Below are 109833 nucleotides of genomic sequence, written 5' to 3' on the forward strand. Positions count from 1 at the left end.
AGGTCCCGGGTCACATCACCCAGCAACTCACCCAGCGAAGCGTTATCAGCCTTCTGATGCGCCTCACTGGGCGGCATCTCAGGAATCTGGCTACTCATCACGGCCTGCCAGACTGACCGTCCGCGTTGCGGTCCCGGGTGAGGGGATCCCCGGCCATCGGATCGTCGGCCAGGTCGCGGTCGCGGAGGGGATCGTCAGCAATCTGGTTTCCCGACCATGGTTCTTCCACCAGCTGCGGACTGTCCAGGGCACTGGCAGGACGCACTGGCTCGGCGTAGCCGCTGCCGGGAGCGCCGCCGTCGTACCCTGCCGTGGTGGTGGCCGGGCCGGGAAGCTGGACCGGAGGCGGCGGCACTGTCCCGCCGGCGGGCCGGTACGATTCGCTGTACTGGTCGCCGTACCCAGTACCGGAGTATTCCCCGGCAATGCCGGCGGTGCGGCCAGTTGCTGATGGGGTCTCCGGAGCGCCTGCCGTGAGGCCGCGGGTGAGGCGGCCGGCCAGGACACCGGCACCAGCGGCCAGCAGCAGGAAGGTTCCCGGACGGTTCCGGGCGAACCGCTGGACCTCGCCGAGCAGGTCACCGGGCTCCTTGTTCTCAAGCCAGGTAGCCATGGACGACGTGCGCTCTGCGGCCTGGCGGATCAGGTCGCTGGCAACGCCCTGCTGGTCCGGGGCGTCCGCCATGCTCTGCAACTGGCTGGAAATGGTCCGGATGCCCTCGGCCGCCTTCTGCTGCTGCGTGCCGGCCTGGCTGCTCAGGCCCGACTTCGCCTGGCCGAGCAAATCCTTGGCACTGGACTTCGCCTCGGCCGCTACGTGTGCCGCCTCACTCTTGGCCGTCTGGGCGACGCCCTGGGCGGAGTCCTTTGCTGTGCGGGCTACGTCCGCCGCTTCTTCTTTTGCCGCGTCCTTCCGGGACCCTCCTGAGGTGTCACTGGTGTCCGTAAACCCGGCCTGCGGAGTGGCGGCGGCTGGAAAGGTGGTGGCGGTCCGCTCGCCCGGACTTCCCGTAGTGGCCGGGGGAGCCGTGTAAGCGGGGTCCTCGGGCCATTGGTTCTCTGTCATCTTCGCTCTCTCTTTCCAAGAAGGCCGGTTGTTGATCAAGAACCAGCAATACTGGCCGTAAAATAATAAGCATGATTACTAATAAAAGGTAAGTACCCTTGCTAAGCGAGTTTTAACGGTTCCAGGAAACGTCAGCCGGTATGGCACAGGCCAGGCCGGGCACTCGAAATGGAAAGTGGTGGGTAGTTTGGAAATAGCTCCATGGGTTTGGGTGGTAGTCGCCATCGTTGTGCTGGTACTGATTGCGTTGCTGCTGGTAAGCGGCAGGCGCCGGAAGGCAATCCAGCAAAAACGCGACGATGCCCATCGGGAAAAAGCAGCAGAAATCCGGCGCGAGGCGGAGAATATGGAACTCGATGCCCGGGAACGCGAGGCCAAAGCGGCGCGAGCCCGCGCCGATGCCGAGCAGGCTCAGGTCAATGCGGCGCGGCTCCGGCAGGAAGCCGATGCAACGGCCCAGGAAGCGCATTCCCTTCGCGCCGACGTCGCCAGCCACAGCCGCAAGGCAGACGACGTTGATCCGGATGTGGGGAGGGATGGCAGCAGGCGGGGCGCCGGTACCCGTGGCGATGGCGCACAGGACGCTGTCCGCAGTGACGCGGTCCGCGACGAGACCATCCGCGACGATGCCCGTGGCGACGAGACCATTAACGACGAGGCCCGCGGCGACGCCGACCGCCGGGACCGTGACAACCCGCGGACCGGTATCTAGTACCTGCACGCCGGTGTCTGGCAGGTCGAGGGCTTGGCAGGCCGAGGCTTGGCGTCAGGGCAAGGCAGTGATGGGGCCGGGGGTTTGGGCTTGCGCTGCCAGGGTTCGCGCTGTCAGTCTTTGCGTGGTTTAAGGACGGGGGAAGGGGGCACTCCCTTCCCCCGTCCCATGCCCTCAAGGACTTCCTTGAAGGCATCCACAGAGGACTTTTTTGCTTCCCATCCCAGGATGCGGCGTGCGCGGCCGGTGTCCATGACCGGCGCCCCTGCTGCCATCTCCACCCAGCCGGAATCGGTTGGCACGAGCCGGAGCCGCCAGGCCAGGCCCACGGCTTTGTGGAGCAGCGCCATGGGGATGGGGAGGATCCTTCGGGCGCCCAGGATGCGGGCGATTTCCCGGGGTGTGAGCACGGGTTCAGCGGCGATGTTGAAGGCGCCGCTGGCCCGCTGGTCGATGGCCCGCCAGTAGGCCTCGGCAACGTCGTCCGCGTGGACGGCCTGGAAAATGAGGTTGTCCGGTGCGGGCAGGAGCGGAATCCGGAGCCGGGCCGGCAGGAGCCGCGGGTACACCGGCCCCAGGAAGTACCTGCCGATCTCGCTGCCGGCGTCCCGCTGGAAGATCAGGCCGGGCCGGAGCCTGGCCACCGCTATTCCCGGGTTGGCTTCCATGAAACTATCCAGCAGCTTCTCTTGTTCCGCCTTATGCCTGCTGTAGTGCGAGCCCGCCATGCCCTCCGCCGGCCATGATTCGTCCGTGCGCCGGTCCTTCGGGGCTTTGCTGTAGGCGCCAACGGACGACGCGCAGACTATCTGCTTAACACCGGCGGCCCTGGCTGCCTCCAGGACATTCCTGGTGCCCCCCACGTTGGTGCGGTAGAGCTGCTCGAGGTCCCGGTTGGGCTGAATTTGCCACGCCAGGTGCACCACGGCGTCCACGCCGGTCAGCGCGGCCTCCAGCAGCGGCTTGTCGCGCTCCAGGCCAACGTCCAGCGTGTGCCAGGCCACCCCTGCGTACGGTTCCCGGGAGGTGTCCGGAAGCCGCCGGCTGATGCCGGTCAGTTGAAGGCTTCCGGGTTTCCCGGACAGTTGGCCCTGCAAATTGCGCAGCAGTGCTGTTCCTGCGTTTCCACTGGCTCCGGTGATGGCGATGCGCATGAAGAAGGACTCCTCCGGTGATGGGCTGATCCGCTGACAGCCTGAGCCTATAGCGGGGAGGATTGTTTTATAAGCAACCTTATGATTTCCTTCTTCTAAGTCTTGCCGCAGGCTTTCGGAACCAGACCGAGGGAACCATCGACAATGCCTGAATACTCAGCCGCGCTTGCCGTGGATGCTACGCCGGTCCACCGGCCACAGCCAGACCTGCCGCATCGAAGCCCCTCAACCGCCTCGTCCGGACGCCTGCGCGAAACCTTTGAGAACGACCTCGTCCTCAGCTATTTGGACCTTGCGGAAGCCCTCGCAGGCCGGTTCGAGGCCCGTGGTCGCGAACGTGCAGACCTTAACCAGGTGGCCTATCTTGGCCTGGTCAAGGCAGCCCGCGGGTTTGACCAGGCCAAGGGTGAAAGTTTCCCCGCCTACGCCGCCCCCACCATCACCGGTGAGCTGAAGAGGTACCTGCGCGACCGGACCTGGGTGGTCCGCCCGCCCAGGCACATCCAGGACCTCCGGACCAGGCTGTTCCGTGCCGAGCCGGAGCTGACCCAGACGCTGGGAAGGAATCCCAGTGTGGAGGAGCTTGCCGGAGAGCTCGGTACCGATCCGGCGGAAGTCCAGGAAGCCATCTCGGCGTCCAGCAGCATGCATCCGGACTCCCTCGACGCCGTCAACCCCAACTCGGACGCACCCCCCATCGGGGACATGCTTGCCTGCCCGGAAACGCCGTTGGAGCGCCTGGAGGATTTGGCCTGCCTGCGGGAGGCCATGCAGGACCTGGACGCCGCGGACAGGGAACTCCTCTACCGCCGCTATTTCTGCGAGGAGACCCAGGTGCAGCTGGGGAAGCGGCTTGGCATGTCCCAGATGCAGGTTTCGCGCCGGCTGGCCCGGGTCCTGGTGGAACTTCAGCGCCGGCTTGAGAACAGCTCCCGTCCGGGCGGAACTGCCCGCGACGATGGGACGCATGCACAGCAGGGGACCGGCCAATCGGGCCGGAGCAGCGGAACAGCGGGGTCACTGCGCCCCGGCCCCACCGCCATCGGTTCCGGACTTGCCGGCAACGGTCACGGCCGCCGGATCGGTGCCAAAGCCAGGACCCGATAGCCGCGCGAACGCCCGCGTGCCGCTCGCGGAAACCACGTCCACAGCGGGGCGGAAGGAGTAGCAGTAGCCCCAGAAATCCCTATCTTGCCTGTTCAGCGGCTCGGATCTTTCCGGTCTGAAAGCCGAGAAAAGCCTGCGGCCCTGTTTAGGAGCAGCAGGAGGAGGGAACAGGGTGGATATGGGAAGCTCCGAAACGTCCAAGTTCCGCGCTGTCCTGTTCGACCGGGACGGAACACTGGTGGTCGATGTGCCCTACAACGGGGACCCGGCATTGGTCCGGCCGATGCCGGGCGCCAAGGCAGTGCTGGACAGCCTCCGGGCCGATGGCATGGCCACCGGCGTCATCAGCAACCAGTCGGGCATCGCCCGCGGCCTGATCACCGAGGCCGATGTGGCCAGCGTCAACGCCAGGGTGGAAGAACTGCTGGGACCCTTCGATGTGTGGGAAGTGTGCCCGCATTCGGAAGAAGACGCCTGCGCCTGCCGGAAGCCGCAGCCCGGCATGGTCCACAGCGCCTGCAGGAAGCTGGGCATTCCCGAATCCGAGGCAGCACTCATCGGCGACATCGGGGCGGATGTCCGCGCGGCGGAGGCTGCCGGAGCAACAGGCGTTCTGGTTCCCACCCCGGTGACCCGGGCAGAGGAGGTGGCAGCGGCACGGCTGGTCGCCCCGGACCTCGCGGCCGCCGTCGGCCTGCTGCAGGCGGCGCCCTGATGGGCCGCGTCCTGGTGGCACGCCTGGACAGCATGGGCGATGTCCTTTTGGCCGGGCCGGCGGTCCGGGCCGTGGCCCACGGCCGGACTCCTGACGGCAGCGGGGCGAACCATGTGGTGATGCTGTGCGGCAGGCAGGGGGAGGCCGCGGCCGGCCTGCTGCCCGGCGCGGCGGAGGTCTACAGCTGGGACAGCCCCTGGATCATGAACCCCGCGCCAAAGATGACCGGCCCGCACGCCGACCGTCTCATCGATTTCGTCCGCAACTCCCGCATTACGGAAGCGGTCATCCTCACGTCCTTCCACCAGTCCCCGCTGCCGCTGGCCCTGCTGCTGAGGCTGGCCGGCGTCGAGCGGATCACCGGGGCCTCCACCGATTACGCGGGGTCACTGCTTGATGTCCGGTTGAAGCCGGGGGAAGACTTTCCGGAGGACCAGCCCGAGGCTGAACGTGCGCTCGGGATAGCGGAGGCTGCCGGTTTCCGGCTGCCGGCAGGGGACGATGGCAAGCTCCGCCTGGCGTCCGTCCCCGATGTGCGGGACCTGGTGGGGAACGGGCCCTACGTGGTGGTCCACCCCGGGGCTGCCGTCCCGGCAAGGGCCTGGCCGCCGTTGCACCACGCGGCCGCCGTCGAACTCCTTCAGGGCGCAGGGCACCGGGTGGTGGTCACAGGCGGCCCCAACGAGACATCCCTGACGGCCACCGTTGCAGGTCCCTCGGCACTGGACCTTGGCGGACGTACGGACCTTTCCACTCTGGCAGGCGTCATGGCGGGCGCCGACGCCGTGGTCACAGGGAATACCGGCCCTGCGCACCTGGCAGCCGCCGTCGGCACCCCGGTGGCATGCCTGTTCTCGCCCGTGGTGCCGGCCATCCGGTGGGCACCGTACGGGGTGCCGCTGGAACTCCTCGGCGACCAGAACGCGGCCTGCCGGATGACCCGCGCCCGCGTCTGCCCGGTCCCGGGCCACCCCTGCCTCGACTCGGTATCCCCGGAGGAAGTGGTGGCCGCCGTCGAACGGCTGATCGGCGGAGTGAGCTCCTTCAGCACCCACGTCAGCACCCGTAGAAAGGCCCGCAACAGATGAAAATCCTGCTCTGGCATGTCCACGGTTCCTGGACGGACGCCTTTGTCCGCGGACGTCATGAGTACCTCCTTCCTGTCCTGCCGGGAGGTGGCGCCTGGGGACTTGGCCGTGCCGGCAGGGACTGGCCGTCTTCAGTACGGGAGGTGGACCTGGCGACGCTCGACGCCGACGCCGTTGACGCCGTCGTACTCCAACGCCCCGAAGAAATCGCGGAAGCGGCCCGGCTGCTTGGGCGGACCCCGGGCCTTGACCTGCCGGCGGTGTACGTGGAGCACAACACCCCCAAGGGTGACTTCCCGTTCACCAGCCACCCGCTGGCTGGCCAGGACAGCATTCCCGTGGTCCACGTGACCCACTTCAACAAGCTGGCCTGGGACAACGGATCCGCTCCCGCCACGGTCATTGAGCACGGAATCCCGGACCCCGGGCACCTGTATACGGGCGAGCTGGCCGAGCTGGGAGTGGTGGTCAACGAACCAGTGCGCAGGGGCCGGGTCACGGGCACGGACCTGCTCCCCGCCTTCGCCTCCGTGGCACCGCTGCAGGTCTTCGGCATGAAGACAGACGGGCTGCCAAAAGACACCGGAATAGCGGCGGCACGCCTCACCTCCCGCGGCGACCTGAAAACGCAGGAACTGCACCGGGAACTGGCCCGCTGCCGCGTCTATGTACACCCGATGCGCTGGACCTCCCTGGGCCTGTCCCTCCTGGAGGCCATGCACCTGGGTATGCCGGTGGTGGCGCTGGCCACCACCGAAGCACCGCGAGCGGTGCCGCCGGAAGCCGGCGCCGTCTCCGCCGATATCGACGAGCTGTTGCGCTGTGCGCAGCGGCTGGTCGCCAATCCGGATGAAGCCCGACGGCGGGGCGTCGCCGCCCGTGAGGCGGCACTGGAACGCTACAACCTGGGCAAGTTCCAGGACCGTTGGGATGAGCTGCTGGCGGACCTGCGCAGCCAGCCCCGGCACTCCGTCAACGGGCACCAGGACGAGCGGATCCTCGTCCCGGCGCCAGGAAGGAAGACCCCATGAAAATCGCCATGATTTCGGAGCACGCCAGTCCGCTGGCGGCACTGGGCGGAGTGGACGCCGGCGGGCAGAACGTGCACGTCGCCGCGCTGTCCGAGGCGCTCGCAAAGCGGGGCCACCACGTGACTGTCTACACCCGCAGGGATGCAACGGAGCTTCCCGCCAGGGTCCGGGTGGGGCGCCGGTTCGAGGTTGTCCATGTTGATGCAGGCCCTGCCCGGCACGTTCCCAAGGATGAGCTGCTGCCCTACATGGGGGAGCTTGCCGACGGGGTGGCCAAAGATTGGGGCCAGCGGCCGCCGGACGTGGTGCACGGGCACTTCTGGATGTCCGGGCTCGCCGCGCTCGACGCGGCCCGGCGTCCCGACGCCGGATACCGCGTCCCCGTCATCCAGACCTTCCACGCCCTGGGCACCGTGAAGCGCCGGCACCAGGGCGCCGAGGACACCAGCCCCACCGAACGCCGCTGGCTGGAACCGGGCGTTGGGCGCTCCGCGGACCGGATCATCGCGACATGCTCGGACGAAGTCTTTGAGCTCAAGGCCATGGGCATCACCACCGGCAAGATATCCATCGCCCCCTGCGGCGTGGACCTGGGCTTCTTCTCCGCAGAAGGACCGGCCGCCGCCCGGACCCGCCGCCACCGGATCCTCTCCGTGGGGCGGCTGGTGCCTCGGAAGGGCGTGGACCTGGTCATCCGCGCCCTGCCGTACCTGCGCCAGGCGGGATTCGACGACGTCGAGCTGCTGATCGTGGGCGGCGGCGGAGACTCGGGTGCGCTGCATGCCGACCCGGAGGTGCAGCGGCTACTGGCCCTCGCGGCCGAGCTGGACGTTTCGAACCAGGTGTCGCTTGAGGGCCAGGTCACCCGCGGCGAGATGCCCGGGATCTTCCGGAGCGCGGATGCGGTGGTGTGCGCGCCCTGGTATGAACCCTTCGGCATCGTCCCGCTCGAGGCGATGGCCTGCGGTGTTCCAGTGGTGGCTGCTGCCGTGGGCGGCCTGCGGGACACGGTGGTGGACCACGCCACCGGCCTGCACGTACCACCGCGCGATCCGGAGGCCATCGCCTCCGCGCTTGCGCTGCTGCTCGGGAATCCGGACCTGCGGGCCGAGCTCGGACAGGCCGGCCAGCGGCGTGCCCAAACCAGATACTCATGGGAGCGGGTGGCCGCGGAAACCGAGAAGGCGTACCAGCTCGCCGTGGCGGAGGCTCCGGCCGGCATCGCCCCGATGGAAGGAGCAGCGCTGTGACTGCTGAATGGTCCCTGAGGGAGTCCGACCTGCGCGCACTGGCCACCGCGCCCGGACTGCCCGCCATGCTGCCGGGAGCCGCTTTCGTGGATCCGGAAAGCGCCGACGCCGTCCGGAGCCACCTGGACAGCGTGGTTCCGGCGCTGGACTCGCTGCGCAGCCAGTCCGGCAGGCTCGCGGCATGGGGTGTCGAGCTCGCGCAGCGCCTGCTGCGCGGCCAGCGGCTACTCGCTGCCGGCAACGGCGGGTCGGCCGCAGAGGCGCAGCACCTCACCGCCGAACTGGTGGGCAGGTTCGACGGCGAACGCGTCCCCTTCTCCGCGATCTCCCTGCATGCCGAGTCCTCCGCGGTCACCGCCATCGCCAATGACTACGGCTACGACGAGGTGTTCGCCCGACAGGTCCGCGCGCACGCCCGTTCCGGCGATGTGCTGATGCTCCTGTCCACCAGCGGCAAGAGCCCGAACCTGCTGCGCGCCGCGGAGGCGGCGTCGCGGCTCAATGTAACCACCTGGGCGCTGACCGGCGTTGGGCCCAACCCACTCGCTGATGCCTGCGACGAAGCCGTCATGATCGACGCCCTCAACGCCAACGCGCAGGAAGGGCACCTGATCGCACTGCACGCTGTGTGCCGGGCCTTCGACCTCGAAGTCGCCCGCCGCAGCCCCACGGTTGGAGGTGGCCGGCCATGAGGATCGTTGTGGTTGGTGACGTCATGCTGGACGTGGACCTCTTGGGCGAGGCCACCCGCCTCAGCCCCGACGCCCCGGTTCCGGTAGTGGATGTCTCGGGCGTCCGCCGCCGGGCCGGGGGTGCCGGGCTGGTGGCCCGGATGCTTGCCGAGGACGGCTGGCCCGTCACCCTGGTGACGGTTCTTGGCGATGACGACGCCGGGCGGCAGCTGAAGGAGCACCTGGCCGGAGTGCGGCTGGTGGCGGGTCCCAGTGGCTACCCCTCGCCAGTGAAAACCCGGGTGCGGGCAGGTTCCCACCCGGTAGTGCGTTTCGACCAGGGCTGCGGTAAGACGCCAGTCCCCGAAGTTAACCCGGCAATGCTCAGCGCCGTGGAACAGGCAGGCGTGATCATCGTCGCCGACTACGGCAGGGGAGTGGCGGCCAATCCCCGGCTCCGCGAGCTCCTGTCCCGGCAGGCCGGGAAGGTGCCCGTCATCTGGGATCCCCATCCTTCCGGCCCGGACCCGGTTCCCGGCGTAGCCGTGGTCACGCCGAACCTGTCCGAAGCCGTCAAGGCCGCCCAGGCCCTGGCGCAAAAGGCTCCGCAGCCCGGGCAGGACCACGCGCCGGTCACACGAATGGATGAGCTGGCGGACCAGGCCGCCGAGGTTGGCCGGATCCTGCTGGACCACTGGCACAGCAAGGCTGTCCTGGTCACGAAGGGCGAGCAGGGCGCCGTGCTGCTGCGCGGCGATGACCCGGCCCCGCACTTCGTCCCCGCTCCCCGGGTGGAAGCCGGTGATCCCTGCGGCGCGGGGGACCGGCTGGCAGCCGGCCTGGCCGTGCACCTTCTCGCCGGACGGACCCTCGAGGAAGCTGCCGGCCTGGCAGTCCATGACGCCGCAGATTTCCTGGCCGCCGGAGGAGTGTCGGCACTGCCGGACCGCACCACCGGCACAGCCGCGCAGGAGCCCGAAGCCTTAGGGCTGTCCTCCGCGCGGGCACGATCCCTACAGCCGGCCCAGTCCTTTGAGCTGGCGCAGTCCTTTGCGCTCGCGCAGCGCCGTCCCACTGAACCGCTGCTGCTGGCCAGGACGGTCCGGCAGAACGGCGGAACCGTGGTTGCCACCGGCGGCTGCTTCGACCTGCTGCACGCGGGCCATGTCCGTTCGCTCACCGCGGCCCGTGACCTGGGGGACTGTCTGATCGTTTGCCTGAACTCGGATGATTCGGTGCGGCGGCTCAAGGGCCCGGAGCGACCCATCATCGGCCAGCACGACAGGGCGGAGCTGCTGCTCGCAATGGAGTGCGTGGACGCGGTGCTGGTCTTCGACGAAGACACACCCGAGGCCGCCCTGGAGCGGCTGCGCCCGGACATCTGGGTCAAAGGCGGCGACTACAAGGGCGCGAAGCTCCCTGAGGCAGACCTGGTGGAAAGCTGGGGCGGCCGCTGCCTCACCGTCCCCTACCACCCGGCCCGTTCCACCACAGGCCTTGCCGATGCGCTAGCGAAGGTGGGCTAACAGGCCCCACCGGACCATCCGATTTTGTATTTCCCATTGAAAGGAACACCATGACCACAGAACCCAATGCACCCGGCCGCGTCCTGATCACGGGAGGGGCCTCCGGACTGGGCGCCGCCGTCGTCGATGCCGTCCTCAAGGCGGGCGGCACCCCGGTGGTGCTGGACCGCGATATCAGCAGCGTATCTGGCGTCAAGGCCTTCGAAGTGGACGTCGCCGACCGCCTGGCCGTGGAAGCTGCCGTACGTGAAGCCGCCGACACCGTGGGAGGCCTGGACGCGGTGGTCACGGCGGCCGGCATCGACCGCTGCGGCAAGCTGGCCGACGTCGAAGCCACGGAGTGGGAGAAAGTCATCGGGGTGAACCTGATGGGCACGGTATCCGTGGTGCGCGCGGCCCTGCCCTACCTCAAGTCCACCCACGGCCGGGTGGTTACCATCGCCTCCACGCTGGGCAAGCGCGCGGTGGCCGACGCAACGGCCTACTGCGCCTCCAAATTCGGCGTGGTGGGCTTCAGCCACGCGCTCGCGGCTGAGACCGGCGGCGAAATCGGCGTCACCACCATGATCCCCGGCGGCATGAAGACCCACTTCTTCGACGACCGCACCGAGCAGTACAAGCCGCAGGATGACTCACGGCTGAACGACCCCGAAAACGTGGCCCAGGCCATCCTGTTCGCGCTGTCCCAGCCGAAGGGCTGTGAAGTCCGCGAAATGCTGATCTGCCACGAGGAAGAGGGCTCCTGGCCCTAAACCTGCAGACCGGCCAAGCACAAACCGACGGGAGGACCCCCATGCCTACAACAGCCACCGAAACCACCACCAGCAGGGACGCCGCCAACGGCTCCGGCATCACCATCCGGGATCCGCGCACGGGTAAGGTCCTGTGGACGGTCGCAGAAGCCGAGCCGGCTGCGGTGGACCATGCCGTGGAGGTGGCGCGCAGCGCCGCCGGCGAGTGGGCAGCCACGGCACCGGCTGAGCGGGGTGCCGCCCTCCGCAGCGCCGCCAGGGCACTGGATGCTGCAGCGCAGGAGCTGGCCGGACTGAACGCCAGCGAAACCGGCCGGCCGGTGGAGGAGGCGCTCGCCGGGATTGCTGCCGGCGTTTCCACCCTGGAACAATACGCCGAACTGGGCCCGGTACACCGCGGCCACAGCCTCCGCGGCAACCGGCTCGCCTCGGACTACACCGTGGCGGAACCGCATGGCATCGCCGTCCTCCTGACGCCCTGGAACGACCCGGTTGCGGTGGCCTGCGGCCTGATCGGCGCGGCGCTGGTCACCGGCAACACCGTCATCCACAAACCCAGCGAGCGGTGCCCGCGCCTGGGCGAGGCGCTGGGCGAGGTCCTGGCGCCTGCCTTCCCGCCCGGCGTGTTCCTCACAGTGTCCGGCGGGGCAGGAGTGGGTGAACTGCTGTCCCAGGCTGACGTGGACGTGCTGGCGCACGTCGGATCCAGTGCCTCCGGAGCCCGGATAGCCAGGGCCGGGGCGCTGACGGGGGCCCACGTCATCAGGGAGAACGGCGGCAACGATCCCCTGCTGGTGGACAGCGACGTGGATCCGGTCTGGGCTGCCAGCCAGGCGGCTATCGGCGCCTTCAGCAACAGCGGGCAGATCTGTACAGCGGTGGAGCGGATCTACGTCCACGAGGCCGTCGCGGAGGAATTCTGCGCCGCCCTGGAAGCCGAAGCAGCGCTGCGCAACAGCAACGGCACCGTGGCGCCGCTGGTGGACCTGCGCATGCGGGACGAGGTTCATGCCCAGGTTGCCGGCGCCCTGAACCAGGGCGCACGGGCGGTTGAGGGCGGCGTGCTTCCGGACGGTCCGGGTTCCTTCTACCCGGCCACGGTGCTGCTCGGCTGCACGGACGGCATGCAGGTGATGACAGAGGAAACCTTCGGCCCGGTCGCGCCAGTGCAGGTGGTGAAGACGTTCGACGACGGCCTCCGCCTGGCATGCAACGGCAGGTACGGCCTCGCCGCCACTGTCCTGAGCGGCAACATCGCCCACATCCAGCAGGCGGTGGCGGCCCTGCCGGTGGGGACAGTCAAGGTCAATGAGGTGTTTGGCGGCGCCCCGGGTGGCGCAGCGCAGCCCCGCGGCGAAAGCGGGCACGGGTTCGGCTACGGCCCGGAACTGCTGGATGAGTTCACCCAGGTGAAGGTGGTGCACATTGCTGCTCCTCCTGCATTTACCCCACGCAAGGACCAGCCATGAGCACGTCTCCCGAAACCGTGGACCTCTCCAGCCAGCGTGCGCTGTCCGAGTGGCTGCCCGGGCGGCTGGCGGCCGAAGAACCACGGATCCTCGTGATCGGCGATCTCATGCTGGACGGCTGGTGGAGCGGCAGCATCGAGCGGCTCTGCCGGGAGGCACCCGCCCCGGTGGTGGACATCCAGGTCCGCGAATCCGTTCCCGGCGGCGCAGCCAACACCGCCATGAACCTGGCTGCCCTGGGGGCCAGGGTTTCCGTGGCGGGGATCATCGGAACCGACGACGCCGGGGTGGACCTGCGCAACCAGCTGGTGGCGGCCGGCATCGATGTCCGCTACCTGCACTCCCACCCGGACATGGTGACCACCACCAAGATTCGGATCAGCAGCGGCGGCCAGGTGATGCTGCGGATGGACGACTCAGCCAAAATTGTACATGCCGAAGCCCTGGACGCGCTGGCCGCCTCGGTGGATGCCGCCGTCGAACGCCAGGCCGCTGTACTCGTCTGTGACTACGGCAACGGAGTCCTGGCCGATCCCGTGCATGCCGGGCTGGTGAAGGCGCTGGCGGTAGGCCCGGAAGGCGGTCCATCCGGGCGGCCGCTGGTGGTTGTCGACTCGCACGACCCCCGCCCCTGGGCTCCGCTGCGGCCGGACCTCGTGACGCCGAACGCGCAGGAAACGGCGCGGCTCCTGGACCTGCGGCTCCCCGAGGGCCAGCAGCGTGTGGAGGCCGTCGGCGGGCACGCTGCAGAGCTGCTGGCTGCCACGGGCGCCCGGGCCGTGGTGGTCACCTTGGACCGGGACGGGACAGCACTGGTGACTTCCGACGGCGTCAGGCACCGTACGTGGGCACGCCCGGCAGCGGAGAAGCAGGCCTCCGGAGCCGGCGACACGTTCGTGGCTGCACTTACCCTTGCACGTTCGGCCGGGCTGCCCCTGACGGCGAGCCTGGATCTGGCACAGTCGGCCGCAGACGTGGTGGTGCACCAGCCGGGAACGTCGGTCTGCAGCACCGAACAGCTGGGCCGGTACCTGCGGGCGTTCGCGGACACCGCGCTCGGCGCTGATGAACTGGAACGGCAGATCGAGGCTCACCGGGCGCAGGGGCAGCGGATCGTGCTGACCAACGGCTGCTTCGATGTGCTGCACAGCGGCCACACCCGCTACCTCAACCAGGCCAAGCAGTTGGGCGACATCCTGGTGGTGGCCCTCAACAGCGATGGCTCCGTCCGCCGGCTCAAGGGTGCCGGGCGGCCCATCAACGCAGTGGGGGACCGGGCAGCCGTGGTGGCGGCCCTGAGCTGCGTGGACTACGTGACCGTCTTCGATACGCCCACCGCCGAGCCGCTCATCAGGCGGCTCCGCCCGGAGGTCTACGCCAAGGGCGGGGACTACACGCCGGAGATGCTGGCCGAGACTCCCGCGGTGGAGGAGTACGGCGGCCGCGTGGCCATCCTGGACTACGTGGCCGAACGTTCCACTACCGCCGTCGTGAACCGGATCCGGGACGGCGAAGGCGCGGCACCGGCCATCTAGCTGCATTTGCTGTGGCCGCGCTCCGGCCGTCCCCGGGGCGGTGGGCGGGCCAGGAATTCAACTAGGGTTGAAGGATGACTGAGGCGCGGCACGGGTAATGGCGAAACGCGGAAAGTCAGGCGGCCGGGCGGGCCGGACGACGGCGGGCGTCGCCGACCAGCCCAAGGGCAGCAAACCGGGCGGTCCGGTGGAGGGCGTCTACTATATCGACACGGGCGACTGCGAGCTTATCGCGGACCAGGACAACTCCACTGGCTGGCTCCTGAAGATCAACGGCGTCATGAGCTCGCACATCGACCTCGCCGACCCGCTGTTCCTGGACTTCGAGTACATGCGCTGGATGGCGGCGCTGATCGAGTCGCGCTGGCCGCCGTCGGGCATTGCTTCCGGAGGATCCGAGGCCGGAACATCCCCGCCACCAAGGCTGCGGGGCCTGCACCTGGGTGGCGGCGCCTGCTCGCTGGCACGCTACTTTGCCGCCGCCTACCCGGATGCGCGGCAGGTGGTGGTGGAACTCGACGGGAAGCTGGCCGAGTACGTGCGCGGCTGGTTCGATCTTCCCAAGGCGCCGCTGCTGCGCCTGCGGGTGGGGGAGGCCCGCCAGGTGACGGAGACCTTGACCGCGGACACCCGGGACTTCATCATCCGGGACGTTTTCGCCGGCGCCCTGACCCCGCGCCCGCTGACCACTGCCGAATTCAACCAGCACGTCCGCCGCGTCCTGGCCCCGGGCGGCATCTACGTGGTGAACTCCGGCGACGGGCCGGACCTGAAGAACGCGCGTGAGGACGCCGGAACCATCGCCGCGGCGTTCGAGCACACCCTGATCATCGCCGACCCCGCCATGCTGAAGGGCCGCCGCTACGGAAACATGGTCATGGCCGGCAGCGACATTCCCTTTGGGGATGATCCGCAGCTCGCCCGCCGCCTCCTGGGCGGCGCGGTCCCGGCGCACCGCTGGAACGACGCCCAGGTGCGGGCCTTCGCTGCCGGCGCCCCCGTCCGGCACGACCTGCCGGGTGAGGCGCGGTAGTCATGCCTGTCGTCCCCGCCCCAGCAGGGCTTCCCGGTGCAGGGCCACCTGGTCCCGCAGTGCCTGCACCACTGCCGCGACGGCGGGCCGTCGCAGCGAATCCGGCCGCAGGACCATCCAGTACGGGAGCAGCTCGGCGATCTGGTCCGGCAGCAGCCGGACCAGGTCATCGTGGAGGTCGCCCATGAAACAGGGCAGGAAGCCGACGCCCGCTCCAGCCCGCGTGGCCTCCACATGGACGAAGACGTTGGTGGAAGTCAGCCCGTCGCGCATGGCCGGGACCAGCCGGCGCGGCGCGTCCAGGTCGTCGACCTGCAGCATCGAGTCCACGAAGTACACCAGCGGATGCCCGTTAAGCTCCGCCACAGTGACGGGCGTTCCGTGTTCGGCAAGGTAGGAGCGTGAGGCATACATCCCCAGCATGTACTCCCCCAGCCGGACGGCTTCGGCGCGGTGCACCTGCGGCTCTCCCACCACCACCTCGATGTCCAGACCGGAACGCTGCTGCAGTGCCCGCCGCGTCATGGTCACCACCTCCACGCTGAGCCCCGGGTGGTCGCGGCGCAGCCGGGCCACGGCCGGTGCCGCAATGTAGGCGCTGAAACCGTCAGTAGCGGTCATCCGTACGACGCCGGTTATCGGGTCGGGTGCCTTCCCCGCAGGTCCAAGCGTGCCAAGGACAGCCTCCACCTGCTCGGCCACGTGCACAGCCTGTTCGCCCAGCTCCGTCAGCTCCCAGCCGCCCGCGGCGCGGGCCAGGACCCGGCCGCCCAGCGACTTCTCCAACGCGGCGATCCGCCGTGACACGGTGGTGTGGTTCAGGCCCAGGGCCTGGGCCGCGGCCGTGAATTTTGCGGAGCGGGACACCGCGAGCAGTACCAGAAGGTCATCCGGATTGGCGTTCATATCTGCAATTCTGCACAGGGCGGGTGCCGCTTTGGTCATTGAGGCCGCATGTTTGTGCAGCAATACTCAGGGTAGTCATCAGTGCTGTAGATCACAGCACGTGTCAGTGTGGACACTAAAGGAGAAACCAGTGAGCGTAGAACAACGCCCGGGCAACAATGCCGCCGGGTCCGCCGCCAAGGGAGCGGGGCTGAAGAAGATTGTGGCCGCGTCCATGGTGGGCACGGTGGTGGAGTGGTATGAGTTCTTCCTGTACGCCACCGCTGCCACCTTGGTGTTCGGCAAATACTTCTTCCCCTCTACGGGCAACGAACTGGACGGCATCATCCAGGCCTTCATCACCTATGCCGTGGGGTTTGTGGCACGTCCGCTGGGCGGCATCGTATTCGGGCAGATCGGTGACAAGCTGGGCCGCAAACCGACGCTGCAGCTGACCATCGTCATTGTGGGCGTGGCAACCTTCCTGATGGGCTGCCTGCCGGGGTTTGCCGAAATCGGCTACCTGGCCCCGACCCTGCTCGTGGCCCTGCGCTTCATCCAGGGCTTCGCGCTGGGCGGTGAATGGGGCGGCGCCGTGCTGCTGGTCGCCGAACACAGCCCCAACAAGTCGCGCGGCTTCTGGTCCAGCTGGCCGCAGGCGGCAGTACCCGTGGGCAACCTGCTGGCCACCCTGGTGCTGTTCATTATGTCCTCGGTCCTGAGCAGTGAGGCATTCCTGGGCTGGGGCTGGCGCGTGGCGTTCTGGCTCTCCGCGGTGATCGTGTTCGTTGGCTACTACATCCGCACCCACGTCACCGAAGCCCCCATCTTCCTCGAGGCCAAAGCCCTGGTGGAGAAAGAGCAGGCCGTCAGCTACGGCGTCTTTGAGGTGGTCCGCAAGTACCCCAAAGGCATCCTGCAGGCCATGGGCCTGCGCTTTGCGGAGAACATCATGTACTACCTGGTGGTGAGCTTCTCCATCGTCTACCTCAAGAGCGTGCACCAGTACGACACCTCCTCCCTCCTGTTGGCACTGCTGATCGCCCACGTCATCCACTTCCTGGTCATCCCGCAGGTGGGGCGCCTGGTGGATTCCCTTGGCCGCAAGCCGGTGTACCTGATTGGTGCTGTCTCCGGAGCGGCCTGGCCGTTCTTCGCCTTCCCGATGTTCGATACCCGCAACCCTGTGATCATCGTCGCTGCCGTGACCATCGGCCTGTGCCTGCACGCCTTCATGTACGCCGGGCAGCCCGCCATCATGGCCGAGCTCTTCCCCACCCGCATGCGGTACTCCGGAGTGTCGCTGGGGTCGCAGGTGACGTCCATCTTCGCCGGTTCGCTCGCCCCGCTGCTGGCAACCCAGTGGCTGAAGGACACAGGGTCCTGGGTGCCTACGGCCATCTATCTGGTGGTCGCCTGCGCCATCACCTCGGTTGCCGTGCTGAGCTTGCGCGAAACCAAGGGCATCGCCCTCGAAGAAGTGGACAAGGCCGACGCCGCCCGGGAAGGCCTGCTTCCGGCCAGCGCACGCTGAGCTGCGCAGGCCGTTGGACCGCTGGTTGACTACGCGCACGATGGGAACAGCAATGGAACATGATTTGAACGGGCGGAAGGCGCTGGTCACCGGGGGCGCCGGCGGAATCGGAGCAGCGTGCGTGCGGTTGCTCGCGGCGCACGGGGCCAAAGTGGTGGTGGCCGACGTCGACTCCGCCGGCGCCGCTGCGCTCGCCGACGAGGTGGGCGGCACCTCATGGGCCGTGGACCTGCTGGACGTGGACTCGCTCGCCACCCTGAGCCTGGACTGCGACATCCTGGTGAACAACGCCGGGATCCAGCGCGTCAGCCCCATCGAGGAGTTCGATCCCGTGCAGTTCCGGCGGATCCTGACCCTGATGCTGGAGGCGCCGTTCCTGCTGGTCCGGGCTGCCCTGCCGCACATGTATGCCAACGGGTTCGGGCGGATCATCAACGTGTCCTCGGTGCACGGCCTCCGGGCCTCGCCGTTCAAGAGCGCGTACGTGTCCGCCAAACACGGCCTTGAGGGGCTGAGCAAGGTGACGGCGCTGGAGGGCGGGGAGCATGGGGTGACGTCCAACTGCATCAACCCCGGCTACGTCCGCACGCCGCTGGTGGAGAAGCAGCTGGCTGACCAGGCCGCAGTGCACGGCATCCCCGAATCCGAAGTCCTGGCCAAGGTGATGCTCACCGAGTCCGCCATAAAGCGCCTGGTGGAGCCGGAGGAGGTGGCGTCCCTGGTCGCATGGCTCGCATCAGACCGTGCGGGCATGGTCACCGGTGCCAGCTACACCATGGACGGCGGCTGGTCCGCGAAGTAGCCGCCCGCAAGGTCCGTTGTCTTTCGTCGGTGTTGGCGCTGGACCAGGGGCAGCCTAATCGTGGGGCTTGAGCATCCGGTGGTCGTAGAAGAACACCCCGTGGGCCGTGTGTACGCCCACAGCCGTTCCCCGGTGCGATATCACCAACCCTTCGCGCCTGCCGTTGAAGGGATCATCGCCCACCACCGCGTCCCCGATGCGGTAGGGGGAACGCGGACGAAGCGTGCTTCGCACCCTGCCCCACGTCCTGCCCGCCGCAGCGGCCAGGCTGATGGGGCTCCCCAAGCCGGACATGTCCTGCGCATAGTCCTTCGCCATGCAAACCAACTCCTCGAGCGGCAGCCTGCCGCTTCCGTCTGGTGCTGGTGGCAGGAACGCTCCCAGCAGAGGATGGTCCTCCAATTCCGGCCGGCACCTTACGCAAAAGCTATGCGCTATTCACACCAGTCACACCAGTAACAGGTACTCGTCTTTGGGGCATGCCACTACCTGCTGGAAAATGTGCTGGTTGTGGTTCCTGGGCGGCAACGGCGACGGTCAGCGCTGGCCGTTAATGATCTCGTCGGCATTGTCGAATGCCCACGCGACCAGCGGGATCAACAGTTCGCTCAGTTCATAGCCCTTTTCGGTGAGGTTGTAATCCACGCGGGGAGGAATGACCGGCTGGGGATGCCTGCTGACCAGCCCGTCGCGTTCCAGGGTCTTGAGGGTCTGGGCCAGCATCTTCTCACTGATGCCTTCAGCCCGCCGCCGCAGTTCGCTCCACCGCTGCGCCCCTTCGGACAGCGACAGCAGGATCAGCACTCCCCATTTGCTTGTGATGTGGTCAAGCAGTGTCCGGCTTGGGCACCCGGCGGGGAAGACGCCGTCGGCAAAGCTTCGGGGCAGGGGGGACGGATGCGTCGTGGCTTCCATGCCACCAGCTTACCTCCGGGTCAGTACCTTACTTCAAAGTGCGTACTCTCTTTCGGGAAGTAACTTCGGAACGGCCTGGTTGTGCCCTTCGACAGGTCATTACCTAACTGAAAGGACCTACTGTGGGCATCGTCGTAACGGGAGCAACCGGACAACTCGGCCGCCACGTCATCGAGGCACTGCTGGAGCGCAACGTTCCGGTGCAGGACATCGTGGCCGCCGGACGGTCCCTCGACAAACTGGCCGGCTTCGCGGAGCAGGGGGTGCGCGTCCGCCCGATGGATTACTCGGACGCGGCGTCCGTGGCCACGGCCCTGAAGGGCGCGCGCCGGGTGCTTCTCATCTCGGGCAGCGAAGTGGGCCAGCGGGTGGAGCAGCACCGGACGGTGATTGAGGCCGCGAAGGCCGAGGGAGTGGAGCTGCTGGCGTACACCAGCATTGCCAACGCCGATACCACCGGAATGAAGCTCGCCGCCGAGCACCAGGTCACGGAAGCCATCCTCCGCGAGTCCGGTGTCCCGTTCGTCCTGCTGCGCAACGGCTGGTACCTGGAGAACTACACCGGGCAGCTTCAGGGAACGCTGGCACAGGGGGCAATCGCCGGCAGCGCCGGTAACGGCAAGGTCAGCGGCGCCTCGCGGCTTGACTACGCCCACGCCGCAGCGGCAGTGCTGGTGGCGGAGGGGCAGGCGGGCAAGGTGTACGAGCTGGGCGGCGATGAACCGTTCAGCATGGCGGACCTCGCTGCCGAAATCAGCGCCGCCACCGGCAAGCACATCACCTATAACGACCTGCCGGCCGGAGACTATGCCGGGCTGCTCACCGGCGCGGGCGTTCCGGAGGCATTCGCGGAGATCCTGGCCGACTCCGATCTCGGCATCGCCCGGGGCGACCTCCTCGTCAGCAGCGGCGACCTGCGCCGGCTGATCGGCCGTACGACGACGTCCCTCGCCGAGGCGGTACGGTCCGCCGCAGCATCGGCTTAGCCGGGCTGCAAACAGGCAGGTGCCCGGCCCTGTGGGACCGGGCACCTGCTTGTTCCGGCTATATCGTGCTGACTCTCAGGACTTGCTGGCTCTCAGGACTTGTTTCCCGTGAGGGCGAGGGTTCCACCCAGCCCGATCATGAGTGTTCCACCCGTGGCTTCCACCGCCGCCACCCGCCGCGGTGAGCGGGCGAACCACTGCCGGGCTGTGCCGGCGGCGATGGCCCAAAGGCTGTCCGAGATCAGGGCGATCAGCAGGAACACCGCGCCGAGCAGGCCCAGCTGCCAGGGAATGGCGCCGGAGGGATAATCCACGAATTGCGGCAGGACGGCGACGAAGAACACCACCGACTTGGGATTGGTGGCCCCCACGATGGCCCCCTGTCCCACCAGCCGCCAGGGCGAGGACGGGACGGTGTGCTGATCGGGTGCGGCCGGCTTCCGGTGGTGGCGGATTGCTTGTATGCCCAGATAGACGAGGTAGGCCGCCCCGGCGAACTTCACGATGCTGAAGAGGATCACCGACTGTGCCACCACAACGCCCACACCAAGGGCCACCGCTGCCACCTGAACCAGTTGCCCGGTTGCGTTTCCCAGGACGGTGAGGACGCCGCCCCTCCAGCCGAGGGCGAGGGAACGGCCGATCACAAAGAGCACGCTTGGCCCCGGCACAGCGATCAGCACCACGGAAGCCAGCGAAAATGCCAGCAGGTTGGAGAGGGGAACCATGCCTGATCTTAACTCCGGGAGGCTGCTGCCGGAACTACCGGCAGGGGCGAGGTTCGTCCTCAAGGTGGGCGCGTCGTCGTCGGTCACCCCCTCGCGGAAGCACCGGCCGCCATCACGCCCCCGCCCAGGGGGGCGGGTTCTCGAAAAAGACTTCTGAATCTTTTTCTGCCTGCCCACTAAGGGGGCCGTTTTGTCAGACCCCCCTTGGGATGCTTGGTTCATGGCAGGCGGCGCAGTGCGGAGCGTGGAGGGCAGGGACACAATTGCCGCTGCCGTTGCCTCGGTGGTCGGGTTCATGGACGAGCTCCCCGCTGGGTAAGTATTCCAGGCGCCCGTTCTGCCCTTCTGATGCTACGTGTGAGCGCAGTGCCGGTGTGCGCCGGGGAACTTCCGAAGCGGGGCAGCCCGACTAATGCCGGGAACACGCATCTTTTAAGACTGCTGGTCGCGCTTAATGACCATGTCTGGGATTTTAGACGGTGGGGGTGTTGAGTAGTAATAAGAAGAGTAACTGAAGGTGCATGGTTAAGTATGGGATCCCGGATAGGCCGGGAGTCCTTGAGGAAGGAGGGTGGATGTTGGCGACGGAAACGAAGCCGCAGGCGGCAGTACGGGGCGCAAAGGTGGCATCAAAGGTTCCTGCAGCCGAGAACACGCTGCGCATCCTCAAACTGCTGGCCTCGCGGCGCGGGCCGATGGCGGCGTCGCAAATTGCCTCCTCCCTGGGGCTGCCACGCTCCAGCGTTTACCACCTGCTGGGCGTCATGGAGTCGAACGGTTTCGTTCTCCACCTCCATGAGGAGCAGCGCTACGGGTTGGGAATCAGCGCATTCGAACTCAGCTCAGCCTATTCGCGACAGGAACCCCTGTCCCGGCTGGGCCGCCCGCTGCTCGCCAGCCTGGTTGACGCACTCGGGGAGAGTGCGCACCTCGCCGTCCTGCATGGCCGGGACGTGCTGTACATCGTGGAGGAGCGGGCTAAGAACCGCCCGTCCCTGGTGACCGACGTCGGCGTCCGGCTTCCCAGCCACCTCACCGCCAGCGGGCGCGCCATCCTCGCGGCGCTGCCCAAGTCCCAGGTCCGGGCACTGTATCCAAATGCGGCTGCGTTCACTGCGCGGCATGAGACAGAGGCGCCCATCATGAAGTACTCGGCGTTGTCCTCGCACCTGGACCAGGTCCGGCAGCGCGGTTACGCCACCGAGCACGGTGAGGTGACGCCCGGATTCGGGTCCATTGCCGCCGCCGTCACCGACCACCTGGGCTGGCCCACCGCAGCCGTTGCGGTCACGTTCCTTGAGGACAAACTGGCCGCCGACGGATGGCCCGTCCTGGCTGCCCGGGTCCAGAAAGCCGCCGACGAACTCTCGGTCCGGATCCACGGACGCCCCGGAAAGTAGCCTCGCATGCCCCGTCACTCTTAGCCTTCCGCCTGCGGAAACATGGACCGGCAGTGACAGGGCAAGCGCGGTCAGGGTTGTCTGAAATACCGGACAGCACCCCATCGAAACCCCTGTGAACCAGCTCCCGAAGGGGCTTTAGTTGATACAGAAGTTCTTCCACGCAGACACACAACGAAAAGGAGCCCTCATGGCACCCGCCGATTTCACCACCGGTGCCCGCCCGGTCAAAGCAGCCCGCGGCACCGAGCTCACCGCCAAGTCCTGGCAGACCGAAGCGCCGCTGCGCATGCTGATGAACAACCTTGACCCCGAGGTTGCCGAACGCCCGGACGACCTCGTGGTCTACGGCGGCACGGGCCGTGCGGTCCGTTCGTGGGCTGCGTTCGATGCCATCACCCGGACCCTGGAAACCATGGAGAAGGACGAGACCCTGCTGGTCCAGTCCGGCAAGCCGGTGGGCGTGTTCCGCACCAACGAGTGGGCCCCGCGGGTGCTGCTGGCCAACTCAAACCTGGTGGGGGACTGGGCCACCTGGCCCGAATTCCGCCGGCTTGAGGCCGAGGGCCTGATGATGTACGGGCAGATGACGGCCGGGTCCTGGATCTACATCGGCACCCAGGGCATCCTGCAGGGCACCTTCGAGACCTTCGCCGCGATCGCCCGCAAGCTCACCGGAGACGAGAACGGCACCCTCGCCGGCACCCTCACCCTGACCGGCGGCTGCGGCGGCATGGGCGGCGCCCAGCCCCTCGCCGTCACCCTGAACGACGGCGCCTGCCTGATTGTCGACGTCGACGAGACCCGCCTGCGCCGCCGTGCCGGCAAGCGCTACCTGGACGAGGTGGAGACCGACCTCGACGCCGCCATCGCCAAGGTGCTCAAGGCCAAGGAAGAGCGCCGCGGCTGGTCCGTGGGCTACGTCGGCAACGCCGCCGAGGTCTTCCCGGAGATCCTCCGCCGCCACAAAGCCGGCGAACTCACCGTGGACATCGTCACCGACCAGACCTCCGCCCACGATCCCCTGTCCTACCTGCCAGAAGGCATCGCGGTGGAGGAATGGCACCGCGAGGCCGAGGCGGATCCGGAAGGGTTCACCAAGAAAGCCCAGGCCTCGATGGCCCGGCACGTCCAGGCGATGGTGGAATTCCAAGACGCCGGGGCCGAGGTCTTCGACTACGGCAACTCCATCCGGGACGAGGCCCGCAAGGGCGGCTACTCCCGCGCCTTCGAGTTCCCCGGCTTCGTCCCGGCGTACATCCGTCCGCTGTTCTGCGAGGGCCTGGGCCCGTTCCGCTGGGTTGCGCTCTCCGGTGACCCTGAAGACATCCGCGTCACAGATGAGGCCATCAAGGAGCTTTTCCCCGAGAACAAGCACCTGCACCGCTGGATCGATGCAGCCCAGGAACGCGTGGAGTTCGAAGGCCTGCCGGCCCGTATCTGCTGGCTCGGCTACGGCGAACGGCACAAGGCCGGGCTGCTGTTCAACCAGCTGGTCAAGGAAGGCAAGGTCAAGGCCCCCATCGTGATCGGCCGCGACCACCTTGACTCCGGCTCCGTCGCCTCCCCGTACCGCGAAACCGAAGCCATGGCCGACGGGTCGGACGCCATCGCCGACTGGCCCATGCTGAACGCCCTGCTGAACACCGCTTCCGGCGCCACCTGGGTCTCGCTGCACCACGGCGGCGGTGTAGGCATCGGCCGGTCGCTCCACGCCGGCCAGGTCTCCGTAGCCGACGGCACCGACCTCGCCGCGGAAAAGCTCGAGCGCCTCCTGACCAATGATCCCGGCATGGGTGTCATCCGCCATGCCGACGCCGGCTATGACCGCGCCCTCGATGTCGCCCAAGAACGCGGCGTCCGCATTCCCATGAAGGAATCGGCAGATTCCGCAGAAACCAAGAAGTAGGAACCACAAGTGACTGTAACCACCCACGAACCGCTGACCGTCACCCTCGGCTCCAGCGGCGTCACGCCCGAGGATGTGCTCGCGGTCGCGCGCCACAACGCGAAGGTGTCCGTTGCACCGGAAGCCCTCCACGCCGTCGCCAAGGTCCGTGCCCACATTGACGGGCTCGCCTCCAGCGACACTCCCGCCTACGGCATCTCCACCGGCTTCGGCGCCCTCGCCAGCCGGCACATTCCCAACGAACTGCGCACCCAGCTGCAGAAGTCGCTGATCCGCAGCCACGCCGCGGGGATGGGCCCGGCAGTGGAGCGCGAGGTGGTGCGGGGCATCATGTTCCTGCGCGCCAAGACCCTGGCGTCGGGCCGCACCGGCGTGCGGCCCGTGGTCCTGCAGACCATGGTGGACGTCCTCAATGCCGGCATCACGCCGGTGGTCCGCGAGTTCGGGTCGCTGGGCTGCTCAGGCGACCTTGCCCCGCTTTCGCACTGCGCCCTGGTGCTGATGGGCGAAGGTGAAGCGGAAGGTCCCGACGGCGTGAGGTACGGCGGGCAGGGAGAACGGCCTGTCGCCGAGCTGCTTGCAGAGCACGGCATCGAGCCCGTCATCCTCGCTGAAAAGGAGGGCCTGGCCCTCGTGAACGGCACCGAGGGCATGCTGGGCATGCTCCTGATGGCCATCGCCGACCTTCGCCAGCTGCTGACGACGGCGGACATCACCGCGGCGCTCAGCGTCGAGGCGCTGCTCGGGACGGACCAGGTGTTCCTCCCGGAGCTTCACGCCGCCCTGCGCCCCCATCCGGGACAGGCAGCGAGCGCGGACAACATGCTGCGAGTGCTCTCCAATTCGCCGATCGTGGCCTCCCACCGGGTGGGTGATTCCCGTGTCCAGGACGCCTACTCGCTCCGCTGCGCCCCGCAGGTTGCCGGCGCCGTGCGCGACACCGTGGACCATGCTGAACTCGTGGCGACCCGCGAGCTGGCAGCCGCCATCGACAACCCTGTGGTGCTGCCCGACGGTCGCGTCAGCTCCAACGGAAACTTCCACGGCGCCCCAGTGGCCTACGTCCTGGACTACCTGGCCATCGCCGTCGCCGATCTGAGCTCCATCGCGGAACGACGGACGGACCGGATGCTCGATCCTGCCCGCTCACACGGACTCCCGGCCTTCCTGGCGGCAGATCCCGGCGTGGACTCCGGCCTGATGATCGCGCAGTACACCCAGGCGGGGCTGGTGTCCGACAACAAACGGCTGGCCGTTCCGGCATCGGTGGACTCCATCCCGAGCTCTGCCATGCAGGAGGACCACGTGTCCATGGGCTGGCACGCGGCACGGAAACTGCGGAAGGCCGTGGAGAACCTGCGCCGCGTCCTGGCTGTCGAGCTGGTCACGTCGGCACGGGCCCTGGACATCAGGACCCAGCTCTCCGGCGGCGTCCTGACGCCCGGCCCCGCAGGTTCCGCCGTCGTCGCTGCCCTGCGCGAGGTGGTGGAGGGGCCCGGAACGGACCGTTTCCTTTCGCCGGAACTGGAAGCGGCTGACCGGCTGCTGGCGTCAGGTGAGGTGCGCAGGGCGGCCGAATCCGCCGTCGGCTCCCTCGCCTGAGAACGAAGGATCTTCAGCTTCTGCCGCCTCTCTGTCCACCTGATGGGATTTTGGCCGACATGGCCGTCGGCGGCCACAGAGTGTAGTAGAACTGAAGGTGTAGTGGAAGTCACATCAACGATGCTGTGGCGCAGAACGTATACAAAGGGGTAGAAGTTCAAATGAAAGCACGTGGGGCAGTCCTGTCCAGGCGCAATGCCCATTCCGCCGTGGTATCCAACTGGAAAAGCCTTCAGGTTGGTGACCGCGTCGAGATCATCAAGCATGCGCATGTGATAGCAGCCGGGGAGGTGGAAGAGGTGTCGCAGAGCGGAAACGTTCTCTGGCTTGTGCCGGCAGGTCCGGCAGAAAAGCAGCTCTTCCTGAAATCCGACGGCGTGCAGGTCCGCCGCGGTTAGCAGCCCCTGGAGAATAGAACAAATCCCCGTACCGCCGAAGGCAGTGCGGGGATTTGTACTTAATTGGTTTCGTGTCCCGAAAGGCGGCAGCCTCAGGCTGCGATGGCCTCGTAGGTTTCGCCGAACGGCACCGCCTCATCCAGGGCGACGGTGTAGCGCCCGGCGTGCAGCCTGGTCACAAGAATTCCGCAGGCGGCGTCCTTGCTTGCCACCTCAATGAGCTCGGCAACTGCCTCTTCGAGCCCGGCGTGGACGTCCAGGGCGCTGGAGAATTCCAGGTCGATGGACCGGAGGGCCGGCTCAGCGGGCTCCACGGTGACCGGTAGGCGTTCCAATGTTGCTGTACTCATCTGCTGAACTTTCTGTTTTCTTGCCGGAGGGCTGGTCCAGTCTACCGGCAGGAAGGTGCGAATGTCAGATGTCTGCTCAATTGCGCCGGGGATGTGGCAGTCACAATCAGGTCGTTTGGCGGCGGCAGCCCGGAATCAGCCACTATGAAAACAGCCTTGAAGTAACCGGGCTAGTGAAAAGGAGACCTTGCATGAAGCTAATGCGCCTGGGCGAGAGCGGGAACGAGCAGCCGGTGGTCCTGGTGGCCGATGCCGGCGGCTCCCCTCAGTACTTCAGCCTGCTTCCGCTGACCCGGGACGTGGACGGCGCCTTCCTGGCATCAGGTGGCCTGGCCAAGGTCCGTGCCGCGTTGGAAGCCGGAATGCTGCCGGCCGTTGCAGATGCGGAAAGCCTTCGCGTGGGAGCTCCGGTGGCCCGGCCGGGAACAGTGGTGGGTATCGGCATGAACTACGCGGCCCACGCGGCGGAGTCGGGCTCGGCCCCGCCGGAAGTTCCGGTCATGTTCCTGAAACCCGGCAACACTGTCACCGGGCCCTTCGACAGGGCAATGGTCCCGCCGCTGTCCAGCAGGTTCGACTGGGAGGTGGAGCTCGGCATCGTCATCGGCAGGGAAGCCAGTTATCTCGCCACCACCGGGGAGGCGGCCGCCTGCATCGCCGGGTACGTCACGGCGAACGATTTCTCCGAGCGGGAGTACCAGCTTCCCGGTGCAGCCGGGCAGTGGACCAAGGGCAAGACGCTGCCGGGATCCACGCCCCTAGGGCCGTGGCTTGTTCCAGCGGCGGAGATCGACGGCGGCAACCTGCCGCTGCGCAGCTGGGTCAACGGCGAACCCCGCCAGGACTCGGACACGTCGCAGCTTATTTTCGACGCACCCACCCTGGTCCACCACTGCAGCCAGTACATGCGCCTGGAGCCCGGTGACGTGATCCTCACCGGGACTCCAGAAGGGGTGGCACTCAGTGGCCGGTTCCCCTACCTCCAGCCGGGTGACGTGGTGGAGGTAGAGGTGGAGGGCCTGGGCCGCCAGCGCCAGGCGCTGGTACGGGCAGGCTAGCTGGTTCAGCCGGCCTTCACGGCCAGGACCGGGCAGTCCGCCTCCAGCAGGATCCGTTGCGACACGCTGCCCATGATCAGCTTGCCCACCGGCGTCCGGCGCCGCAGGCCGATCACAATCAGCTCGGCGTCGTTTTCCTCCGCCGCATCCAGGACCTCCGCTGCGGCATCATGACCACGGACCGGCTGCTTGATCTCGTGGTCGATGCCCTGGGTGGCCAGGCGGTCCTCGATGCTCTGGATGTCCGGCTCCTGGGCATATCGGTTGTCCACCAACGCGTCTCCTTTGGAGGAGTTGATGACCAACAGTCTGGTGTTGCTTTTCCGGGCCTCGGCAATCGCCTGCGTGAGGGCCGCTTCGCCTTCGGGGGTCGGGACGTATCCCACCACGATGGTCATGGTGTCTCCTTTTGGTCTGGGTGGACGGTGCCGTCCTGCGGGCCGGAGCTGGGGGTATGGACCGTGGTGTCGGAGCGGGCTGTGCCGTCCTGTTGGCTGGGCAGCTTTGCGTGTGCGGAACTGCCGGACGGAGCGGCCGGGGCTGCGGCTCCCCCTGGCGTCACGGGGCTTTCCGCCGGCCGGTTGCGGCGGATCAGCTTGAAGATAAACGGCCACATGAGGATGATCGCCAAAATGATATAGATGACGACGGCGATCGGCTCGCTCAAGAGGCCGGCAGGATCACCTGCGCTGAGCTGCAGGCTCTTGCGAAGCTGGGCTTCGATCCGCGGCCCCAGGATTACGCCCAGGATAAGCGGCAGCACAGGGAGTCCGAAGCGCCGCATCATGAACCCCAGCGCGCCGAGCACCAGCAGGAGCAGCAGGTCGAATGCCTGCAGGTTGACTGAATAGGCCCCCAGCGTGGCGAAGAACAGGATGCCTGCATACAGGTACGGCCGGGGGAGTTGCAGGATTTTTGCCCACATCGGTGCCAGGGGCAGGTTGATGAGCAGGAGCAGGAAGTTGCCGATGAAGAGGCTCGCGATCAGGGCCCAAACCAGCGGTCCCTCGTTGGCGAAAAGCAGGGGTCCCGGCTGAATGCCGAACTGGACAAACGCTGCGAGCATCACGGCGGCGGTGGCGTTGGTGGGCAGGCCCAGGGCAAGCAGGGGCGTCATGGTTCCGGCGGCTGCCGCGTTGTTGGCAGCTTCCGGCCCCGCAACACCTTCGATGGCACCCTTGCCGAATTCCTCGGGATGCTTGCTGAGCCGCTTCTCCGTCACGTAGGAGAGGAACGTGGGGATTTCGGCCCCACCGGCCGGAAGTGCACCGAAGGGGAAACCATACGCCGTTCCGCGGAGCCAGGGTTTCCAGGACCGTTTCCAGTCCTGTTTTCCCATCCAGGGACGGCCTACCGGGATGACGTGCAACGGCGTGCGGCGCATATGGGCAGCAACCCAAAGTGCTTCGCCTACCGCGAAGATGGCCACTGCCACTACCACGATGTCCAGGCCATCGGCCAGCAGGGGCTGGCCGAAGGTGAGGCGGCGCTGGCCGGTGACGGAGTCCATGCCCACCAGGCCGATTGCCAGGCCGAGGCCCAGTGAGGCAAAGCCCCGAAGTCGAGATGATCCAAGGACTGCTGTCACTGCCAGGAGTGCAAGCACCATGATGGCAAAGTAGCTCGGCGAGCCCAGGCTGACGGCGAACTCCACCACGATCGGTGCGAAGACTGCCAGCAGGGCGGTTCCGATGGTGCCGGCAACGAACGAGCCGATGGCCGCCGTCGCAAGGGCCTGGGCGGCCCTGCCGGCTTTCGCCATCCTGTTGCCCTCAATGGCGGTGACAACAGAGGACGATTCCCCTGGCGTGTTTAGCAGGATGGAAGTGGTTGAGCCGCCGTACATGCCCCCGTAGTAGATGCCGGCGAACATGATGAAGGCGCTGGTGGGTTCCAGGACGTAGGTGACCGGGAGCAGCAGGGCAATGGTCATGGCCGGGCCGAGGCCCGGGAGCACGCCGACGGCGGAACCCAGGATCACGCCAATGACGGCGTAGAGGAGATTCATGGGCGTCAGGGCGGTGGCAAAGCCGTCCATGAGGGAGGAGAAGACATCCATCAGAGAATCCCTTCCAGGAGGCCGGCGGGGAGCGGGATGCCGAGGCCAAGGTAGAAGCCGTAGAAGGTGAGGACGGAAAGGGCCAGGGAGATCAGGCCGTCACGGACATAGTGCCGGCTGCCCAGGGCCCAGGCGCTGCCCCAGAACAGGATGGTTCCCGAGATCACCCAACCGGCCCAGTCGATCAGTAGGACGTTGGCCACGAAGGCTCCCACCAGCGGCAGGACGGTCTTCCAGTCGGCGGGGTGTGAGAGATCCACGTCCTCGCCGCCTTCGGCTTCGCCCTGTCCGCCGCGCAACACGTTGACCGCCAGCAGGACGGCGCAGACCAGGAGCAGGCCCGCGATGATGTACGGGACCGTCTTGGGTCCCACCGGATCTGACTGGGAGTACGGGGTGACCAGGGCGATGGCGTCCACGAGGACCATGACGCCCACCGCCCCGAGCAGGAGGGCTACCCCCAGCTCGGAGCGGCCTTTGAGCCTGGCGGCCAAAGTTGGTGAAGTGCTCACGCCAGGCCAAGTTTCGTGAGGACGTCCGCCACCCGCTTGTCCTGCTCGGTCAGGAAGCTGGCGAATTCATCGCCGGTGAGGAACGCGTCGGACCAGCTGTTGGCCTTGAGGGCTTCCTTCCAGCCTTCGGTTCCGTGCATCTTCTCAAGGGCGGCGATCAGCTTGGCCTTGTCGTCATCGCTGATGCCCGGAGGGGCGACGATGCCGCGCCAGTTGGTGAACACCAGGTCGATGTTGGATTCCTTCAGCGTCGGTGCGTCCACGCCTTCGAGCCGCTTCTCGCCGCTGGTGGCCAGCACCCGGACCTCGCCGGACTGAATCTGCTGGAGGTACTCGCCGGCCCCGGAGGCTGCGAAGCCCACCTTGTTGCCGAGGATGGCCGGGAGGAGGTCACCGCCGCCGTCGTAGGACACGAAGTTCACCTTGGTGGCATCAATTCCGAGGGCTCCGGCCAGCTGCATGGGGAGGAGGTGGTCGGGGCCTCCTGGGGAGGAACCGCCGCCGACGCTGATGGAGCCGGGGTCTGCCTTCCATGCGGTGACCAGGTCGTCGATGGTCTTGTAGGGCGAATCCTTGTTGACCATGATGGCGCCGGGTTCTTCGATGAGCTTCGCCAGCGGAGTGGTCTCCGTCAGCTTGGACTCTGACTTGTTGGTGTAGCTCGCGCCCACCACGCCCAGGCCCATCAGCATGGTGAGGTCGCCGTTGCCCTTTTCGTTGACGATTCGGGCCAGGCCGACGGTTCCCCCGGCGCCGGCCAGGTTGAAGACCTCGGTGTTGGTGGCGACCTTCTCGTCGTCGAGTACTTTCGCGGCAACGCGGGCGGTGGTGTCGTAGCCGCCGCCCGGAGTGTTGGGGACCATGATCTGGAGCCCGGTCAGCGGGCCGGCAGCGGCGCCGGGGCTGGAGGTGTTGGTGGAGCTGTTGCCGGTGGCACCGCAGCCGGTGGCCATCAGGGCGATGCCGGCGGCGACGGCGGCAATTCGCAAGGCGCGGATCTGGCGCATGGTGTTCCTCTTCTCTGAAAAACGATCAGCAAGACTGACTGGTGATTTGATGCTAGGTTCCGCCGTGATGCCAGTCACTCTTGTGTACGCAGAGAAAGTTAAGTTCATTGCGTTCACGTTTCGGGGAGCCCTTTCCACCTTCGGGCCCCGGCGGGGGAGTGCCGGTGGGATATAGTTCCCGGTAATTGCGGCAGGCACCGCGCCGGCATGGAAACAAAGGGAAGCACCACAGTGACTCGACGAAGAGGGATGTCCCTCGCGGGGCAGTACCTCCTGCTGCAGTTGCTGATTGTCCTGGCCGTCCTGGTGGCTGTGGTGGCCATATCCCTGGCGCAGTCCGCCGCCACGTTCGAACGGGTCGAGGGGCGCCGTGCCCTCTCTGCCGCGGAGGCGCTTGGCAGTAACCCCGCGGTCCGCGAACTGCTGCCCACCGCCGAACCCAGGGCCGGTGCGGCGCTTCCCGCCGTGGCCGAATCCGTCCGCACTGTCTCCGGGTCCTCCCATGTGGCGCTTGCGAAACTGGACCGAACGGTGGTTGCCTCGTCGGATCCCGGTCTGGTGGGCCAGCAACTGGAGCTGGGCGAGAGCCGCGTCATGGAAGGCCGGGCCTGGACCGGCGTAGTGCCCGGCAGCGGCAGCGCGGTCCTGTCCGCCCACGTCCCGGTGCTGGACGATACCGGGAGGATGATCGGCATCGCATCCATCAGCAGGCACTACCCCACTACGCTGGAAAGGCTGGGCGACGCGGTCCCCAACCTCCTCACCTATGTGGGTGTGGCAAGCGTCCTGGGCGTCGCCGGTTCGTTCCTGCTGTCCCGGCGGGTCAAGCGCCAGACCCTTGGCATGGAACCAAGCGAGATCACGGGTCTGGTGGAAAACCGTGAGGCCATGCTGCACGGGCTCAAGGAAGGCGTGGTGGCCCTGGACCCAAACGAGCGCATCACGGTGGCCAATGACAGCGCCCGGGAACTGCTTGGACTCCCGGCGGACTGCGTGGGCAAGCGGGTCGCCTCCCTCCCGGTGGATCCCGCGCTGAAGGTGGTACTCACCCGCGACCAGCCGGATCCGGACCAGCTGGTGCTGGTGGGAGAACGCCTGGTGGTGCTGAACCGGGTGCCCATCCGCTCCCGCGGCCGCGAGATCGGCTCCGTGACAACGCTCCGCGACAGGACCGAGCTGTCCTCGCTGGAGCGGGAGCTCGGCGCCACCCGCACGGCAACTGATACCCTCCGGGCCCAGGCCCACGAGTTCGCCAACCAGCTGCACGTCATTTCCGGGCTGATCCAGATTGGTGACTACGAATCGGTGGTGCAGTTTGTCAACGGAGCCACGGTGGACCGGACGCGGCTCAATGACGAGGTTACCGCCAGGATCCAGGATCCTGCCCTCGCCGCGCTGCTCATCGCAAAGTCCAGCCTTGCCGCGGAACGCAACGTGACGCTCCAGCTGGACCCCGAGTCCGCCCTGCGTCCTGTTAGTGACGATCTTTCCCGCGACCTTGCCACGGTGGCAGGGAACCTGGTGGACAACGCGTTCGACGCCGTCTCCGGGGTTGGGCAGGCAACTGTCCGGGTGCTCGTGGAGGACAGCGATGACCACGTAACCCTCACCGTCCGGGACAACGGGCCCGGCGTGCCGGCCGCTGCCGTGGAGGATATCTTCCGGCAGGGGTTCACCACCAAGGACTCCGCGCGGGAGGGCGGGCGCGGGTTCGGCCTTGCCCTGTCCCGAGTGGTCTGCCGCCGCTCCGGCGGCGAACTGACGGTGGACAATGATAACGGGGCGGTCTTCACCGCCCGCTTCACAAGAGGTGCACATCCATGATCAAGGTCCTGATAGTCGACGACGACTTCATGGTGGCCAAAGTCCACGCCGGGTTCATCCAGCGGACACCCGGCTTCACGGTGGTGGGCGCCGCGCACACGGGCGCCCAGGCCGTCGTCGAGACCGAGCGCCTGCAGCCGGACCTGGTGCTGCTGGACATCCACCTGCCGGACATCAACGGCCTCGACCTCATGCACCGGCTGCGCGAGGTTGCCCCGGAGCTCGATGTGCTGGTGATCAGCGCGGCCCGCGAAGTGGAGACAGTTCGGAAGGCGCTGCGGGGCGGCATTGTGCACTACCTCATCAAGCCCTTTTCGCAGACGGACCTGCAGGAGCGGCTGGAGCATTACCGAAGTGCCTACCAAAGCCTGGATGCCACCAAGGACGTCGCGGAGCAGTCGGACGTCAACCGGGTGTTCGGGCTGGACCGCACTGAGCGGCCGCTGCCCAAGGGCTGCAGCGTGGAAACCCTGAAACGTGTGGAGGCCGCGCTGAAGGAGGCCGACGGCGACCTGTCGGCTGCCGAGGTTGCCGAGGAGTTGGGCACTTCCCGGGTGAGCGCGCGGCGCTACCTTGAGTACCTGCACGACGAAGGGCTGCTCGAGGTGCGGCTCAGGTACGGGGTGGGACGGCCCGAGCGCAGGTACCTGCTGAAGGCCTGACGCCTCCCGGGCCGGCGTCAGCGGAGCAGGGTGTCCAGCAGCCGCGCGGCAACCTTGGCCGTTCGGCCGTCGATATCGAATGCGGGGTTCAGTTCCGCGATGTCCAGATGGACCAGCTTGCCGCTCCATGCCACCTGCCGGCATACCGCGCTTATGACCGGCAGTGGCACGCCGAATGCCGCGGGCGCGCTGACGCCAGGGGCAACCGCGGCCGGAAGCACGTCCAGGTCAATGGTCAGGTAGAGGACGTCGATGTCCGCCAGGAAGGAAGCCACGAAGGCACGCACACGGTCCGCCACGCAGTCCTCGTCCAGCAGGTACTGCACGCCGAGCCGCCGGGCGGTGTCAAAAAGTGCCCGGGTGTTGTTGGCCTCGGAGATTCCGACGACGGCGTAGCGGAAGTCGCGCCCGGCTGCGGCCTCGGCGCGGGCCATCTGGAGGAAGGGAGTCCCGGAGCTGGGAAGGGGCTCGTCCCGCAGGTCAAAGTGGGCGTCCAGGTTCAGCACGCCCAGCCGCCGGCCCTGCTGCACAGCCTGGGATGCGCTCACTCCCAGGTAGCTGGCGTATGCGGTCTCATGCCCGCCGCCAAGCACCGCCGTCAGGTGCCCGGCGTCCAGCAGTGCGGTCACTGCAGTCCCAAGCCGCGCCTGGCCGTCTTCGAGCGCGCCCTCTGACACCACCACGTCACCGGCGTCGGCCACGGCCCGGTCCAGGTGGAAGGCCAAGGGGCCAAGGGCTTGCCGGATGGCGGCGGGGGCCGCGGCGGCGCCGGTCCTGCCCTTGTTCCGGCGCACCCCTTCGTCGCTGGCAAAGCCCAGCAGGGTGGCGGGCTTGAGGGAGTCTCCGGAACCGGCCGGACTGGCGGTTGCGGCCTCACCCGCCCGGGCGGCGCCGGCGGAAGATGCCATCGCCTGCCACCAGCGGCGGTGCTCGGGGGCATCGCCGTCGAACCTGCCCGTCCAGGGCTCGGGCGGGACATCGACGGACGGTTTCACGGAAGCCATGCGTCAAGCTCACCGCATGCCGGCGGGGAAATCCAGCAGCGCCGCCGTCGTGGTGTCTGGAATGCAAGAAACGGCACTTCGGAAGGGCCGGGGGCAAAGTGCAGGGGCTATGGTGGAGCAATCCCTTCCGGGAGTGCATGACGTTGCCGGCGCCGGACCGGCGCAACGAACAGGCCGGAGAACAGCACGTGTTTGAAGCCCCCAACATCCTGTTTGCCGCGGCTGGGGTGGCGGTGTTCATCGCCGCCGTGCTGCCCAAACTGCTGCGCAACATGCCGCTTTCCATGCCGATGGTGTTCCTCGGGGCAGGGATGGCGGCCTTTGCCCTGATTCCCACCCTGCCCGATCCCGACCCTCTGGCGCACGGCGACTTTGTCCTGCACCTTTCGGAAATTTGCGTGATTATCTCCCTGATGGGTGCAGGGCTGGCGCTGGACCGGCCGGTGGGCCGCAGCAGCTGGTCCACCACCTGGCGGCTCCTGGGGATCGCCATGCCCCTGTGCATTGCGGCCCTCACCTTGCTCGGGCTGTGGTTCCTCGGACTTGGCCTGGGGGCCGCCCTGCTCGTGGCGTCGAGCCTTGCCCCTACGGACCCTGTCCTGGCGTCGGAGGTGCAGGTCGGCGAACCTGCGGACAACGACGACGATGCCAACCAGGAGGACGAGGTGCGGTTCGGCCTCACCTCCGAAGCCGGGCTCAACGACGGCCTGGCGTTCCCGTTCGTGTACCTGGCCATCGCCATCAGCATCACCGGGTCAGACCCGGCCGCCTGGTTCCCGCAGTGGTTCGGCCTGGACGTTCTCTGGCGGATGGCCATCGGCCTGCTGCTGGGCTTCCTCACCGGCAAGCTGCTGGCACGGCTCTTCTTCTCGGCCCGGAAGGAAAGCCTGCGGCTCTCCAACCACTCGGAAGGCTTCGTTGCCCTCGCCGCTACCTTCCTGGCCTACGGGCTGGCGGAAATGGTGGAAGGGTACGGGTTCATCGCCGTGTTCGTCTGCGCAGTCACCATCCGGACTGCGGAGCGCAGCCACGGCTACCACCGCGTGTTGCACTCCTATGTGGAGCAGCTGGAACGGCTCCTCACGGTGGTGATCCTGGTCCTGCTCGGCGGCGCGATCGCGCGTGGGCTCCTGGCCGGGATTGGCTGGGCGGAGGTGCTGGTGGCGCTGGCGTTCCTGCTGCTGGTCCGTCCGCTGGCCGGCTGGTTGGGGCTGCTGCGCGGGAAGACCGGGCCGCGGGAACGGATCGCACTGTCCTTCTTCGGCATCCGGGGGATCGGCTCCCTGTACTACCTCTCCTATGCGCTGGGCAAGGGCCAGTTCGCGGACCAGGCGGAATGGCTCTGGGGTTTCGTGGGCCTGGTTGTGGCGATGTCCATCGTCATCCATGGCGCCACCACCTCGCCGCTGATGAACCGGCTGGACCGGCTGCGCGAAAGGAAAGCCCGGGCGGTGTCCGGGGATGAAGGGCTGGCCCCCAACACTCCGGTGTAGGGCGCCTTTGCGCGGGCCAGGCCGGCGGGTCGCCGGGGGACCACGGGCTACATCCCCAGCGCTGCCTCGATGGGACCCACAGCGAAGAACAGCAGGAACGCCCCGGCCACGGCCCACATCAGCGGATGGATGTCCTTGACCCTGCCCTGGAAGGTGCGGATCAGGACGTAGGCGATGAAGCCGGCGCCCAAGCCGTTGGCGATGGAGTAGGTGAACGGCATCAGGGTGAAGGTCAGGAAGGCGGGAATGGCGATACCCCAGTCCTGCCAGTCGATCTTGCCCACCTGGGACACCATCATGAAGCCCACCACCACCAGCGCGGGCGCAACGGCTTCGAACGGGACCAGGTTGATGAGCGGGGTGAAGAACATGGCCACCAGGAACAGCAGGCCGGTGACGATGGAGGCGATGCCGGTCCGGGCGCCCTCTCCAATTCCGGCGCCGGCTTCAACGTAGATCTGGTTGGAGGACACGGACGCGCCGCCGCCCACGATCGCCCCCAGCGCGTCCACCTGGAGGACTCGGTCGACATCGGGAATGTTGCCGTGCTCGTCCACCGTCCCTGCCTCGTTCGCCAGGCCCACCATGGTGCCCATCGCGTCGAAGAAGATGCTGAGCAGGATGACGAAGGCAAGCAGCGTGGCGGCCACGAAGCCCAGGTGCTCGAACGCGCCGAAGGGGTTTGCCTTGCCGATGAGTGAGAGGTCCGGTGCGGCCCATTCCGTGAAGGTGGGCGCCACCAGGGACCAGCCCTGCGGGTTGGAGGTCTGGCCGTCGAAGCTGGGCCCGATGTGCAGGGTCATCTCCAGGATGACGGAGATCACCGTGGAGGTGATGATGCCGATCAGGATGGCGCCCTTGACCTTCCGCACCACCAGGGCGATGGTGAGGACCAGGCCAAAGACGAACACCGCCGTCGGCCAGCCCAGGAGCTTGCCGTCAAAGCCCAGCCCCACCGGCACCGTGGTTCCGGCGACGTCCGGGATGCGCCGGACAAAGCCGGCGTTGACGAGCCCGATCAGCGCGATGAACAGCCCGATCCCCACCACGATGGCGGTTTTGAGCCCGTCCGGCACGGCCTTGAAGACGGCGGTCCGGAAGCCGGTGAGGACCAGGATCAGCATGGTTACGCCGGACAGGACCACCAGGCCCATCATGTCCGGCCAGGTCAGCCCGGGGTTCGTGGCGACCGTGACCGCCACGAAGGCGTTGACGCCCAGTCCCGTGGCAAGCGCAAAGGGATGCTTTGCCCAGGCTCCCATCAGTATGGTCAGGATGCCCGCAATGAACGCCGTCACGGCTGCAACCGCGGGAAACCCGAGCGTGTTGCCGCTGGAGTCCGCACCGGAAAGGATCAGCGGGTTCAGCACCACGATGTAGCTCATGGCGAAGAACGTGGCGAAGCCGCCGCGGATCTCGCGGGAGAAGTTGGAACCGCGCTCCGTGACCTTGAAATACCGGTCCAGGGCAGAGCCTTGCTTGAGCATTAGTCCTCCGGGGGAGTATGTGGGGATATCTGAATCCTATGGCCGCGCCGGCAGCGCGCCCGGCAAATTCCCCTAGTCTGTAAGGAAGCCAACACAAGGAGCAGTCCCGCATGCGTTCCGTCCGCCGCCATCCGCTGAGCCTCCTGCTCGGCTTCCTCGTCTTCGCTGCCGCCGCCCTGGGCCTGGCAGGTCCCGCCGCGGCGCATGACGCCGCCGAATCCAGCAGCCCTGCCCAGGGTGCGTCCTTGCCCGCCCCGCCGGAACAGGTGTCGGTGACGTTCAACAACAACCCGCTGGGCATCGGTGCGTCCTTCTCGGTCAAGGACGCGTCCGGCACCGAATGGGCCGACGGGCCCGTGCAGATCGTTGACAACGTGGCGTCGCAAAAGCTGCGGCCGGGAGGACCTGCAGGGGCGTACACGGTTTCATGGCGGGTGGTCAGTTCGGATTCGCACCCTATCGAGGGCACCTTCGGCTTTTCCGCGGCCGGCGCTGCGGAAGGGGGTGCGCCGGCAGGAAGTCAGACGGCGGCCGCCACAGTTCCGGGAATGGGCACGGCTGAGCCGGGCGCGACAGCGGAACCGCCGGTGCCGGCGAACGCCGAACAGCCGTTCCAGTGGAGCATTGTCATTTTCGCCGCTGTGGCCCTGGGCCTGCTCGTTGCCCTGGCTGTCATCGCAAAGCGCCGGCTGTCCGCCGGCGAAGATCAGGCGGATGCCTCATAGCCGCCGCAAAGATCCGGACGGGGAGCAGCGTCCGGAGGGGCAGCGCGGGCAGCCACGCTACCAGGACAGCATTGCAAGGGTTCCCGTTGCCGGGGACGCCTGGACCTTGGCTGAAATGGCTTGGCCAACCGTCTTGGCCTGGCGCAAAACTTCCTTGGGGGACGGCGTGATCAGCTCGCCGACGCCCACCAGGTAGATGCCGATGGCCCGCATGGCCGCAGCAAGGTTCCGTCCCACGGCGATGCCGAACTCGTTGATCATCCGCCGGAGCTGGCTCTGGGCGCACCGGGTGAGGACAATATGGTCTGCCAGCAGGACGCCGGTGGCAGTGTGGACCTCCCATTGCGGGGCGGCTTCAGCGGGCTTGCCGCCCACCATGGTCAGCTGCACGGCACGGGTGGTGTTCCGCACGTCCACGTGGTGGCTGGCGGCATAGTTGCGGAGGTGCCGCAGGATTTCGTTGCGCTCCCGGAGGGTGGCGGGGTCCGCAGCATCGCAGCGCTGCAGGGACGTTGTGGCAGGCTGGGCCGCGCCCAGGACGTCGAGACCGTCCACCACGATGGAGTCCACCCCGTGCCGGCGCAGTTCGGCGGCCACGGCAAGGCCGGAAAGGCCCGTGCCAATGATCACGGTGGTGGTCTGTTCGGTCCCGGCACTCCCAGGCATGCTTGACACTACAGTTTCCCTCCTTCGAAGTTTCGGCTGGTGCCGGCATCCTCGCCGGCGCGCGTTCCGTGCCCCCAAAGTCCGGCCGCAGCACATGGGCGGGCAGCCCTGGCAGGCATCGCCTGCGGGCTCCCCGCACCAACAATGTCCTGAAGACTACAGAACAATGGCGGCCAGGGATAGCCCAAAACGCAAACATTTTCTGCGGGTGAAGACGCTTTCCCGGAGGGTGTGGAAAAGCTGTGGATAACATGTGGATTTCCGCCCCTGCCAGGCTTGCTAAGGCACAGCGGACGGAGAATAGTGAGAAGCGGGGGCGGGTTGTTCCGCCAGCATATGCGGCCGCCGGCCGGGTGCAGGGGAACGCTCCCGCTTCTGGCAGAATAGCCGCAACATCAGGCGGCAGTAGCGCAAGGAGGCGGCCCCATGGGCGCACAAGAGTTGCATCCGGACCCGGCACAGGACGGTGGTGGCACTTCGGCCGCGCCCGATGGAATCGTGGTGGGCGTGGACGGCTCGGACCATGGCCAGTGCGCCCTGGTGTGGGCGGCCCGTGAAGCCCAGCGGCGCCGTCGTCCTTTGCATATCGTCACCGCCTACTCCGTGCCCATCTTCGCTGCGTCCGGGCTTGATGGGGGTTATGCCACTGTGGATGACTCTGTCATTCGCGAGGGCGCCGAGGCCGTCGTGAAGCAGGCGCTGCAGAAGGTTGCCCCGTACGACATTGACGTGAGCTCCTCTGTTGAGAACGGCGACGCCTCGGGGGTGCTCCTGGAGATGTCCGAAACCGCCGAGCTCCTGGTGTTCGGCACCCGCGGACGCGGCGGTTTTGTGGGCCGGCTCCTGGGCTCGGTGAGCAGCGCCCTGCCTGCACATGCCAAGTGCCCCACGGTGACCGTTCCGCTCATTTGCTCGGACCGGCTGGGGGAGACCACTGAAGACCGGCGCATCAGGGCCGAACAGGCCAAGGCCGGGCACCAGCGCGTGGAGAACGTGGTGGTAGTTGGCGTGGACGGATCGGAACAGGCCCGCGTTGCCGTCCTGGAAGCAGCGGACCAGGCTGAGCGGCTGGGCGCCACATTGCGGGTTGTGTGTGCCGTGCCCCAATACAGCGGTTCGCTGGCCTGGGTACCTGCACCAATGGACCGCAAGGCCCTCTTCGCGGACATCCAGGTGACGCTGGACGCGGGAATGGCGTGGTTGCGGAGCCACTACCCGGCCCTTCCCACGGAATCACAGTTGCGGGACGGCTCGCCCGTGGACGTGCTGGTGGAGGAAAGCCGCCACGTGGAGCTGGTCGTGGTAGGAACCCGCGGCCGCGGCGGCTTCACCGGTATGCTCCTGGGTTCGACGTCCGACGGCGTACTCCACCACGCCAAAGGTCCCGTCATGGTGGTTCCGGACCGTGAAGACCCCCGCCTTGCGGACCGGGCCCGGTTCGGGCCCATCCTGGGCGACGCTGCCTGATCCCCTGGTGACCCGGCCACCAGGGAGGCGTGGACATGCAGCGGCCGGAGGAGCCCGAGGAAAGCCCGGGTGCAGGTTCCGGACTGGTCCGGGACCTGCACTCCGTCAACGCCGGCATGCTGGATCTGGTGGGAGGCAAGGCAGCCAACCTGGGCGAACTTCTGTCCGCAGGCTTTCCGGTGCCGGACGGCTTTTGCCTCACCACGGAAGCGTACCGGCGCATAATCGGGACGCCTTCCGCGTTGCTTCCGGCGCTTGCCGCTGTCCAGGCTGTCCTGGAACCGGCGGCCGGTGCCGGTGCTCCTGAACCGTCGGCGCTGGCCGGCGCGGCAGCGGACGCCCGCGCCGCGATTCTTGCCGCGCCCATCCCTGCGGACATAGCGGCAGCGGTGGAACAGGCCTACCGGGGCCTTGGGCAGGACGTGCCGGTGGCAGTGCGGTCTTCGGCCACTGCGGAGGACCTGCCGTTCGCAAGTTTCGCCGGCCAGCAGGACACCTACCTCAACGTGGTGGGCCTAGACCGCGTCCTGGAAGCGGTCCGGAAATGCTGGGCTTCGTTGTGGACGGACCGGGCCGCCGCCTACCGGGCCAGCCTGGGCATCGACCCGGACAACGTTGCCCTGGCGGTGGTGGTCCAGCGGATGGTGGACGCGGAGACGGCAGGGGTCATGTTCACCGCCAACCCTGTGACAGGGCGCAGGGGCCACGCCGTCATCGACGCCAGCCCCGGCCTGGGTGAGGCAGTGGTTTCAGGGGCGGTTAACCCGGACCACTACGTGGTGGATGCTGCAACCGGCAGGGTCCTGGAGCGGAAGCCGGGCGACAAAAGGGTGGCGGTCCGGGCAGTCCCCGGCGGCGGAACGGAGACCGTGCAGGCGCCGGGCGCGGCAGCATCCGAGTGCCTCACCGACGTCCAGGCGGCCGGGCTGGCAAGCCTGGGACGCCAGGCAGAACAGTTCTTTGGTGCCCCGCAGGACATTGAATGGGCCATCGACGGTGCCGGCACGTTGTGGCTCACCCAGTCCAGGCACATCACCACCCTGTATCCGGTTCCGCAGCGCCAAGGTACGCATGGCAGCGCCGCCGCGCGGGGCGACACCGGAACGGGGGGCGACACCGGAACGCAGGGCACCAGGGCTTACCTCTGCTTCAGCCTTGCCCAGGGCCTGACCCGTCCCATCACACCCATGGGGAGGGCGGCCCTGCGGCTCATCGCCTCTTCAGTCGCAACGGCGGCAGGCTTCAGCGTTCCCGACCCGCGCCGCGGGCCGTCCCCCTACGCCGAAGCCGGGCAGCGGATCTACTTCGATCTCACCACCCCGCTGCGGAGCACGGTGGGCCGCCGGATACTTCCCCGTGTCTTCGACATCATGGAAGCCCGCTCAGCCGTGCTGCTTAGGCAGCTTTTTGACCATCCCGCGTTCGCCGTGACCCGCAGGACCCCGTTGGCGCTGCTGCGCCATATTGTCCCGGCGGCAGCGCGTGCCAAAGCCCCCGAGTCGATCCTTCGGGGCCTGGTCCGGCCCGGCGCGGCGCTCCGCCGCCTCGACCGCTTCACCAGCGACTTTGAGGCAGTACTGCCGGCACCGGCGGGCGCCGGACCCGCCGAACGCCTTGACCACGCCGAAATGCTGCTGCGGACCCGCCTGTTCGCCATCGTTCCCGCCATCCTGCCTCTTCCCGCGCTGGGTTTCGCCATGCTTGCGGTGGCACGGAAAGTGCTCGGCGATGAGCGCTGGGACGAACTGCTGCCGGTCCTTCGCGGCCTGCCCAACAACATCACCACGGAGATGGACCTTGAGCTGTGGCACCTCGCCGTTGCAATCAGTGGCGACGCCCAATCACGCACCGTCCTTTCAACGCAGGACCCGGCCCAGCTGGCCGAGGAGTTCCGGGCCGGACGCGTCCCCGCCCGGCTGGAGGCAGGCCTTACCAGGTTCCTCGACCGGTACGGGCACCGTGCCGTGGCGGAGATCGACGTCGGCATGCCACGCTGGTCCGACGATCCCGCCCATATCATCGGCGTCCTGGCCAACTACCTCCGGCTGGAAGACACCGACCTCGCCCCGGATATGCAGTTCAGCAAGGCAGCGGAGGCCGCGGACGCACAGGTGGAACGGCTCGTCGCCCGCGCCAGGGCCAGCAGCGCTCTGCACGCTTTCGCGGTCCGCGCTGCACTGAGGAGGGCACGGCTGTTTGCCGGGCTGCGGGAACTGCCCAAGTACCAGCTGGTCCTGGGCCTCGCCGAGGTCCGCCGGCAGCTGCTGCACGTGGGAAACGGGCTCGCTGACGCGGGAACCCTTGCCCAGCCCGACGACATCTTCTTCCTCGACTTCGATGAAGCCCATAAAGCGGTTCTTGGGCCTGCAGCCGGCGGGGAAGCCCTGGACGTACGCGGGCTGGTTGCGGAGCGGCGTGCCGCGTACGAGTGGGAACTCGGACGGCGGCGCATCCCGCGGGTGCTGCTCTCGGACGGAACCGAGCCCGAGGCGCTGCAGGCGGCGGCGGCAGCAAAAACGTCCGCAGGCATGCTGACCGGCAGCCCCGCTTCTGCGGGATCCGTGACCGCGCCCGCCCGCGTCATTCTTGATCCCCTAGGCGCCCGCCTCGAGCCCGGCGAAATCCTGGTTGCCCCGTCCACCGACCCTGGCTGGACACCCCTGTTCCTCACGGCAGGCGGCCTGGTCATGGAAATGGGCGGCCCCAACTCCCATGGCGCCGTGGTGGCAAGGGAGTACGGTATTCCCGCCGTGGTGGGCGTGCCGGATGCCACCGGCAGGATCGCCACCGGACAGAAAATAACGGTCGACGGCGGCTCGGGAACCATCATGCCGGTGGAACCTTAAACGCGCGCTGAGGAGGGGGCAGCCGGGCCGTGTCTACCAGCCGCCGCAGGCGTACCCTTGAGCTATGGGCTCAGAAACAGCGGGCTCCGAAACCACCGGCTCGGGCAGCAGGTTCCTGCGCCGGAAAGCATCCGGCACCAGGCGTGCCTGGGTGCGGTGGCTTCCTGCCGTGACGGTTCCGGCTGTGATTGCCGCCGGTGTCCTGGCGGGAACCATACCGGCGCGTGCCGGTGACCCCCTGCCCGGGAAAACCCCCGCAGAGGTCCTTGCCCTGCTGCAGCGGCACGAGGCCCACACATTCTCCGGCACCATCGAGCAGTCCTCGGACCTGGGACTGCCTGAGCTGCCCGCCACAGGGCCCAGCTCGGGGCCGGCCTCGGCCGGCACCGCATCCTCCATCTTCGAGCTGCTCTCGGGCGAGCACACTGCCCGGGTGTACATGGACGGCAAAACCAAGGTCCGCGTGCAGGTAGTTGACCGGCTGGCCGAGCGCGACATCGTCCGCCGGGACAGCGACCTCTGGTTCTACTCCTCCAAGGACAATTCCACCGCGCACCTGATCCTGCCCGCCTTCGCCAGCGACCTGCCATTGTATGTTCCTCCGCCCGCTGGGCCGCCGCAGCCGGACGCACCCACGGCCGATCTGCCTGCGCCTCCCGCTATCCACATGCACACGCCCGAGGACATCGCCGGGCGGCTCCTTGCCAAGGTGGAGCCGACCACGGCCGTCTCGGTGGGGGAGGACGTGGACGTCGCCGGGCGCACCGCCTACAACCTGGTGCTCGAGCCCCGCACGGATGCCACCCTGGTGGGCAAGGTGGCCATCGCCGTGGACGGGGAAACCGGTATGCCGCTGTCCGTCCAGGTGACCGCGCGCGGTGCCGCCTCGCCGTCGTTCCGCGCGGGGTTCAGCAGCCTTTCCTTTGAGACTCCGGACGATTCACTCTTTACATTCGTGCCGCCACCGGGCAGCACCGTGGAGGAACTGCAGTTCCGTGACCCAACCCGGTGGCCGCTCAGCTTCCGGGCCCCGGGCATGATCATCACCCCGGAACACCTGGCCGCCATCCGGCAGCATCCGGTCCGCCCCTCGGTAACGGGACAGGGCTGGGAGACCGTGGTGGGAATCCCTGCCGGGGCAGCGGGCGGAACCCTCGTTGAATCCTTGCTGCGGGATCCGCTGCTGTCCCAGGCCACCGTCGCAGTCCCTGGCGGGCGGCTGCTGTCCACCACGCTGCTGAACGTTTTGATTACCGGCGACGGCCGCATCTTCACGGGCATGGTGCCGCCGGACAGGCTGCAGGCCGCTGCGTCGGCGGCTCCGTGAGCCCGGCGGGCGGCAGCGGCCCCGGAACGCACGGACTTGCCATCGAGACGCATGGGCTCACCAAGCGCTTCGGCCGGCAGGTTGCCGTGGACGCCGTGGACCTCGCGGTGCCGCCCGGATCCGTTTTCGGGTTCCTTGGCCCCAACGGGTCTGGCAAGACCACCACCATCCGCGTGCTGCTGGGCCTGGCCGCCGCGTCCTCAGGAACGGTAAACCTGCTGGGGATCGAGATGCCCGGCAGGTTCCGGGATGTGCTGCCGCGGGTGGGCGCGCTGGTGGAGGGGCCTGCTTTCTACCCTTTTCTGTCCGGCGCGGCCAACCTTTCCCGCCTCGATGCTGCCGGCCCCAATACCGTGCCGGCCACCCGCAAAGCCAGGGTGCACCGCGCCCTTGAACGGGTAGGGCTCTCGCACGCCGCTGGCAAAAAAGTCCACGCCTACTCGCTGGGCATGAAGCAGCGGCTGGGCATCGCCAATGCCCTGCTGACCCGCAGGGACTTGCTGGTCCTGGATGAGCCAACCAACGGCCTCGACCCGCAGGGCACGCGGGAGGTGCGCAACCTGGTCCGGTCGCTGGCCCATGATGGTGCCACTGTTTTCGTCTCCAGCCACCTGCTGGCTGAGGTGGAGCAGATGTGCACGCACGCTGCCGTCATGAGCGCCGGCCGGCTCGTGGCGCAGGGGCCCCTCGCCGAGCTGCGCCGGGCGGGCAGCGCCCGGATCCGGCTGCTGACGCCCGATGCCGGAGCTGCCCGCCCTGTCCTGGCCGGCCTCGGGCTGGCAGCAGAAGCCGGGGGAGCGCAGCCGGACGGTGAGATCCTCCTCGCCGGCCTGGGCGCGGACGGCGGGGCCGATGGCCGTCTCCCTGAGGATGTTGTGGCCCACCTGGTGGCGGCCGGCGTCCGGGTCCGCGGATTCGCCGTCGAACGCGAGAGCCTGGAAGACCGCTTTGTTGCCTTGACCGGGGAGGGGTTCGACGTTGCCCAGTAGCGTGCCGGCCGATGTCCCGGGAACAGCCGCACCATCAGCCCGTGTGGACAGGGAATCCCCGTTCTCCCTGGTGCTCTCGGAACTGAAGGTCCTGTTCGGGCGCCGGCGTACGTGGGCGCTCCTGCTGGCGCTCGCGGCCATTCCGGTGCTGGTCGCCGTCGCGGTCCGCGTATCTTCCGCGGTCCCCCCCGGCCGTGGCCCGGCCTTCCTGGACCGGATCAGCCAGAACGGCCTGTTCGTTGCCTTCACTGCCATGCTGGTTTCCGTGCCGCTGTTCCTGCCTCTCACGGTGGGAGTGGTGGCCGGCGACACCATCGCGGGTGAGGCAAACCTGGGCACCCTCCGGTACCTGCTGGTTGCCCCCGCCGGGCGGATCCGGCTGCTGCTGGTCAAGTATGCGGGGGCGCTTGCGTTCTGCGTGGTTGCACCGCTCACTGTTGGTCTTTCCGGCGCCGCCATCGGCGCCGCCCTGTTTCCGGTGGGCCCCGTGACTCTGCTGTCAGGCGACGTGATCCCGCCGCCGGAAGCCGCGGTCCGCATCCTCCTCATTGCCGCATACCTCGCCGTTTCGCTGGCCGGACTTTCCGCCGTCGGGCTTTTCCTGTCCACCCTCACCGTGGTGCCGGTGGGCGCCATGGCGGCCACGGTGGTGGTGTCGGTGGTGTCCCAGGTCCTGGACCAGCTGCCGCAGCTCGAGTGGCTGCACCCGTGGCTGTTCAGCCACTACTGGTTCGGGTTCGGGGACATGCTCCGCCAGCCGGTGCTCTGGGACTCCTTCACCAGCAACGCTGTGCTGCAGGCCGGGTACATCGCCGTGTTCGGGGCGCTTGCGTACGGCCGGTTCGTGACCAAGGACGTCCTGAGCTGACCGGGTGCCGGGACATGGCCGCCCTATGCGTGCTGGTGCGCCTCGTGCTCGGAATGGCTGGCCGGTTCCAGCTGGAAGGTGCAGTGGTCAGTATCGAAGTGCGAGCCCAGGCAGGTGATGAGCTTGTCCAGCAGTTGGTCGGCGCCGCGCGCGTTGAGCACCCCGTCCTCCACCACCACATGGGCGGAGAAGACGGGCACCCCGGACGTGATGGTCCAAATGTGGATGTCGTGCACGTCCGTGACGCCCGGGACAGACAGGATGTGCTCGCGGATCATCTGCACTTCCACGCCCTTTGGGCTGGCTTCCAGCAGGACATCCACAACGTCGCGCAGCAGGCTCCACGCCCGCGGCAGGATCAGCAGGGCAATCACCACCGAGGCGATGGTGTCCGCGGCATTGAAGCCGGTCAGCATGATCACCACTGCCGCGGCAATAACGGCAAAGGAGCCCAGGAGGTCGCCGAGGACTTCCAGGTAGGCGCCGCGCACGTTGAGGCTTTCCTGGTGAGCGCCGTGCAGGATCAGCAGGGACGCAACGTTGGCCACTGCGCCGAGGATGGCGGCGAAGAGCATGATGTCGGTCTGCACTTCCGGCGCGGAACCGATCCGCCGGACCGCTTCGGTGAAGATCACCACGGAAATGACGATCAGGATCAATGCATTGGCCAGGGCCGCCAGGACTTCCGCCCGCTGGTAGCCGTAGGTCCGCTGGTCGCTCGCCGGTTGGCCCGCAATCCAGGCGGCCAGCAGTGCGATGGTCACACCGGCCGCATCGGAGAGCATGTGCCCCGCGTCGGCCAGCAGGGACAGTGACCCGGACAGGATTGCCCCCGCCACCTGGATCAGGACGACGGCCAGTGTGATCAGCAGCACGGCCACCAGCCGCTTGCGGTGCTGGCCGGTAGCGGTGATGCCGTGCGTGTGGCTGTGGTCGTGTCCCATGCCTACAAGGCTAGCCCCAGCCCAGTTCGTGCAGCCGGTCATCGGAGATGCCGAAGTGGTGCGCCACCTCGTGGACCACGGTTACCGCCACTTCATGGATCACGTCCTCCCGGGACGCACAAATTTCCAGGATGGGTTCGCGGAAAATGGTGATCCTGTCCGGCAGCGAGCCGGCGTCCCACCAGGAGTCACGCTCCGTAAGCGGTACGCCCTCGTAAACTCCCAGCAGGACGGTGTCCGGGTCCTCTCCCGGCCCCGGCACGTAATCGTCCTCGATGAAGACGGCCACGTTGTCCATGGCGCGGGCCAGTTTGTCCGGGATGCTGTCCAGGGCATCGGACACTGCGGCTTCGAACTCGTCGGCGGACATCCGGAAGCCCAACGGTTCATGCGGGCCCTCGGGGATGATGGGAAGGCCGGGCGGAAGGCTGGGAGGCATACCTCGACTCTAGCGCCGGACCCGCTCCTTATGCCCTGTCCGGGAACGCGTCCGGCGGCGGGTCAGTCCCACTCCCAGCAGGCAGATGATGCCGCCCACCAGTCCCCACGCCGTGGGGATTTCACCCAGGAGGAGCCACGAAATCAGCACCGTGGTTCCCGGGACCAGGTACGTGGTAGCCGCCATCTTGCCGGCGTCGACAAGCGAGAGGGCGTAGGCCCAGGTTGTGAAGGCGATGGCGGTGGGGAAAATCCCCAGGTATATCAGCCCCGCCGTTGCCTCCGGCGGCGCAGCCTGCACCTCGGACGCCAGTTGCCCGGCAAAGGGCAGGCAGCACGCGGCGCCCACCAGGATCCCGAACCAGGTGGCCTGGGCCGCGGGAAACTTCCGCAGGACAGGCTTCTGGATGATAACGCTGACCGCGGCGAGCACGGCGGCAAGGAGGCAAAGGGCAACGCCCGCCATGTACGCCGTCGTGGTTTCCCCTGCTCCGGACGCCAGCCCGGGACCGCTGCCGGCAGGCTGGCCGGAACCCAGGGCGATCAGCGCCACCCCCGCGAAGGCCACGGTGCTCCCGATCAGCAGCCACCGCGGAAACCCCTCCTTGAGGAAGACGCCGGCCATGATCGCCACCAGGATGGGGTTGACGTTGATGAGCAGGGCGCTGGTGCCTGCGTCCAGGACGTGTTCGGCGGCGTTCAGGGCCACGTTGTAGCCACCGAACCACATGACGCCGTACGCCAGGATCGGCCACCATTCGCGTCCCCGCGGCAGGTGCCGGCTCCTCAGCAGCTGTGGCAGTACAAGGAAGGACAGTACGACGGCGGCAATCGCCAGCCTGCCGAGTGTCAGGGACCCGGGGGAGAAGTGGGGTCCGATGGCCCGGATTCCCACGAAGGCCGAGGCCCAGAGCACCACGGTGACCACCATCGCCGCCACGCCGAGGGCCTTGACCGGGGAGGCTGCGCGAAGCGGTGCGGAACCAGGTTTGTTCACGGGGGTGGGTGAAGGCATGGAGCCAATGTATCCGGACGGAAGAGCAGGGGGCTGGCGGAAATCGGCCACGTCTAGTCAACTTCCTGCCAAGTTGCGCTGCCCTTGAGCCGCCGCGGCATCCCGCCTCGGCTAGGATGCGGGTTATGGTCTCAAACCCTGCTCCACCCCGTGATACCGCACGCCTCGTCCGGACAATCATCTGGATCCTGCTGGCCGTCATCGTGATAGGCGGGGTGGCGTGGTTCGCCCTCTTTACCGCCGGGAAGCAGCAGCAGACCGCGCCGCCTGCCGCAGGTGCGGAGCAACTGGTCCGCGCGGACAGCCACCGCCTCACTTCGCCGTCGGTGGAGAAGGCCCAGTTGGTGGAGTTCCTCGACTTCGAGTGCCCGTCCTGCGGTTCCATCCACCCCGTGGTTGAAGAGCTCAAGGCGGAGTTCGGGGACAGGATCACATTTGTGCACCGGCATTTCCCGTTGTCGATGCATCCGAACTCCGGCCAGGCGGCCCTGGCCGCCGAGGCGGCCGGGCAGCAGGGCCAGTACCAGCAGATGGCCAACAGGCTCTTCGAGACCCAGGCCCAGTGGGCCGGCAGCCAGCAGTCACAGGCGGCGCTGTTCCGGACGTACGCGGAGGAACTGGGCCTGGACCTTGCCCTGTTCGACGCCGCCGTTGCGGACCCGAAGACTGAGGAACGGATCCTGGCAGACATCGCCGATGGAAAGGCACTGGGAGTCAGCGGAACGCCGACTTTCTTCCTGAACGGCGAAAAGCTGGCCCTGTCCACGAAGGCGGACTTCCGGCAAAAGCTCGCCGACGCTGCCCGTTAGCTGTGCTTTGTGCTTTGCGCCGCTGCAGGTTTGAGGTGGTCAGCGGCTACTTCGCCGCTGCCCACTCCAGGAGCCGCTCCACCGGCCAGGTGGTGATGATGCGGTCTTGCGGGACATCGTTCCGCGCCGCGCGCTCGGCACCGTACTGAAGGAAGTCGAGCTGGCCGGGGGCGTGCGCGTCACTGTCGATCGAAAACAGGCACCCGGCTTCCAGCGCAAGCTGGATCAGCGCGTCGGGCGGATCCTGCCGCTCGGGCCGGGAGTTGATCTCCACTGCCACATCGTTTTCGGCGCAGGCGGCAAACACCTCCTTCGCGTCGAATTCCGACGGCGGTCGTGTGCCGCGCGATCCTTCCACCAGCCGCCCCGTGCAGTGGCCAAGGACATTCGTGTGCCGGGCCTGGATGCCGCCGAGCATCCGCCGGGTCATGGTTTTCCGGTCGGCACGCAGCTTTGAGTGGACGCTGGCCACCACGATGTCCAGGCGGTCCAGCAGCTCGGGTTCCTGGTCCAGCTCGCCGGATTCCAGGATGTCCACTTCAATGCCGGTCAGCAGCCGCACCGCCGGTTTCCCGCTGGCAGCGGATTGGCCGTTGGCGTTGATCGCGGCCACCACGTCCAGCTGCTTTGTAAGCCGTTCCGCTGACAGCCCGTTGGCGATGGTGAGGTTTGGCGAGTGGTCCGTAAGCGCCAGGTATTCCCTCCCCAGCACCCCGGCGGCCGCCGCCATCAGCTCGATGGGGGAGCCGCCGTCGGACCAGTCACTGTGGCTGTGCAGGTCGCCGCGAAGGGCATTGCGAAGGTCGCTGCCGCCGTCGGCCAGCGGCTGGGCACCCTTTTCGCGGAGGTCCGCCAAGTAGTCGGGTACGCCGCCCGCCACCGCCTGCTGGATGACCTGGTAGGTCCGGTCGCCGATTCCCTTCATGGATTTCAGCCGGCCGGTCCTGGTGCGCTCTGCCACTTCGTCGGGCGGCAGCGGGCTGATGGCCGCGGCGGCCTTGCGGAACGCCTGGACCTTGAAGGTGGCGGCGCGTCCGCGCTCCAACCAGAAGGCAATTTCATTGAGCGCTGCGACGGCATCCATCAGTCCATCTTCACCTGTTCCCCCCGTCCAGGCACGGGGTTTTTGGCCGATTTTGGATAATGCGGAACTAGGCCCTATAGTTTTAGAGTCCAGTTCGGAGAAACGCAGAGGACAAAGACGGGAAGCCTCGCTTTACGCCTTTTATTTTGCTCCGAACGGGTTCTGGCCCCCATCGTCTAGCGGCCTAGGACACCGCCCTTTCACGGCGGCGGCACGGGTTCGAATCCCGTTGGGGGTACGCAAGGAACTGGTCAAGCAGGCTAAAAAAGTCTGGTAGGCTGGAAGCCTTGAAAAAAGCGGTAGAGATACTGCAAATGCAAGAAACGCAAGGCCCTGTAGCGCAGTTGGTTAGCGCGCCGCCCTGTCACGGCGGAGGTCGCGGGTTCAAGTCCCGTCAGGGTCGCTCTGATTGCCGGAAGGAATTCCGGCTCTCAAGGTGACTAGTCACCTAGGCTCTGTAGCTCAGTTGGTAGAGCGTTCGACTGAAAATCGAAAGGTCACCGGATCGACGCCGGTCGGAGCCACCACTGGGAAGCATCAGTTCTTCGGAACTGGTGCTTTTCTTCTTTAACCCCACCCCCAATTTTCGTCCGGCCTTCCTCACCAGTCCGCGCAACAGAACCGGGACCGCGCGGATTCGCGACCCGGCTTCTGCCGTCGAGCAGCCCTCGCCGGCGCTCGGGCTCGCAACCCTTTGTCCCCCTCGACGCGGACATTTTCCTACGCGCCGGTACTTTTGGGGTCGCCCAGGAATATCAGTGCCGAGAAGTAGCGTGCGCAACACCCACACCGGCACGGATCCGCCCTGCCGGGTCAAACCGCCAAACCGGGGACCGCATGTGGTGGACGCAACAAACCTCGCTTTGTTAAGGCGGAAATTTGTCTGACATGTGAAACATTTGACCCTAAATAGCGGTTGTGGCACGCGCGCGCGATGGAATGCGTAAGCGCTTGCACGGCTGAGTGGAATTAGGTTTTCCCGGGCACGAAACACGGTTTGAAATGCGGGGAAGCGCCTGCCTAGCGTGGAACCCGGCCCGGATACTCCTGGTATCAGCAAGGGCCACATCGGGACCCCACCCAGGTCCCGGCCCTCGACACAAAGGCGTCCTCGATGACGCCACGAAGTCGTCGGGGCTCGCCGGAGTGCGGGGAACCAGGGCATCCGCCCGTCTTCCACGAACAGTTCCAACTCCGCGAGAAGAGCAAAAATGCACAAGCACCCCCAAACACGCCGGATGCTGCGGTGGCGTCCTGCCGCCGCAGCACTGGCGGCAGCCGTTGCGGCCTCGGCTTTCCTGGCCGTCCCGTCGGCACAGGCCAATGAGCCCGCCGACCCGCCGGCCGCCGGGCAGATGCCGGCGCCCACCCCGGGCTTCCCTCTCCCCACGGAACACACCCAGCAGGCGCACGACCCGGCGTCGGACTTCACCTCCAAGTGGACCCGCGCGGATGCCAAGCAGATTATGGCGCAGAGCGATTCCACCGTGGCTCCCGGGGAGAACTCCATGAGCCCGGATGTCACCATGCCGGAGATCCCCGAGGATTTCCCCACCATGAATGACGACGTCTGGGTCTGGGACACCTGGTCCCTCACAGACGAGCACGCAAACCAGATCAGCTACAAGGGCTACGACGTCATCTTCTCCCTCGTGGCCGACCGCCACGCCGGCTACGGCTTCGACCAGCGCCACTGGAACGCCCGGATCGGCTACTTCTTCCGCAAAACCAACGCCGATCCGGCAAAGGACAAGTGGAACTACGGCGGACACCTCTTCCTGGACAACACCTCGATCGGCAACACCGAGTGGTCCGGCTCCACCCGCCTGATGCAGGGCAACCACGTCAACGTGTTCTACACGGCAACCACGTTCTACGACGTGGCCGAGCGGAACGCCGGTCGCGGCGGAATCGCCCCCGACGCGGCAATCGCCAAGGCACTCGGCAAGATCCACGCAGACGAGAACGGCGTCACTTTCGACGGGTTCCAGCACACCAAGCTGCTTGAACCGGACGGCGAGATGTACCAGACCAAGGAGCAGAACCCCGGCTTCGCCTTCCGTGATCCGTACACATTCGCGGACCCGGCACACCCCGGCAAGACATTCATGGTCTTCGAAGGCAACACCGGCGGCACCCGTGGCGAATACCGCTGCAAGCAGGAAGACCTCGGCTACCAGCCTGGAGACCCCAACGCCGAAAGCCTGAATGAAGTCAACAGCACCGGCGCCTACTACCAGACCGCCAACGTGGGCCTGGCCGTGGCGGACAACAAGGACCTGACCAAGTGGTCCTTCCTCCCGCCAATCCTGTCCGCCAACTGCGTCAACGACCAGACTGAGCGCCCCCAGATCTTCATCCAGAACGAAAACGGCAAGAACAAGTACTACCTGTTCACCATTAGCCACCAGTTCACCTACGCTGCAGGCATGCGCGGCCCCGACGGCGTCTACGGCTTCGTGGGCGACGGTATCCGTTCCGATTACCAGCCCATGAACAACAGCGGCCTGGCCCTGGGCTCACCGACTGACCTGAACCTCCCGTCCGAGTCCCCGGAGGCGCCCACGCCCAACCAGAACGGCCGCCAGTTCCAGGCCTACTCGCATTACGTGCAGCCCGGTGGCCTGGTGCAGTCGTTCATCGACAACGTCAACGGTGTCCGCGGCGGATCCCTGTCGCCGACGGTGAAGATCAACTTCAAGAACGGTATCTCCCAGGTGGACCGCAGCTTCGGCCAGAACGGCCTCGGCCCGTTCGGCTACCTGCCCACCAACGTCAAGGTTGGCGGCGAAGGCCACTACAAATAAACTGCGGCACAAACCGCAAACGCCGCTGGTCAGCGGCACAAGCCAGGCGGGGATGCTCTTGGGGGCATCCCCGCCTGGTCGTTTAACTGCAGTCCCTCAGTTAACAGCACATCACCGCACGCTAGGGATAGTGTGGGAACAACAGAAGGGGGAGTGCCTGATGGAATACCAGAACCCACAACCCGATCAGGGCATCCGCAGTGGCGCCGCGCCGGTTCCTGTCCCGGTGCCCGGCCCGGGCCGTACCGTGATCTCCGAAACCGCCGTTGCCAAGGTGGCGGGGATCGCCGCCCGGGCCGTTCCCGGCGTGTATTCCCTGGGGTCGGGACCGTCCCGCGCATTGGGGGCCATCCGCGACGCCGTGGGCAGCACCGACCATGCGGCCGGAGTCCGTGCCGAGGTAGGCGAAACCCAGGTGGCAGTGGATATCAGCCTGGTGGCGAGCTACGGCACCCCCCTGCATTCCCTTGCCAACCAGGTGCGGGCCGCCGTCTACCGGGCCGTGGAGGAACTGGTGGGGCTCCAGGTTATCGAGGTGAACGTCGAGGTCACCGACGTCTACGTGCCTGCTCCCGTGAAACCGGCAGCCCCGGGAACCGCTGAAAGGGAGGCACTGCTGTGAGCCTGACATTGGCAGGCGCCGCCATGGGCGCCTTTGTCGCCTTCATGTCCCTCCAGTTCGGCCTGTGGGGGTTCCTGATTTCCCTGCTCTTTATGGCCATCGGGGCACTCCTGGGCCGCGCCGCCGAGGGGAAGCTTGACCTTCGCGGCGTCCTGGACGCCATCATCGGCCGGCGCTCATCATCATGAGCACGCCCGCCCCGGTGGTGCGGGGGCAGGCGCTCAGCGGCCACAACCGCATCAGCACGCAGGCACTGACAAGCCTCGCCAAGGCAGCGGCAGCTTCGGCGCTGGGCGTTGACGCGCAGGATGTCCGGGCAGACTGGACGGACGACGACGGCCTGCTGGCTTTGTCCCTTGTCACGCCCATCAGCATCCCGCCGTTGAAGGCGGTGGCCTTGGACCCGGCACGGCTGCAGGGTTTCGGCGGCTCCATCTGGGAACGGACAGTCCAGGCGAAGGCCCGCATCCTGGAGACGGTCACCGAGCTCAGCGGCGCGCGCCTGAGCCGGGTGGATATTCGTATCAGCGGCGCCACTATCAGTGAAGGAGGCCGCGTCCGGTGAGCAGCAGGGTGGACGCCGGGGCCAGGAAGTCCCGGGGTACGGAGGACCGCCGCGCCAACGGCCAGGGTCCGGACATGCGCCGCGTGGTCTACCGCGAGACGCATTCCACACGAGCCGCGGTGGCCATAACTGCCGCCGTTGTGGTCATCGTGCTGGTAGCGTACGGCCTTTTGGAGGCAGCGGTGCACGCCATCGGCCAGCCGGCGTGGCTTATCGAGCCGCAGGTGGCGGCCCAGCGGATCGTCGCGCTGCCCGCCGGAATATCGCCGCTGCTGCTGGGGGCGCTCGGTGCCGTCCTTGCCATGATCGGCCTCGTCTTCCTGCTTAACGGAATACTTCCGGGACGGCGTGCCCGCCACCTCCTCTCCGTGGCCGCGGCGCCTGGAGAACCCCCCGTCGTGGTCGACGACGAAGTCATCGCCTCGTCCCTGGCCCGCCGGGCCCGACTGGCGGCAAACGTCACGCCCGAGCAGGTCATGGTGGTGGTCTCGCAGCGGCAGGTCCTGGTCAATGTCAGGCCCACGTCGGGAGTGCCGGTGGACGACGCGACTGTCCTCGCCGCCGTCCAGGACGAGCTGGACCAGATGGGACTGGAGCCGTCACCCGATGTCCGCGTCAGCGTAACGCCGTCAGGAGTGATCGGCGCATGAACAGCACGCCCACCCTCCTCAACCGGGTCCTCCTCACGGTCCTGGGACTGAACCTGCTCGCCGCCGGCATGTTGCTGGTGCTGCTGGCAACTGTCCCGTCAGCCGCGTCGTGGTGGCAGTCCTGGTCCCCGGGAGCATGGAACGGGATCAACCAGGCGTTCAACGCCACCAGGTTCCCGGGACGCGCCGAAAGCTGGTTATGGATTGTGGTGGCCCTGGTGCTACTGCTGCTGATCGGGCTCATGGTGGCGTGGATCGCCCAGCAGGGTAAGGGCCGGTCCAACCTGCTGGCTGCCGAGTATGACCCCGGAGAAGTCCCCGGTGACGTGCGCATTGGTGGGGGAGTGGCGGAGCAGGCCATCAAGCATGCACTGGCGGGGCGGCCGGACCTGGCCGGTGCCACAGTGGCCACCTATGACGTGAAGGGGGCCCCGGCGTTGAAGGTCAGGCTGCTTCCGCGCCAGGGCGTTGCACCGCACTTGCTGGCCGCCGAGGTCACCGAACTGCTGGCGGCGCTCGAAACGGTGGTGGGCAAGGAAATCCCGGTTCTCATCCATATCGGGGCGGGCGCGCGGACGCGCTTCGGCCGTGCGGAGCGCGTCCGCTGACGCCTTACTCCCGCTCCAGGTATACGGCGCAGTCAACGGGAACTTCCTGCACCGCGGCCAACTCGTTGGCCGGAACAGGGCCGCTGGCCAGTGCCACCCTGTATCCCTCCGGAACGGGTGCCGAAGAGAATCCCATGTTGGCGAGGACCAGGACATCCCCGTTGTGGAATGCCAACAGGCCGCCCTCCGGTGCATGGATGTCCGCCCATTCCAGCGTGCCGAGGCCCAGCCGCCGCCCGGCGCGGAACGCGAGGGCAGCCCGGTACAGCTCAAGGGTGGAGCCCTCCACCCCGTCCTGCTGGTCTGCCGCGAGGGCGCCGAAACTTTCCGGCTGCGGAAGCCAGGGCTGTGCGTGGCTGCTACCGGACGCAAAGCCGTAACCGGGCAACCCGGCGGCCCAGGGCAGCGGCACCCGGCAGCCGTCACGCCCGATTTCGGCACCCTTAGTCCGGAAGAATGTGGGATCCTGCCGCGCAGCGGCAGGCAGCGTGGTGTGTTCCGGCAGGCCCAGTTCCTCGCCCTGGAACAGGTAAGCGGAACCCGGCAGCGCCAGGGAAACCAGCGTGGCGGCCCGGGCCCGGGCCAGTCCCAAGGCGGCGTCCGGCTGCTCATCGTCCGCGGCCAGGCCCTTGGGGAAGGTGGTGGGGTCGGAAAGCCCGAACCGGGTTGGATGCCGAACGGTGTCATGGTTGCTCAGCACCCATGTGCATGGCGCTCCTACGGATGCTGCCGCCGCCAGGGAGGCGTCGATGGCGGCGGCCATCCGTTCGGCATCCCAGCCTGCCAGCAGGAAGTCGAAGTTGAAGGCCTGCTGCATTTCGTCCGGCCGGACGTAGCGGGCCAGCCGTTCCGCCGGTTCCACCCATGCTTCTGCAACCATCATCCTGTCACGGCCGTACTCCGCCAGCACCCTGTTCCAGTCGCGGTAAATTTCGTGCACGCCCTCCTGGTCAAAAAAGGGCGACGGCGGATAGACCGGAGAGACAGCGCGGTGCGGCTCCTGGGCGTCGGTGTGCGCACCCGGCGCATCACCCGGCGGCAGCGTCAGGCTGTGCGTGCCCTCAACCATTGCCGCCGCCCCGTCCCAGTCGGGCAGGCCCTCCTCCTTGACCATGCCGTGCGCCACGTCCACGCGGAAACCGTCCACGCCACGGTCCAGCCAGAACCGGAGGACTGACCGCATCTCCTCGTGGACCTCGGGGTTCTCCCAATTCAGGTCGGGCTGCTTGGTGTCGAACAGGTGGAGATACCACTCGCCCGGCGAACCGTCGGCCTCGGTCACCCGGCTCCACGCCGGCCCCCCGAAAATCGACATCCAGTTGTTCGGCGGCCGGTTGCCGTCCCCGGTTCCCGGCACCTCGTCCTTGCCGCGGCGGAAGATGTAGCGGTCCCGTTCCCGCGATCCGGGGGCCGCCGCCAGCGCCTCCCGGAACCACGTGTGCTCGTCCGAGGTGTGGTTGGGAACGAGGTCCACGATGACTTTCAGGCCCCTGCGGTGAGCATCCTGCAACATCGCATCAAAGTCCTCGAGGGATCCGAACAACGGGTCCACCTGGCGGTAGTCGGCCACGTCGTACCCGCCGTCGGCCTGCGGGGACTTGTAGAACGGTGACAGCCAGACGGCGTCCACGCCCAAGGACTCCAGATAGGGCAGGTGTTCCATCACGCCGCGGAGATCACCCATCCCGTCACCGTTTCCGTCCGCGAAGGAGCGCGGGTAGATCTGGTAGACAACGGCGTCGGACCACCATTCATGCCGGAGTCGGCCGGAGGCAGGAACGCTCGACTTGGACATTTGGTTCCCCTCAGATAACTTTTTGATGTAAACGCTTGCATTCAACACGGCAACCTTACTAGTGTGACAGTCACCACATCAACCTCACCTAGCAAGCGCACTGTCGACTTACTTGTCACTCAGCGAGGAGCTTCAAGCTAATGAAAACCCCTAGATTCCTACTTCCGGTCGCCACTGCCGGCGTCCTGGCCCTGTCCCTGTCCGCATGCGCGGGCGGCGGCGGCGGCGGGACCACGGGCGGCGGCAGCGACGCCGAAGCAAACCTTGACAGCCGGGGTCCCATTACCTACGTGCAGGGCAAGGACAACAGCAACGTGGTCCGTCCGCTGATTGAGAAGTGGAACGCAGCGCACCCGGACGAAAAGGTCACCTTCAAGGAACAGACCGACCAGGCTGACCAGCAGCACGACGACCTCGTGCAGAACTTCCAGGCCAAGAATGCGGACTACGACGTTGCTAGCGTGGACGTCGTCTGGACCGCAGAGTTTGCGGCCAAGGGCTGGCTGCAGCCGCTCAAGGACAAGATGGCCGTCGAAACCACGGGCATGCTTGAACCGACGGTCGAGGCCGGCTCCTACAAGGGAACCCTGTACGCGGCTCCGGTTTCCTCCGACGGCGGCATCCTTTACTACCGGAAGGACCTGGTTCCCGAGCCTCCCAAGACCTGGGACGAAATGATGGAGATGTGCTCCATCGCCAAGGCCAACAACATCGGGTGCTACTCAGGCCAGTTCAAGCAGTATGAAGGCCTGACGGTGAACGCCTCTGAAGCGATCAACTCGGCCGGCGGTTCCGTCCTTAACGACGAAGGCAAGCCGAACCTGAACACCCCCGAGGCTGCGGAAGGCCTGAACAACCTGGTGGAGGCATTCGCGAACGGAAACATCCCCGCTGAGGCCATCACCTACCAGGAAGAAGAAAGCCGCCGCGCCTTCCAGGAAGGCAAGCTCCTCTTCCTCCGCAACTGGCCTTACGTCTACAACCTGGCCACCACTGAGGGTTCCTCGCAGGTGAAGGACAAGCTCGGCATGGCTGCCCTTCCGGGCAAGGATGGTCCGGGTGCTTCGTCCCTGGGTGGCCACAGCGCCGCCATCAGCGTCTACTCCGACCACAAGGCCACAGCCCTGGACTTCGTGAAGTTCCTCATTGAGGAAGAACAGCAGAAGTTCTTCGCAACCCAGGGTTCCCTGGCTCCGGTCTTCGGCGCACTGTACGAGGACCAGGAACTGGTCTCCAAGCTCCCGTACCTGCCGGTCCTGAAGACCTCCATCGAGAACGCTGTTCCCCGCCCGGTCACCCCGTTCTACCCGGCCGTCACCCAGGCGATCCAGGAGAACGCCTACGCAGCCCTGAAGGGTGAGAAGCCCGCCGAACAGGCACTGTCCGATATGCAGAAGTCCATCGAGTCCGCTGGCGCAGGATCGCAGTAAACCATGGCAACCGAATTGGGCCCGACGCCGGTCAAGCCGGCGTCGGGCGCGCCCGAGGTCCATCACGGACCCAAGGGAGTGGGCGAGGACAACCGGATACTGAGCCAGGGCAAGTGGGCTTCCTGGCTGCTGGCACCCACCATCATTGCCTTGGGCATCGTGATCATTTACCCGATTATCAGCGCCATTGTGATGTCCTTCCAGAAGGACGCAGGGCTTGACCCCGCCACAGGCCTCTTCACTGCCGGCGGCCCGGCCGGCATCCAGAACTATGTGAACTGGCTTGGCCAGCAGTGCGCGGCGCCGGGAGGCGGCACCGTTGCCTGTCCGCCGGGAACCCTCGGGGGCCAGTTCTGGACAGCGACGGGCACCACCTTCCTGTTTACCGTGATCACTGTGGTCTTTGAGACGGTTCTTGGTTTCTGGATGGCCATGATCATGGCACGCACCTTCAAGGGCCGCAGCCTCGTCCGCGCAGCCGTGCTGGTACCGTGGGCCATCCCCACCGCTGTTACCGCCCAGCTGTGGCTGTTCATGTTCGACTTCAACGGCATCATCAACAAGCTGTTCAGCGCCTCGATCCTCTGGACCGGCAGCGAGTGGCCGGCTAAATGGGCTGTGATCATCGCCGACACCTGGAAAACCACCCCGTTCATGGCGTTGCTGATCCTCGCCGGCCTGCAGATGATTCCGGCCGAGGTCTACGAGGCCTCGAAAGTTGACGGTGCCAGCGCCTGGCAGCGGTTCCGCCTGATCACCCTGCCGCTGGTCAAGCCGGCGCTGATGGTTGCCATCCTGTTCCGCACCCTTGATGCCCTGAGGATGTTCGACCTTCCGTACATCCTGACGGGCGGCGCCAACAACACCACCACACTGTCCATCCTGGTGATCAACCAGATCAGGCAAGGCTTCAACTCCGCGGCTGCCCTGTCCACCATCACGTTCCTGATCATCTTCCTGGTGGCGTTCATCTTCGTCCGCTTCCTCGGAGCCAACGTCGTGGAGCAAAGCGGAGCAACCGGTAAGGGGAAGAAATGACAACCACAACCGCTTCCTCCGGTTTGCGGGCCCAGCAGGACAAGGGCCGCAAAGCTTCACAGAACCGGGAAAAATGGGCGAGCGTGCGGACATACATCAGCGCCGCCGTCATCCTGATCTGGTGCCTTGCCCCCGCCTACTGGATGGTGGTGACAGCCTTCCGGGACGTGGGATTCACCTACGACACCACTCCCTGGCCCACGCACGTGACGCTGGACAACTTCACCACCGCGTTCGACACTTCGTTCGGCAACAGGTTCGGCCAGGCGCTGATGAACAGCGTCATCATCGGTGTGACCGTTACGGTGGTTTCACTGATCATCGGCGTGTTCGCGGCCTATGCCCTGGCCCGCCTGAACTTCCGGTTCAAGTACCTGGTGCTGGGCTTCATCCTGGGCGCATCCATGTTCCCGGGCGTGGCCCTCATCACCCCGCTCTTCCAGCTGTTCACCAACATCGGCTGGATGGGCACCTACCAGGCGCTGATCATCCCGAACATCTCCTTCGTCCTGCCGCTGACCGTCTACACGCTGACGTCCTTCTTCCGCGAGATGCCGTGGGAGCTTGAGGAATCGGCCCGCGTGGACGGCTGCACCCAAGGACAGGCTTTCCGGAAGGTGATCATGCCTCTGGCAGCTCCGGCAATCTTCACCACGGCAATCCTGGCGTTCATCTCATCCTGGAATGAATTCCTGATCGCCAGCCAGCTGTCCAATGAGGCAACGAAACCGGTCACGGTTGCCATTGCAAGCTTCGCCGGTGCGCAGCCTAACCAGATTCCCTACACCGCCATCATGGCCGCGGGCACCATCGTCACCATCCCGCTGGTGATCCTGGTGCTGGTCTTCCAACGCAAGATTGTGGCCGGCCTGACAGCCGGCGCAGTCAAGTGACAGGCGACGCTTCCCGCTCCCCCTTCAAGGGGGCGGGAAGCGACCGCAGGCGCGTCAGGTCCGGCGAGGACTTTGACATCATCATCGGGTTCCTTGGCTTCTGGGCCCTGGTCCTGCTGGTGGTTACCGTCTGGATGGAAGTGACTGCCCAACCCGCACTAGGCTGGGCCCTCGGCCTGCTGGCCACGCTCCTGGCGCTGTACGGCATGGTGCGGCTGCGGCGAAAGCTGCCCGCACGCACGGCCAGCCAGCGCAGATAGTCTGGGGGTTACGCCATCAGTTAACTCTGCATGGCTACGGAGTGCGGATTATGAAGGCTCGGGGGGCAAAGGCAGGGCGAGCAAGCAGCGGTACGCTGCGAGGAGTTATTAAGGGGACACGGTGGCACGCACAACAGAAAGATCCCAAAGGGGCGGCCACTCCGGAGTCAGCATTGAAGACGTAGCGGCCGCCGCCGGTGTCTCAACTGCCACAGTGTCCCGTGCAGTCCGCGGTTTGCCCAGGGTTTCGCCGGCCACCCGGGAGAAGATCCTCGAGGTCGCCGGGAACCTGGGCTACGTGGCCTCATCCTCAGCGTCGGGGCTGGCGACCGGCCGTACCAAGACCATTGGCGTGCTGGCCCCGTTCGTCAGCCGTTGGTTCTTTTCGAAAGCCATTGAGGGGGCCGACCGGGAACTCCATGCCCGGCAATACAACCTCTCCTTGTTCAACCTCGGCGGCCACGGCAGCAACCGGGAGCGGCTCTTCAGCAAGACCATGGTCTACAAGCAGATCGACGCCCTGCTGGTCCTCTGTATGGCGCTGACCCATGAAGAATTGGACCACCTGCAGAAGATCGATATCCCGCTCGTTGTCGTGGGCGGCCATGTCGAAGAGTGCGCCTACATCGGCATCGATGACTATGCCGCCGCCTCCACTGCCGTGCGGCACCTGATCGATCTGGGCCACCGGGATATCGCGCTGCTGCACGGCGACGACGAGACGGACCTGAACTTCGACGTTCCCCGGGTGCGGATCCTCGCCTTCAAGGACGTCATGACCGCCGCCGGCCTGCCCACCCGCCCGGAGTGGGACGAATGGGGCGATTTCACTGTCCGCAGCGGACAGGAGGCATTCCGACGGCTGTGGTCCCGGCCTGGTGCCAAGCCCACCGCCATCTTTTGTGCTTCCGACGAAATGGCCATGGGCGTTGTTTTCGAGGCGTCGCGCATCGGGGTCAGCGTGCCCGGGGAGCTGTCGGTCGTGGGGATCGACAACCACGATTTCGCCGACGCCATGGGGCTGACCACGGTGGGGCAACGGCCCGATGAACAGGCAGAACTGGCCACCAAGATGCTCCTCGACGAACTGGACGGCGAAGTGGGGTCGGTGCAGTCCGTCGTCGCGCCCCACGAACTGATCGTCCGGCGGACCACCGCGCCGCCCCTCAGCTAGGCAGGCCGCGCCGGCCGGGCGGGCCAGAACGTGCTGGCCAGGACGTTGTGCTCAGGACGCGCGGGCCAGCTGCCGGATGGGAATCCAGCGGGACGCCAGACGCCGGTAGGCAGCGGCAGCGCCGGTCATATCGCCTTCGGCGAGGCACTCGATGCCCAGCCGGATGTCCATCGGGGAATCGTCCGGATAAACCTTGTCCGCTACGGCGCCGTAGTCGAGCTCAACCATGGATTCCACGTGGAACTGTTCGAGCCACTCGGTGAGCTGGGCGAGGTCATCCAGCATGTCCAGGTCCGGGGCCGCCAGCGCCAGGTTGGCTACGGCGTACCGGGCCCGTTCCAAGGCGTCTGTGATGGAAGCCCACACCCTGACGGTGAGGATCCGGCCGGCCGCCTCCACCACATCCTTGTGGTCCGATTCCATGAACAGCGAAAACCAGCTGAACGGGATACCCCAGGTGGATGCGCGGGTGTGCACCCTGATCGAACCGTCGCGGGCTTTGACCTGGTCGATCCGCTCCTGGTGCTTGTCCCGCTGTTCCTCGGGGATCAGCAGCTCCGCGAGCGGGCCGTGGATCCCCTCCATCAGTGCGTTCGCCGCCAGGCCGGCCCGGAGGACCAGCTGGCTGGGACAGTACAGCAGCACGGGCCCGGCGTCAGCGCCGTCGTCGGACGTCCTGCCCTGGGAAGCCGGAGCAGTGGTGACCCGCACCAGATCGGTGCGCCCGGTGGGAAACGGGTCACCACCCGAGCGGGTGATGCGGCCCAGCGAGGCCAACAGCTCAGCGTTTTCGACGGCGGCACGCGAGGCAGTGCGTGCGCCCGCCGCCTGGATGGCCGGGCGCTGCTCCTCCGGAAATGCTTCCAGGGGTTCGTAGACGCGCAGGGTCGAGGAAAACGGCAGGCCTGCCTGGCCCCGGTAGAGGTTTCCCGTCATTGCGGTCTCCTTGCGTGGGTCCAGGTGGCCGTCATCAGTCCGCCAGTTCCACCAGCACGGGTGCGTGGTCCGAGGCGCCCTTGCCCTTGCGTTCCTCACGGTCGATGGAGGCACCGGTCACCCGGCCGGCCAGCGCAGGGGAGGCCAGGACAAAGTCGATCCGCATGCCTTCCCGCTTGGGGAAGCGCAGCTGGGTGTAGTCCCAGTAGGTGTAGACGCCGGGGCCGGGGGTGTAGGGGCGGACAACGTCGGTGAAACCTGCGGACTCGAACGCGTGGAAAGCGGCCCGCTCGGGCGGACTGACGTGGGTGTACCGGTTGTTCACGAAGAGGTCGATGTCCCAGACATCCTCGTCAAATGGCGCGATGTTCCAGTCGCCCATCAACGCCACCTGGGCCTGCGGGTTCTCCGCGACCAGGCCCTGCGCGTGCGTCTTGAGGCTCTCCAGCCACTTGAGCTTGTAGGGCATGTGTTCGTCGTCCAGCGATCGGCCATTGGGGACGTACAGGCTCCAGATGCGGATGCCCGCGCACGTTGCCGCCATGGCCCGGGCTTCCTGCACCGGGTCTTTGCCGGCCTTGCCGAACGAGGGCTGGTCAAGGAAGGTCCGCTCAACGTCTTCGAGCCCCACGCGGGATGCGATGGCCACGCCGTTCCACTGGTTTACACCGAAGTGGGCCACCTCGTAGCCCATCCGCTCAAACAGTTCCCAGGGGAAGTTATCGTCCTTGCACTTGGTCTCCTGGATGGCCAGGACGTCGCAGTCGCTGCGCTGAAGCCAGGCTTCGACGCGGTCTGCGCGGGCACGGAGCGAATTTACATTCCAGGTAGCGATCTTCACAGTTCCTAACTTACCGTGGCCGAACGGCCGCAGGTAAAGCAGGGCGGAAGCTCCGGACGTGCTGACGGCGAAGTGTCCGGACAATGGAACTTAGTAGGAAGTCCGAGTATATTCGCAACCAGTAATGACCTGGGCCACAGGAACCGGACCACTGCGAAGGAGCATCCGCCATGGTGCGCGAGCTGTCCCATTACGTTGAAGGCCGGCATGCGGAAGGAACGTCGGGGCGGTTCGGTGACGTCTTCGATCCCTGTACCGGCCGCGTCCAGGCCAGGGTTCCGCTGGCCGGCCGGGACGAAGTGCAAAACGCCGTAGCTGCCGCCGCAAAGGCTCAGGCCCAGTGGGCGGCGACCAACCCGCAACGGCGGGCCAGGGTCCTCCTGAAGTTCGTGGACCTGGTAAACCTCCACATGGATGAGCTGGCGCGGCTGCTGTCCTCCGAGCACGGCAAAACGCTTGCCGACTCCAGGGGAGATATCCAGCGTGGGCTGGAAGTGGTGGAGTTCGCTGCCGGGGCCCCGCACCTGATCAAGGGCGAGTTCTCAAGTGACGCGGGGGCGGGGATCGACATCCATTCCCTACGCCAGCCGCTCGGGGTGGTAGCCGGCATCACCCCGTTCAACTTCCCCGCCATGATTCCGCTGTGGAAGTCCGGCCCGGCCCTGGCGGCGGGCAATGCCTTCATCCTCAAGCCCTCCGAGCGGGACCCCTCTGTACCGCTCCGGCTGGCGGAACTGTACAGCGAGGCGGGCGTGCCGGACGGCGTGTTCAACGTGGTCAATGGCGACAGGGAAGCCGTGGATGCCCTGCTTGAGGATCCGCGGATCAAGGCCGTCGGCTTTGTTGGTTCCACCCCCATTGCCCAGTACATCTATGCGACCGCGGCCGCGCACGGCAAGCGGGCCCAGTGCTTCGGCGGTGCCAAGAACCATATGGTGGTCATGCCGGACGCGGACCTGGACCAGGCGGCGGACGCCCTCATCGGCTCGGGATACGGCTCCGCCGGGGAGCGCTGCATGGCCATCTCTGTGGCCGTGCCGGTGGGTGCGGAGACCGCGGACCGGCTGGTGTCCCGGCTCCAGGAACGGATCAAGAAGCTGAAGGTGGGCGCCAGCATGGCCCGGGACTCGGACTTCGGTCCCGTGGTGTCCGCGGCGGCCAGGGAACGGATCGAAGGCTACATCCGGGCGGGCGTGGACGAGGGCGCCACCCTCCTGGCTGACGGCCGCGGATTCACGGTGGAAGGCTATGAAGACGGCTTCTGGGTGGGACCCACCCTCTTCGACCACGTCACCCCGGACATGGCCGTCTACCGTGACGAGATTTTCGGGCCCGTCCTCAGCGTGGTCCGGGCAGCCGGCTACGAGGAAGCCCTGCGGCTTTGCACGGAGAACCCGTACGGCAACGGCGTTGCCATCTTCACCCGTGACGGCGACGCCGCCCGGGATTTCGCCACCCGCGTGGACGTTGGCATGGTGGGCATCAACGTTCCCATCCCCGTGCCCCTGGCCTACTACACCTTCGGCGGGTGGAAGGCCTCCGGGTTCGGCGACCTGAACCAGCACGGCGCGGACGCCTTCCGCTTCTACACCAAGACCAAAACCGTCACCACGCGCTGGCCCTCCGGAATACGGCAGGGATCCAGCTTCGTCATGCCGGAAGGAAGCTGATGACGGGACGTTTACAGGACGGATCAGAGGTACTTTTCGAGCGCCGGGGCGCCCTGGCGGTCATCACCCTCAACAGGCCCCGGGCCGTCAACGCGCTGACGGCGGGCATGGTGGGCATGATCCTGCAGCAGCTCACCGACTGGGCGGACGACGACGGCGTGGCCACCGTCCTGGTGCAAGGCGCCGGAGAGCGGGGCCTCTGCGCAGGCGGAGACATCGTGGCCATCTACGAAGACATCCCCCAGGGCGGAACCCGGACCGCGGACTTCTGGCAGACCGAGTACAGGGTGAACTCCCTGATCGCCCGGTACCCCAAGCCGTATGTGGCGCTTATGGATGGCCTGGTGCTGGGCGGTGGGGTGGGGATTTCCGCCCACGGTTCTGTCCGCGTGGTCACCGAACGGACCAGGACGGGCATGCCGGAGACCACCATCGGCTTTGCGCCCGACGTCGGCGGAACCTTTTTGCTCGCCCGCGCACCAGGGGAGGCGGGAACCCATGCGGCGCTGACGGGGGCGCACCTGGACGGGCCGGACGCCTTGTACCTGGGGCTCGCCGACCACTATGTCCCGTCCGCCCGGTTACCCGAACTGGTGGCGGCGCTCGAAAGCGAAAGTGCGGAAGCCGCCGTCGGACGCTGCGTTGAGGACGCTCCGCCCTCGGCCTTGGCCGGGCAGCGCGAGTGGATCGACTCCTGTTATTCCGGAACCGACGCCGAGGACATTGTCCGCAGGCTCCGCGCCTGGCAGGGCAGCGGCGGAGCGGAAGCACGGCAGGCCGCCGACGCGATCGAAGGGAAATCCCCAACCTCGGTGAAGGTAACGCTGGAATCGTTGCGCCGGGCCCAGCGGATGACGCTTGATGCAGCCCTCGCGCAGGAGTACCGGGTGGGCCTGCGATTCCTTTCGGGCCCGGATTTCCGCGAGGGCATCCGCGCTCAGGTGGTGGACAAGGACCGCAAGCCGCGCTGGCACCCGCCAACCCTCAGCGCGGTGCTCCCGGAGCATGTTGCCCGGTTTTTCCAACCACTCGATCGGGAACTGGACCTTGGCACAGCAGGAAACCTGCAGTTGAAGGAGACGGACCATGCCTGAAAAGTACACTGTTGCGTTCCTTGGCCTGGGGCATATGGGTGTTCCCATGGCCGCGAACCTCGTCAAGGCAGGTCATACCGTGGCCGGTTATGACGTGGTGCCCGCAGCTCTGAAGGCCGCAAGGGCGCGGAGCATTCCGGTGGCGGCCAGTGCCACTGAAGCGCTCGCCGGGGCGGACGTGGTGTTGACCATGTTCCAAAGCGGCCAGCAGGTGCTCGACGCCTACCGCGGAACCGGCGGGCAGCCCGGCCTGCTGGTGGCAGCGGCCCGGGGGACCATGTTCCTGGACTGCTCCACCATCAACGTTGATGAGGCAAGGGAGGCAGCCCGCCTGGCGGTCGATGCGGGACACCGCTCCGTTGATGCCCCTGTTTCGGGCGGCGTGGTGGGTGCCGAAGCGGGAACGCTCACCTTCATGGCGGGCGGAGATGCAACGGACTTCGACGCCGTCCGGCCCCTCCTCGAGGTGATGGGCAAGCGGGTGGTGCACTGCGGGGCGCACGGCGCAGGCCAGGCGGCCAAGGTCTGCAACAACCTCATTCTTGGCGTGTCCATGATCGCCGTCAGCGAGGCCTTCGTCCTGGGCGAGAAGCTGGGACTGAGCCACCAGGCCCTCTTCGATGTCGCGTCGGCGGCCTCCGGGCAATGCTGGGCGCTGACCACCAACTGTCCCGTGCCCGGTCCCGTCCCCACCAGCCCGGCAAACCGCGACTACCAGCCCGGTTTCGCCGGCGCGCTGATGGCCAAGGACCTCAACCTCGCCGTCAACGCCCTGCGCAGCACGGGAGTGGCCGGGCGGATGGGGCCGCTCGCCGCCGAGATCTACGATACGTTTGCCGCGGAGGGCGGCGCGGGCCGGGACTTCTCCGCGATCATCACCGATATCCGGGAGAAGTCCGCCGGCACACGGGCGTCCCAAGGGGTGGCTGCCCCGCCAGCTGCTGCCTTACGGAACGCAGCCCCACCAAACAATGCACCTATAGCCCACGACGACGGGAGTCCTGAATGACGGAGTACGCCAACATCCTGGTGGAGCAGCAGGGACGGGTGGGGCTGGTAACGCTTAACCGGCCACAGGCGCTGAACGCACTCAACAAGGCCACCATGGAGGAGTTGGTCTCCGCCGTCACCGCGATGGATTCAGATCCAGGGGTCGGGGCTGTGGTGATTACCGGATCCGGCAAGGCATTCGCCGCCGGCGCCGACATCAAGGAGATGGCGGCCCAGGGCTACATGGACATGTACGCGGCCGACTGGTTCCGCGGCTGGGAGGATCTCACCCGGCTCCGCATCCCCACCATCGCGGCAGTCTCCGGTTTCGCCCTGGGCGGCGGCTGTGAGCTGGCAATGATGTGTGACCTCGTCATCGCAGGGGACAACGCCAAGTTCGGCCAGCCGGAGATCAACCTGGGAGTGCTTCCGGGAATGGGCGGGTCCCAGCGCCTGACCCGGGCAGTGGGCAAGGCCAAGGCCATGGACCTGATCCTGACGGGCAGGTTCATCGGGGCGGAGGAAGCCGAGCGGTGCGGCCTGGTGTCCCGGGTTGTTCCCGCTGAGGACGTGGTGCCGGAAGCCCTTAAGGCCGCCGAAGTCATCGCGGCCAAGTCCAAGCCGGTGGCCATGGCGGCCAAGGAGGCCGTGAACGCTGCCTTCGAAACGGGCCTCGCACAGGGCGTACTGTTCGAGCGCCGGCTCTTCCACTCGATGTTCGCCACCGAGGACCAGAAGGAAGGCATGGCCGCGTTCACGGAGAAACGGCAGCCTGCTTTCAAGCACCGGTAACGGCCATCGACTCCCGGTAGGCGGCGAGGTCGCGCTCCATTTCCTCCGCCATCAGGTGGTTGTTGATGACGACGGCGGTCCAGGCGGCTGACGCAGCCGACGCCAGCACCTGTGCCTTCATGTCCGTGACGTTGCCGGCCGCCCACACGCCCGGTACGGCCGTGGCGCCCTCGGCGTCGGTTTCGAGGTAGTCGCCGATGCCCGTCGGGTGCGGTGAGGCGGACAGGCCCAGGCCGGCGAAAGCCTGGACCCGGGCGTGGGTCCGTGCGCCCACCACCAGGGCGTCAACGGCAACCTCCGGGCCGCCGGCGAGAGCCACCCCGCGCAGCGCGTCGCCTTCCACCCGAAGGGTTTCCACGGCGCCTGCCACTACCTTGATGCCGCGGGCTGCCAGCTGTTCGAGCTCTGCGTCCGTGGGGACAGCCCGGTCGTTGAGGAACAAGGTGATGTTGCAGCTCCACTGCCGGAACAGCAGGCTCTGGTGCACGGACCACGGCCCGTTGCCCAGGATTCCGATTGCCTGGTCCTGCACTTCCCAGCCGTGGCAGAAGGGGCAGTGCAGTACATCCTTCCCCCAGCGCTCCCGAAGGCCCGGGATGTCCGGCAGGTGATCCACCAGGCCAGTGGCAATGAGGAGGCGCCGGCCGCGCAGCTGCCTCCCGCCGTCGAGAGTTACCTCAAAGCCCTGCCGCACGTCGCCACTCGCGGCGGCTGCCTCTCCATTGATGATCACCCCGCCGTAGCGCTCAACCTCGGCGCGCCCGGCTGCCAGCAGGTCCGCCGGACTAATCCCGTCCCGTGAGAGGAAGCCGTGGACGCCCTCGGCGGGGGCGTTGCGTGGTTCACCCCTGTCCACTACCGCTACCGACCGGCGGGTACGGCCCAGCATCTGGGCTGCGCTCAGGCCCGCGGCGCCGCCGCCAACAATGAGGACGTCGTAGATGGAATCGTTGCTGGGACTGATGTGTTGAGTCATGTATTCATGGTCTTCCGCAGGGCGCAATAGTGGCAAACAATTTTGCCGGTATGGCAAAATTGGGGGGTGGAGGAAAACTTCGACGACGTCCTCGCCGCCGTTGGCCCCCGGCTTAAGGCGCTGCGGGTGGCACGCGACGTCACCCTCGCGGCGCTCGGGGAGGCCACCGGAATCTCGGTCAGCACGCTGTCCCGGCTCGAATCCGGCCAGCGCCGGCCCAACCTCGAACTGCTCCTGCCCCTGGCAAAGGCCCACCAGGTGCCCTTGGACGAGCTCGTGGGAGCACCGGAGACGGGGGATCCGCGGGTGCACCTCCGCCCTCTCGAGGCCCACGGGATGACCATCATTCCGCTGACCAGGAAACCGGGCGGCATCCAGGCCTACAAGCACATCCTGCCTGCCGGCCGGCTTGAGGAACCCAACCCGCAGGTGCATGAAGGCTACGAGTGGCTGTATGTGCTCAACGGGAAGCTGCGCATGGTACTGGGCAGCCAGGACCTGGTCCTGGGTCCGGGGGAAGCGGCGGAATTCGATACGCGCATTCCGCACTGGTTTGGCAGGGCGGACGGCAGGGCGGTGGAATTCCTCAGCTTGTTCGGAACCCAGGGGGAGCGGATGCACGTCAGGGCAAAGCCGGCCTCCCTAAGATAGGGGGCCTGCGAAGGCTGCCAGGTTCCCTCCAGGCCCGTAATGTAGACAGGACCGCAGGAAACAGCGGGAATTGGGGAGAAGCACATGAGCGTAACAGTGGCGGGCGCGGCCGGCCCTGCAGACGGACTCGGCGGTCTTGTGGGCGTTGCCGCGCGGGCCATCGACAGCCTGGGGGAGTGGGGCGTCGGTGCCTTTACCCTCGCGGAAACAGTCCTTCCGCCCATCCCCAGCGAGGTGATCCTGCCCTTGGCGGGCTACCTCGCCAAACAGGGGTCCCTCAACCTGCTCCTTGTCTTTGCCACCAGCACGCTGGGTGCCTATACCGGGGCGCTGTTCCTCTATTGGCTGGGCGCGAAGCTGGGGCTGGAGCGGTCCATCCGCGGGCTGTCCAGACTCCCTCTGGTTGACCGGGAAGATTTCGAGCATGCAGCCGGATGGTTCCGCCGCCATGGCCGGTCTTCCATCTTTTTCGGCCGGCTGCTGCCCGGTGTGCGCAGCCTCATTTCGCTGCCCGCCGGCGCCTCCGGCATGCCGCTGGCAACCTTCAGCCTCTACACGCTTGCCGGGAGCGGGCTGTGGAACGGTGCCCTCATCGGGCTTGGATACCTGCTGGGCACGCAGTACCGGCTTATTGAGCAGTACTCCCGCTTCCTGAACTATGCCGTCTACGCGGCGTTGGGCGCTGCCGTGGTCCTGCTGGTGGTCCGGCACGTGAAGCGCGCGAAGGCAAACCGCTGACCTGGGGCCCTGCCGCCCGTCACTCCTTAAAATCGCCGGAATTCCGGCGGAAATCACCTAGGATCCGGATCAGGAGGTCCACATCATCCGGACTGAACCCCGGGTCGCTGAACACCTCGCTGTTCAGCGCCGCGGTGGAACGCCGGGCCAGGCTGCGTCCCTCGGCGGTGAGTCCGATAAGCGTGGTGCGGCCGTCGGTTGGATGAGGGGAGCGGGCCACCAATCCGGCCCGCTCCAGCCTGTCCACCGCATTGGTTACCGACGTGGGATGGACCTGAAGCAGGGCGCTCGCCCTCTTCATGGGCAGTGAGCCCCTCCGGGCGAAACTCAGCAGCGCCAGGAGCTCGTATCGGGCAAACGTCAGGCCGAACGGTTTGAGGGTGGCTTCGATCCTGGCGAGGAGGATCTGCTGGGTCCGCATGACAGCGGTGATGGCCGCCATGGGTGCAGCGACCTCCGCCCAGCCCTGCTCTTCCCAGTTGCGCCGGGCCTCGGCGATAGGGTCGCGGGGCAGATGCGCGCCCATGCCAGTCCCCTTTCCGGAAAATCCTGTGAATATACTAGGACATCCAACGGTTCGTTGACGGAGGGATCTTTGCCCGTGCAGCCCCAAGGACATGGCGCCAGCCCACCGCCCTTTCCCGACGCCGACCTGATCCACGTCGTGGAGCTGCTGCCCACTGCCGAACGCGAACGCTACGCCCGCACCCGTGAATTCCTCCAGGCTTCCGTCCGGCCCGCGTCACTGGGGTACTGGAACCGCGAGGAGTTTCCGTTTGGCCTGCTGCAGGACATGGCCGGCCACGGACTCGGAGCGTTGCAGATCGATGGCAGTTCTGCCCTGTTTAAAGGGCTGATGTACGCGGAGCTGGCCCGTGCCGACGTATCCCTCTCCGCAGTAGCCGGCATCCACAACGAACTGATCGTGGGAATGGTCAGCCAGCTGGGTTCTGACGCGCAGAAGCGCCGCTGGTTGCCCGGGCTTACGAGCTTCAGGGAGCTGGGAGCCTTCGCCCTGACCGAGCCCGGCCACGGTTCGGATATCTCCAGGGGCCTTGAAACTTCCGCCCGGCTTTTGGGCGGCGAGTGGATCCTCAACGGGACCAAGCGCTGGATTGGTGCCGGGACGATTGCCGATTTTGCCCTCGTCTGGGCGCGGGACCAGGCCGACCAGGAAATCAAGGGATTCATCGTGGAGACCGACCGTCCCGGCTTCGAAGCCACCAAGATCTCGAACAAGATTGGCCTGCGCATCCTGCAGAATGCCGACATCACACTCGACGATGTCCGCATTCCCGCCAGCAACGTGCTCCCAGGGGCCGCCGACTTCGCGTCCGCCCAGGGGTTGCTGCGGGACTCCCGGGCGTGGGTGGGCTGGCAGGCCGCCGGTATTCAGTTCGCTGCCTTCGACGTCGCCCGGGACTATGTGCTGGGGCGCCACCAGTTCGGCCGGCCACTAGCGGGCTTCCAGCTGGTCCAGCAGCAGCTTGCCGATATCCTGGGGAATGCCTCCGCTTCCCTTGCGCTGATGGTGCAGCTGGCCCGGCTCCAGCAGGACGGGCAGCTGGAGATGGCGCAGGCTGCCATGGCGAAGGCCACCACCACCAGGCTCGCCCGGGCCTCAGTGGCCATGGGTCGGTCCCTGCTGGGCGGCAACGGCATCAGCGGCGACTTTGGAATGGCCAAGCTGTTTGGTGATGCCGAGATCCTCTACACGTACGAAGGCAGTTACGAAATCAATTCACTTCTGGTGGGCAGGGCAGTCACCGGCATTTCCGCCTTCACCTGAGCAGGGTTTGCCGGGGGCCGCATGCGGACGTTGTCCCGGGCGCCGTGCATCGATAGCATCAAGGAGGTAAGCCTACTTACTGTTGGTCTGCTCCCTTTGGGGGTGCGGAAAGGGAAGCCCCGATGCGCGTCAATAAGTCAGTGATTGTGATCACCGGTGCGTCGAGCGGGATTGGCCGGGCCGCTGCCCTTCGGTGCGCCGACAAGGGCGCGCGGCTGGTCCTGGCAGCGCGCGGAGCCAAAGCACTGGAGGTGGTGGCGCGTGAGTGCAGGAAACGCGGGGCGAAAGCCATCCCGGTGGTTACTGACGTGACAGACCCTGCCATGGTGGACAGCCTGGCAGCGCGAGCCGTGGCGGAGTTCGGACGCCTGGACGTTTGGGTCAACAATGCGGCGGTGGGAGCGTTTGGACGGCTCAACGATATTCCACCGGCGGACTTCCAGAGGGTCCTTGACGTCAATATCTCCGGATACGTGAATGGTGCGCGCGCCGCCCTGGCCCGCCAGGCAGCCCAAGGCTCAGGGGTTCTGGTCAATGTTGCCTCCATTGTGGGAGAAACCCCCTTGCCCTATTCCGCAGCGTATTCCGTCACCAAGGCGGCGGTCCGGTCCCTTAGCGTCAGCCTGCGTTCGGAACTGGCACTCGAGGGGCTGTCCGGCGTGAAGGTATGCACGGTCCTGCCGGCCACCATCGACACCCCGTTCTACCAGCACGCCGCCAACTACACCGGACGGCGCCCATCGGCCATGCCCCCCGTCTACACGGCGGAACGTGTGGCGAGGGCAATAACGAACGTCATCGAACGGCCCCGTCGCGAAAAAGTGGTGGGAGGGCCTGCCGCGCGCCTGATGGTCCTGCAGCACAAAGTCACCCCCAGGATCCTGGAAGCGTCCATCGCCCGCCAGGTTGACAGGAAGCAGCTGCCCCGCCGGAAGTCTGCCCCGGACACTCCGGGAAACCTGCACCAGGCTTCGGAATCCGTCCGGAGGGGCTCGGTCGCCGGGGGCTGGCACGGCAGGCGGCGGACTGTCCAGCGGAGGTTCCTCACGGTGGCAGCGTTGTCGGGGGCAGTGGTGGCCGCGGGGAAGATGCGGGGCTGACGGGTTGCATGCTGTTTCCCGGCCAGCCGGTAGCCGGCCGGGAAACAGCCTCCCTAGAGGTTCGTCTCCGCGTAGGTCCGCAGCGCGTCGCGCACAAACCCGGCGCCCGCCTCACCGCCGTAGTTTGCCGCGAACCGGGCGTCTGCAACATACATGTCCGCGAGCCCGGTGACGTAGCCTTTGACGTCACCGCCGGTTTCCGAGGCAGGGGTGCCCGGGATGGACTCCAGCCATTCGACGTGGCGCCGGGCCAACTCCTGGGCTTCAGGGCCGTCCGGGGCAACACCCGATCCGGCAGCGGCGAGCCAATCCTTTCCCAGCTGCTCGGAGCGGGCCTTCCACTGCTTTTTCTCCGCTTCCCCCATGCCCCGCCACCACGAATCGCCCCTAGCGTAGGCATCCTTGCCCCAGCGTTCCTCTACCTCGTCTTTGTACTGTGTGTGGTCAAAGCCATCAAACATCTTCTCTGCCATGAGTTCGCCTCCTTTTTTAACCGTTTCGATTGTTTGCCGGACGGACACGATCTGCCGCGAAAGCCTTTCCTGCTCCTGCCGGAGCCACTCCAGATGGCGGGTCAAGGCCTTCACGGCGTCCGTCTGTTGCTGGAAGACCTCGGCGATGGCAGGCAGCCCCAGCCCCAGCCCGCGGAGGAGCAGGATCCGCTGGAGCTGAAGGAGGGCGGCGCCGTCGTAATGGCGGTAGCCGTTGCTGCCCACCCGGCTGGGCTTGAGGAGCCCAATGTCGTCGTAGTGCCGGAGCGTGCGGCTGGTGGTGCCGGCCATCCTGGCGATGTCCTGGATGGACCAGTCCCTGGCTGCTTCCGCCGTGGTTTCTTCCATGGTCCGAGCCTAGGGGTTGACGCAGCGTCAAGGTCAAGGGGGCCGCTTCAACGGGCGCGGCGGTTCCGGGGTGAACGGTTCCGGGCCTGCGCCACGAGGCGGGTGAACGCCAGGATGAAGACGGCTTCGATCAGGAGCATCAGCCCCACCAGGACCCACTGCTCCCGGGCAACAAAAACAATGCAGCCGGTCAGAGCCAGTACCGTGCCCAATGCCAGGGTGTAGGTGGCGAATCCCACGGCAACCCGGGCGCTGCGCACTCCCGTGCGGAACCCGAAGCCTTGGGGTTCACCGCCAGGATACCCAGGCACGCGGTCCGGCGCGGCAGGCCCCAGGGAATCAAACTCGTCCCAGGGATCCTTGTCCTGGGCATCTCCGGTCATGCTCCAATTATCCCAAAGACGGCTCCCCGGATGGGCGGGCTTCAGCGCAAAACAGCGGCCCCTCCAGCTTTCGCTGAAGAAGCCGCTGAACTGGGATTTCCCCCGGCGCAGGCGCCGGAGGCTGCCCAAGACTTAGAGGGGGCGGATGTTCTCTGCCTGCGGGCCCTTGGGACCCTGGGTCACATCGAATTCGACCTTCTGGTTCTCGTCCAGTGAGCGGTAGCCGCTGCTGGCGATTGCCGAGTAGTGGGCGAAAACGTCAGCGGACCCGTCATCGGGGGCAATGAAGCCAAAACCCTTTTCGGCGTTGAACCATTTAACTGTGCCTGTTGCCATGGCTGCATTCCTTCATGTGACTCTGATTCTCTCCCCGGGTATTAGCCCGGAGTGTGCGGAGAACGTCCCCCGCTGCTCCCCAACGTACGGTGCCAACGGCCTGCGTGCAAGGGCAGACACGGCATTAAGTCCTCAACGCATGCCTTCCCGGCGTATTGCCGTGGCTATCGCAGCAGCCCGGGTTTCCACGCCGAGCTTTGCGTAGATGTGTGCGAGGTGGGTTTTAACGGTGGCTTCCGAGATGAAAAGGCGCTTGCCCAGTTCCCGGTTGCTGAGGCCTTCGGTGAGGAGGCTGAGCAGCTCGGCCTCCCTCGGCGTGAGGATCCCGTCCGGGTTGCGCAGCTGCTGGAACAGCCGCGAAGCCACGGGCGGGCTCATGACGCTTTTGCCCTGCACCGCACCGCGGACGGCAGCGAAGATCTCGTCCGGCGCCGCGTCCTTCAGGAGGTAACCCATGGCGCCGGCGTCCACGGCGCGCACGATGTCCGCATCAGAGTCGTAGGTGGTGAACACCAGGATGGCCTGCAATTTGTTGAGCTCCCGGATCCTGCGGATGGCCTCTATTCCGTCCATGCCGTCGCCCATGGCCAGGTCCATCACCACCACCGCCGGCTGCTGCTCCTGGACTTTTTCCAGGGCTTCCACGCCGGAAGCGGCCTCTGCCACCACCCGGATATCCGGCTGCGTTCCCAGCAGGGCGCGCAACCCGCTGCGCACCACCAGGTGGTCGTCCACCAGCAGGACGGTAATTTCGCTCATGTAATGCCTCCCGGGTCTTGTCCGCCAGCCGCAGATGCCGGGAGCTGGGCCGCCACGATGGTCCCTTCACCGGGGCTGCTCTCCACGGAGAAGACGCCGCCCAGCTGCTCCACCCGCTGCCGCATCGCCCGCAGTCCGTAACCTCCGGCATCCGACGGCGGTGCTGCCGCCGCAGGATCAAAGCCGGCACCGTCGTCGTAGATATCCAAGGTGACGGCCTCCGGAAGGAACCCCAGGGTCACCGTGGCGGCAGACGCCGAAGCGTGCAGCTTGATGTTGGATGCAGCGCTTTGCACCACCCGCAGCAATGCATGGCGGATGTCAGCTGGCACGGTCCGCGGTTCGCCGGTGACCAGGAGCCGTGCCTGCGGCACATACTGCCTGGCGGCGACGAGCAGGGCCTCCTGCAGGGGCGACCCGTCCAGCCCGGGGGAGGCGAGCTCGTGGACCAGGCTGCGGGTTTCGGACAGGTTGGTGCGCAGCAGCGCCGTTGCCTGGCGGAGCTCCTCCCGGGCGGCCACACCGGGCCATGCCCGTCCGGCGGCCTCAAGCAGGAGCAGGCTGCTGGCCATCCCCTGGGTGACGGTGTCATGAATTTCCCGGGACACCCGTTCGCGTTCGGCGATGGTGCCGGCGCGGCGCTCGCTGGCGGCCAACTGGCCCTGTGCGCGCGAGACCTCAGCGTGCAGGCGGCGCTGTTCCTCGGCGTCGTGCTGGATGCGGTCGTAGATCAAGGTCAGCATGAGGCCCACCGCCACAGGTCCCAGAATCATGGCAAGGTCCGTACCGTCACTCATCCGGAACAGGCCTGCCGCGGTGGCAGCCGCCGTCGTACCCGCCGCCACGTAGGCGGCGATCCCGGCAAGTGCGCTCCGGCACAGGAAGAAGAGCGCAAACGAGCACCAGGCAAAACTCGGCGCCGCGACCACCAGCACCGCCCAGACCGCCACCAGGGTGAACATCCAGGGCACGCCCGGCCTTCCCCGCGCGGCAAGCACAGCCACGGCGGCATACAACAGGCTCGCCGCCGCCGCCAGGCCCAGGACCAGCAGGTTGTCGGCGGGGCTGTGCCGCATGATGTAACGGACCACGGAGGCCACCAGGAGCACGGCGAACCCCAGGTGCACCGCAGTGTCGATGCTGCCCAGGCCGGGGCCGGCCGCAATCCGGCGGGGCCCGGTGTCCGGGGCGGGAGCGGTGACCGGCGCAGTGCCGGGGACTCGGGTTGGCATGGGATGTCCCGTTCTGGGTGGTAGGCAACGCTACCTCCAATGCTATTGCCCCCGCCAATTGCCGGTCCCTCAGCCTTTTGGCTGATACGGCTGGCCTTTCGGGGGAGCATGGAGCAGACGAAGGCCCGATGCCGCGTGCCGTTGCCCCCGGAAGGATTGGTGCGTACCCATCCTGCCCGTCCAAGGAGTCATCGTGAAGAAGTCACATAAAGCTTTCGCCGCAGCAGCTGCCGGCGCACTCGTCCTCACCGCCGGGGCAACGGCGGCAGCCAACGCCGGGACCAGCTCCGCACCCGCGGCAGTCCCCGCCGTTGACGTCCAGCCGGTGCCTGAAGCCGTGGTGCAGCAGGACCGCATCAGCGTTGGCGCGTCGGCCACAGCCGTCAGTGCCGCCCTGGCCAAGTGCCAGGCGGACAAGCTCCCCTTCGTCACGGTCGCGCTGGTGGACCGGTTCGGCACCGTCCAGGCGCTGCTCCGCGGCGACAACGCTGCTGAACACACCATCGAGGCGGCCAAGCAAAAGGCGTACACCGCGGCCGCCTTCGGCACGCCCACCAGCGAACTGGCCAAACGCATCAACGGTAACGGCCCCTCCATCGCGGACCTTCCCGGCACCCTTTTCCTGCCCGGTGGAGTCCCGCTGAAGGTGAACGGCGTCTCTGTGGCGGGCATCGGCGTCGGCGGTGCTCCTGACGGTGCACGGGACGAGGCGTGCGCCACGGCAGGGGCCGATGCCATCGCCGGCACCGCCAGGTAGGCTTCGCGTATGTGGCGATTTGGGACAGCCCTGGTCCTTGCCGGTGGGGTTGCCCTGTTTCTGAGCGGGTGCCAGGCCGGCTCCGTGGAGCCACAAGCAGTGGATTCGGCGTCGTCCGCCGTTCCGGCCCCGGCTTCCACCAACGCTACGCCTACTAAGGAACAGCCCCCGGCCGCACCCGCCCCATCTTCCCCGCCTGCCCTTTCCGCCGAGGCCCAGGCACAGCTCGACCAGGAGCTTATCGCAGCCGCCAAGGCCAACAACGCGCCACTGGTCGCCGAGCTGATCGGCCGGGGCGGGAACGTGAACGCCAAGGACGCCATCCAGGATTCTGCGTTCCTCTACGCCGGGGCCGAAGGCTTCAACGAGGTGCTCCGGCTGACACTGGCGGCAGGCGCGGACGTTGCCAGCACCAACCGCTACGGCGGGACGGCACTCATACCGGCCAGCGAACACGGCCACGTGGAAACCGTGCAGATCCTGATCGCGGCGGGCGTCCCGGTAAACCACGTCAACAATCTCGGCTGGACGGCGATGCAGGAAGCCATCCTGCTCAACGATGGCGGTCCGCGGCAGCAGGAAGTGGTGCGCCTGCTGCTGGCCGCCGGAGCCGACCCCGGCGTCCGTGACCCGGAGGGCCGGACCGCGCTGCAGAACGCCGAACGCCTGGGTTTCGGGGAGATCGCGGCCCTGATCCGCGCTGAAGCGCCGCCGAAATAGCCCAGCTTTGGCTGGATTCCCTGCAATCCGCAAGGAAATGTTGTGCCGCAAGGCCCTAAAGCTGGGCTATTTCGGCACTACACCGCTTCGAGGATGCTGACGTAGTTGGCGATGCCCACGCCGCCCATGTTCTGGACTGCGGCGCGGCGGGTTCTCCCGAGTTGCATGTCGCCGGCGGTTCCGCTGAGTTGCATGGCGGCGAGGACGTGCTGGGAGACGCCCGTTGCTCCGACGGGGTGTCCTTTGGATTTGAGGCCGCCGGAGACGTTGATGGGGAGTTTCCCGTCTTTGTACACCCATCCTTCGTCAAGGGCGCGGGCGCCCTGGCCGGGTCCGGTCAGTCCCATGGCCTCGTACATGAGCAGTTCGGCGATGGTGAAGCAGTCGTGGACCTCCGCGAAGTCCAGGTCTTCGTTTCCGATGCCGGCCATCGCCATGGCGCGCTGCCAGGAGGCGCGGGTGGCATCGAAGGCAGTGGGGTCCCGGCGTGCTGCGGGGAAGAAGTCGTTCGCCTGGCCGAACCCGGCGAGCCGCACAGCCGAAGTGGCCCCGCCCGTTGGCGAGGTGGACAGGACGACGGCGGCGGCGCCGTCGGACACGGGCGAGCAGTCGGTGCGGCGCAGCGGGTCGGCCACCATTGGGTTCTTGTCGGAGACCGTGCGACAGAACTCTTCGCCCAGGTCCTTGCGGAGTTGGGCGTAGGGGTTGTCCACGCCGTTGCGGTGGTTCTTCGCGGCGATGGTGCCCAGGACATCGCCCAGTCTGCCGGCGGCGTCGTAGCGTTTGGTGTAGTGCTTGGCCACTTCGGCGAAGAGTCCGGTGAAGCCCGTGGTGGAGGACTTGCCGGCCATGTCGTAGTCGGCGCCCAGCAGCCCGGCGCCCACCACGTCTGCCCCGGCGTGGGTCATCTTCTCGGCACCGATGACCAGAACTGTCCTGGCGGTGCCGGCGAGCAGGGATTTCGTGCCCTGCTGGAACGCGGCTGATCCGGAGGCGCAGGCGTTTTCCACCCGGGTGGCGGGCACGTTGGCCAGGTCCGGGGAGACCTGCAGGGCCAGCGAGGACGGGAAGGCCAGCGGCATCATGCCGGGATTGAACTGCCCCACGTAAACCTCGTCCACCTGTCCGGGCTCGATGCCGGCGGTGCGGATGGCGTCCGTGGCCACCTGGACGATGAGGGACTCCAGGGTCTCCTCCGTGAGCTTGCCAAACTTGCTGTGCCCCCATCCGGTGATCAGGACGTCCTTGCCGAACTGCTCTTTGAGGCTCATGCGTTGGCTCCTTCACGCTCGAGGGCTATGTCGAACTCGGCTTCGGTCTTGACGTGGATGTCGCCCAGCGTTACGCCGGGTGCCAGGCGCGTGAGCGTAAGCCGCCGCCCGCCCCCTGTTTGTTGTTCATTCCCCACAAGGTCGAAGACCGCGAGGTCGCTGATGATCCGGTCCACGCAGCTGAGCCCGGTCAGGGGCAGGGTGCACTCCCGCACGATCTTCGGAGTGCCGTCCTTGGCGTTGTGCTCGGTGAGGACCACCACGCGGGGTGTGCCTGCCACCAGGTCCATGGCGCCGCCCATGCCCTTGACCATCTTGCCGGGGATGGTCCAGTTGGCCAGATCGCCGTTGCCGGACACCTGCATGGCACCGAGGATTGCCACCTTCACGTGCCCGCCGCGGATCATGCCGAAGGACGTGGCGGAGTCGAAGATACTGCCGCCGGGCAGGACTGTGACGGTCTGCTTGCCGGCGTTGATCAGGTCCGCGTCCTCCTCGCCCTCGTAGGGGAAGGGCCCCATGCCCAGCAGGCCGTTCTCGCTCTGCAGCACAACCCGGACGCCGTCGGGCAGGTTGTTGGCCACCAGCGTGGGGATCCCGATTCCCAGGTTCACGTAATCGCCGTCGTTCAATTCCTCGGCCGCGATCGCGGCCATTTCATCCCTGGTCCAGGCCATGGGGTTCTCTCCTTCGAAAATGATGGGTGTTAGACGGCCAGCGCTTCGGCATTGATTGATTCGGTGCGAGGCCGGACGGTGCGCTGCTCGATGTCCTTCACCCGGGCGGTGGCCTGCACCAGGCGCTGGACAAAGACCCCCGGGGTGACGATGTGGTTGGGGTCAAGTCCGCCGACTTGGAGGATGGCCTCGGCTTCGGCGATGGTCAGCTTTCCGGCGGTGGCAACCACCGGGTTGAAGTTCCGGGCGGTGTAGCGGTAGATCAGGTTGCCGTCCGTGTCCGCGGCGTGGGCGTGGACCAGTGCGACGTCGGCCACGATGGCGCGCTCCTGGACGTACGTTTCGCCGTCGAACACCTCGTGCGGCTTGCCCTCGGCCACCAGGGTGCCCACGCCGGTCTTCGTGTAGAAGGCAGGGATGCCGGCGCCGCCGGCGCGGAGCCGCTCGGCCAGGGTGCCCTGCGGCGTGAACTCGACCTCCAGCTTCCCGGCGAGGTACTGCTCGGCGAAGAGCTTGTTCTCGCCCACGTAGGAGGCGATGACCTTGCGGACCTGGCCCGCCTCGATCAGGATGCCCAGGCCCTTGCCGTCCACGCCCATGTTGTTGGAGACCACGGTCAGGCCTTTGACCCCGGAATCCCGCACGGCTTCGATCAGGTCTGCCGGGATTCCGCTGAGGCCGAACCCGCCCACGGCGAGCGTCATCCCGTCCTTTAGTGCCCCATCCAGGGCTTCCGCTGCCGATGGCTGAAGTTTGGTCATGGAGTCTCCTCGTTGAGCGTCAGGTACGTCCACTTTATGGACGGAAGGCTGAGGCTTTGAGACTAGGTACGAGTGGTGGGGGTGTCAAGGGTGCAAAAACTGAGTCAAAAGCGTGGATCTATAGTATGGACGTTAGGCTGAGAGCCATCCACAATATGGACAAAAGGGAGTGGAAATGGGCAATGTCCCTATGCAGGGCGCACAAGTGGTCAGCAGGGTTGCAGGATTGTTACGGCTGGTGGGACGAAGCGCTGATGGTGAATCCCTGCCCGATCTGGTGCGCGAATCGGGCCTGACCCGGCCCACAGTCCACCGGCTGCTGACGTCACTGGCATCCGAGGGCTTGCTGGACCATGACGCTTCCACCGGCAACTGGGTGCTGGGACCTGAGATCCTCCTGATGGGATCAGTAGCGTCAGCCCGGTTTCCGCTGGAGGACATTGCCCGGCCCAGCCTGCGCCGGCTGGCCGAAGCCACCGGCGAGAGCGCCTTTTTCTCCATCCGGCGCGGCACGGAAACCGTCTGCCTGCTGCGTGAAGAGGGGAGCTTTCCCGTCCGCTCCTTCGTGCTGCACGAGGGCGTCCGGTTCCCCCTGGGCGTGGCCTCCGCCGGGACGGCAATCATGGCGTTCCTGCCCGATGCCGAACAGGAAGAGCTGCTGGCGGACTGGAACAGGCATGCGGGTGCCTTCGCCGCGAACCACACCGAGCAGCTGGTCCGAAAGAACCTTGCCCGGACCCGGCTGCAGGGCTACTCGGTGAACCCCGGGCTGGTGCTGGAAGGCAGTTGGGGGATGGGCGCGGCTGTATTCGACCGGTCCGGCCGGCCGGCCTGGGCCTTGTCACTAACGGGCATCGAACCCCGTTTCCGGCCGGACCGCCAGGAAGAGCTCGGCTCGCTGTTGATGGCCGAGGCCCACCGGATCACCCAGCAGCTGGGTGGCGACGGCGGCCGGCCGGCCCGCTGAGCCGCCCAGGGTCAGAGCCCTGCGCGGGGCTCCTCAGGGCCCTCGTGCTTCCACCAGGTGTCGAAGATGCTGACCGGGACGGTGCGCTTGTGCCGGGTGCGCAGGTACTTCTGTTCGATGCGCTCCGCAACGTCCTCCGGAACGTCCCGGCCTTCCAGGTAGTCGTCGATTTGGTCGTAGCTCAGGCCCAGTTCGTCTTCATCCGTGCGGCCCGGCTGGTCGTCCAGCAGGTCCGCGGTGGGCACCTTTTCCCAGATCCGCGCCGGAGCGCCGAGCTCTGCCAGCAGGGCCCGGTTCTGCCGCTTGTTCAGGCCGAACAGCGGCAGGATGTCCGCGCCGCCGTCGCCGTACTTCGTGAAGAATCCAGTGACCGATTCCGCCCCATGGTCGGTGCCGACCACCAGGTAGTTGTGCTCACCCGCCAGCGCGTACTGGGCGATCATCCGGGTCCGGGCCTTGGTGTTTCCCTTATGGAAGTCGGAAATCTCGCTGCCCACGGTCTTTTCGAACTCATCCTCGAAGCCGTCAACGGCCGCGGAAATGTTGAACGTCCACTCCGTCTTGGGCCGGATGAAATCCAGGGCCGCCTGGGCGTCCTCCTCGTCGTGCTGGACGCCGTACGGCAGGCGCACGGCCACGAAGTTGGCCTCCACGCCTTCGGCTTCAAGCTCGTCCACCGCCAGCTGGGCGAGCTTTCCGGCCAGCGATGAATCCAGGCCGCCGGAAATGCCGAGGACAAAGCCCTTGGTTTGTGTGGCCTTGAGGTAGTCCTTGAGGAACGTGACGCGTTTGCGCACCTCCCCCGCGGGATCGATACGGGGCTGGACGCCCATTTCCTTGATGATGGTGGCCTGGAGTTCGCGCATGTGGTCCAGCCTAGCCAGCGGCGTCAGCACTGCTCAAGCATGTGTAGCGGCCGGTCCCGACTAAACTGGAGCGCATGACTTCCCCCAGTGAGACTGCAGTGGATGCTGCAGCCGCCCGTGCCCGCCTGCTCGAACTGATCAAGGAACTTGCCGTGGTCCGCGGCAAGGTGATCCTGTCCAGCGGAGCGGAGGCGGACTACTACATCGACCTCCGCCGGATCACGCTGCACCACGAGGCGTCCAAGCTGGTGGGCCAGGTGATGCTCGCGCTCGCAGACGAAGCCGGCATCGACTTCGAATGCGCCGGCGGCCTCACCATGGGTGCGGATCCTGTTGGCACTGCCGTGATGCACGCGGCCGCTGGAGCCGGCCGGGCCGTAGATGCGTTCGTCGTCCGCAAGGCCCAGAAGTCCTACGGGATGGGGCGCCAGGTGGAGGGCCCGTCCGTGGAAGGCCGCAAGGTGCTGGTCCTGGAAGACACCTCCACTACCGGCGGCTCGGCCTTGACCGCCGTCGAAGGTGTCCGTAACGCTGGCGGCAACGTGGTTGCGGTGGCAGTGATCGTGGACCGCGACACCGGAGCCAAGGAAAAGATCGAAGCCGAAACGGGTGTTCCCTACCTGTTTGCCTTCAGCAAGGACGAGCTGGGACTTTCCTAGCAGTGCCTCCAGAGCAGCCCGGGGATGGATGGCCCGGGCTGCCGGCTTGGTTCATGATGCGGGGCTGGCCTATCATTTGCCATACTCCCTTAACTCCTCGTACGGAGAACGTGCACAATGCTCCCCCCTGAACAGCCCTTGAACACCACCGAGCGGATCCAGAACCTCATCCTGGAGAGTGCCGATTTCGAGGATTTCCTCAATGAGTTGGCGCGGTTCTCCGCGCACCAGATGGCTGGCGAAGGGGATGATGCCCTCTGTGGCATTACCCTGCTCCGCGACCGAAAGGCAGCCACCATCGGCTGGAGCAGCGACTCCGCCCGGGAGGTGGACGAGATCCAGTATTCCCTGTCGCAGGGCCCCTGCCTCACGGCGGCCAAGGAAGAACGCGAGGTCCACGTGCCGGACCTCCTCCAGGAGAACCGCTGGGGTCCGGACTACGCCAACGCGGTGGCCTCGCATGGCCTCCGGTCCGTGCTTTCCCTGCCCTTCGATCTGCAGGGCGAAGCCAAGGCGGCCCTCAACCTGTACTCGGATGCCCCGCACAAGTTCGATGAACGGGCGGCGGCGAAAGCCCGCGGCTACACCCGGGAGATCTCCCAGGCGCTGAGGCTGGCAGTCCGCTTCTCGCTGCACACGGACAGCGCGGCCAACCTCCGCGCCACGCTGGAGTCCCGGACCACCATCGACATTGCCGTGGGCATCGTGATGGCCCAGAACCGGTGCAGCCAGCAGGCCGCGGTCCAGATCCTCACCGAGGCTTCCAGCAACAGCAACACCAAGCTGCGGGACATAGCACGGTCACTAGTCGATTCGGTGGGCGGCACGGGCACCCGGACTCACTACCAGGAACCAGGCCAGATGCAGTCCGGGCAGAGCGCCTGATTGCTCGTCTTGTTACCGGCGGGTTGTGCCCGGCTTGCGCTGCGAGTTACGCTTACCGAGGTTGAGCCGTCGGCCATAGACACCCTTTTTTGGAGTACCTATGGACCGCGCCCTGAATGCCCTCGTTAACCTCGATGTTCCCGCCGACATTGTTCGGATCGACGTCCGGGGAACCCTGAACCACGAGTCGCGTCCGGATCTTGTGCACATCATCCGCCGGGTCAGGCGCATGGGCATCCGCTCCCATATCCGGGTTGATCTTTCCCGGGCTGCACTGGTGGAGTCGGCCGCGCTGGCCGGATTGCGAAGCGACCTCAACGCCATGGATGTCACCGCCCTGCCGGGGATTGACGGCGCCGGCGTGTCCCTTCAGGTCTCCACACCCACTGAAAACCGGGCATTTCCCTTCGGCCTTGGCGGGCGGACGCTTCCCGCCGGTGACGAAGACGCCTTCCTTGGGGACGCGGACCACGGGTTCCTTGGCGTGCCTGCTGCCCGGCTGGAAGAGCTGTTCTGCCGCCCGCTGCAGGAGTATGCTGACGAGGAACTCCTGGCAGCCAGCGATGCCCTGTTTGCCCTGCTGGACAACCCGCAAGCGCTGGCCGGCTCGGACCTGCTGGGCCGCTACAACGACATCGGCCAGGAAATCCTCCGGCGCCGGAGCAGCCCGGAGGCGCCCTTCCCCGCGGCGGAGGGCCAGGCCGCCAGCTGAACAGGCGTCACTGAATGGTTACACCCCGCTCCTTGCGGGGGTGTCTTCGGTTGTGCCTACGGTAGAGGCGTGCCGTATGAGGGGGAGGTAAATCCGCAGGACCGGCGCGGGTCTTCCGCGGCCCGCCTGCTGGCGGAAGCCGCTGCCCTGAAAAGGTTTTCGCGGCGCACTTTCCTTACTGCCGCCGGTGCCTCGGGGCTGCTGGCGGCGGACATGCTCCTCACCCGGGAAGTCCAGTTCCAGCGCCGCACCAACAAAATCCTGCCCGTTCCGGATGAGTTTGCGGACGCCTACTACCCGGACGCCAGCTGGTTCCTTTTCCCCGGCTACAAAACCAGCTGGGAAGAGGGTCAATGGATCCTGAACTCGCTGCGCGGGGCCTTGAACAAGCGTGCCCGGCTGGCCGCCGTGGGTTACTCCAACCAGGGTCTGGACATCGATGACGTGGTGATCGCGTTGATCGAGTACGTCCGCGCCGAAAAGATCACGAAGCTCTTCTTCTACGGGCACAGCTTCGGCGGGATGGTGGCAACCCAGGTGGCCGCCCGGCTCTTGGAACTCCACGGCGTGGAGGTGCAGTTCATCGTTCTGGACTCCAGTCCTTACAGCAAGCATGACGTCCTGGACCAGAGCTGGTTCGACGGCGTGGTGTTCCTTTACGAGCGCGGCTTCCGGTTCCCGTCCACCCTCCGCGGCGGCTACGAACTGGGTGAAAGGGTGATCCACAAGGATGAGCGCAGCTGGCGGCAGATCCTGGACCAGACGCTGGAACAGCTGTCCCCGATTGCCCCGTCCAGCGTGCTCGTCCAAGCGGAATCGGCGTACATCTACCACTTCGACGGTTCACGGTTCGCCGGCAGGATCGGCAACGCCAAAATGGCCTATATCGGGAACCCGAGGGACCGCACCGTCCGCTACCAGACGGCTGCCGAAGCCTGGGCAGTGGCATTCAAGGACAACATGGTGTCCGCGGACCTGCAGACAACGGGCGCGGCACCCGCCCACGCCAGCCCGGGCTGGAACCCGAGCGTCTACAACCCTATCCTTGACGAACTGCTCAACGGCTTCTTCCCGCTCCCCAGGGGCGGGTCCAGGGTGAGCGTGTTCTAGATCTGGTTCTTCAGGTCCGCCACCGAGTTGAGGACCTGGTTGGGCCGGAACGGGTAGGCGCCGATGTCCTCGCGCCCGGTGATGCCGGTGAGGACCAGGACAGTGTGCAGTCCCGCTTCCATGCCCGCGATGATGTCCGTATCCATCCGGTCACCGATCATGGCTGTGGTCTCGGAGTGCGCGTCGATCTGGTTCATGGCCGAACGGAACATCATCGGGTTGGGCTTGCCCACCACGTACGGCTCCCGGTCCGTGGCCTTGGTGATCAGTGCGGCGATGGCCCCGGTGGCCGGCATGGGGCCGTCTTTGGAGGGGCCGGTGGCGTCCGGGTTGGTGGCGATGAAGCGGGCGCCGGCAAGGATGAGGCGGATGGCGGTGGTGATGGCCTCGAAGGAATACGTGCGGGTTTCGCCAAGCACCACAAAGTCCGGATCCTGGTCGGTGAGGATGAAGCCGGCCTCGTGCAGCGCCGTGGTCAGGCCTGCCTCACCGATGGTGTAGGCGCGGTTGCCGGAACCGGAGCCCCGCACCTGGTCCTTCAGGAATTGGGCGGTGGCCAGGGCGGACGTCCAGATGTTCTCCTCCGGGACCTCCAGCCCGGAAGCGCGGAGCCGGGCGGCCAGGTCGCGCGGGGTGAAGATGGAGTTGTTGGTTAGCACCAGGAAGCGCTTGGATGTGTCCACCCACCGCTGGATGAGCTCCGCGGCGCCGGGCACCGCCTGGTTTTCGTGGACCAGTACGCCGTCCATGTCCGTCAGCCAGCATTCGATGTCCTGGCCGCTGCGGTAAACCGCGGGGTTTCCTGCTACCTGGTCTGCTTCTGCCACGCTTACCTCCACCGGTGAATGTTTGCTCCAGTGGTCCAGTCTAGTGTTGAGGGGTGAACCAAAAGCCCGGCCTGCCAGACGAACCCAACCCGCGGCCCGAGGAGGCAGAACCGGTGAAGGCGGAGGTCGGCGTGGGGCCCTGGGAAGGCGAACTGCCTGAAGGCGACCACTGGGACCCGGACCTGCTGGCCGACGGCGACCGCCGCAACGTGCTGGACAAGTACCGCTACTGGAAGCACGAGGCGATCGTGGCGGAACTGGATTCGCGCCGCCACAACTTCCACGTGGCCATCGAGAACTGGCAGCACGACCTCAACATCGGCACGGTGGTGCGCACCGCGAACGCCTTCCTCGCCAAGGAGGTGCACATCATCGGACGACGGCGGTGGAACCGGCGCGGCGCCATGGTCACCGACCGCTACCAGCACGTCCGCCACCACCCCACCGTGGAGGACTTCGTTGCGTGGGCGAAGGGGGAGGGCCTGGCCATCATCGGGATCGACATCTTCCCGGACTCGGTGCCGCTGGAAACCTACGAACTGCCCAGGGACTGCGTGCTGGTTTTCGGCCAGGAAGGTCCCGGCCTCACGCCCGAAGTCCACGAGGCGGCGGAGGCCACCTTGTCCATTGAGCAGTTCGGCTCCACCCGGTCCATCAACGCCGCATCCGCCGCGGCCATTGCAATGCATGCCTGGGTGCGCCGGCACGTCTTCAACCAGCACCCGCTAAATGGCATTTGACGGCAGTACCGGCGCCCTGGCTTGCCCTTGAATGGCATCTCGCGGTGCAGGTCGGGAGGCAGGCTGTGGATAACCTCATTTGGTCCCGCTGGCGGGTCAGAATGAGGCATGCCCGGGGTGTCCGCGGCCCCGTCCTATCCCGTGCGGTCGGCTCCAGTGCGGTCGGCGCAGCCGCCCTGCGTGCCTGCACCGGCCTGGATGACACCTCCATCCTGACCTCGCTGCCTGCAGCGAGGGTATAGGGCCAACCTCTTCCGCCTGCCTGCAGTGCTGGCTGGCGGATCCATCGTGCGCGCCGCCGCGGGTTCAGTTTTCCACGCCGCTCCACCCCTAAAAAGCCAACTCGCGGGAGTGTTACTGCCGGCAGACCCGAATCGGCGGGGCTGTGGCGGATATCGCTAGGATGGTGCTAGCCGTACAGCGGTCTTCGGGTTACAAGCCCTCAGACGAAACTCAGCATAGGAGTCAGCATGCCCATTGCAACCCCCGAGATCTACTCCGAGATGATCGACCGCGCGAAGGCAGGCGGCTTCGCGTTCCCGGCCGTGAACGTGACGTCCTCGCAGACGCTGAACGCCGCGCTCCGCGGTTTCGCCGAAGCTGAGTCCGACGGCATCGTCCAGGTCTCCACCGGTGGGGCGGCCTACTGGTCCGGCGCCTCCACCAAGGACATGGTTGCCGGTTCCCTGGGTTTCGCGGCTTTCGCCCGCGAAGTGGCCAAGAACTACAACGTCAACATCGCCCTGCATACCGACCACTGCCCCAAGGACAAGCTGGACGGGTTCGTCCTGCCGCTGCTCGCCGCTTCCGAGGCTGAGGTCAAGGCCGGCCGGAACCCGCTGTTCAACTCCCACATGTGGGACGGCTCCGCTGAAACCCTGCAGGAGAACCTGCGTATCGCCCGCGAACTGCTGGAGCGCACCGCTGCCGCCAAGATGATCCTTGAGGTCGAAATCGGCACCGTGGGCGGCGAAGAGGACGGCGTTGAGAACGAGATCAACGAAAAGCTTTACACCACGGTCGAGGACGCCCTGGCCACCATCGAGGCCTTGGGTGCCGGCGAGAACGGCCGCTACATCACCGCGCTGACTTTCGGCAACGTCCACGGCGTCTACAAGCCCGGTGGCGTCAAGCTCCGCCCGGAGATCCTCAAGGACATCCAGGCCCAGGTTGGAGCCAAGATCGGCAAGGACAACCCGTTCGACCTGGTGTTCCACGGCGGCTCCGGATCCTCCGACCAGGAGATCGCGGACGCGGTTTCCTATGGCACCATCAAGATGAACATCGACACCGACACCCAGTACGCCTACACCCGTCCGGTGGCGGACCATATGTTCCGCAACTACGACGGTGTGCTGAAGGTGGACGGCGAAGTGGGCAACAAGAAGACCTACGATCCCCGCGTCTGGGGTGCCTCCGCCGAAGCCGGCCTGGCAGCCCGCGTTGTGGAGGCGACCAAGCAGCTTGGTTCGGCCGGAAAGACCTTCTAAATGTCGGATGAGTTCCGCAAGAACCTGATGGGGCCGGAGCCCACGCTCCTGCCCGCCGAGACCGAGGTTTACCAGCATTTGGCGCTGGGCCAGGAAGCGGTGGACCTGGTGGCGAAGAACCCCACGTCATCGCTTCTTTGGGCCATCCTGGCTGAAGAGGCGTGGGCAGAGGGGCGCACCATCGACTCCTACGCCTACGCACGCGTGGGCTATCACCGGGGGCTCGATTCGCTGCGCCGCAACGGCTGGCGCGGCGCGGGACCCATCCCTTGGGAGCACGAACCCAACCGCGGTTTCCTGCGCGCCCTCTACTCGTTGGGCCGTGCCTCGGCCGCCATTGGTGAGGCGGAGGAGCCGGAGCGCATCGAGAAGTTCCTGAACGACTCCGACCCGGCGGCCAAGGCGGCCATTGAAGGCAATTAGCACGAGCGTTGGTTAAAGACCGACGGCGGGCGGTCACCTTTTCAAGGAAAGGTGACCGCCCGCCGTCGTTCCGCGTCAGGGGGCGGATGGGGATTTCTGCAGCCCCGTCCGGGCCATCGCGTCGGCGTAGGCCAGGCGCATGTCCTCCAGGTATTCCGCTTGCCGGGCCGGGGAACCGGCGAACGCGCGGCCGCTGAGGGAGCGCACCTTGTAGGTCTTGAGCCCGCGGCGCCACAGGAGCGGAACCTCTGTCTTCAGCAGGAGGTTTGCCAAGCGGTTGGCTTCCGTTCCGTGGGCCACGATGACGGAGGCGCGGGGAACCAGTGCCAGGAACTTCAGCAGCGGCTTGAGCCCGGCCTGGATCTGGTCCGGAGTGAACTTCCCGTTGGCCTCGCCCGGGATGTGCCAGGGGTGCACGTTCCACGGCATCACGAACTCGGGGCGCAGCCCCAGTTTCCACTGGATCCCGAGCATCCGGGTGGCGGCGTCCTGGTCGCCGGCGGTGATGAAACCGGATGGGTCTGCCTCGCCGATGTTGGAGAACAGGCTGATGATGCGGCACTCGTCAACGTCGTGCATGGGGTCAATGTAGGGAACTACGGTGCCGGGCCTGGTCTCCTGCAGGGAATCGCACAGTTCGTTGACGGCGGCGATGTTGGGCTCGTAGCGGCGGCTCAGGAGTTGCTCATGGAAGGATTCGGGTGCCAGGGCTGTCATGTACTGCTGGTTCTCCTGCGGGGATTGGCGGTGCGTCCGCCGGCGGAGTCGGGCGCACGAAGGCGCGGCGCATCAGCGGCGGTAATTTGGGGTGGACCGGTTCCGGGCCGGCCTTGTCCAGTTTAGCAAGCCTGGGGAAGCGAAACGCCGGGAACACCTCTTGGCGATGCCAACGCGCTGCCCGGAAGGATGGCTTTCAGATTTTGTCGAGTCGATTGACAGGCTGCGTTCAGCTTGGTTGGCTGTTGTCACAGTCCGCAATGGGGGACATGGCGGCTGGACGCACCAAATGCACTCGAAAGAGGTAACGCGCTGTGAATAAATCCCTGGCAAAATTCAGGACAATCGCTGTCTCCGGAGCCCTGGCTCTCGCCGTCGTCGCCGGCCCCGCTCCGCAGGCAAACGCCGTTGGCGAAGGCCCGAACTATGACGGCAACGGCCAGATCACTACCTCGAAGCTGGCCACGTATGACCAGATGGTTTCCTTCCTGAAGAACCAGGACGCCCGCCAGCCAGCGATGGAGCTGGAGGTCATCGGGCAGACCGTCAAAGGGCGTGACATCCACCTGGTCAAGTACATTTCGGACCCGGACAAGCCCACCATCCTCTACCTCACCCAGCAGCACGGCAACGAACAACTCACCACCGAGGGCGCCTTGGAATTCGTGAAGCACCTTGGGACGGGCAAATCGGCGGACATCCTGGACGGCGTCAATGTCCTGGTCGTTCCCATGCTGAACGCGGACGGTGCGATGGGCGACGTGAACTTCCCGCTCGAGGACTACGCTGCCAAGGGCGACCGCAACCTCACCCGCTACAACGCCGAGGGGGTGGACTTGAACCGCGACCACGTGGCCAAGATCCAGCCTGAGACCCAGGCGCTCCACAACAACGTGATGCGCAAGTACAACATCGACTACATGATCGACCTGCACCACCAGGGCACCCGCAGCGAGCGGGACGGCAAGCTGGTCTCCGGCTCCATCCTCTACCCGACCACCCCCAATGCCGATCCCGCCGTGGTCGAAAGGTCCAAGCAGCTCGGCGCGGTGGTGTTCAACAACGTTGACTCCACCGGCTGGGGCCACCTGGGCAAGTACCAGGGCGGCAGCGCCGAAACCATCAGCCGCAACGGCATCGCCGTCGAGTACGGGATCGCCACCCTGCTCTTCGAGATGCGCGGCATGTCCGACCACTACGTGGACGGCTACGCGCTGGGCCTGCGCAGCAACGGCTACCTGATCAAACAGACGGTCACCACCCTGACGTCCACGGCCGCCGCCATCGCCGACGGTTCAATCGCCGACGCCGACACCACCTTCTGGGACGGCCTCGCCGAGCAGACTTCCCGGCCGGGTGAGGAAGCCGACGACGAGTAAAGCCACAACTCACCGGCCGCTGCCCTCCTTTGCCTTGCGTGAAGGAGGGCAGCGACCAAACGGGAGTACAAACTGCGCCATCCGCTAAACTTGGGTGGTAAGAGCCCCGGGGCCATCGCGCCGCAGTCCCGTCCGCGGGACAGTGGAAGCCGGTCCACTCGGGGCATTCTCATGAACGGCGCTGCACCAGGACCGCCACGCTGTGGCCGGCTCCCCGGTAGAGCCCGAACGAATGGGGGAGGATCCCATGCCAGCAATTGTGATCGTAGGAGCCCAATGGGGCGACGAAGGTAAAGGCAAGGCCACCGACCTGCTGGGTGGCCGTGTGGATTACGTCGTCAAGCCGAACGGCGGCAACAACGCCGGGCACACCGTCGTCGTAGGCGGTGAAAAGTACGAACTCAAGCTGCTGCCGGCAGGCATCCTCAGCCCCAACGCCGTTCCCATCATTGGTAACGGCTGCGTGGTGAACCTCGAAGCACTGTTCCAGGAAATCGAGGGCCTGCAGGCCCGTGGCGCCGACACCTCCAAGCTCCGCGTCTCCGCCAACGCCCACCTCGTTGCCCCGTACCACCAGGTCCTGGACAAGGTAACCGAGCGCTTCCTGGGCAGCCGTGCCATCGGCACCACCGGTCGCGGCATTGGCCCCGCCTACATGGACAAGGTGGCCCGGCTGGGCATCCGCGTGCAGGACGTCTTCGACGAATCCATCCTCCGCCAGAAGGTGGAAGGCTCGCTGCGCCAGAAGAACGAACTCCTGGTCAAGGTCTACAACCGCCGCGGCGTTGTGGTGGACGAGATCGTGGAGTACTTCCTGTCCTTCGCCGAGCGACTCCGCCCGCTGGTCATCGACAGCACCCTGGTCCTCAACACTGCCCTGGACGAAGGCAAAGTGGTCCTGATGGAGGGCGGCCAGGCAACGTTCCTGGACGTTGACCACGGAACCTACCCGTTCGTCACGTCCTCCAACCCGACGGCCGGCGGCGCGTCGGTGGGCTCCGGCATCGGCCCTACCCGCATCTCGCGCTCCATCGGCATCATCAAGGCCTACACCACGCGTGTTGGAGCCGGCCCATTCCCCACGGAGCTCTTTGACGAAATGGGCGTATACCTGCAGAAAACCGGCGGCGAGTTCGGCGTCAACACCGGCCGCCCGCGCCGCTGTGGCTGGTACGACGCCGTCCTGGCCCGCCACGCCTCCCGCGTCAACGGCTTCACGGACTACTTCGTCACCAAGCTGGACGTCCTCACCGGCATCGAGCAGATCCCGGTCTGCGTTGCCTACGACGTGGACGGCGTGCGCCATGACGAGATGCCCATGACGCAGACCGAGTTCCACCACGCCAAGCCGATCTTCGAATACTTCGATGGCTGGACCGAAGACATCACCGGCGCCCGGACATTGGCGGACCTGCCGGAAAACGCCCGCAATTACGTCCTGGCCCTGGAGAAGCTCTCAGGCACCCGCTTCTCCGCCATCGGCGTGGGACCGGACCGGGACCAGACCATTGTGGTGAACGACCTCATCAACGACTGATCCTGGCATCTTCGCCAGTCCGGGGAATTTAGTGGCAGCCCAAGCAGCCCGAGAAATTTTCCCGGAGATTTGTCGAGTACGCGTAACCCTTCGGCCGTCCCTGGCGATTACCTGTATGTAGCGCCGGCCTGGAACTTGTCCCCCATCACGTTCCAGGCCGGCTCTTTAAGTCTCCGGCGGCAGGGGCAGCTGCCACTTACCGGAACCGGTGCCGCCGCGGCGGTCCCCGTGCATGCGGTTACTGAAGGGTAAAGTAAGCCGGGCAAAGGCATTCCACCCTGTGTGGAACGGCTTGAGTCCAGCGTTTCCCTCTATGACTGAAAGCTCTACGTCCGTGACTGATGCACTGACAGGCGGGCCTCTACGGGGCCAGTCCCGGCAGGCCGCTGTTTTCAGCGTCGTCTACCGGACCTACGCATCACAGGTTCTGGGCTATCTCACGGCCCGGGGAGTCGAAGATCCGGAGGCGGCAATGCAGGAGGTGTTTCTCTCCGTCCTGCCCCGCCTGGATTCGGTGCGGGGCGGTGACGCAGGGCTTCGCACCTTCATCTTTTCGGTGGCCCATGCCCGTATGGTGGATGACCATCGCCGGCAGACCCGCATTCCCGCGAAGCTGCCGTTCGACCCGGAGCTCGACCACCGGGAAGACGCGTCGGCCGAGGATCAAGCGCTGGAACGCATATCGCCACACGAGGTCCTCCGGCTGCTTCAAGGCCTTGCGGACGACCAGCGGGAGGTCTTGTCGCTGCGCCTCGTTGCCGGACTCACCGTGGAGCAGGCCGCAGACGCGATGGAGAAAAGTGCCGGCGCCGTCAAGCAGCTTCAGCGGCGGGCGCTCCTGAAGCTGCGGGAGCTTTCGGCTGTGAAGGAGTACCTCAAGCCATGACTTCCCATGCTTCCGGCCTGAGCGCCCTGGTGGACGACATGCTGCTCGACGGCGGGCACGCCGAGGATGCAGGGCTGCGCGCCGCCCTTATGACGCTGGGTTCGCTGGCGTCCCTTCCTGCCCCTGCGCCCTCCGGGGAACTTGCCAGGCTGATGGAGTCCGCGGCGGAGAAACCGGCAAGTGCTTCAGGGGCAGCGGCGAGCTGGCAGCATGGCCAGCCCGGCGAGGATCCAGATGGCGCTCCGGGTGATGAACTGGTGCGCCGCCGTCGTGGTCATATGCACCGGCCCACGGCGCTGGGGCTGGCACTGGTAGCGGGTATGGCGACGGGGATAGGTGGAGTTGCCGCGAGTTCCCCCGGTCCAGGACAAGCCGGCAGCCTGACAGTGCAGGAACTGCTGGAAGACTGGTCACCGTCCTGGAGTATTCCGGTGCAGGCCAGGGCACAGGACTTCTTCCGGCCGGATGCTCCAGGTTCAGAAGCTGTAGTGCCGCCCGTGCCGGCAGTTGATCCGGGAACAGTTGATACTGATCTTTTGGGCGCAGGTGCCGCGGGGCGCCCGCAGGAACAACGGCAGCCGCCAGCCGGGCCGGCCGCCGGGGCTTCGAACCCGCCTGGGCCGATGCCACAAGGCGCTACCGGCGTGTCTAACGGCCAGGGGCAAGCCGGTGCCCGGGGACCGAGCCAGGGGCGTGCCCCCGGGGAAGGCACCGTTGCACACACCGGTCCCACCGGACAGTCCCGCGGGGATGTTCCCGGCACCCGGGCAAGGGAAAAACCCGCTGAGGAGTACAGCCTTACGGAAGACCTGGTGAAGCCCCTGGCTGACGTTCTCCCGCCCGTGGCCGGAACTCCTGCGACCGCCGGCAAACCTCCGCCCCTGGATAGCTGGTTGCAGAAGTTCAACCGGTGATGCCGGCTGGCACCGTACTGCCGCCCCCGTCCCCTTGGCGCGGGTAGGCTAAGCGCATGGGGCACACTAATGATCCTGCTGTCATTGAACGACTCATGGGGATTAAAGGGCGGTGGGCAATCGTGGGCCTCACTACCAATGAGTGGCGTGCCGCCTATGACACCTCCCTTTTCATCCGTGACAGGCTGGGAATGGAAATTATCCCCGTCAACCTGCCCGGTGACTCCGTCCATGGCGCACCGGGGTACCGCACGCTCAGCGACATTCCGGCTGAAAAGCACCCCATCGACGTCGTGGATTGCTTTGTGAACTCCCAGAAAGTGGGGGCGGTGGTTGACGAGGCGATTGCGGTAGGAGCGAAGGCCGTGTGGCTTCAGCTTGGCGTTATCGACGAGGCCGCCGTTGCCCGCGCCAAGGCAGCGGGCCTGGACGTAGTGATGGACGTCTGCCCCGCGCAGCAGGCCTGGAAGTTCAACCTCTGACCTAAACCTCTGTCCCGATTAGGCGGCTGCAGGACTGTGGTCCTAGCGTTTCAACAGATGCGGGTAGTGCCGCTCGGTGACATCCGGGTGGGCGCGCATCCTGCCCTTCAACATGTTCATTCCAAAGGATGCCAGCAGGGGATTGGCGGGATCATCGGTGATGCCGCGTGCGGCGGCCTTCAGCTCAGGCGCCAGCGGAACGGGGTCGATGACGGCATCAAGCCGTGGCGACCAGAAGAACGGCACGGAGTAACGGTCCACGCCCGGCGGTGGTGCCTGGACCCGATGAATCGTCGCCGCAAGGTAACCCTCGGTAGCCACTTCCAGCATCTCGCCAAGGTTCACCACAAGGGCGCCCGGGATGGGTTCCACTGGCAGCCAACCTGTGGCGCCGGGCGGCTGTACTTCCAGTCCGCCCACATCATCCTGCAGCAGGAGGGTGACGAAGCCGTAATCAGCGTGCGAGCCCACTCCCTGGTCTCCGGCAGCCTCCACCACACCGCCAACATAGTGGACCAGCTTGCCCATCCAGGCGGGGGAATCGCGAAACGGCTCGTCAAAATAGTCTTCGGGCAGCTGAAGGGAGACAGCGATGGCCCGGAGGAGCTCCATGCCCACCGAGGACATCAGTTCCGCCCATTCCATCGCCGCAGGCTTGAGCTCAGGAAAGGATTCGCCTGGCCACAGATTCGGGCCCTGAAGCAGCCAATATGGCTGGTCCGCCGGATACCCGGTGATCGGGTCGCGTTCAGGGGAGTAGTCGATCTGCTCGCGGGCGTCTGCCCTTCCCTGGGTCACCTCCGTGCCCATGCGGGTGTACCCCCGGAAGTGGGGTGACTTCCGGTTGTCCAGCTTCAGCCGTTCCTCCAGGGGCAGGTCGAAGAACCGCCTGATGACATCCAGGAGGTGCTCGGCCTGGCCGGGCGCTGCCCCGTATCCGGTGATCTGGAAGAAACCGACGTTATGGGTCGCGTGCCGCAGCTGCTCGATAAATTCCGGACTGAAAGACCCGTAAGGCTGACGTGCGGTGCTCAAGTCCAGAACAGGAATGCTGCCCTGATCGTCTGACATCCTCGCAGACTAGCACCGCTACCCCACGCTTTATAGGCTGGCTTCATGGATCCCGACGCGCTAAGGAAAATCTGCCTGTCGTTCCCCGGCGCCTACGAGGATTACCCCTTCGGGCCGGAGACCGCAGTGTTCAAGGTCCGGGCCTACACCGCAGGCGGCACCGTGCGCGAGGGGAAGCTTTTCGCCTTGTCATCCATGGATCTCCGGGACTTCTACGTGAACCTCAAATGCGAGCCGTCACTGGCTGTGCAGCTGCGTGCGGCGCACTCGGAGATAACGGGTGCCTGGCACATGAACAAGATCCACTGGAACGGCGTGCGCCTGGACGGGTCACTGCCGGATGACATGGTCCGCGACATGGTGGAGGACTCCTACGACCTGGTGGTGGCAGGCCTTAGCCGGAAGCAGCAGGAACAACTGGGGTGGGCCCGCCTGTCACGTTCCGAGGGGGAAAACCGTTGACCGGGAAGCCGCTGGCAAAGGGAATGCTGAACTACCCGGGGGTGGGGAGCACCGAGCGGGCCACTGCTCCAGCAGGGTACACGCGTGTCCTGGAAGTGGCCTTCCTGGGCAGCGGGTTGGATGTTTACCGGCGCGTCGCTCATGGCATCCTGGGTTGGGAGCTGCAGAGGCGGGCCGGACTGCGTGTCAGGGCCGATTCTCCCGCCGTCGTGCCGGGAGCCCGGGTGGTAAGCGGGTTCGGTGCCGGGCCTTTCCGTCTTAACGCACCCTGCGAGGTGGTCTGGGTCCGGAAGCCGTCCCCGCAGGGCATGCCGCAATCGGCCGGTTTCGGGTACGGGACGCTGCCTGGGCATCCGGCCCGCGGCGAGGAGTCGTTCGAAGTGGAAATCAACGCGTCAGGTGAGGTGTTCCTCCGGATCCGGGCCTTCAGCAAGCCCGCCAACTGGTTCTACGCAGCGGGCGGACTGGTGACCCGGACGGCCCAGCGCTACGTGACTTCCCGGTACATTGAAGGGGCACGAACACTCGCCGCGGAAGGAACGCCCCGGTGATCTTCATCGCCGCCAAGTTCAAGGTGGAATCCGGCGGCCCGGCGCGGACGGGAGGGCCCACCAACTGATGTGGATTGGCTGGATTGAGTTCGACATCCTCCTGGGCGACGTCCACAGCTTGAAGGGGAAGCGGTCCGTCGTAAGGCCCCTGCTTGCCGAAATCAGGCGCCGCTTCGACGTCTCCGTAGCCGAGGTGGGGAACCACGACCAGTACCGGCGATCCAAGGTGGGCGTTGGCCTGGTGGCGGCGGACCGGCAGCACCTCGTGGAGGTGCTTGACGCCGTCGACCGCTTCGTGGCCGGACGCCCGGAGATCGAACTGCTCAGTGCCCGCCAGCGGGAGATCCACAGCGAGGACTGACCGCGGTTACCAGGCCGCGTTCCAGGTGATCTCGGCCAGCTTCGCCTGGCCGTGGAGGCTTGGGTGGAAGTAGTCAAGGGTACTCACCTCCGCAGGGCTGGGCACATGGCTGAAAACGGCCCCGCCGTCTGTCCGGCAGCTCGGGTATTGAGCGCAGGCTTCTGCCAATACGGAGTTCAAATCCAGTTGGCGCTGGAGAACCTGCTGGCGCATCTCTTCCGTAGCGGAAACGCTAAGCATCGACTGGCAGATCCGGCCGGCGGACCAGGCCGACTGCGCGGTCGGGTCGGTATGCAGGACACTCCACAACTGGTAAATGCTCGGAATGCTGCTGACAACCACCCTTGGGCGCGGCGACATCTGATCCAGGATCTTCAACGCCTCCGTCACATACGAACGGAAGTCGTCCACGCGGGTCATGGTTTGCACGGAGGGCGTGCAAAGATCATTGGCACCCGCCAGCACGGTGACATATTCCGCCCGGCGTTCCGCGGCTTGGGTAGCCTGGCGGGGCAGATCGCTGGCCTTCGCTCCGCTGACGGAGTAGTTGAAGTTGTTTCCCCTGATGGTGGGGTCCAGGCGGAGCAGTCGTTCGTAGTGGCTGGTCACGCCGTCGCCCGGCCCGCCACCGGTGGTCCAGGATTGTTCCGGGTGGTTGCCCGGGCCGCAGCAGGCGTTGTTGGCCTGCGTGATGGAGTCGCCCAGGGCAGCCATGCTGCGGGGGTGGGCTGCCTGCGGGGCTGGCGGCGGAGTTGGTGTTGCCGCAAGCAGGATAAGGACCGGCAACAGCAGCACGGCCAGGAATTTCGCCAGCTTGCCCATAGGACGATTAAAGCCGAACCGCGGCGGTTCCGGACGTTCGCACCCTTGGCCAGGGGCGATTGTCCGGATCCGCCGCGGGATCCGGCAAGTGGCGCTCAGCCGAAGTACTTCGGCAGCGTCCCCTCGTGCGCTTCACGGAGGGCGTCGAGGGACAGGCTGTCCACGCCGTTGATCTCCAGGGTGCCGCTCGCTGCATCCACCACGCCGATGCGGGTGTGGGCGAAGCCGCGGGCAGTGCACATGTCGGTGAAGCGGACTTCCTCCGAACGCGGAACGCCCACGACTGCGCGGCCTTGGGACTCGGAGAAGAGCGCCGTGAACAGATCCACGCCGTCCCGGTCCATGACGTCCTGCAGCGCAATCCTGGCGCCCACGCCGTAGCGCAGCGAAGATTCCACCAGGGCAGCGGCAAGGCCGCCTTCGGACAGGTCGTGGGCGGAGTCGATCATGCCATCACGCGAGGCGTTGATCAGGATCTCGCCCAAAGCACGTTCGGCGTCGAGGTCCACCTTCGGCGGCTGGCCGCCCAGGTGGCCGCGCAGGTTCGCCCATTCGGAACCGTCCAGCTCGGCAGCGGTGGTGCCCAGCAGGTAGATGGCCTGGCCGTCCTCGCGCCAGCCCGACGGCGTGCGGCGGGCGACGTCGTCGAGCTTGCCCAGGACTGCCACCACGGGGGAGGGGTGGATGGGCGTGGTGCCCGTCTGGTTGTACAGCGAGACGTTGCCGCCGGTGACCGGGATGCCCAGCACCATGCAGGCGTCGGACAGGCCGCGGATGGCCTCGGCCAGCTGCCACATGACGTCCGGGTCCTCGGGCGAACCGAAGTTGAGGCAGTCGCTGACGGCCATCGGAACCGCGCCGGAGGTGGCGACGTTGCGGTAGGCCTCGGCCAGCGCCAGCTGGGCGCCGTGGTACGGGTCCAGGTAGGTGTAGCGGCCGTTGGCGTCGGTGGCCAGGGCAACGCCCAGGCCGGTTTCCTCGTCCACGCGCACCACACCGGCGTCGTCCGGGAACGCCATGGCGGTGTTGCCGCCCACGTACCGGTCGTACTGGTCGGTGATCCAGGATTTGGAGCACATGTTCGGCGATGCCACGAGCTCGGTTACAGCCGCGGCCAGCTCGGCGGGAGCGGCGGGCCGGCCGGCGTCCTGAACGGAACCGGTGAAGGTGTCGGCCTGCACGCCGTCCTGCCACTGGGGGCGGGCGTACGGACGGTCGTAGACCGGTCCGTCGTGCGCCACCGTGCGGGGATCGACGTCGACAATCACCTCGCCTTCCCAGGTGATGATGAGGCGGCCGGTGTCCGTCACCTCACCCAGCCAGGAGTACTCCACGGCCCACTTGTCCATCACACCCTCGAACGCTTCCACGTTCTCCGGCGTCACGACGGCCATCATGCGTTCCTGTGACTCTGACATCAGGATCTCGCCCGGGGTCAGGGTGGGGTCGCGCAGCAGGACGGAGGTCAGCTCAACCTGCATGCCGCCGTCGCCGTTGGAGGCAAGCTCCGAGGTGGCGCAGGAGATACCCGCAGCCCCGAGGTCCTGGATGCCCTCCACGAGGGAGCCCTTGAACAGTTCAAGGCAGCACTCGATCAGGACCTTCTCGGCGAAGGGGTCGCCCACCTGGACGGCGGGACGCTTGGACGGCTTGGTGTCGTCGAACGATTCGGAGGCCAGCACGGAGGCGCCGCCGATGCCGTCGCCGCCGGTGCGTGCACCGAACAGGACCACCTTGTTGCCCTTGCCCGAGGCGTTGGCCAGGCGGATGTCCTCGTGGCGCATGACGCCGACGGCGAGGGCGTTGACCAGCGGGTTGCCTTGGTAGACGGAGTCGAACACCATTTCGCCGCCGATGTTCGGCAGGCCCAGTGAGTTGCCGTAGCCGCCAATACCGGCAACGGCACCATGCATGACGCGGGCCGTGTCCGGGTGGTCGATGGCGCCGAAACGCAGCGGGTCCATCACTGCCACCGGGCGCGCGCCCATGGAGATGATGTCGCGGACAATGCCGCCGATGCCGGTCGCGGCGCCCTGGTAGGGCTCGACGAACGACGGCGAGTTGTGCGATTCGATCTTGAAGGTTACGGCCCAGCCGTCCCCAAGATTGGTGACGCCGGCGTTCTCGCCGATACCCACCAGCATGTCCTTCTTCATTTCCTCCGTGACCTTCTGGCCGAACTGGCGCAGGTGGTTCTTGGAGGACTTGTAGGAGCAGTGCTCGCTCCACATGACCGAGTACATGGCCAGCTCGGCGCCGGTGGGGCGGCGGCCCAGGACCTTGACGATCTCGTCGAACTCGTTTTGCTTCAGGCCCAGCTCAGCCCAGGGCAGGTCGGTATCCGGGGTCTTGGCGGCGTTCTCGACGGTGTCGATGTTGAACTTCTTGGTGGTGTCGATGCTCACTTGTCGCCTCCCACAATCTTGGTCAATACGGAGGTGAAGAAACCGAGGCCGTCGGTGTCGGAACCACCGATGCCGTCCAGCGATTCAGGGCCGAAGCCCTGTTCGGTGGCGTGCTCGGGGTGCGGCATGAGGCCCACCACGTTGCCGGCGGCGTTGGAGATGCCGGCGATGTCGCGGCGGGACCCGTTCGGGTTGAAGCCCACGTAGCGGAACACTACGCGGCCCTCAGCCTCCAGCGCGTCGAGGGTTTTTTCGTCCGCGATGTACTGGCCGTCCTGGTTCTTCAGCGGGATGGTGATCTCCTGCCCGGCCTGGTAATCCACCGTCCAGGCAGTGGCGTTGTTTTCCACGCGCAGCACCTGGTCCCGGCACAGGAATTTCAGGTGGTCGTTCTTGATCATCGAGCCCGGCAGCAGGTGCGATTCGGTGAGGATCTGGAAGCCGTTGCAGATTCCGAGGACGGGAAGCTTGGCGTCGCTGGTGGCGGCATCGATGATCCTGGACATCAGCGGGGCGAAGCGGGCGATGGCGCCGGCGCGCAGGTAGTCGCCGTAGGAGAAGCCGCCGGGAATAACGACGGCGTCCACGTCACCAAGTTCGGTGTCGCCGTGCCACAGTTCGACGGCGGTGCCGCCGGCGAGGCGGACGGCGCGGGCTGCGTCCCGGTCATCGAGCGTCCCGGGGAAAGTGACGACGCCGATGCGGGCACCAGCGAGCCCGCGGGCACCGGAAGCGTCGGGCGCGACCGCAACGGCTTCGCCGATCAGGGGAAGTTCAGTCATGTCAGGCCTCGACGACCTCGACGTTGACGACGTCCTCGATCACGGGGTTGGAGAGGAGGGTGGCTGCGGCATCGCGGGCCTGGGCCAGGATGTCCTCGGTCACCTCGCCGTCAACTGTCAGTTCAAAACGCTTGCCCTGGCGGACAGAGCTGAAGCTGGTGAAGCCCAGCCGGGGGAGAGCGCCAACGATCGCCTTCCCCTGGGGGTCCAGAATCTCGGGCTTGGGCATGACGTCAACAACGATCCGGGGCATCCGGTAACTCCTGTGCGTGAGCTTGGGTAATGGCGCAGCGGAGTGGTGCCGTCTCACGCCGTACCGGGGTGTTGAGGGGCGTGGTGGTCAACTGCCTTGAACAACTGCCTTGAACAACGGTGAGGACGGGCGCTCCGCGAGCTTGCCTTATCATTCTACCGGCCGGAACCGGCCTGCCTGTATTCCGCGGATTCGGGGCCCCGTCCCCTGCAGTTGCCGGGTTTTGCGGAGTTCTCTTCCAGCGGTTCTGGAGTTGCAGAAGCGGCTTCACTAGGATTGCTGGATGGCTGAGAAATCGAAGTCCGTCCTTTTACCGGTAGTCGCCGCGGCCGTGTTCGCCGGATTGGGCAGGATGGTCCTGCAGAAGCTGAAAGCGGACCGCCTTGCGCGGGAAAACCGCGTGGCCGGGCCCGTTGACGAGAAGACCCGTCAGTGGATCAGCGACGTGGTCCGGACGCCGCGGCAGTAGCTGGCCCGGCTCCCACCGCAGTTTGCCAGGGCGTCCTTCGGGATGCTCTTTTTTGTGCCCGTTTTCGCCAGCCAGCACCTCCCTGTGGCAACTTCCTGTTACAAGCAATAATTTCCCTTTGCACCCTATGTCATATTTGACTACCACTCTGTACTGTTTGAACCGCCTGGTCTCATCTATTTACAAGATCTGTAAATAGATGTGCCAAGCCAGTCGTTTCTGGCCCGCCCAATGGCTGGGTCGGGTACATCGTGGAAGGGTTGCACGTGAGATCAACTGGAAGAAGCCCCTTTCGGGGCCGGGGGTTCCGGAAGGCGGCGGCCGTTGCTGCCGGGCTGCCGCTTCTCCTGACGTCACTGGCCATGGCCCCCGCTACCGCGGCGCCGGACAGCCAGGACGCGGCGACGTCCGCCATCAGCCCGGAGGCTGGACAGTTCAAAGACGGCCGTTACATCGTGGTGCTCACAGGTGCCGCAGCAGCTGCCTATGAAGGGGAAACCGCCGGCTTTGGGGCAACGAAGCCCCAGGAGGGCAGGAAGCTCGACGCCTCCAGCCCCAACTACAAGGCCTACGATGCGCACCTGCGCAAGCAGCAGCGCGATGTGGCTGCGAGCCAGGGGGTCACTCCAGCCAAGCAATACACGGCAGCCCTCAACGGGTTCAGCGCACAGCTCACCGCGGCGCAGGCCACTGCACTCGCAAAGGACAGCCGCGTCCTGGCGGTGGCACCGGACGTGGAAAACGCCCCGGATTACACCACCACCGATTTCCTCAAGCTCACCGGTCCGGACGGCACCTGGGCGAAGCAGTTCGGCGGTGAAGCCAATGCCGGCAAAGGCGTGGTAGTGGGAGTCATCGACTCCGGTTACGCACCGGACAACCCCTTCCTGCAGGGGGAGCCGGTGCAGCCGCTGCAGGGTGCCGCGCAGGTGGGGGTTCCCTACCGTACCGCCGGGGGCAATATCGCCATGCTGAAAGCCGACGGCACCACGTTCGAAGGCGAGTGCCAAAAGGGCGAGGGGACGGGCGCAGCCTTCGATGGGTCGTTGTGCAACTCGAAGGTCATCGGAGCGCGCTACTTTGCGGACTCCTTCCTGGAGTACGTCGCCCCCGAGAACAGGGCACCCGAAGAACTGATCTCACCGGTGGATGTAGGCAGCCATGGCACCCACACTGCCACCACCGCGGCCGGGATCGCCAACGTGGAACAAATCATCGACGGCGCCGGCTTCGGCAAGAGCTCAGGCGTGGCACCGGCCGCCAAGGTCGCCGTCTACAAAGTCTGCTGGGAGGACACCAATCCCGACACCGGCGGCTGCTACTCGTCCGCTTCCGTCGAAGCGGTGGAAGCGGCGGTCAAGGATGGCGTGGACGTCCTGAACTACTCCATCTCCGGCAACAACAACAGCACCACCGATCCTGTGGCGCTGGCCTTCCTGAATGCTGCAGCCGCGGGCGTCTTCGTGTCCGCCTCCGCTGGCAACTCCGGCCCCACTGTCTCCACGGTCAACCATGCTTCACCGTGGCTGACGACAGTGGCAGCATCCACCTTCCCCAGCGACCTGCTGGGAACGGTGAAGGTATCGGAGGGGTCGCTGTATCGCGGTGCGTCAATCATGAAGGCGGAGGTGGCTGATAAGCCGGCGGTACTCGCCGCAGCTGCAGCAGCAGCGGGAGCAACCAACGCCAACCTCTGCGCTCCGGGCTCCCTTGACGCGGCGAAAGTCGCAGGCAAGGTAGTGGTATGCGACCGGGGCGTCGTGGACCGGACAGCCAAGAGCCAGGAAGTCCAGGACAAGGGTGGCGTGGGCATGATCCTGGTAAACCTCACGGGCAGCTCGGAGGATGCGGACAACCATGTGCTCCCCACCGTCCACGTCAATGCCCCCAGGAGCCTGGAATTGAAGTCACAGCTCGAGGCGAACCCTTCGCTGTCGGTCAGCCTGGTGAAAGGGGACCTGACAGGCGAACCGCCGGTCCCGGCGCCGCAGATTGCCGGGTTTTCATCCCGCGGCCCAACCCTTGCGTCGAGCGGTGACCTGCTGAAGCCGGACATCACAGCCCCTGGCGTCAACGTACTGGCCGGCGTCTCAACCATAGGCAACGACGGTGACCAGTTTGGCTTCATGTCCGGCACGTCCATGGCGGCTCCCCACATCGCAGGTTTCGGTGCCCTGGTGCTCAGCAAGCAGCCCGCCTGGAGTCCTGCGGCGGTGAAGTCCGCGATGATGACGACGGCCTACCCGCTGGTCAACCCGGACGGCTCGGCAAACACCGATCCGTTCCACGGCGGCTCGGGCCACGTCGACTCCACCCGCGTGCTCGATCCGGGGCTTGTGTACAACTCGGGTATCAAGGACTGGCTGGGCTTCCTCAACGGACAGGGTGTGGACACCGGCGCGCCGCAGGCCGGGACCATAGCTGCCCGCGACCTCAACCTGCCGTCCGTTGCGCTGGGCAGCCTGGTGGGCGAGGTCCAGGTCAAGCGCCAGCTGACCGCCCTGGTGCCGGGCATGTACCGCCCGGAAGTCACCATGCCGGGATTCAGTGTCCAGGTGGAACCTAATGTGCTGAACTTCGCCAAGGCAGGGCAAGCGCGGGAAGTAACCCTGACCATCCGGAACGTCAGTGCACCTGTCGGCAAATTCAGCACCGGAACGTTGACCTGGAAGGGCCCGCGCACCGTGAGCTCGCCAATCGCCATCCGCCCGGTTGATGCGCACATTGTACCGTCGTTCTCCTTTGGCTCAGCCGCCGGCAACGGCAGCGGCACCATGGAACTGGTCTCCGGCTCGGACAAGCCCATCGCTGTGGGCGTGGAGGGCCTGGCACCCCTGAGCAAGACGGCCATCACCAAGACGCCCGGTGAATATGCACCTGTCAATGACGCACACAATGCCCTCCTGCAAGTGACGGTTCCCGGGGGTGCCTCGTTTGCCCGCCTGGGCATCCAGGCCGCGTCCGACAACGTCGACTGGGACATGGTGGTGTACGCACCGAACGGTTCCGGCGGGTTGACGGCCACCCAGGTGGCCACGGCTTCCGCCAGCGAGTTCCTGGACCTTGAGTCTCCCCGCGCCGGGACGTACTACGTTGTGGCCAACCTGTACTCCGCCCCAAACAACGGGGCGGCCACCGCATCAGTCGAGGCGGTCACTTTCAGCGGTGACGCTGGCAACCTCACGGTTGACCCAAATCCCGTCGTGGCCCCGAACGGCACTGCCACTTCGGCCACGGTGTCCTGGACAGTATTCGTGGAGGGATCGTACGCCGCGCGCCTGAGCCTGGGGGAGAACGGCATCCGGACCTGGGTTAATGTCCAGGTGGGCGCGCCCTCCCCCACGGCGCCCTCTGCCACCGGGCCGGTCGGCGCCGCCCCCATAGCCCTTGCCCAGGCTCTGCCGGCGGGCTGACCAGTTCAGCTTCGAAGGGCAGGATGACCCCGGCGGTACCAGCCGCCGGGGTCTTTTGCTGCAGCGAACTCAGGTGGAGCGGCCCCCGCCCAGCAGGGATGCCATGGTGTTCCACCGGGAGATCTCACAACCGTCCGTGCGGGTGAACACCGATTCCACGTGGCGGCCATGGAAGGTTCCGGTCACTACGGCAACCTGCGGCCCGCCGTACTGCTGGGTGCAGACTTTTGGAGGTCCCGCCGGAGGAAAGAAAACCTGCTCACCGAACTGCTGCACTGCCGCGAGGGCTGCTTGCGGATCGGGCAGTGTGGTGTCACTGGACAGGGCCCCGTCCTCGGCTTTCAACCGGAATATGTACTCGACGGCGGCAGGGTCTTCCTTGAGCCTGATGGTCAGGTCGATCATTCCGGCCCCGCCGACGACACCGCGGCAAGTTCCAGCGCCAGCCTCTCCCGCAGCACCGCCGCTTCGGCGGCGAAGGAACGCTGGTGCTCCACGTAGGTGGCCTTGCCCTGCGGCGTTTCGATGGGGATTGCAGGGTAGCCCCACTCGGCAAGGTCGTAAGGGGAGGCCTGCATGTCCATTGCCCGGATGCGCCAGGACAGTTCAAAGCAATCCATCACCAGTTCGCTTGGAAGCAGCGGGAGCAGCTTGTAGGCCCACTTGTACAGGTCCATGTTGGCGTGCAGGCAGCCCGGCTGTTCCATGTGCCGCTGGCTCTCTCGGCTGGGTGCAAACTCGTTGAGAGGCGTGGCGTCCGGGGTGTAGAAGCGGAATGCGTCAAAGTGCGTGCACCGGATCCGGTTCTCCTCCACCACCTTGTCCGTGCCGGCAGGCCCAAGGCGCAATCGGAGGTACTCGTGGCGCAGGTCGAACCTGTCCTGGTGGTAGACCATTGCCCATTCGTGCAGGCCGAAGCAGCCGAACTGTGCCGGGCGCGCCGCAGTGCCCCTCAGGATGATTCCAGCGAACACCACCGCGTCTTTGCGGTCAGCGAGGAAGGCAGCCCGGTCAACGGTGACTGCCGTACTGCCTGCAGGCAACCCCAGGGAGGCGAGTTCGCCGTCGTCGAGCGTCCGGTAGTGTTTCCACGCGCTGCGGGCTGCCGCTGGGCCATCCAGCAGGACGGCTCCGGCGCCTGGATGCCAGCGCCGCAACTGCCCGGGTTTCTGCGTGTAGTAAGTGAAGAGGAAGTCCTCAACAGGGTGCTTCTGCCCGGCGGAACGCCGGGCCACGTAGGGATCCGCGTAGCGGCTGACGCGCTGCTGGTGGGCCTCCTCCAGCGCCCGCCATTCGTCCGCCGCCAGCAGCCTAAGCTGCTCCACCGGCGGCACCCAGTACATCCTTCGCGGCATCCCAGGCGCTGATTTCGCAGCCGTTGGTGCGTGCGAATTCCGCTTCCACGGGGACGCCGTCCACCACGCCGGTCACAGTGGCCGTTTGCGGTCCGCCGTACTGCTCCGTGCATGCCTGCGCCGTCCCGCGGCCTGACGGGCTCAACAGCGCTGCGTTCTCTTTCAGCGCGGCACAGGCGGCCTCGGCGGCGGGGTGGCTGCTTTCGGCGGCCGGAATGCCCGCTTCGCAAACCAGGGTGTGGTTTACCGCGGGCTCGCCTTCAGCGGGTAAGACAGTGATGGCCAGTTCGGCGTCGCCCCGGCCGGGCCCCGCCGATGGCGCGGAAGTTTCAGGGGCCGGTGCCGGAACGGAGGTCTCCGTGTCGGGTGACGGTTCGGGCGTCCCTGTCGGCGTCGCGGACTGCGAGGCGGGCTGCGCCGGCGACGTGGCTGGTCCGCCGCCGTCCGGTGTGGGGGAGCACGACGACATCAGGACCGTAGCACTTGCCAGCACTGCCAGCTGCAGCCGCAGTTTACGCATGACCGCCCTCTTTCACCCTTCGATTCTAGCTGCAACACGGCGTCCTTCCGCTGGGCCCCGCTTCTCCCCGCAGGAGGCTGTGGCGGGAGCGCCGCCGCTAGGAACTGCTTCCCGAGGTGGCCGCAATGAGCGCCATCATGGATGCATGCAGATCACTGACCTGGCTTCGGGTCAGCCCGAGCCGTTCCATCATGGTTCCGGGAACCTGCAATGCCTGCTGCCTCAACGCCGCGCCTTTCGGCGTAAGTTCGACGGCAAGGGCCCGTTCGTTGCCGTCCGCCCGCCGTCGGGTGATGTAACCGGCGGTTTCGAGCCGCCGGAGCAGCGGCGAAATGGTGGCAGGTTCCTGGGCCAGGGCTTCGCTGATGTTGCGGACCGTCCTGGGGCTGGTTTCCCACAGGCTCAGCATCACCAGGTACTGCGGATGGGTCAGGTTCAGCTTCTCCAGGACGGGCTTGTACGCCCCCACCACACTGCGCGCCGCGACCGTGAGCGCGAAGCATAGCTGGTGTTCCAGGAGCAGGTCGTCATCCTGGCGCGAGTCCAGGCTGGGTGCGGTTTCCATTAGTCTCCAATTATTAGTGCACTAACCATTAGCGTACACTTGATTGGAGGAATCAGTGGCAGTGGAAGGAGCCTGGCATGGCCAAGGGGAAACGGGAAGACAAGGGCAACGCTTCGCAGCGGTTCATGAGGGCCACCGGCAAGCTGAGGGCCAT

At 66.5% G+C, this 109833-nt stretch carries 114 protein-coding genes and 3 tRNA genes (1 of these 117 only partly in view); 74 read left to right on the forward strand and 43 right to left on the reverse strand.

Features of this window, described 5'->3' with window-relative positions:
• Window positions 1–97: 97 nt before the first annotated feature.
• On the reverse strand, window positions 98–1066 hold the full coding sequence (locus AC5RUU_RS06145) for a hypothetical protein (protein ID WP_493974333.1): 969 nt from the start codon (window positions 1064–1066) through the stop codon (window positions 98–100).
• 178 nt (window positions 1067–1244) lie between these two features.
• Here AC5RUU_RS06145 and AC5RUU_RS06150 point away from each other — a divergent pair, with 178 nt between their 5' ends.
• Window positions 1245–1778, forward strand: a complete 534-nt coding sequence (locus AC5RUU_RS06150; protein WP_493974334.1) for a hypothetical protein — start codon at window positions 1245–1247, stop codon at window positions 1776–1778.
• A gap of 113 nt (window positions 1779–1891) precedes the next feature.
• Here the strand turns inward: AC5RUU_RS06150 and AC5RUU_RS06155 are convergent, their stop codons facing one another.
• Window positions 1892–2932: an NAD-dependent epimerase/dehydratase family protein gene (locus AC5RUU_RS06155; RefSeq protein WP_493974335.1), complete on the reverse strand. Its 1041-nt coding sequence runs from the start codon at window positions 2930–2932 to the stop codon at window positions 1892–1894.
• 144 nt (window positions 2933–3076) lie between these two features.
• Between AC5RUU_RS06155 and AC5RUU_RS06160 the strand changes: the two genes are divergently transcribed.
• From AC5RUU_RS06160 to AC5RUU_RS06210, 11 genes are all read left to right on the forward strand, one after another.
• Window positions 3077–4039, forward strand: coding sequence for a sigma-70 family RNA polymerase sigma factor (locus AC5RUU_RS06160; RefSeq protein ID WP_493974336.1), 963 nt, complete (start codon window positions 3077–3079; stop codon window positions 4037–4039).
• A gap of 178 nt (window positions 4040–4217) precedes the next feature.
• Window positions 4218–4754: a D-glycero-alpha-D-manno-heptose-1,7-bisphosphate 7-phosphatase gene (locus AC5RUU_RS06165; RefSeq protein ID WP_493974612.1), complete on the forward strand. Its 537-nt coding sequence runs from the start codon at window positions 4218–4220 to the stop codon at window positions 4752–4754.
• Entirely contained in the window at window positions 4754–5842 is a 1089-nt protein-coding gene (locus AC5RUU_RS06170) for a glycosyltransferase family 9 protein (RefSeq protein ID WP_493974337.1), read from the forward strand. Before AC5RUU_RS06165 ends, AC5RUU_RS06170 begins: the two co-directional genes overlap by 1 nt.
• Entirely contained in the window at window positions 5839–6873 is a 1035-nt protein-coding gene (locus AC5RUU_RS06175) for a glycosyltransferase (protein WP_493974338.1), read from the forward strand. The genes AC5RUU_RS06170 and AC5RUU_RS06175 overlap by 4 nt, the downstream gene beginning before the upstream one ends.
• Window positions 6870–8123 (forward strand): glycosyltransferase, encoded by a 1254-nt coding sequence (locus AC5RUU_RS06180; protein WP_493974339.1) that lies wholly within the window; start codon window positions 6870–6872, stop codon window positions 8121–8123. Before AC5RUU_RS06175 ends, AC5RUU_RS06180 begins: the two co-directional genes overlap by 4 nt.
• On the forward strand, window positions 8120–8815 hold the full coding sequence (locus AC5RUU_RS06185) for a D-sedoheptulose-7-phosphate isomerase (protein ID WP_493974340.1): 696 nt from the start codon (window positions 8120–8122) through the stop codon (window positions 8813–8815). The genes AC5RUU_RS06180 and AC5RUU_RS06185 overlap by 4 nt, the downstream gene beginning before the upstream one ends.
• Window positions 8812–10320: a PfkB family carbohydrate kinase gene (locus tag AC5RUU_RS06190; RefSeq protein WP_493974341.1), complete on the forward strand. Its 1509-nt coding sequence runs from the start codon at window positions 8812–8814 to the stop codon at window positions 10318–10320. The genes AC5RUU_RS06185 and AC5RUU_RS06190 overlap by 4 nt, the downstream gene beginning before the upstream one ends.
• A gap of 50 nt (window positions 10321–10370) precedes the next feature.
• Complete coding sequence (locus tag AC5RUU_RS06195; protein WP_493974342.1) at window positions 10371–11072, forward strand: SDR family oxidoreductase; 702 nt, start codon at window positions 10371–10373, stop codon at window positions 11070–11072.
• Between the two features lie 41 nt (window positions 11073–11113).
• Window positions 11114–12541 carry an aldehyde dehydrogenase family protein gene (locus tag AC5RUU_RS06200; RefSeq protein WP_493974343.1) on the forward strand — a complete coding sequence of 476 codons (1428 nt, stop codon included), beginning with the start codon at window positions 11114–11116 and terminating at the stop codon, window positions 12539–12541.
• The gene (rfaE2, locus tag AC5RUU_RS06205) at window positions 12538–14076 is read left to right on the forward strand and encodes a D-glycero-beta-D-manno-heptose 1-phosphate adenylyltransferase (protein ID WP_493974344.1); all 1539 of its coding nucleotides are present in this window, start codon (window positions 12538–12540) and stop codon (window positions 14074–14076) included. The genes AC5RUU_RS06200 and rfaE2 overlap by 4 nt, the downstream gene beginning before the upstream one ends.
• A gap of 97 nt (window positions 14077–14173) precedes the next feature.
• A complete protein-coding gene (locus AC5RUU_RS06210) occupies window positions 14174–15109 on the forward strand; it encodes a spermidine synthase (RefSeq protein ID WP_493974345.1) in 936 nt (311 codons plus the stop codon).
• On the opposite strand, the gene AC5RUU_RS06215 is transcribed toward AC5RUU_RS06210, so the two are convergent.
• Entirely contained in the window at window positions 15110–16015 is a 906-nt protein-coding gene (locus AC5RUU_RS06215) for a LysR family transcriptional regulator (protein ID WP_493974346.1), read from the reverse strand.
• A 130-nt stretch (window positions 16016–16145) separates the two neighbouring features.
• On the opposite strand from AC5RUU_RS06215, the gene AC5RUU_RS06220 reads away from it, so the two are divergent.
• The gene (locus AC5RUU_RS06220) at window positions 16146–17528 is read left to right on the forward strand and encodes an MFS transporter (RefSeq protein ID WP_493974347.1); all 1383 of its coding nucleotides are present in this window, start codon (window positions 16146–16148) and stop codon (window positions 17526–17528) included.
• Window positions 17529–17580: 52 nt separating this feature from the next.
• A complete protein-coding gene (locus tag AC5RUU_RS06225; protein WP_493974348.1) occupies window positions 17581–18330 on the forward strand; it encodes a 3-hydroxybutyrate dehydrogenase in 750 nt (249 codons plus the stop codon).
• 54 nt (window positions 18331–18384) lie between these two features.
• Here AC5RUU_RS06225 and AC5RUU_RS06230 read toward each other — a convergent pair whose 3' ends face one another.
• Together AC5RUU_RS06230 and AC5RUU_RS06235 are read right to left on the reverse strand one after the other, a co-directional pair.
• The gene (locus AC5RUU_RS06230; RefSeq protein WP_493974349.1) at window positions 18385–18648 is read right to left on the reverse strand and encodes a hypothetical protein; all 264 of its coding nucleotides are present in this window, start codon (window positions 18646–18648) and stop codon (window positions 18385–18387) included.
• Window positions 18649–18867: 219 nt separating this feature from the next.
• Entirely contained in the window at window positions 18868–19245 is a 378-nt protein-coding gene (locus AC5RUU_RS06235) for a winged helix-turn-helix transcriptional regulator (protein ID WP_493974350.1), read from the reverse strand.
• Between the two features lie 122 nt (window positions 19246–19367).
• Here AC5RUU_RS06235 and AC5RUU_RS06240 point away from each other — a divergent pair, with 122 nt between their 5' ends.
• Window positions 19368–20231: an SDR family oxidoreductase gene (locus AC5RUU_RS06240; protein ID WP_493974351.1), complete on the forward strand. Its 864-nt coding sequence runs from the start codon at window positions 19368–19370 to the stop codon at window positions 20229–20231.
• Between the two features lie 92 nt (window positions 20232–20323).
• On the opposite strand, the gene AC5RUU_RS06245 is transcribed toward AC5RUU_RS06240, so the two are convergent.
• The gene (locus tag AC5RUU_RS06245; RefSeq protein ID WP_493974352.1) at window positions 20324–20959 is read right to left on the reverse strand and encodes a LysE family translocator; all 636 of its coding nucleotides are present in this window, start codon (window positions 20957–20959) and stop codon (window positions 20324–20326) included.
• A gap of 575 nt (window positions 20960–21534) precedes the next feature.
• On the opposite strand from AC5RUU_RS06245, the gene AC5RUU_RS06250 reads away from it, so the two are divergent.
• From AC5RUU_RS06250 to AC5RUU_RS06265, 4 genes are all read left to right on the forward strand, one after another.
• The gene (locus tag AC5RUU_RS06250) at window positions 21535–22359 is read left to right on the forward strand and encodes an IclR family transcriptional regulator (RefSeq protein ID WP_493974353.1); all 825 of its coding nucleotides are present in this window, start codon (window positions 21535–21537) and stop codon (window positions 22357–22359) included.
• 190 nt (window positions 22360–22549) lie between these two features.
• Entirely contained in the window at window positions 22550–24268 is a 1719-nt protein-coding gene (gene hutU, locus AC5RUU_RS06255; RefSeq protein ID WP_493974354.1) for a urocanate hydratase, read from the forward strand.
• Between the two features lie 9 nt (window positions 24269–24277).
• Complete coding sequence (gene hutH, locus AC5RUU_RS06260; protein ID WP_493974355.1) at window positions 24278–25870, forward strand: histidine ammonia-lyase; 1593 nt, start codon at window positions 24278–24280, stop codon at window positions 25868–25870.
• A gap of 161 nt (window positions 25871–26031) precedes the next feature.
• On the forward strand, window positions 26032–26268 hold the full coding sequence (locus AC5RUU_RS06265) for a hypothetical protein (protein ID WP_493974356.1): 237 nt from the start codon (window positions 26032–26034) through the stop codon (window positions 26266–26268).
• A gap of 92 nt (window positions 26269–26360) precedes the next feature.
• Here AC5RUU_RS06265 and AC5RUU_RS06270 read toward each other — a convergent pair whose 3' ends face one another.
• The gene (locus AC5RUU_RS06270) at window positions 26361–26618 is read right to left on the reverse strand and encodes a hypothetical protein (RefSeq protein ID WP_493974357.1); all 258 of its coding nucleotides are present in this window, start codon (window positions 26616–26618) and stop codon (window positions 26361–26363) included.
• Window positions 26619–26809: 191 nt separating this feature from the next.
• On the opposite strand from AC5RUU_RS06270, the gene AC5RUU_RS06275 reads away from it, so the two are divergent.
• The gene (locus AC5RUU_RS06275; protein WP_493974358.1) at window positions 26810–27676 is read left to right on the forward strand and encodes a fumarylacetoacetate hydrolase family protein; all 867 of its coding nucleotides are present in this window, start codon (window positions 26810–26812) and stop codon (window positions 27674–27676) included.
• A gap of 5 nt (window positions 27677–27681) precedes the next feature.
• Here the strand turns inward: AC5RUU_RS06275 and AC5RUU_RS06280 are convergent, their stop codons facing one another.
• From AC5RUU_RS06280 to AC5RUU_RS06295, 4 genes are read right to left on the reverse strand one after another with little or no spacing between them, the layout of a single operon-like run.
• Complete coding sequence (locus tag AC5RUU_RS06280) at window positions 27682–28074, reverse strand: universal stress protein (RefSeq protein WP_493974359.1); 393 nt, start codon at window positions 28072–28074, stop codon at window positions 27682–27684.
• Window positions 28071–29735, reverse strand: a complete 1665-nt coding sequence (locus AC5RUU_RS06285) for a tripartite tricarboxylate transporter permease (RefSeq protein WP_493974360.1) — start codon at window positions 29733–29735, stop codon at window positions 28071–28073. Before AC5RUU_RS06285 ends, AC5RUU_RS06280 begins: the two co-directional genes overlap by 4 nt.
• Complete coding sequence (locus tag AC5RUU_RS06290) at window positions 29735–30247, reverse strand: tripartite tricarboxylate transporter TctB family protein (RefSeq protein ID WP_493974361.1); 513 nt, start codon at window positions 30245–30247, stop codon at window positions 29735–29737. The genes AC5RUU_RS06285 and AC5RUU_RS06290 overlap by 1 nt, the downstream gene beginning before the upstream one ends.
• Window positions 30244–31254, reverse strand: coding sequence for a Bug family tripartite tricarboxylate transporter substrate binding protein (locus AC5RUU_RS06295; RefSeq protein ID WP_493974362.1), 1011 nt, complete (start codon window positions 31252–31254; stop codon window positions 30244–30246). Before AC5RUU_RS06295 ends, AC5RUU_RS06290 begins: the two co-directional genes overlap by 4 nt.
• 249 nt (window positions 31255–31503) lie before the next feature.
• Here AC5RUU_RS06295 and AC5RUU_RS06300 point away from each other — a divergent pair, with 249 nt between their 5' ends.
• Together AC5RUU_RS06300 and AC5RUU_RS06305 are read left to right on the forward strand one after the other, a co-directional pair.
• Window positions 31504–33078, forward strand: coding sequence for a sensor histidine kinase (locus AC5RUU_RS06300; protein ID WP_493974613.1), 1575 nt, complete (start codon window positions 31504–31506; stop codon window positions 33076–33078).
• Complete coding sequence (locus AC5RUU_RS06305) at window positions 33075–33740, forward strand: response regulator (protein WP_493974363.1); 666 nt, start codon at window positions 33075–33077, stop codon at window positions 33738–33740. The genes AC5RUU_RS06300 and AC5RUU_RS06305 overlap by 4 nt, the downstream gene beginning before the upstream one ends.
• 17 nt (window positions 33741–33757) lie before the next feature.
• Here the strand turns inward: AC5RUU_RS06305 and hutG are convergent, their stop codons facing one another.
• Window positions 33758–34744 carry a formimidoylglutamase gene (gene hutG, locus AC5RUU_RS06310; RefSeq protein WP_493974364.1) on the reverse strand — a complete coding sequence of 329 codons (987 nt, stop codon included), beginning with the start codon at window positions 34742–34744 and terminating at the stop codon, window positions 33758–33760.
• A 188-nt stretch (window positions 34745–34932) separates the two neighbouring features.
• Between hutG and AC5RUU_RS06315 the strand changes: the two genes are divergently transcribed.
• On the forward strand, window positions 34933–36237 hold the full coding sequence (locus AC5RUU_RS06315; protein WP_493974614.1) for a cation:proton antiporter: 1305 nt from the start codon (window positions 34933–34935) through the stop codon (window positions 36235–36237).
• 47 nt (window positions 36238–36284) lie between these two features.
• On the opposite strand, the gene AC5RUU_RS06320 is transcribed toward AC5RUU_RS06315, so the two are convergent.
• Entirely contained in the window at window positions 36285–37724 is a 1440-nt protein-coding gene (locus tag AC5RUU_RS06320) for an NCS2 family permease (RefSeq protein ID WP_493974365.1), read from the reverse strand.
• Between the two features lie 110 nt (window positions 37725–37834).
• Here AC5RUU_RS06320 and AC5RUU_RS06325 point away from each other — a divergent pair, with 110 nt between their 5' ends.
• The gene (locus tag AC5RUU_RS06325) at window positions 37835–38449 is read left to right on the forward strand and encodes a copper resistance CopC family protein (protein WP_493974366.1); all 615 of its coding nucleotides are present in this window, start codon (window positions 37835–37837) and stop codon (window positions 38447–38449) included.
• A gap of 57 nt (window positions 38450–38506) precedes the next feature.
• Here AC5RUU_RS06325 and AC5RUU_RS06330 read toward each other — a convergent pair whose 3' ends face one another.
• Window positions 38507–39115 (reverse strand): NAD(P)-binding protein, encoded by a 609-nt coding sequence (locus AC5RUU_RS06330; protein WP_493974615.1) that lies wholly within the window; start codon window positions 39113–39115, stop codon window positions 38507–38509.
• A gap of 426 nt (window positions 39116–39541) precedes the next feature.
• Here AC5RUU_RS06330 and AC5RUU_RS06335 point away from each other — a divergent pair, with 426 nt between their 5' ends.
• From AC5RUU_RS06335 to AC5RUU_RS06355, 5 genes are all read left to right on the forward strand, one after another.
• On the forward strand, window positions 39542–40582 hold the full coding sequence (locus AC5RUU_RS06335) for a universal stress protein (RefSeq protein WP_493974367.1): 1041 nt from the start codon (window positions 39542–39544) through the stop codon (window positions 40580–40582).
• A gap of 35 nt (window positions 40583–40617) precedes the next feature.
• The gene (locus AC5RUU_RS06340; protein ID WP_493974616.1) at window positions 40618–43428 is read left to right on the forward strand and encodes a PEP/pyruvate-binding domain-containing protein; all 2811 of its coding nucleotides are present in this window, start codon (window positions 40618–40620) and stop codon (window positions 43426–43428) included.
• A gap of 64 nt (window positions 43429–43492) precedes the next feature.
• The gene (locus AC5RUU_RS06345) at window positions 43493–44755 is read left to right on the forward strand and encodes a LolA family protein (protein ID WP_493974368.1); all 1263 of its coding nucleotides are present in this window, start codon (window positions 43493–43495) and stop codon (window positions 44753–44755) included.
• On the forward strand, window positions 44752–45744 hold the full coding sequence (locus AC5RUU_RS06350) for an ABC transporter ATP-binding protein (RefSeq protein WP_493974369.1): 993 nt from the start codon (window positions 44752–44754) through the stop codon (window positions 45742–45744). The genes AC5RUU_RS06345 and AC5RUU_RS06350 overlap by 4 nt, the downstream gene beginning before the upstream one ends.
• Complete coding sequence (locus AC5RUU_RS06355) at window positions 45734–46612, forward strand: ABC transporter permease (RefSeq protein WP_493974370.1); 879 nt, start codon at window positions 45734–45736, stop codon at window positions 46610–46612. Before AC5RUU_RS06350 ends, AC5RUU_RS06355 begins: the two co-directional genes overlap by 11 nt.
• 23 nt (window positions 46613–46635) lie before the next feature.
• On the opposite strand, the gene AC5RUU_RS06360 is transcribed toward AC5RUU_RS06355, so the two are convergent.
• Genes AC5RUU_RS06360 through AC5RUU_RS06370 form a run of 3 tightly spaced genes read right to left on the reverse strand, consistent with a single transcriptional unit; the run spans window position 46636 to window position 49009 of the window.
• The gene (locus AC5RUU_RS06360; protein ID WP_493974371.1) at window positions 46636–47556 is read right to left on the reverse strand and encodes a cation diffusion facilitator family transporter; all 921 of its coding nucleotides are present in this window, start codon (window positions 47554–47556) and stop codon (window positions 46636–46638) included.
• Between the two features lie 10 nt (window positions 47557–47566).
• Entirely contained in the window at window positions 47567–47995 is a 429-nt protein-coding gene (locus AC5RUU_RS06365; RefSeq protein WP_493974372.1) for a metallopeptidase family protein, read from the reverse strand.
• A gap of 9 nt (window positions 47996–48004) precedes the next feature.
• Window positions 48005–49009 (reverse strand): DMT family transporter, encoded by a 1005-nt coding sequence (locus AC5RUU_RS06370; RefSeq protein WP_493974373.1) that lies wholly within the window; start codon window positions 49007–49009, stop codon window positions 48005–48007.
• A 125-nt stretch (window positions 49010–49134) separates the two neighbouring features.
• Here AC5RUU_RS06370 and AC5RUU_RS06375 point away from each other — a divergent pair, with 125 nt between their 5' ends.
• Window positions 49135–49818, forward strand: coding sequence for a DsbA family protein (locus AC5RUU_RS06375; protein ID WP_493974374.1), 684 nt, complete (start codon window positions 49135–49137; stop codon window positions 49816–49818).
• A gap of 46 nt (window positions 49819–49864) precedes the next feature.
• Here the strand turns inward: AC5RUU_RS06375 and AC5RUU_RS06380 are convergent, their stop codons facing one another.
• Window positions 49865–50902: a PHP domain-containing protein gene (locus AC5RUU_RS06380; RefSeq protein ID WP_493974375.1), complete on the reverse strand. Its 1038-nt coding sequence runs from the start codon at window positions 50900–50902 to the stop codon at window positions 49865–49867.
• Window positions 50903–51067: 165 nt separating this feature from the next.
• On the opposite strand from AC5RUU_RS06380, the gene AC5RUU_RS06385 reads away from it, so the two are divergent.
• The 9 genes from AC5RUU_RS06385 to AC5RUU_RS06425 all read left to right on the forward strand — a co-directional run bounded on the left by AC5RUU_RS06385 (window position 51068) and on the right by AC5RUU_RS06425 (window position 56154).
• A tRNA-Glu gene (locus AC5RUU_RS06385) sits at window positions 51068–51140 on the forward strand.
• Between the two features lie 91 nt (window positions 51141–51231).
• Window positions 51232–51305 (forward strand) — tRNA-Asp (locus tag AC5RUU_RS06390).
• A gap of 48 nt (window positions 51306–51353) precedes the next feature.
• A tRNA-Phe gene (locus AC5RUU_RS06395) sits at window positions 51354–51429 on the forward strand.
• Between the two features lie 684 nt (window positions 51430–52113).
• Window positions 52114–53709 (forward strand): glycoside hydrolase family 68 protein, encoded by a 1596-nt coding sequence (locus AC5RUU_RS06400; protein WP_493974376.1) that lies wholly within the window; start codon window positions 52114–52116, stop codon window positions 53707–53709.
• Between the two features lie 160 nt (window positions 53710–53869).
• Window positions 53870–54331, forward strand: coding sequence for an Asp23/Gls24 family envelope stress response protein (locus tag AC5RUU_RS06405; RefSeq protein ID WP_493974377.1), 462 nt, complete (start codon window positions 53870–53872; stop codon window positions 54329–54331).
• A complete protein-coding gene (locus AC5RUU_RS06410; RefSeq protein ID WP_493974378.1) occupies window positions 54328–54519 on the forward strand; it encodes a hypothetical protein in 192 nt (63 codons plus the stop codon). The genes AC5RUU_RS06405 and AC5RUU_RS06410 overlap by 4 nt, the downstream gene beginning before the upstream one ends.
• Complete coding sequence (locus tag AC5RUU_RS06415; protein WP_493974379.1) at window positions 54516–54896, forward strand: hypothetical protein; 381 nt, start codon at window positions 54516–54518, stop codon at window positions 54894–54896. The genes AC5RUU_RS06410 and AC5RUU_RS06415 overlap by 4 nt, the downstream gene beginning before the upstream one ends.
• Window positions 54893–55546 carry a hypothetical protein gene (locus tag AC5RUU_RS06420; RefSeq protein WP_493974380.1) on the forward strand — a complete coding sequence of 218 codons (654 nt, stop codon included), beginning with the start codon at window positions 54893–54895 and terminating at the stop codon, window positions 55544–55546. The genes AC5RUU_RS06415 and AC5RUU_RS06420 overlap by 4 nt, the downstream gene beginning before the upstream one ends.
• Window positions 55543–56154 (forward strand): hypothetical protein, encoded by a 612-nt coding sequence (locus tag AC5RUU_RS06425; RefSeq protein WP_493974381.1) that lies wholly within the window; start codon window positions 55543–55545, stop codon window positions 56152–56154. Before AC5RUU_RS06420 ends, AC5RUU_RS06425 begins: the two co-directional genes overlap by 4 nt.
• Before the next feature lie 4 nt (window positions 56155–56158).
• On the opposite strand, the gene AC5RUU_RS06430 is transcribed toward AC5RUU_RS06425, so the two are convergent.
• On the reverse strand, window positions 56159–57949 hold the full coding sequence (locus AC5RUU_RS06430; protein WP_493974382.1) for a glycoside hydrolase family 13 protein: 1791 nt from the start codon (window positions 57947–57949) through the stop codon (window positions 56159–56161).
• Between the two features lie 140 nt (window positions 57950–58089).
• On the opposite strand from AC5RUU_RS06430, the gene AC5RUU_RS06435 reads away from it, so the two are divergent.
• The 5 genes from AC5RUU_RS06435 to AC5RUU_RS06455 all read left to right on the forward strand — a co-directional run bounded on the left by AC5RUU_RS06435 (window position 58090) and on the right by AC5RUU_RS06455 (window position 62744).
• Window positions 58090–59379 (forward strand): ABC transporter substrate-binding protein, encoded by a 1290-nt coding sequence (locus tag AC5RUU_RS06435; RefSeq protein ID WP_493974383.1) that lies wholly within the window; start codon window positions 58090–58092, stop codon window positions 59377–59379.
• Between the two features lie 3 nt (window positions 59380–59382).
• Window positions 59383–60417, forward strand: a complete 1035-nt coding sequence (locus AC5RUU_RS06440; RefSeq protein WP_493974384.1) for a carbohydrate ABC transporter permease — start codon at window positions 59383–59385, stop codon at window positions 60415–60417.
• Window positions 60414–61310, forward strand: coding sequence for a carbohydrate ABC transporter permease (locus AC5RUU_RS06445; protein ID WP_493974385.1), 897 nt, complete (start codon window positions 60414–60416; stop codon window positions 61308–61310). The genes AC5RUU_RS06440 and AC5RUU_RS06445 overlap by 4 nt, the downstream gene beginning before the upstream one ends.
• A complete protein-coding gene (locus tag AC5RUU_RS06450; protein ID WP_493974386.1) occupies window positions 61307–61570 on the forward strand; it encodes a hypothetical protein in 264 nt (87 codons plus the stop codon). The genes AC5RUU_RS06445 and AC5RUU_RS06450 overlap by 4 nt, the downstream gene beginning before the upstream one ends.
• Before the next feature lie 121 nt (window positions 61571–61691).
• The gene (locus AC5RUU_RS06455) at window positions 61692–62744 is read left to right on the forward strand and encodes a LacI family DNA-binding transcriptional regulator (RefSeq protein WP_493974387.1); all 1053 of its coding nucleotides are present in this window, start codon (window positions 61692–61694) and stop codon (window positions 62742–62744) included.
• A gap of 51 nt (window positions 62745–62795) precedes the next feature.
• Here the strand turns inward: AC5RUU_RS06455 and AC5RUU_RS06460 are convergent, their stop codons facing one another.
• Window positions 62796–63680, reverse strand: a complete 885-nt coding sequence (locus AC5RUU_RS06460) for a DUF8083 family protein (protein WP_493974388.1) — start codon at window positions 63678–63680, stop codon at window positions 62796–62798.
• Window positions 63681–63714: 34 nt separating this feature from the next.
• Window positions 63715–64521, reverse strand: coding sequence for an exodeoxyribonuclease III (locus tag AC5RUU_RS06465; RefSeq protein ID WP_493974389.1), 807 nt, complete (start codon window positions 64519–64521; stop codon window positions 63715–63717).
• A gap of 170 nt (window positions 64522–64691) precedes the next feature.
• On the opposite strand from AC5RUU_RS06465, the gene AC5RUU_RS06470 reads away from it, so the two are divergent.
• Genes AC5RUU_RS06470 through AC5RUU_RS06485 form a run of 4 tightly spaced genes read left to right on the forward strand, consistent with a single transcriptional unit; the run spans window position 64692 to window position 69067 of the window.
• Complete coding sequence (locus AC5RUU_RS06470) at window positions 64692–66191, forward strand: CoA-acylating methylmalonate-semialdehyde dehydrogenase (RefSeq protein WP_493974390.1); 1500 nt, start codon at window positions 64692–64694, stop codon at window positions 66189–66191.
• Window positions 66191–67285 carry an enoyl-CoA hydratase/isomerase family protein gene (locus AC5RUU_RS06475; protein ID WP_493974391.1) on the forward strand — a complete coding sequence of 365 codons (1095 nt, stop codon included), beginning with the start codon at window positions 66191–66193 and terminating at the stop codon, window positions 67283–67285. The genes AC5RUU_RS06470 and AC5RUU_RS06475 overlap by 1 nt, the downstream gene beginning before the upstream one ends.
• Window positions 67278–68294 carry a 3-hydroxyisobutyrate dehydrogenase gene (mmsB, locus tag AC5RUU_RS06480; RefSeq protein ID WP_493974392.1) on the forward strand — a complete coding sequence of 339 codons (1017 nt, stop codon included), beginning with the start codon at window positions 67278–67280 and terminating at the stop codon, window positions 68292–68294. The genes AC5RUU_RS06475 and mmsB overlap by 8 nt, the downstream gene beginning before the upstream one ends.
• Window positions 68291–69067, forward strand: coding sequence for an enoyl-CoA hydratase (locus AC5RUU_RS06485; protein WP_493974393.1), 777 nt, complete (start codon window positions 68291–68293; stop codon window positions 69065–69067). Before mmsB ends, AC5RUU_RS06485 begins: the two co-directional genes overlap by 4 nt.
• Here the strand turns inward: AC5RUU_RS06485 and AC5RUU_RS06490 are convergent.
• A complete protein-coding gene (locus AC5RUU_RS06490; RefSeq protein ID WP_493974394.1) occupies window positions 69054–70043 on the reverse strand; it encodes an NAD(P)/FAD-dependent oxidoreductase in 990 nt (329 codons plus the stop codon). The two genes, AC5RUU_RS06485 and AC5RUU_RS06490, sit on opposite strands and share 14 nt — an antisense overlap.
• Window positions 70044–70109: 66 nt before the next feature.
• On the opposite strand from AC5RUU_RS06490, the gene AC5RUU_RS06495 reads away from it, so the two are divergent.
• A complete protein-coding gene (locus AC5RUU_RS06495) occupies window positions 70110–70694 on the forward strand; it encodes a helix-turn-helix domain-containing protein (protein ID WP_493974395.1) in 585 nt (194 codons plus the stop codon).
• Between the two features lie 84 nt (window positions 70695–70778).
• Window positions 70779–71432: a DedA family protein gene (locus AC5RUU_RS06500; protein WP_493974396.1), complete on the forward strand. Its 654-nt coding sequence runs from the start codon at window positions 70779–70781 to the stop codon at window positions 71430–71432.
• Window positions 71433–71451: 19 nt separating this feature from the next.
• On the opposite strand, the gene AC5RUU_RS06505 is transcribed toward AC5RUU_RS06500, so the two are convergent.
• Window positions 71452–71958, reverse strand: coding sequence for a MarR family winged helix-turn-helix transcriptional regulator (locus AC5RUU_RS06505; RefSeq protein WP_493974397.1), 507 nt, complete (start codon window positions 71956–71958; stop codon window positions 71452–71454).
• A gap of 69 nt (window positions 71959–72027) precedes the next feature.
• Here AC5RUU_RS06505 and AC5RUU_RS06510 point away from each other — a divergent pair, with 69 nt between their 5' ends.
• Together AC5RUU_RS06510 and AC5RUU_RS06515 are read left to right on the forward strand one after the other, a co-directional pair.
• Window positions 72028–73221 carry an acyl-CoA dehydrogenase family protein gene (locus AC5RUU_RS06510; RefSeq protein ID WP_493974398.1) on the forward strand — a complete coding sequence of 398 codons (1194 nt, stop codon included), beginning with the start codon at window positions 72028–72030 and terminating at the stop codon, window positions 73219–73221.
• Window positions 73222–73343: 122 nt separating this feature from the next.
• Complete coding sequence (locus AC5RUU_RS06515; RefSeq protein ID WP_493974399.1) at window positions 73344–74321, forward strand: SDR family oxidoreductase; 978 nt, start codon at window positions 73344–73346, stop codon at window positions 74319–74321.
• 53 nt (window positions 74322–74374) lie between these two features.
• On the opposite strand, the gene AC5RUU_RS06520 is transcribed toward AC5RUU_RS06515, so the two are convergent.
• From AC5RUU_RS06520 to AC5RUU_RS06540, 5 genes are all read right to left on the reverse strand, one after another.
• Entirely contained in the window at window positions 74375–75160 is a 786-nt protein-coding gene (locus AC5RUU_RS06520; protein WP_493974400.1) for a MerR family transcriptional regulator, read from the reverse strand.
• 47 nt (window positions 75161–75207) lie between these two features.
• Window positions 75208–75543, reverse strand: a complete 336-nt coding sequence (locus tag AC5RUU_RS06525; protein WP_493974401.1) for a hypothetical protein — start codon at window positions 75541–75543, stop codon at window positions 75208–75210.
• 132 nt (window positions 75544–75675) lie between these two features.
• Window positions 75676–75879 (reverse strand): cold-shock protein, encoded by a 204-nt coding sequence (locus AC5RUU_RS06530; RefSeq protein ID WP_013599688.1) that lies wholly within the window; start codon window positions 75877–75879, stop codon window positions 75676–75678.
• A 132-nt stretch (window positions 75880–76011) separates the two neighbouring features.
• On the reverse strand, window positions 76012–76638 hold the full coding sequence (locus AC5RUU_RS06535; RefSeq protein ID WP_493974402.1) for a response regulator: 627 nt from the start codon (window positions 76636–76638) through the stop codon (window positions 76012–76014).
• Window positions 76635–77870, reverse strand: a complete 1236-nt coding sequence (locus tag AC5RUU_RS06540) for a sensor histidine kinase (RefSeq protein WP_493974403.1) — start codon at window positions 77868–77870, stop codon at window positions 76635–76637. Before AC5RUU_RS06540 ends, AC5RUU_RS06535 begins: the two co-directional genes overlap by 4 nt.
• A 193-nt stretch (window positions 77871–78063) precedes the next feature.
• On the opposite strand from AC5RUU_RS06540, the gene AC5RUU_RS06545 reads away from it, so the two are divergent.
• Together AC5RUU_RS06545 and AC5RUU_RS06550 are read left to right on the forward strand one after the other, a co-directional pair.
• Complete coding sequence (locus AC5RUU_RS06545; protein WP_493974404.1) at window positions 78064–78627, forward strand: GlcG/HbpS family heme-binding protein; 564 nt, start codon at window positions 78064–78066, stop codon at window positions 78625–78627.
• Between the two features lie 9 nt (window positions 78628–78636).
• Window positions 78637–79347 (forward strand): ankyrin repeat domain-containing protein, encoded by a 711-nt coding sequence (locus tag AC5RUU_RS06550; protein ID WP_493974405.1) that lies wholly within the window; start codon window positions 78637–78639, stop codon window positions 79345–79347.
• A 77-nt stretch (window positions 79348–79424) separates the two neighbouring features.
• Here the strand turns inward: AC5RUU_RS06550 and AC5RUU_RS06555 are convergent, their stop codons facing one another.
• Genes AC5RUU_RS06555 through AC5RUU_RS06565 form a run of 3 tightly spaced genes read right to left on the reverse strand, consistent with a single transcriptional unit; the run spans window position 79425 to window position 82056 of the window.
• Complete coding sequence (locus AC5RUU_RS06555; RefSeq protein WP_493974406.1) at window positions 79425–80618, reverse strand: acetyl-CoA acetyltransferase; 1194 nt, start codon at window positions 80616–80618, stop codon at window positions 79425–79427.
• A complete protein-coding gene (locus tag AC5RUU_RS06560) occupies window positions 80615–81295 on the reverse strand; it encodes a CoA transferase subunit B (protein WP_493974407.1) in 681 nt (226 codons plus the stop codon). Before AC5RUU_RS06560 ends, AC5RUU_RS06555 begins: the two co-directional genes overlap by 4 nt.
• 29 nt (window positions 81296–81324) lie before the next feature.
• The gene (locus AC5RUU_RS06565; RefSeq protein WP_493974408.1) at window positions 81325–82056 is read right to left on the reverse strand and encodes a CoA transferase subunit A; all 732 of its coding nucleotides are present in this window, start codon (window positions 82054–82056) and stop codon (window positions 81325–81327) included.
• A 175-nt stretch (window positions 82057–82231) separates the two neighbouring features.
• Here AC5RUU_RS06565 and AC5RUU_RS06570 point away from each other — a divergent pair, with 175 nt between their 5' ends.
• Window positions 82232–83023: an IclR family transcriptional regulator gene (locus AC5RUU_RS06570; RefSeq protein ID WP_493974409.1), complete on the forward strand. Its 792-nt coding sequence runs from the start codon at window positions 82232–82234 to the stop codon at window positions 83021–83023.
• An 11-nt stretch (window positions 83024–83034) separates the two neighbouring features.
• On the opposite strand, the gene nadE is transcribed toward AC5RUU_RS06570, so the two are convergent.
• Window positions 83035–83889, reverse strand: a complete 855-nt coding sequence (nadE, locus tag AC5RUU_RS06575) for an NAD(+) synthase (RefSeq protein ID WP_493974410.1) — start codon at window positions 83887–83889, stop codon at window positions 83035–83037.
• Between the two features lie 74 nt (window positions 83890–83963).
• Between nadE and pyrE the strand changes: the two genes are divergently transcribed.
• The 4 genes from pyrE to AC5RUU_RS06595 all read left to right on the forward strand — a co-directional run bounded on the left by pyrE (window position 83964) and on the right by AC5RUU_RS06595 (window position 87255).
• Window positions 83964–84548 carry an orotate phosphoribosyltransferase gene (gene pyrE, locus AC5RUU_RS06580; RefSeq protein ID WP_493974411.1) on the forward strand — a complete coding sequence of 195 codons (585 nt, stop codon included), beginning with the start codon at window positions 83964–83966 and terminating at the stop codon, window positions 84546–84548.
• 117 nt (window positions 84549–84665) lie between these two features.
• A complete protein-coding gene (locus AC5RUU_RS06585) occupies window positions 84666–85433 on the forward strand; it encodes a GAF and ANTAR domain-containing protein (RefSeq protein WP_493974412.1) in 768 nt (255 codons plus the stop codon).
• 100 nt (window positions 85434–85533) lie between these two features.
• Entirely contained in the window at window positions 85534–86145 is a 612-nt protein-coding gene (locus tag AC5RUU_RS06590; RefSeq protein WP_493974413.1) for a hypothetical protein, read from the forward strand.
• 69 nt (window positions 86146–86214) lie between these two features.
• Window positions 86215–87255, forward strand: a complete 1041-nt coding sequence (locus AC5RUU_RS06595) for an alpha/beta fold hydrolase (RefSeq protein WP_493974414.1) — start codon at window positions 86215–86217, stop codon at window positions 87253–87255.
• Here AC5RUU_RS06595 and AC5RUU_RS06600 read toward each other — a convergent pair.
• Window positions 87252–88082, reverse strand: coding sequence for an HAD-IIA family hydrolase (locus tag AC5RUU_RS06600; RefSeq protein ID WP_493974415.1), 831 nt, complete (start codon window positions 88080–88082; stop codon window positions 87252–87254). The two genes, AC5RUU_RS06595 and AC5RUU_RS06600, sit on opposite strands and share 4 nt — an antisense overlap.
• Before the next feature lie 71 nt (window positions 88083–88153).
• Here AC5RUU_RS06600 and AC5RUU_RS06605 point away from each other — a divergent pair, with 71 nt between their 5' ends.
• The 4 genes from AC5RUU_RS06605 to AC5RUU_RS06620 all read left to right on the forward strand — a co-directional run bounded on the left by AC5RUU_RS06605 (window position 88154) and on the right by AC5RUU_RS06620 (window position 90735).
• Entirely contained in the window at window positions 88154–88822 is a 669-nt protein-coding gene (locus tag AC5RUU_RS06605; protein WP_493974617.1) for a TrmH family RNA methyltransferase, read from the forward strand.
• A 65-nt stretch (window positions 88823–88887) separates the two neighbouring features.
• On the forward strand, window positions 88888–89064 hold the full coding sequence (locus tag AC5RUU_RS06610) for a hypothetical protein (RefSeq protein ID WP_493974416.1): 177 nt from the start codon (window positions 88888–88890) through the stop codon (window positions 89062–89064).
• Between the two features lie 228 nt (window positions 89065–89292).
• Entirely contained in the window at window positions 89293–90312 is a 1020-nt protein-coding gene (gene fbaA / locus AC5RUU_RS06615; RefSeq protein ID WP_493974417.1) for a class II fructose-bisphosphate aldolase, read from the forward strand.
• The gene (locus AC5RUU_RS06620) at window positions 90313–90735 is read left to right on the forward strand and encodes a DUF3151 domain-containing protein (protein ID WP_493974418.1); all 423 of its coding nucleotides are present in this window, start codon (window positions 90313–90315) and stop codon (window positions 90733–90735) included.
• Between the two features lie 75 nt (window positions 90736–90810).
• On the opposite strand, the gene AC5RUU_RS06625 is transcribed toward AC5RUU_RS06620, so the two are convergent.
• On the reverse strand, window positions 90811–91452 hold the full coding sequence (locus tag AC5RUU_RS06625; RefSeq protein WP_493974419.1) for a uracil-DNA glycosylase family protein: 642 nt from the start codon (window positions 91450–91452) through the stop codon (window positions 90811–90813).
• 314 nt (window positions 91453–91766) lie between these two features.
• Between AC5RUU_RS06625 and AC5RUU_RS06630 the strand changes: the two genes are divergently transcribed.
• From AC5RUU_RS06630 to AC5RUU_RS06650, 5 genes are all read left to right on the forward strand, one after another.
• Window positions 91767–92831 carry a M14 family zinc carboxypeptidase gene (locus AC5RUU_RS06630; RefSeq protein ID WP_493974420.1) on the forward strand — a complete coding sequence of 355 codons (1065 nt, stop codon included), beginning with the start codon at window positions 91767–91769 and terminating at the stop codon, window positions 92829–92831.
• Between the two features lie 247 nt (window positions 92832–93078).
• Window positions 93079–94368, forward strand: a complete 1290-nt coding sequence (locus AC5RUU_RS06635; protein WP_493974421.1) for an adenylosuccinate synthase — start codon at window positions 93079–93081, stop codon at window positions 94366–94368.
• A 334-nt stretch (window positions 94369–94702) separates the two neighbouring features.
• Window positions 94703–95254, forward strand: coding sequence for an RNA polymerase sigma factor (locus AC5RUU_RS06640; RefSeq protein ID WP_493974618.1), 552 nt, complete (start codon window positions 94703–94705; stop codon window positions 95252–95254).
• Window positions 95251–96168, forward strand: coding sequence for a hypothetical protein (locus tag AC5RUU_RS06645; protein ID WP_493974422.1), 918 nt, complete (start codon window positions 95251–95253; stop codon window positions 96166–96168). The genes AC5RUU_RS06640 and AC5RUU_RS06645 overlap by 4 nt, the downstream gene beginning before the upstream one ends.
• A gap of 56 nt (window positions 96169–96224) precedes the next feature.
• Window positions 96225–96650: a CoA-binding protein gene (locus AC5RUU_RS06650; protein WP_493974423.1), complete on the forward strand. Its 426-nt coding sequence runs from the start codon at window positions 96225–96227 to the stop codon at window positions 96648–96650.
• Between the two features lie 42 nt (window positions 96651–96692).
• On the opposite strand, the gene AC5RUU_RS06655 is transcribed toward AC5RUU_RS06650, so the two are convergent.
• Window positions 96693–97721, reverse strand: coding sequence for an isopenicillin N synthase family dioxygenase (locus tag AC5RUU_RS06655; protein WP_493974424.1), 1029 nt, complete (start codon window positions 97719–97721; stop codon window positions 96693–96695).
• A 45-nt stretch (window positions 97722–97766) separates the two neighbouring features.
• Here AC5RUU_RS06655 and AC5RUU_RS06660 point away from each other — a divergent pair, with 45 nt between their 5' ends.
• From AC5RUU_RS06660 to AC5RUU_RS06670, 3 genes are all read left to right on the forward strand, one after another.
• The gene (locus AC5RUU_RS06660) at window positions 97767–98183 is read left to right on the forward strand and encodes an MmcQ/YjbR family DNA-binding protein (RefSeq protein ID WP_493974425.1); all 417 of its coding nucleotides are present in this window, start codon (window positions 97767–97769) and stop codon (window positions 98181–98183) included.
• A gap of 23 nt (window positions 98184–98206) precedes the next feature.
• The gene (locus AC5RUU_RS06665; protein WP_493974619.1) at window positions 98207–98734 is read left to right on the forward strand and encodes a DUF1990 domain-containing protein; all 528 of its coding nucleotides are present in this window, start codon (window positions 98207–98209) and stop codon (window positions 98732–98734) included.
• 67 nt (window positions 98735–98801) lie between these two features.
• Window positions 98802–99095 (forward strand): DUF503 domain-containing protein, encoded by a 294-nt coding sequence (locus AC5RUU_RS06670; protein ID WP_493974426.1) that lies wholly within the window; start codon window positions 98802–98804, stop codon window positions 99093–99095.
• Between the two features lie 6 nt (window positions 99096–99101).
• Here the strand turns inward: AC5RUU_RS06670 and AC5RUU_RS06675 are convergent, their stop codons facing one another.
• The 4 genes from AC5RUU_RS06675 to purS all read right to left on the reverse strand — a co-directional run bounded on the left by AC5RUU_RS06675 (window position 99102) and on the right by purS (window position 103357).
• Window positions 99102–99917 carry an SGNH/GDSL hydrolase family protein gene (locus AC5RUU_RS06675; protein WP_493974427.1) on the reverse strand — a complete coding sequence of 272 codons (816 nt, stop codon included), beginning with the start codon at window positions 99915–99917 and terminating at the stop codon, window positions 99102–99104.
• A gap of 95 nt (window positions 99918–100012) precedes the next feature.
• Window positions 100013–102322, reverse strand: coding sequence for a phosphoribosylformylglycinamidine synthase subunit PurL (gene purL, locus AC5RUU_RS06680; RefSeq protein ID WP_493974428.1), 2310 nt, complete (start codon window positions 102320–102322; stop codon window positions 100013–100015).
• Entirely contained in the window at window positions 102319–103104 is a 786-nt protein-coding gene (gene purQ / locus AC5RUU_RS06685; RefSeq protein ID WP_493974429.1) for a phosphoribosylformylglycinamidine synthase subunit PurQ, read from the reverse strand. The genes purL and purQ overlap by 4 nt, the downstream gene beginning before the upstream one ends.
• A gap of 1 nt (window position 103105) precedes the next feature.
• On the reverse strand, window positions 103106–103357 hold the full coding sequence (gene purS, locus AC5RUU_RS06690) for a phosphoribosylformylglycinamidine synthase subunit PurS (RefSeq protein ID WP_050056479.1): 252 nt from the start codon (window positions 103355–103357) through the stop codon (window positions 103106–103108).
• A 283-nt stretch (window positions 103358–103640) separates the two neighbouring features.
• Here purS and AC5RUU_RS06695 point away from each other — a divergent pair, with 283 nt between their 5' ends.
• Together AC5RUU_RS06695 and AC5RUU_RS06700 are read left to right on the forward strand one after the other, a co-directional pair.
• Entirely contained in the window at window positions 103641–103826 is a 186-nt protein-coding gene (locus AC5RUU_RS06695; protein ID WP_493974430.1) for a hypothetical protein, read from the forward strand.
• Between the two features lie 266 nt (window positions 103827–104092).
• Window positions 104093–107239 carry a S8 family serine peptidase gene (locus AC5RUU_RS06700; RefSeq protein ID WP_493974431.1) on the forward strand — a complete coding sequence of 1049 codons (3147 nt, stop codon included), beginning with the start codon at window positions 104093–104095 and terminating at the stop codon, window positions 107237–107239.
• 69 nt (window positions 107240–107308) lie between these two features.
• On the opposite strand, the gene AC5RUU_RS06705 is transcribed toward AC5RUU_RS06700, so the two are convergent.
• The 4 genes from AC5RUU_RS06705 to AC5RUU_RS06720 form a co-directional block, all read right to left on the reverse strand.
• Window positions 107309–107644 (reverse strand): serine protease inhibitor, encoded by a 336-nt coding sequence (locus tag AC5RUU_RS06705; RefSeq protein ID WP_493974432.1) that lies wholly within the window; start codon window positions 107642–107644, stop codon window positions 107309–107311.
• Entirely contained in the window at window positions 107641–108582 is a 942-nt protein-coding gene (locus AC5RUU_RS06710; protein ID WP_493974433.1) for a 3-methyladenine DNA glycosylase, read from the reverse strand. The genes AC5RUU_RS06705 and AC5RUU_RS06710 overlap by 4 nt, the downstream gene beginning before the upstream one ends.
• Complete coding sequence (locus tag AC5RUU_RS06715) at window positions 108551–109114, reverse strand: SSI family serine proteinase inhibitor (RefSeq protein ID WP_493974434.1); 564 nt, start codon at window positions 109112–109114, stop codon at window positions 108551–108553. The genes AC5RUU_RS06710 and AC5RUU_RS06715 overlap by 32 nt, the downstream gene beginning before the upstream one ends.
• A 97-nt stretch (window positions 109115–109211) precedes the next feature.
• The gene (locus tag AC5RUU_RS06720) at window positions 109212–109679 is read right to left on the reverse strand and encodes a MarR family winged helix-turn-helix transcriptional regulator (protein ID WP_493974435.1); all 468 of its coding nucleotides are present in this window, start codon (window positions 109677–109679) and stop codon (window positions 109212–109214) included.
• A 77-nt stretch (window positions 109680–109756) separates the two neighbouring features.
• Here AC5RUU_RS06720 and AC5RUU_RS06725 point away from each other — a divergent pair, with 77 nt between their 5' ends.
• Window positions 109757–109833, forward strand: partial view of a hypothetical protein gene (locus AC5RUU_RS06725; RefSeq protein WP_493974436.1) — the 5' end (the start) only. The gene runs 166 nt beyond the window's last position; 77 of the gene's 243 nt are visible here — the first part of the coding sequence; it begins with the start codon at window positions 109757–109759; the stop codon falls past the right edge of the window.

This window comes from Arthrobacter sp. K4-10C, from assembly GCF_059090085.1.

Bases quoted from the DNA above. Each gene is read 5' to 3' on its own strand.
- AC5RUU_RS06335 (WP_493974367.1), top strand. From the start codon at position 39,542: ATGGGCGCACAAGAGTTGCATCCGGACCCGGCACAGGACGGTGGTGGC.
- AC5RUU_RS06550 (WP_493974405.1), top strand. From the start codon at position 78,637: ATGTGGCGATTTGGGACAGCCCTGGTCCTTGCCGGTGGGGTTGCCCTG.
- AC5RUU_RS06635 (WP_493974421.1), top strand. From the start codon at position 93,079: ATGCCAGCAATTGTGATCGTAGGAGCCCAATGGGGCGACGAAGGTAAA.
- rfaE2 (WP_493974344.1), top strand. From the start codon at position 12,538: ATGAGCACGTCTCCCGAAACCGTGGACCTCTCCAGCCAGCGTGCGCTG.
- AC5RUU_RS06295 (WP_493974362.1), bottom strand. From the start codon at position 31,254: ATGCGCCAGATCCGCGCCTTGCGAATTGCCGCCGTCGCCGCCGGCATC.
- AC5RUU_RS06445 (WP_493974385.1), top strand. From the start codon at position 60,414: ATGACAACCACAACCGCTTCCTCCGGTTTGCGGGCCCAGCAGGACAAG.
- AC5RUU_RS06165 (WP_493974612.1), top strand. From the start codon at position 4,218: ATGGGAAGCTCCGAAACGTCCAAGTTCCGCGCTGTCCTGTTCGACCGG.
- fbaA (WP_493974417.1), top strand. From the start codon at position 89,293: ATGCCCATTGCAACCCCCGAGATCTACTCCGAGATGATCGACCGCGCG.
- AC5RUU_RS06265 (WP_493974356.1), top strand. From the start codon at position 26,032: ATGAAAGCACGTGGGGCAGTCCTGTCCAGGCGCAATGCCCATTCCGCC.
- AC5RUU_RS06225 (WP_493974348.1), top strand. From the start codon at position 17,581: ATGGAACATGATTTGAACGGGCGGAAGGCGCTGGTCACCGGGGGCGCC.
- AC5RUU_RS06500 (WP_493974396.1), top strand. From the start codon at position 70,779: ATGAGCGTAACAGTGGCGGGCGCGGCCGGCCCTGCAGACGGACTCGGC.
- AC5RUU_RS06660 (WP_493974425.1), top strand. From the start codon at position 97,767: ATGGATCCCGACGCGCTAAGGAAAATCTGCCTGTCGTTCCCCGGCGCC.
- AC5RUU_RS06245 (WP_493974352.1), bottom strand. From the start codon at position 20,959: ATGGTTCCCCTCTCCAACCTGCTGGCATTTTCGCTGGCTTCCGTGGTG.
- AC5RUU_RS06670 (WP_493974426.1), top strand. From the start codon at position 98,802: ATGTGGATTGGCTGGATTGAGTTCGACATCCTCCTGGGCGACGTCCAC.
- AC5RUU_RS06160 (WP_493974336.1), top strand. From the start codon at position 3,077: ATGCCTGAATACTCAGCCGCGCTTGCCGTGGATGCTACGCCGGTCCAC.
- hutU (WP_493974354.1), top strand. From the start codon at position 22,550: ATGGCACCCGCCGATTTCACCACCGGTGCCCGCCCGGTCAAAGCAGCC.
- AC5RUU_RS06270 (WP_493974357.1), bottom strand. From the start codon at position 26,618: ATGAGTACAGCAACATTGGAACGCCTACCGGTCACCGTGGAGCCCGCT.
- AC5RUU_RS06560 (WP_493974407.1), bottom strand. From the start codon at position 81,295: ATGGCCTGGACCAGGGATGAAATGGCCGCGATCGCGGCCGAGGAATTG.
- AC5RUU_RS06655 (WP_493974424.1), bottom strand. From the start codon at position 97,721: ATGTCAGACGATCAGGGCAGCATTCCTGTTCTGGACTTGAGCACCGCA.
- AC5RUU_RS06505 (WP_493974397.1), bottom strand. From the start codon at position 71,958: ATGGGCGCGCATCTGCCCCGCGACCCTATCGCCGAGGCCCGGCGCAAC.
- AC5RUU_RS06645 (WP_493974422.1), top strand. From the start codon at position 95,251: ATGACTTCCCATGCTTCCGGCCTGAGCGCCCTGGTGGACGACATGCTG.
- AC5RUU_RS06170 (WP_493974337.1), top strand. From the start codon at position 4,754: ATGGGCCGCGTCCTGGTGGCACGCCTGGACAGCATGGGCGATGTCCTT.
- AC5RUU_RS06620 (WP_493974418.1), top strand. From the start codon at position 90,313: ATGTCGGATGAGTTCCGCAAGAACCTGATGGGGCCGGAGCCCACGCTC.
- AC5RUU_RS06435 (WP_493974383.1), top strand. From the start codon at position 58,090: ATGAAAACCCCTAGATTCCTACTTCCGGTCGCCACTGCCGGCGTCCTG.
- AC5RUU_RS06715 (WP_493974434.1), bottom strand. From the start codon at position 109,114: ATGCGTAAACTGCGGCTGCAGCTGGCAGTGCTGGCAAGTGCTACGGTC.
- AC5RUU_RS06155 (WP_493974335.1), bottom strand. From the start codon at position 2,932: ATGCGCATCGCCATCACCGGAGCCAGTGGAAACGCAGGAACAGCACTG.
- AC5RUU_RS06720 (WP_493974435.1), bottom strand. From the start codon at position 109,679: ATGGAAACCGCACCCAGCCTGGACTCGCGCCAGGATGACGACCTGCTC.
- mmsB (WP_493974392.1), top strand. From the start codon at position 67,278: ATGCCTGAAAAGTACACTGTTGCGTTCCTTGGCCTGGGGCATATGGGT.
- AC5RUU_RS06665 (WP_493974619.1), top strand. From the start codon at position 98,207: ATGCTGAACTACCCGGGGGTGGGGAGCACCGAGCGGGCCACTGCTCCA.
- AC5RUU_RS06275 (WP_493974358.1), top strand. From the start codon at position 26,810: ATGAAGCTAATGCGCCTGGGCGAGAGCGGGAACGAGCAGCCGGTGGTC.
- AC5RUU_RS06280 (WP_493974359.1), bottom strand. From the start codon at position 28,074: ATGACCATCGTGGTGGGATACGTCCCGACCCCCGAAGGCGAAGCGGCC.
- AC5RUU_RS06210 (WP_493974345.1), top strand. From the start codon at position 14,174: ATGGCGAAACGCGGAAAGTCAGGCGGCCGGGCGGGCCGGACGACGGCG.
- AC5RUU_RS06565 (WP_493974408.1), bottom strand. From the start codon at position 82,056: ATGACCAAACTTCAGCCATCGGCAGCGGAAGCCCTGGATGGGGCACTA.
- AC5RUU_RS06195 (WP_493974342.1), top strand. From the start codon at position 10,371: ATGACCACAGAACCCAATGCACCCGGCCGCGTCCTGATCACGGGAGGG.
- AC5RUU_RS06585 (WP_493974412.1), top strand. From the start codon at position 84,666: ATGCTCCCCCCTGAACAGCCCTTGAACACCACCGAGCGGATCCAGAAC.
- AC5RUU_RS06200 (WP_493974343.1), top strand. From the start codon at position 11,114: ATGCCTACAACAGCCACCGAAACCACCACCAGCAGGGACGCCGCCAAC.
- AC5RUU_RS06570 (WP_493974409.1), top strand. From the start codon at position 82,232: ATGGGCAATGTCCCTATGCAGGGCGCACAAGTGGTCAGCAGGGTTGCA.
- AC5RUU_RS06520 (WP_493974400.1), bottom strand. From the start codon at position 75,160: ATGGAAGAAACCACGGCGGAAGCAGCCAGGGACTGGTCCATCCAGGAC.
- AC5RUU_RS06485 (WP_493974393.1), top strand. From the start codon at position 68,291: ATGACGGAGTACGCCAACATCCTGGTGGAGCAGCAGGGACGGGTGGGG.
- AC5RUU_RS06285 (WP_493974360.1), bottom strand. From the start codon at position 29,735: ATGGATGTCTTCTCCTCCCTCATGGACGGCTTTGCCACCGCCCTGACG.
- AC5RUU_RS06365 (WP_493974372.1), bottom strand. From the start codon at position 47,995: ATGCCTCCCAGCCTTCCGCCCGGCCTTCCCATCATCCCCGAGGGCCCG.
- AC5RUU_RS06305 (WP_493974363.1), top strand. From the start codon at position 33,075: ATGATCAAGGTCCTGATAGTCGACGACGACTTCATGGTGGCCAAAGTC.
- pyrE (WP_493974411.1), top strand. From the start codon at position 83,964: ATGACTTCCCCCAGTGAGACTGCAGTGGATGCTGCAGCCGCCCGTGCC.
- purQ (WP_493974429.1), bottom strand. From the start codon at position 103,104: ATGACTGAACTTCCCCTGATCGGCGAAGCCGTTGCGGTCGCGCCCGAC.
- AC5RUU_RS06530 (WP_013599688.1), bottom strand. From the start codon at position 75,879: ATGGCAACAGGCACAGTTAAATGGTTCAACGCCGAAAAGGGTTTTGGC.
- AC5RUU_RS06180 (WP_493974339.1), top strand. From the start codon at position 6,870: ATGAAAATCGCCATGATTTCGGAGCACGCCAGTCCGCTGGCGGCACTG.
- AC5RUU_RS06370 (WP_493974373.1), bottom strand. From the start codon at position 49,009: ATGCCTTCACCCACCCCCGTGAACAAACCTGGTTCCGCACCGCTTCGC.
- AC5RUU_RS06555 (WP_493974406.1), bottom strand. From the start codon at position 80,618: ATGAGCCTCAAAGAGCAGTTCGGCAAGGACGTCCTGATCACCGGATGG.
- AC5RUU_RS06300 (WP_493974613.1), top strand. From the start codon at position 31,504: ATGTCCCTCGCGGGGCAGTACCTCCTGCTGCAGTTGCTGATTGTCCTG.
- AC5RUU_RS06440 (WP_493974384.1), top strand. From the start codon at position 59,383: ATGGCAACCGAATTGGGCCCGACGCCGGTCAAGCCGGCGTCGGGCGCG.
- purS (WP_050056479.1), bottom strand. From the start codon at position 103,357: ATGCCCCGGATCGTTGTTGACGTCATGCCCAAGCCCGAGATTCTGGAC.
- AC5RUU_RS06710 (WP_493974433.1), bottom strand. From the start codon at position 108,582: ATGTACTGGGTGCCGCCGGTGGAGCAGCTTAGGCTGCTGGCGGCGGAC.
- AC5RUU_RS06325 (WP_493974366.1), top strand. From the start codon at position 37,835: ATGCGTTCCGTCCGCCGCCATCCGCTGAGCCTCCTGCTCGGCTTCCTC.
- AC5RUU_RS06190 (WP_493974341.1), top strand. From the start codon at position 8,812: ATGAGGATCGTTGTGGTTGGTGACGTCATGCTGGACGTGGACCTCTTG.
- AC5RUU_RS06405 (WP_493974377.1), top strand. From the start codon at position 53,870: ATGGAATACCAGAACCCACAACCCGATCAGGGCATCCGCAGTGGCGCC.
- AC5RUU_RS06540 (WP_493974403.1), bottom strand. From the start codon at position 77,870: ATGCCAACCCGAGTCCCCGGCACTGCGCCGGTCACCGCTCCCGCCCCG.
- AC5RUU_RS06235 (WP_493974350.1), bottom strand. From the start codon at position 19,245: ATGGAAGCCACGACGCATCCGTCCCCCCTGCCCCGAAGCTTTGCCGAC.
- AC5RUU_RS06590 (WP_493974413.1), top strand. From the start codon at position 85,534: ATGGACCGCGCCCTGAATGCCCTCGTTAACCTCGATGTTCCCGCCGAC.
- AC5RUU_RS06375 (WP_493974374.1), top strand. From the start codon at position 49,135: ATGGTCTCAAACCCTGCTCCACCCCGTGATACCGCACGCCTCGTCCGG.
- AC5RUU_RS06175 (WP_493974338.1), top strand. From the start codon at position 5,839: ATGAAAATCCTGCTCTGGCATGTCCACGGTTCCTGGACGGACGCCTTT.
- nadE (WP_493974410.1), bottom strand. From the start codon at position 83,889: ATGCGCGAACTCCAGGCCACCATCATCAAGGAAATGGGCGTCCAGCCC.
- AC5RUU_RS06460 (WP_493974388.1), bottom strand. From the start codon at position 63,680: ATGACGGGAAACCTCTACCGGGGCCAGGCAGGCCTGCCGTTTTCCTCG.
- AC5RUU_RS06380 (WP_493974375.1), bottom strand. From the start codon at position 50,902: ATGGATGCCGTCGCAGCGCTCAATGAAATTGCCTTCTGGTTGGAGCGC.
- AC5RUU_RS06675 (WP_493974427.1), bottom strand. From the start codon at position 99,917: ATGGGCAAGCTGGCGAAATTCCTGGCCGTGCTGCTGTTGCCGGTCCTT.
- AC5RUU_RS06215 (WP_493974346.1), bottom strand. From the start codon at position 16,015: ATGAACGCCAATCCGGATGACCTTCTGGTACTGCTCGCGGTGTCCCGC.
- AC5RUU_RS06475 (WP_493974391.1), top strand. From the start codon at position 66,191: ATGACGGGACGTTTACAGGACGGATCAGAGGTACTTTTCGAGCGCCGG.
- AC5RUU_RS06145 (WP_493974333.1), bottom strand. From the start codon at position 1,066: ATGACAGAGAACCAATGGCCCGAGGACCCCGCTTACACGGCTCCCCCG.
- AC5RUU_RS06230 (WP_493974349.1), bottom strand. From the start codon at position 18,648: ATGGCGAAGGACTATGCGCAGGACATGTCCGGCTTGGGGAGCCCCATC.
- AC5RUU_RS06400 (WP_493974376.1), top strand. From the start codon at position 52,114: ATGCACAAGCACCCCCAAACACGCCGGATGCTGCGGTGGCGTCCTGCC.
- AC5RUU_RS06430 (WP_493974382.1), bottom strand. From the start codon at position 57,949: ATGTCCAAGTCGAGCGTTCCTGCCTCCGGCCGACTCCGGCATGAATGG.
- AC5RUU_RS06360 (WP_493974371.1), bottom strand. From the start codon at position 47,556: ATGGGACACGACCACAGCCACACGCACGGCATCACCGCTACCGGCCAG.
- AC5RUU_RS06695 (WP_493974430.1), top strand. From the start codon at position 103,641: ATGGCTGAGAAATCGAAGTCCGTCCTTTTACCGGTAGTCGCCGCGGCC.
- AC5RUU_RS06525 (WP_493974401.1), bottom strand. From the start codon at position 75,543: ATGACCGGAGATGCCCAGGACAAGGATCCCTGGGACGAGTTTGATTCC.
- AC5RUU_RS06625 (WP_493974419.1), bottom strand. From the start codon at position 91,452: ATGACAGCCCTGGCACCCGAATCCTTCCATGAGCAACTCCTGAGCCGC.
- AC5RUU_RS06490 (WP_493974394.1), bottom strand. From the start codon at position 70,043: ATGACTCAACACATCAGTCCCAGCAACGATTCCATCTACGACGTCCTC.
- AC5RUU_RS06340 (WP_493974616.1), top strand. From the start codon at position 40,618: ATGCAGCGGCCGGAGGAGCCCGAGGAAAGCCCGGGTGCAGGTTCCGGA.
- AC5RUU_RS06470 (WP_493974390.1), top strand. From the start codon at position 64,692: ATGGTGCGCGAGCTGTCCCATTACGTTGAAGGCCGGCATGCGGAAGGA.
- AC5RUU_RS06515 (WP_493974399.1), top strand. From the start codon at position 73,344: ATGCGCGTCAATAAGTCAGTGATTGTGATCACCGGTGCGTCGAGCGGG.
- AC5RUU_RS06250 (WP_493974353.1), top strand. From the start codon at position 21,535: ATGTTGGCGACGGAAACGAAGCCGCAGGCGGCAGTACGGGGCGCAAAG.
- AC5RUU_RS06320 (WP_493974365.1), bottom strand. From the start codon at position 37,724: ATGCTCAAGCAAGGCTCTGCCCTGGACCGGTATTTCAAGGTCACGGAG.
- AC5RUU_RS06415 (WP_493974379.1), top strand. From the start codon at position 54,516: ATGAGCACGCCCGCCCCGGTGGTGCGGGGGCAGGCGCTCAGCGGCCAC.
- AC5RUU_RS06535 (WP_493974402.1), bottom strand. From the start codon at position 76,638: ATGAGCGAAATTACCGTCCTGCTGGTGGACGACCACCTGGTGGTGCGC.
- AC5RUU_RS06650 (WP_493974423.1), top strand. From the start codon at position 96,225: ATGGGGCACACTAATGATCCTGCTGTCATTGAACGACTCATGGGGATT.
- AC5RUU_RS06425 (WP_493974381.1), top strand. From the start codon at position 55,543: ATGAACAGCACGCCCACCCTCCTCAACCGGGTCCTCCTCACGGTCCTG.
- AC5RUU_RS06345 (WP_493974368.1), top strand. From the start codon at position 43,493: ATGGGCTCAGAAACAGCGGGCTCCGAAACCACCGGCTCGGGCAGCAGG.
- AC5RUU_RS06705 (WP_493974432.1), bottom strand. From the start codon at position 107,644: ATGATCGACCTGACCATCAGGCTCAAGGAAGACCCTGCCGCCGTCGAG.
- hutG (WP_493974364.1), bottom strand. From the start codon at position 34,744: ATGGCTTCCGTGAAACCGTCCGTCGATGTCCCGCCCGAGCCCTGGACG.
- AC5RUU_RS06330 (WP_493974615.1), bottom strand. From the start codon at position 39,115: ATGCCTGGGAGTGCCGGGACCGAACAGACCACCACCGTGATCATTGGC.